Here is an 86,037-nt window from a genome sequence, read left to right on the forward strand (position 1 = left end):
GGTCCGGCCGCTGCCGCCGTGCTTCGTCGATCGCCGCCCGCCCGTCCTGGACGACCGCCACGGTGTGGCCGTCGCGGCGCAGATAGCGCCGGATCAGCTCGGCCTGCATGGGGTCGTCTTCCGCGACCAGTACCTGTGCGCACATCGTCGGCATTGTCTCCGGTCGAGAGGCTGCAGCGGCCCGGTACGGACAACTCCCCCGGGGAACCGAACAGGATCTTCACATTTGCCGGACGGGATCTTGACAACTCGGCGTCAGGGTATGCCTCGCCCCTCCCGAAACAGGAAGAAAGGACACGATCGATGAAGCTTGGGCGAACCCTGGCCGCGACCGCGGTACTCGGCGCGTTGGCGTTGCCGATGACGACCGCCGTCGGCTGGGCGGACACCGCCGAGTCCTCGACCGCTGAACCGCCGCGATCCGCTCCCGCGGCCAGTGAGCCGCAGGAGCGGCCGACGGAGCAGGCGCCGCAGGAACGGCCGTCGGAGCAGGCGCCGCAGGAGCGGCCGTCGGAACGTCCGACGGAGCGGAAGGATCTTGATGACGGGCGACAGCGACAGGCGGAGGACTCGCCGCGTACGACCGTCCCGATGGAACGGCAGGTGACCGAACGTCCGGTGGGTGCACCCGAGACCGGGGGCGACCCGGCCGGGTGGGACGCCACACCGGTGTACGTCGGCGGCGCGGTGGTCGCGGTCGTCGGCGCCGGTACCGCTGTGCTGCTGCGTCGTCGCGGCGCCGGTGAACGGTAGGCATCCGACGGTGCACGTGTGGCGTGGCACGCGGGGAGGCCGGTTCACGGTCTCCCCGCTGTTGGCGCTGGTCCTCGCGGTCGCCGGGTGTGCGGCACCGGATCACCCGGCCGGTGGGGGCACCGGATCCCCGGCTCCCACGTCGACGTCGGTGCAGGGAGACCGGGGTGCGCCGGAGAACCCCGCGGAGCCGGTTCCGGAATGGGTGGACGTGCCGACGATCGGCGCGCACTCGTCGCTGATTCCGCTGGGGCTCAACGAGGACGGGACGGTGGCGGTGCCGTCGGTGCAGCGGCCGATGCAGGCCGGCTGGTATCGCCACGGTCCCGTACCGGGCGAGGTGGGCCCGGCCGTCGTGCTCGGCCACGTCAACGGTGACGGCAGGGACGGCATCTTTGCGCGGCTGCACGAACTGGGGCGCGGGGACGACATCCGCGTCGGCCGTGACGACGGCACGGTCGTGCGGTTCAGGGTGACCCGGGTGTCGCAGGTGCCGAAGGAGCGGTTCCCGTCCGATCGGGTGTACGGCGACACGGCAGATCCCGAGCTGCGGCTGATCACCTGTGGCGGGGAGTACGACGAGGACGCCGAGAGCTATCGCGACAACGTGATCGTCTACGCCGAGCGTCCGCCGGCCCGCGGCCACTGAGCGGCCGGGCCGGCGGACGCGGACGCCCGTTTCGTCGGCGAGGACGTCGGCCCCGCGGAGCGTTACGCCGTGCGGACGGTCACTGCGGGTTCAGTCCTGCGGCGCGGGCGGTCAGCTCGGCGGAGCGGAGCCGGTTCTCGAGCGTCGGGGCCGGGTGGGTGACGATCAGCTCGTCCGCATCGGCGTGCTTGCCGAACCAGTCGAGGTAGTCGGCGACCTCGTCGGCCGTGCCCACCGCGGAGTAGCGGACCATGTTCATGATCGGCTTGCCCTGCGGCGAGTCGAGCACGGCGTCGGCCTCGGCGTCGGTGAACGTGCGGCCCCTGCCCGCGAGCAGCTTCAGTCGCGCGCGCTTGACGATCTGGAAGTCGGCGTTGGCCTGCTCGGCGGTGTCGGCGGCGAGGACGTTGGCGCCCGCGATCACGTGCGGCTCGGCGAGCTGCTCGGACGGCTGGAACTCGCGCCGGTAGGCGGCCACGGCGTCCTCGAGCGAGTCCGGCGCGAAGTGGGACGCGAACGAGTACGGCACGCCGAGCGCGGCGGCCAGCTTGGCGCCGAACAGCGACGAACCGAGGATGTAGAGCGGGACGTGAGTGCCCTTGCCCGGGGTCGCCTTGACGCCGGACACGATGGACTGCTCGCCCAGGAATCCCTGCAGTTCCTGCACGTCGCGCGGGAAGCTTTCCGCCGAGCTCGGGTCGCGGCGCAGCGCGCGCACGGTGTTCTGGTCCGTGCCCGGTGCGCGGCCGAGTCCGAGGTCGATGCGGCCGGGGTGCAGAGTCTCCAGCGTGCCGAACTGTTCGGCGATGGTCAGCGGGGCGTGGTTCGGCAGCATGATGCCGCCTGCGCCGAGGCGGATCGTCTCCGTCTGCGAGGCCACGTGTGCGATGAGCACGCTGGTGGCCGAGGACGCGATCGTCGACATGTTGTGATGCTCGGCGTACCAGACCCGCCGGTAGCCGAGCTTCTCGGCGTGCTGGGCGAGCGCGACGCTGTTGTGGAGTCCGTCGCCCACGGATTCTCCGCTGCCGACCGTGGCGAGATCGAGGATGGACAGCGGAAGAGTCATGGTCGCGCGCCTTTCGTCGGGAGTCCACACGGACACGGAGTGTCTCGTCAGGGACAACCACGGCGCCGGATTCGATATTTCGCCGGGGGTCGTGGCTCACAGTCGTGCCGGGCGATCAGCCGTGCCGGCAGCCGGTGCCCTCGGCGGACGGGTACTGGCCGGATACGCGCCGCTGCGGTCGGTGTTCAGCCGCCTGCGAGGCCGGCGATGCCCGCCGCGAAGACGCCCTGGCTGAACGTGGTGTCGAGGTCGGGCTCGTCGGCGGCGTCGGCGTCGTACTCGGTCCACCACTCGACGAACGTGTCGCCGGTGGCCGTCACCGGGGCGAGGCGGATGGTGCTGATGTAACGGCGGATGGGGAACGGCCCGTCGAGGATGTTGTACGTGTAGCTGCGGCCGAGGTCGTCGAGCGCCAGCAGTTGTTCCCGCACGACGCCGCCGTCGGCGAGGGTCAGCTTGCGCACGGCGCCGACGTCGGTGGCGTTGTGGCCGGGTTCGATCTCGCTGCTGGCGATCCCGGGGTGAAAGGCCGGCAGGCCGTTGAAGTCGCGGACGCGCCGCCACACCTCGTCGACGTCGCCGGGCACGATTCCGCTGGCGTAGGGCCGTGGCATCTACTGCTCCTCCGTGGTCTACGTGTTGTCGGTTTGCAGTGCCTTGAACTCGCGGGTGCGCGCGGTGAGCGCCTCTTCGACGGGCAGCCGTTCCATGCTGCTGGCGCCGTAGAAGCCGTGGCAGCGTTCGGTGCGCGAGAGGACGTAGGCCGCGTCCTCGGGGGTGGCGATGGGGCCGCCGTGGCACAGCACGAGGACGTCGTCGCGGATCTCGCGGGCCGCGGCCGACCATTCGTCGATCGCCGTGACGCAGTCGTCGAGGGTTTTCGCGGTGACCGCGCCGATCGATCCGCTGGTGGTCAGGCCCATGTGGCAGACGAGGATGTCGGCGCCCGCCTCGGTCATGGCACGGGCGTCGTCGGCGGAGAACACGTACGGCGTCGTCAGCAGGTCGGCGCGGCGGGCGGCGGCGACCAGGTCCACCTCGTGGGCGTAGCCCATGCCGGTCTCTTCGAGGTTGGCGCGGAACGTGCCGTCGATGAGGCCGACGGTGGGGAAGTTCTGCACGCCGGAGAAGCCGAGGTCGGCGAGCTTGCGCAGGAACCGGTCGGTGTCGAGGAACGGGTCGGTGGCGTTGACCCCGGCGAGCACCGGGGTCCGTTTCACCACGGGCAGCACCTCGTCGGCCATGTCGATGACGATGTCGTTGGCGTTGCCGTAGGCCAGGAGTCCGGCGAGCGAGCCGCGGCCCGCCATGCGGTAGCGGCCGGAGTTGTAGATGACGATGAGGTCGATCCCGCCCGCCTCTTCGCATTTGGCGGACAGACCCGTTCCCGCACCGCCGCCGACGATCGGTTCGCCGCGCGCGGCCATCGCCGTGAACTGTGTGAGCAGTTCCTGCCTGTCGATCCGGGGCACGCTAACTCCTTGCCATGTCGGTGAATGCGGCCACGAGCTCCTCGGCGAACTCCGGGTCGTTGAGGTGCCGCGGCGAGCGGATCAGTTGCCGGCTGCCGGTCTGGTGGACCTCGCGTTCGAGGGTGTCGAAGAGCACGGCGTCCACCTCCGGGTCGTGGAACGCCTGGCCGGGCGCGTCCAATGCGGACACGCCGCCTTCGGGCAGCAGGAAGCGGACGGGGCCGTGGCAGGCGTTGAGCTTGCGCGCGAGGAACTCACCGATCGCGCGGACCTCGTCGGCAGTGGTGCGCATGAGCGTGATCTGCGGATTGTGCGGGTAGAACAGCCTGCCGGAGTAGCGGTCGGGCACGGTGTCGGGTGCGCCGAAGTTGACCATGTCGAGGGCGCCGCACGAGCCGACGTAGGGGATTCCGGTGCGGGCGATCGCGTCGAGGCGGTGCTCGCCCGCCGCGAGAACGCCGCCCGCGACGAGGTCGCAGATCTCGGTGGTGGAGATGTCGAGGATGCCCGCGAGGTGGCCGTCGTCGGCGAGTTTCTCCATGGCGGCGCCGCCGGTGCCGGTGGCGTGGAAGACGAGGCAGTCGTAGCGCTCGCCGAGCCGGTGGGTGACGGCGTCGACGCACGGGGTGGTGACGCCGAACATGGTGAGGCCGACGGCGGGGCGGGTGTCGCTCGCGGGGACGGGGTGGGCGCAGGCGCCGGCGAGTGCGTGGGCGGCGTTGCCGAGGACCTGGCGGGAGATGCGGTTGAGCCCGGCGACGTCGGTGACCGAGTGCAGCATGGCGATGTCGCTGGCACCGACGTAGGGGCCGACGTCGCCCGCGGCCATGGTCGAGACCATGAACTTGGGGACGCCGACGGGCAGTGCCTGCAGGGCGGGTGTGATCAGCGCGGTGCCGCCGGAGCCGCCGAGTCCGACGACGCCGTCGAGGTCGTGCTGGGCGGGCAGGAAGCGGGCGAACGCCTCGGTCATGGCGGCGACGGCGCTGCCGCGGTCGCCCGTGAACACCGCGTCCGCGCCGTCGGGGTGCCAGACGGCGACCTCGCGTGCGGAGACGTCGGCGCCGGAAGCGCCGGCGTCGCTGTGGCCGAGGTCGCTGTGGCCGATGTCGCTGTGCCGGCCGCTGGTGGTCAGGTCGACGGTGCGCACGGGCACGCCGGCCGCGCGGATCAGCTCGGCGACGTAGCGCAGCTCATCGCCCTTGGTGTCGAACGTGCCGACAACGTACGCACTGCCCACGGGCGCCTCCTTTGGCGTGGCGGAACCGGTGATCACCGCCCATCTGACCATGACCGGCGGTGCGATGCCAGGGGTCGGACTGCGAGGTCAGGCCGAGGGGGCAGGCTGCGGGGTCAGGCTGAGGCGTCAGGCAGAGGGGGCAGCTGTGGGGTCAGGCTGCGAGGTCAGGCTGTGGTGCGGTGTCCGTCCTGGCACAGCGCGAGGGTGCCGGTGTCGGCGGCGTGGACGGCGGAGTCGAGGCGTGCGGCCAGTGAGGACGGCACCTTCGCGGCGGCCTGTTCCGGCGTGTGGAGAGAGGCGGAGACGATCTCCGGGTCGGTGAGCGTGAGGGTGTCGACCTCGGACGCGGTGATCGGCCCGCCGTCCCAGACGAACATGAGGCCGTCGGGCATGCGATCGGTCGCGGACAGGTTGTCGATCACCAGGAGCGGGCCGGGCCGCCGGTCGAGGCCGATCTCCTCGCGCACCTCGCGCGCGGCGGCGTCCCACGGCGGTTCGCCGGCCTCCACCACGCCACCGGGGATGTCCCAGAACCGTTTGTAACTCGGTTCGACGAGCAGCACCCGCCCGGCGTCGTCGCGCAGCAGCACGCCTGCGGCCATGCGCCGCCGGGGCAGCGAACGCACGTACTCGTCGAACGGCAGCAGCTCCACACCCCGGAGGCTACGCGCGTGCGTGGCCGACAAACTGGTGGTGGCGTGACGTCACAGCTCGGAGTGTCGTCTGCCCAGTGCGGTGCGGTGCGGTGGGAACGGGCCGACGCAGTGGACGGTCCATGGTGAGCGGCTGGTCGGCGGATGCGGACAACAGGTTGTATGTCTCGCTCAGTGCGGAGTACGTCGGCGACCCGACAGACATCCACGAGGCCGAGGAGATCGTGCGGCTCCGTCGCCTGCAGATCCTGGTCGAGGGCGTCAGGACAGCGCTGGCCGCGATCGCGCCTGATAACTCGACGGTGAGTCGGAGGGGAAGCGATGGCGTCGTATGAAGAAACCTTGGCGGCTCTTCGCATTGCGTCACGACGACTCCTCGTCCTTAAACAGTTCCTGGGTGCAACCGGCCCGGTGGCCGGGTTCGCCTAGAACGGTGGGCTGTCGTTGTTCTGCCGTTCCGGGTCGGTGGTGTTTGTGGGGCTGTCGCGTCCCGGTGCGCGGCGTGCCTGGGCGTCGCGCACCGGGACGTCGTCGTGCACTGGGGTAGTGCATGTCGGGGTGAGGACGGGTTGGCGGTGTGCGGTGTAGGTCGCCCCGTGCGGGGTCGTTACCCGTGTGGTGCCGTGGATGGGGTTGTAGCGGGCATTCCAGCCAGGTTGGTCCTTCAGGCGGTGGTGCCGCCGGCACCGCGGGCCGCCGTTGGCGACCGACGTGGAACCACCACCTCCGGCTGCGGCCCAGGCCTTTTCGTGGTCGTGATCGCAGTGCCGGGCGGGCCGGTGGCACCACGGCATGACGCATTCCCGGTCCCGCACCCGCACCAACTCGCGGATCACCGCACTCGGCCTCCGCCGGGTGCGTCCCAGATCGACTGGCTCGCCGGTTCCCGGATCACACAGCACCGCCCGCCAGATGCTGTGCTGGCTGGTCATGATCTCCCGGGCAATCGGAGCCGGTATCGGCCCGTAGCCGTCCAGTTCACACCGCTCGTCGGAGATCGACAGCGCCGCATCGACCGGAACATGCACGTAGACCATGGCCGCCGCCTCCGGCACCGCCACCCCGGGATCGCGCCCCAACAGCAGATCGGCGGTCACGTCCGCACGTAGTTGATCGAGGGTGCGCCCGTCACCGCCACGGCGCAGCGACCGCGCCATCCCGTCCACGCGTGAGTAGCACGCCGCTGCGACCTCCGCGGGCAGGATTGCTTCGAGTGAGGACACGGCGTGCTCGCCCGGGGTGAGTGCGATCCGTCGTTCCGCCCGCGCCCGTCGCGCACGCTCGGTGTGCCCGCCCGGGTCGACCTTCTCCACGAGCCTGCGCACGCGTTGCGCCAGGTTCCCCGGCTGCCACGCCGTCTCCGGCGCATTCGTCAGTCGTTCCGCCAGCAGAGCATCGACACCCCGGGCGGCGTCGTCGTCGAGTGGATCGACCACGGCCAATACCCGCCTCACCCCACATGCCTCGAGCTCACCGGCGCGCATCGCTCCGAGTAGCTGCGGCATCCGCCCCGTCAACGACGTCGCATCGTCGATGCGGCGTTCGACCTCACGCGTCGACACCCGCAACACCGGCGTCAACTCCTCCGTCAACCCCCGATCATCACCCACCACAGCCGAGATCTCCGCCAGTAGTGCCAACTCCTCGGCATCCAGCTGCGCCCGCCGGGCACGGAGTTCTCGTACCCGCTCGATCATGTCCCTCACGTCATCCACGACTCCACACTATCGAACTTGTGGTCGAGACAACAATTGCACAATGGAGTGAACCAACTCCAGCGACACCAACCGGAAGCTCAACTGAGGAAACAACTCGGGACCGGCCCAATGCATGGTCGGCCGGTACCTCGCCGGACGGTCCCGACCTGCATATCGGCCCGGCAACGCGCTGCGGACGTGTGCCGACTGGGAGCATGACGTGACCACGCTGAACGCCGACCAGATTCGTGAGCTGTCCTGGCGGAAGTCGCGGTACTCCTCTGGTGGCGAGGGAAACTGTGTCGAGGTGGCGAAGTTGTCCGGCGGTGGGGTTGCCGTGCGGCATTCGCAGGCGCCCGAAGGCCCCGCGATCACGTACACCGCCGCCGAGTGGGCCGCGTTCGCGCAGGGCGTGGCGAGACGAGGACGAGTTCCACGACCTGCTCGCCTGAACGGCACTCGCTCATCGCGGGCGCACCGCTGCGTCGGCTGCGCGGCCGCGTCCGTGCCTAGTTGGCCGCCGTCACGCGTTCGATGATGCCGCCGCGGGTGCGACGGCGGTACAGGACGGTGAACCCGGCCGCGCGCAGGAGCGGCACGACCTGCCGGGTCTGCCGGTCAGCGGGCCGCCGCGTACCGACGACAGCGGGGAACCGTTCGAGGAGATGTTGCAACGCCCGCAGCGGCCGGTGCGGGCTGGCGACATGTCCGAGCAGCACGACGTGGCCGCCCCGGCGCAGCACGCTGTGGTCTCCCCGGCGCAGCACGCTGTGGTCTCCCCGGCGCAGCACGCGATGCATCTCCGCGACAGCGGTCCGATCGGTTGCGGCCGGTGCCGATCGCGACTTCCAGCACCTCGCCACGGGCTTGTGAGCGGGCTCAGGCGCGGCCGTCGTCGAGCGTCGCCCGTTCGTAGGCGCTCGTCTCCCGGCCATGCCGCGCGGTGTGGGCGCCGTAGTCCTGCCGCATGCGAGCGATGGATTCCCGAACCGCTCGATTTGCCTAGTGACCTGGACAAACGCACCGGACTGGCCCCACCCCCAAGGTCGTGTTACCTTGAGTAACAGTAAATCTTGGTAACAGGCATTCTCGTCGTCAGGGAGCTCCCTATGACCAGCGTCGAACACCGCAGTGACGCGGACGCGCAGCAGGACCACGACTCGGTCGCGCAGCGGCTGCTGGACTCCTCGGAAATGTTGTCGTACGACCCCGCGACCGAAGTCGACTGGGAAACCCCGCTCGACACCTCGTATTGGGGCACATCGCCCGAGTGGAGCACGCTCTACGGCACGCCCTACTGGGACGAGATGACCGAGGACCAGCGCCGCGAGCTCACGCGCCAGGAAGCGGCGTCGGTGGCCAGCACGGGCATCTGGTTCGAGATGATCCTGCAGCAGATGGTGCTGCGCGACTTCTACGCCAAGGACCCGACCTCGCCCGAGTTCCAGTGGGCCCTGACGGAGATCGCCGATGAGTGCCGCCACTCGATCATGTTCGCCCGCGGCGCGGAGAAGCTGAACGCCCCCGCCTACCGGCCGAAGTGGCACGCGGTGCACGGCGGCCGGATCTACGCGGCCACCGCGCGCGGCGAGGCCGCCTACGCGGCGATTCTCGTGGCCGAAGAGGTCCTCGACGTGATGCAGCGCGACTGGATGCGCGACGAGCGCGTCGTGCCCTTCGTGCGCACCATCAACAACATCCACGTGGTCGAGGAATCGCGGCACATGAAGTTCGCCCGCGAGGAGACCAAGGAGCGGATGAAGAGCGCGGGCAAGCTGCGCCGCCAGATCAACGCGATCAACATCGCCGTCGTCGCGTACTTCATCGTCGACGCCATGTGGAACCCGAAGGTCTACGAGAACGCGGGCCTCGACCCGAAGCGCGCCGTCCGGGAAGCCAAGAACAACGAGAACCACAAGGCGATGCTGCGCTCCAGCTGCTCCGGCCTGATGGAGTTCCTCAACTCCGCGGGCCTGCTGACCAAGGCATCGAAGAGCATCTACAAGCGCGCCAACCTGATCTGAGACCCGGCTCGACAACATGGCCTACGCGATCACGCAGACCTGCTGCAACGACGCCTCGTGCGTCACAGTGTGCCCGGTCAACTGCATCCATCCCACGCCGGACGAACCGGATTTCGGCACCACCGACATGCTCTACATCGACCCGCGCAGCTGCATCGACTGCGGCGCGTGCGCCGATGCGTGTCCGGTGGACGCCATCTTCCCGGTGGACACGCTGAGCGAGTCCCTCAAGCCGTATGCCGACGTGAACGCCCGGTTCTACGACGGCAAGCCGGTGTCGGGGGACGTGCTCGGCTCCTCGCCGGTCTTCCACAACTGGGGCGCGCCCACGTTCGACCGGACGATCTCGGCCGACTTCCCGGCGCTGGACGTCGCCGTCGTCGGCAGTGGGCCCGCGGGGATGTACGCGGTCGAGGACCTGCTCCTGCACACGAGCGCACGGGTCACGCTGATCGACCGGCTTGACGTCGCGGGCGGGCTGATCCGGTTCGGCGTCGCGCCGGACCATCCGTCGACCAAGGGGATCGACGAGACGTTCGCGCGCTACCGCGAACACCCGCGGCTGACGCTGCGGCTCGGCGTCGAGGTCGGCAAGGACGTCACGGTCGACGAACTGGCCGCCAAGCACGACGCCGTGATCTACGCCGTCGGCGCGTCGTCGGCGCGGTCGCTGGGCATCGAAGGGGAGCAGCTGCCCGGCAGCGTCGCCGCGACCGACGTCGTGTCCTGGTACAACGGCCACCCCGACACGGGTCGTTCGGATGCGGGGCTCGACCTGTCGTCGGAACGCGTGGTGCTCATCGGCAACGGCAACGTGGCACTCGACGTCGCGCGCATCCTGTCCAGCGATCCCGACGGGCTCGAGACCACGTCGATCTCGCGGGAGGCGCTGGCGCGGCTGCGGTCGAGTTCGGTGCGCGAGGTGGTGTTGCTGGCCAGAAGGGGGCCGGAACACGCCGCCTACACCGAGCCGGAACTGCTGGCGCTGACCCGGCACCCCGACTTCGACGTGGTCGTCGATGCGCACGACGAGCGCGTGGCCAAGGCGATCAACGCCGCAGCGCCGGGGCAGAACGCCGCAGCGCCGGGGGAGAACGCGGCAGCGCCGGGGGAGAACGCGGCAGCGCCGGGGGAGAACGCGGCAGCGCCGGGGGAGAACGCGGCAGCGCCGGGGGAGAAGGCGCGGCTGTTGCAGGATGTCGCGCAGGAACACGTCGACTGGTCGGCGCCGCCCGTGGGGGGTCGGCGCCGGATCGTGCTGCGGTTCCACTCCTCGCCGCTGGAGGTGCTCGGCGGGGACCGGGTGTCCGGACTGCGAACGAGCGGGGCGGAGGCCGACGTCGATATGCCCGCGGGCATGGTCGTGCGGGCCGTCGGATACCGCGGCGTCGGGGTGCCGGGGCTGCCGTTCGACGAGGCGACGGGCACCGTCCCGAACACGGCGGGCCGGGTCGACGGCCGCGACGGCACCTACGTCGTGGGGTGGATCAAGCGCGGCCCGTCCGGCGGGATCGGTGCGAACAAGACGTGTGCGCAGGAGACCGTCGCCGCGCTGCTGGACGACGTCCGCAGTAACCAGGTGCAGGCAAGGAAGCCGCGGAAACGGATGGGCCTGCTCCGCCGGTCCTGACGGGCCGCAACATCCTTCTCTGCGAACGGCATCGCTGTGCGTGTCACGGCGGTGCCGTTCGTCGTCCGTCGCGGCACGTGCCCGCGAGCGGAGACCTGACCGAACGGATGGGGCGGCTTCCTCTCCCACGGGGGCGTTCTACCTCCGCCGGTGAGCGGTTTCGGCCTCGGACCCTTGGGCCGGGAGTGATCGCGACCATAGCTTCGGCGTGGTACGTGTCACGACGGAAAGGGTCAGCCAATGCAGGTCGACGAACTTCTCAAGCCGTTTCCCCTCAAGGAATTCCATCCGATTCCGCGAGCGCTGCTGGGCCCCGGCTCGCACGAGATGATCGGCCCCGAAGCCCTGAAGATCGGGATGCGCAGGCCGCTGGTGATGACCTCCGGACTGCGCGGCACCGACATCGTGAACAAGCTCGTCGAGTCGCTGAAGTACCACGGGCTCGAACCGTCCGTGTACGACAAGGTGGAGTCCAACCCCAAGGACTACAACGTGATGGACTCCGTCGCGATCTATCAGCAGGACGGTTGCGACGGCTTCATCTCGATCGGCGGCGGTTCCTCCCACGACGCGTGCAAGGGCGCGCGGATCTCGGTGGCGCACGACGGACGCAACGTGAACGAGTTCGAAGGCTTCAGCAAGTCGGAGAATCCGAAGAACCCGCCGCACATCGCCGTGTCGACCACAGCGGGCACGGGTTCGGAGACGTCCTGGGCGTACGTCATCACCGACACCACGACGGATCCGGCCAACCCGCACAAGTACGTCGCGTTCGACGACCATTCGGTCGTCACGCTCGCGGTCGACGACCCGGTGCTGTACTACGAGTGCCCTTCCCACTTCACCGCGCAGTGCGGCTTCGACGTGCTGGCGCACGCCTCCGAGCCGTACGTGTCCAGGTTGGACTTCACGCCGTCGCTCGGCAGTGCGCTGTTCTCGGCCGAGCTGGTCGGTGAGCACCTGCGCACGGCGACGTGGCACGCAGACAACCTGCCCGCCCGCGAGGGCATGATGTACGCCCAGTACACCGCGGGACAGGCCTTCAACTCCGGTGGTCTCGGCGTCGTCCACTCGATCTCGCACGCGGTGAGCGCGTTCTACGACACCCACCACGGCCTCAACAACGCGATCGCACTGCCGCGTGTGTGGGCGTGGAACCTGCCCGTGGCGTACAAGCGCTACGCCCGGCTGGCCGGGGCGCTGGGCGTGGACACCACGGGAATGAACGACGTGAAGGCGGCCGACGCGGCCGTGGCGGCGGCGATCCGGCTGCTGCGCGACGTGGGCATCACGGAGCGGTTCACCGACATCACCCAGGACACCCACCCGAAGAACCGCCTCGGCACCGGTCCCACCGAGTTCTACAAGAAGGCCTCGACGATCAAGGGCGACGCGGCCGACGTGGACCGGGTGTCCAACCACATCCTCGGCGACGCCTGCACACCGGGCAATCCGAAGGAGACGACGTTCGAGACCGTGCGGCCGGTGGTCGAGCACTGCTTCAACGGCGACCTCGACGACCTCATCTCCTGAGTCGCTTGTCGTTCAGCCACGGGTGTTCCGCGGCGGCCCGCCGCACCGCGGAACACCCGTGCCCAGGCCGAAAGGTGTTTTCCCGCGTGAGCTCACGAAACGGTCACCGCCCCCATTCCTTCTCCTCCGTCGGCGAGGTCACCTCGCTGCTCTCCGACGTCGGCTATCTCGCCGACCGTCCACTCGCGACCACCGTCTACCTGCAGGACCAGCTGGGCAAACCGCTGCTGCTGGAAGGTCCCGCCGGGGTCGGCAAAACCGAGCTCGCCAAGGCGCTCGCCGCCGCGACGGGCAGACGGCTGTTGCGCCTGCAGTGCTACGAGGGCCAGGACGAGACGAAAGCCCTCTACGAGTGGGACTACGGCAAGCAGATGCTGTACACGCAGATCCTGCGGGAGAAGATCGGGCAGGTGGTCGCCGACGCCGACGATCTGCCGTCGGCCGTCGAGGCGATCGGCCGGCACGACAACGTGTTCTTCTCCGAGCGGTTTCTCGCGGAGCGGCCGCTGCTGCGCGCCGTGCGCTCCCCCGAACCAGTGGTGCTGCTGATCGACGAGGTCGACCGCGCCGACGAGGCACTCGAAGCGGTGCTGCTCGAGCTGCTGGCCGAGTACCAGGTGTCGGTTCCCGAACTCGGGACCTTCACCGCGGAGCATGTGCCGTACGTGGTGCTGACCTCCAACAACACCCGCGACCTGTCGGCGGCGCTGAAACGGCGCTGTCTGCACCTGTCGCTGGACTACCCGTCGGCCGAGCGGGAACTGGACATCATCCGGTCGAAGAGCACCGGCCTGCCCGAGGCGGTCGCGACCCATTTGGTCGACGTGGTGCGGGAGCTGCGGCAGCAGGGGATGCGCAAGCCGCCCGGCATTTCCGAGGCGCTCGACTGGGCACGGACGCTCGCGGTGCTCGGGGCGTCCGAACCGGACACCGAACTGCTGACGGACACGATCTCGGTGGTGGCCAAGTACGACCGTGACGTCGAGCGGGCCATGCGGGTACTGCGTGATTCGAGCGAACGCCGTGATTCGAGCGAACTGCAGGAGCAGGGTGATCCGGGTCGGATCGGCAACGATCGGGGGGCGCCGGGCGAGGGGGAGCGGCGCGCGCCCGTCCCCGGTGTCGATCCCGACGACGAGCCGGCGGGCGCCGCGTTGCGTGCCGCACGGGACACGCCCGGCAGGCACGGGGCCGGCTACTACGGCGAGAGCACCGACGGCCCCGCACCGCGGCGGCCGGTGAGCAGCAGTCAGGGTGAACGTTCGTTCGCGGCCAATCACGGCCGTGGCAAGCGATAGGCCGCGGCCGTGCTGACCGGACTGCACCGGTTCGTCGCGCTGCTGCGCAGTGCGGGCCTGCGGATCTCGTCGGTCGAGGTCGTCGACGCCGCCCGCTGCGTGGCCGGCCCGGCGATGCTCGGCGACCGCGAGCTCTTCCGGGAGGGACTGCGCTGCGCGCTGGTCAAGGACCACCGTGACACCGCGACGTTCGACGAACTCTTCGACGTCTTCTTCGCCGTCGTCCGCTTCGGCGAGGAACCCGGCGACGGCCGCAGCGACACCGGGGTGCCCGCGTTGCTCGACGACTTCACGATCGCCGAGGAGGCGGGCCAGCGCCCGCCACGGGCCGACATGGAAAGCCCCGATGCCGACCTCGGCGATCTGTTCGACGAGGACGACCTCATCGAGCGCTACAGCCCGCACCCCGAGCTCAACCCGATCGTGCTCGACAACGAGACCGACGACGAACTGGTGTTCTCCCAGCAGGACGTGTCCACCATGGACGGTTCGAACGAGGTGCTGCTGGAGATCGACCGCAGCCACGGCGTCGCGCCCGGCGAGCTCGGCAAAGCCCAAGGCACACCGGTGGAGGCCACGCTCAGCCTCGCCGAACAGGACGCGCTGCTGAACTGGTTGGAGGGCAGCGGAGCCGGGGAGGACGACGCGGGTGACGAGACCGATGCGGCGATGCTGCGGTCCGACCTGGGTGAGCAGGCCCTCGCCCGGCTGCCGGAGGCGCTGCGGCGTCACCTCGAACACCTGATGCGGCTGGAGCAGTCGGTCGCGGAGGACCGCGCCGGGCGTGACCGCGGCGATGACCGGGGCCACGAGGAGCTGGAGGACGCGCTGCGCACGATCGTGGCTTCGCTGCGCGGTGCCGTGACGCACCGCAAACGGCCCGCGTCGCGCGGCCGGGTCGATCCGGCCCGCACGATGCGCCGGAACCTGCGCTACGACGGCGTGCCGTTCCGGCCGGTCACCGTCGACCAGCGGGAGGACAAACCGCGGCTCGTCGTGCTCGCCGATGTGAGCCTGTCCGTGCGCGCCACGGCCGGCTTCACACTGCACCTGCTGTACGGGCTGCACGACCTGTTCTCCTCGGTGCGCTCCTATGCGTTCGTCGCCGAGATCGCGGAGATCACCGGCCTGTTCGCCGAGCAGCGGATCGACCAGGCACTGGAGACGCTGTTCCGGGGCGACGTCATCGACGTCGATGCCAACTCCGACTACGGCTCGGTGTTCGGCGCGTTCCTCGACGAGCATCCCGCCGCGGTGAACCGCAGGACCACCGTGCTGGTGCTGGGGGACGGGCGGGGCAACGGCAACGATCCGAACCTCGGTGCGTTCGAGGAGATCGCACGCAAGGCGAGGGACGTGCTGTGGCTTACCCCCGAGCCACGCCATTCGTGGGGCCTGGGTGCGTGCGACCTGCCGGACTACGCCGAGCACTGCAGCCGGGTGCGCGTCGTGCGTGACGTCGCCGGGCTGGAGAACGCCGCGCGAGACCTGCCGGCGGCAGTTCGATGACCAGTCCGTTGCAGGACCGTGCCCACACCGCCCCGCTCAACCACACTGCCCCGCTCGACCACGCTGCTCCGGTCGACGATGCTGCCCCGATCGGCCGCGCTGTTCTGGCTGACGACACGGCCTCGCTCGACCCGCTGGCGCCGTGCTCGCCGGGCGAGTATCGCGACGAGCGGGTCCGGGTGGTGCACCGCGGCGGCGGGCTGCCGGGGAGCCCGCTCGGGCCGGTCGTCGCGCGCACCCCGCACTTCCGGCTGCACGGGGGTGAGGCGCGGCTGGTCGTGAGCCACCGGCTCGGCCGCGGCGACGTCGACGATGCGCTGACGGCCCTGCTCGTCGAGGAGCTGTTCCGCCCCGGCCTCGTGGCCGAGCAGGAGCTGTTCGAGCGGGTCGTTGTCGGACTCGTCCGCTCGACCGTTCCCGGCGGGCTCGCGGCGTGGCGGACCTTCTACCGCACCACACTCGCGCGCCTGCGCACACCGGCACGCGGTCCCGCAGGCGGGCTGGCTCCGGTGTACGAGTACGCGCGGAGGCTCGTGCCACCGGGCCGGGTGCTCGACCTCGGTTCGTGCTTCGGTTTCTTCCCGCTGCTACTCGCGGCCGAGCCGGGGTATGCGGTGACCGCGTCCGACGTCGTGGCGGGCAGCATGCGGCTGCTGTCGCGGATCGCCGGCGCCGAAGGAGTCCCGCTGTCGACGCTGGCCTGCGATGCGGCCTCGGTGCCGCTGCGCGGCGGCGCGGCCGACACCGTGACCGTGCTGCACCTGCTGGAGCATCTCGACCCCGACGCCGGGGCGGCCGTGCTGGCCGAGGCGATACGGCTCGCGGCCCGCCGGGTGGTCGTCGCCGTGCCGTTCGAGGACGAACCGGACGCCTGCTTCGGTCACGTGCGCCGATTCGACCGTGCCGAACTGGTCCGCCTGGGAACCCGTACGGGCCTGCCGTTCACCGTGGCCGAACACCACGGCGGCTGGCTCGTCGTCGAGACCGCACCCGGCGCGTGAGAACCGTCCTGGATCGCGGCGGCGCAGGAGGCTCATTCCTGGAAAACAGGGGTGGGCTCGGCGAATCGTTCGGAATCGTCGAGTCGATGTCCCATGTACTTGATCATTCGTAGCCGCAGGGATCTGTCGGTGATGCGCAGTCCAGGGAGCTGGGCTGTGAGCACCTGTTCCACCCGGGGAAGATCGGTCACTGCATGCAGCCAGAGGACCAGCAGGATGTTGTCCGGGCCGGCGACTGTGGCGCCGAACCGCAGCTCCGGAACACAGTCCCCTGCGGCGGTCCAGCTGTCGGCGATCGCGTCGACATCGGCGATGCCCCAGAGCACCGCGGAGTAGGGCCAGCCGACGTACTGCCGCGCGATGTCGCAGCGCAGGCCGACGGCTTCCGCTCTGAGTAGGCGGTTGACTTGCCGCGCCGCCGTGGACGGGCTGATGTCGAGGTCGCGCGCGAGTTCGGCGTAGGTGGCCCGGCCGTTGGCGCGGAGCCGGGCGATGACGGCACGATCCAGCTCGGTCAGCGGCCTTGCCACCTCAGCACCGGAGCCCGCTGGGCCCGCCAGCGCCGTCAGTTGGTTTCGCCGCTTCGGCGACAACGCGCGGACATGCCAGCGGTGGGCTTCGTAGGGAATGCTGGTCATGGCATACAGGCGATAGCTGAGAACGTCGGGGAAGGTGCTGAGGTAGCCCAGCGTGTAGTCGGCCAGGTCCGGGGCGCCGAGCACGGTGAGCGCGAGCTGGTGCGTGCCCGAGGTGATCTCCACTGTCAGTGTCCTCGGGTCGGCGGCGATGGCCTGTGCCGAATTGAGCACCTCGCCGTTGCGGCAGGTGAGCTCGATCCTGCTGACGTGTTGCTCGGCGAGCCTGCTCTGCCGGGGGAACGCGGTGATCCGCGCGATGCCGTCGGTCGTCAGGCGGTGCCAGCGCCGAGCGAGGGCGGTCGCGTCGCGTTCCAGTACACCGGACAGGTCTGCCCAGGACGCCCGAGGCGCGATCTGCAGGGCGTTGAGCAGTTCCAGGTCATCCTCGACCAATGAGACGGAATCCTGCATTTGCTTCTCCCAGTGAGCTGGATTCCAGCTGTCGAGCTGCGTTACCTCGGCGGAACCATACCGTCTGTGCCGCCTGGAACGCCGTGCGAACCAACGTCGGTCCAGGTAGACGGGGCCCACCGATCGTGGGCCCCACCACGGGCGATGCCGCAGGGGATCGCGGCGACCCCCGAGCGTCGCCATACCGCTTTCCGCTCGATGATGAGGCTGCAGATGGTAACCACTCAACGACGCGCCGCGGTCAAAACGCGCAGGTTCGTCAACTGGTTCGTGGACGGCGTGGAACGGGCCGGCAACAGACTGCCGGAACCGTTCGCCCTTTTCGTCCTGTTGTTCACCGCCATCGCGGTCATCTCGACTGCGATGGCCGCCTTCGGCGTGTCGACGCGGGTACCCGGCGCTGAGGAAGCCACCCCTGTCCAGGGCCTGTTCAGCGCCGACGGTCTCACCTGGTTGACCACGAACTGGGTGGACAACTTCGTCGGATTCCCGCCGCTCGGGGTGGTGCTCACCCTGTTGATGGCGGTGGGAATCGCGCAACGCACGGGAATGCTGACCGCGCTGATCCGCCGGGTGTTCGGCCGGTCGCCACGGTGGTTGCTGCCGTATGTCGTTGGCCTCGTCGCAGGGGTGGCGAGCTTCATGAGTGACGCGTCGGTGATCGTCGTGCCACCACTGGCGGCGATGGTGTTCAAGGCCGCTGGCAGGCATCCGGTCGCGGGGCTGCTCGGCGCCTATGCCACAGCGACGGCCGGCTTTTCCGTCAGTCCGTTCGTCACCAGCACCGATGCGCTGCTCTCCGGTATCACCAGCGCCGCTGCGGAGTCGTTACCCGACGCCGGTACCGCGGTCACGCCGGTGTCGAACTACTTCCTGATCGCGCCCATGTCGATCGTGCTCGCCCTCGTGTCGGGTCTGCTCATCGACAAGGTGCTGGAGCCCGCGTTGAACCGTCGGCGAGTGCCCCGGGAGACGACCGCCGAGGACGAAAGCGGGAGCGGTGCCTCGGAGGATCGGCCGGACCTGCGGATGGACGCCCACCTCGAGCCGAGGGAGCGTCGCGGACTGCGGTGGGCCGGTTGCGCACTGCTGATCACCATGGCCGCTGTGCTGGCCTTGACGCTGCCGCCGGGTGCGCCCATGCGGGGCGAGAACGGCGGCTTCCTGCCGTCGTCACCGCTGTTGGACTCGGTGGTGTTCCTCGTCTTTCTCGCGCTGGTCACTCCGGGCCTGATCTACGGACTGGTCACCAGGACCATCACCGGTTCCGCCGACATCGCCGGCATGGTGGGCGGCTCGATCAAAGACATGTCGGGTTTCGTGGTCATCGTCTTCGTGCTCGCCCAGTTTCTCGCGCTGTTCAAGTGGAGTGGGCTGTCGACGTGGCTGGCTGTGTCGGGAGCGAACCTGCTCGACAAGGCCAACTTCACCGGGTTCGCGGCCATCGTGGCGTTCATCCTGCTCGCTGGGTTGATCAACCTGTTCATCGGATCAGGATCGGCGCAGTGGACCCTGTTCGCTGCGGTCTTCGTGCCCATGTTCGCGCTGCTGGGGTACGAGCCGGGGTTCGTCCAGGCCGCGTTCCGCATCGGCGATTCGACGACGAACGCGATCTCACCGCTGAGCCCTTACATCGTGGTCATCCTCGGGTTCCTGCGGGCGTACGAGCCCAAGGCGGGACTCGGCACGATCATCGCGCGCGCCTTCCCGTTCACGGCGGTCTTCCTCGTGATCTGGATGGCCTTCCTCACCGTCTATTACCTCGCCGGTATTCCGGTGGGGCCCGGCACAGGAAGCCACCTCTGACGGCACCATTCGCTCTCCGACCGACAACTATCCGGAAAGGACAAGTACCGCCGTGACCATCCACCAGGACGTGACTGCCGGTGACCTCGATATCGCGGACGCACGCTGGCTGTCCGAGCTCGACGGCTACCTGACCGAGCTGCAGCCCACCATCATCGAGGTCAGTAGGCAGATTCATGCCAAGCCAGAGATTCGGTTCGAGGAACATTTCGCGGCGCGTCTGCTGACCGACACCCTTCAGCGGCACGGATTCGCCGTCGAACACGAAGTGGCCGGGCTGAAGACCGCGTTCGCGGCGCGGTTGAACCGTCCCGGACACGGCGAAGGGACTCGGACGTCGTCGGTTCCGACCATCGCGATCTTCTGCGAATACGACGCGCTCGAAGGCATCGGCCACGGCTGCGGCCACAACATCATCGCCGCGGCCGGCCTCGGTGCAGCCCTGGCGACGGCCCGTTGGCTACGGGCGCACCCTGAGTTCCCCGGCGACCTCGTCGTCATCGGCAGCCCCGGCGAGGAGGGTGGCGGCGGCAAGTCCTACTTGGTGGACGCGGGTTGTCTCGATGGCGTCGACACCGCCATGATGATCCACCCCACCAGTGAGAATCGGGCTCGGATGGCATCGTTGGCGCGGGTCTCTCTGGACGTGACCTTCACCGGACGCGCAGCCCATGCCTCGGCGTCCCCCCACGACGGCATCAACGCGCTCGACGCGGTGAACCTCACTCACACCGCGATCGGCCTGCTGCGCCAACAGGTACAGCCCGACACTCGGATACACGGCATCGTCACCGATGGCGGCGAAGCACCCAACATCATCCCGGAACGGGCGGCGATGCGGCTGTTCGTACGTTCTCCGGACACGGGCTACCTCCACGACCGCCTGCTGCCGGCTGTGGAGAATTGCGCACGAGGAGCTGCGCTGGCCACCGGGTGCCAGGTCGAGATCACCCAATATGCCCCGCCGTACGCGAGCATGCGCACCAACGAGGTCCTCGGTCGGCTCTGCGCCGGCCATCTGGCCCACCTCGGCCGGACTCCCATGGACGAGCTGCCCTCGGACGGGACCGGATCGACCGACATGGGCAATGTCAGTGAGGTCGTGCCATCCGTTCATCCGTGCCTGCAACTCGTGCCGGGGATCACGCTGCACACTCGCGAGGCCGCCGAGGCAGCCTGCGGCAGCGAAGGCGACCGGGCCGCGGTCGACGGCGCTCGACTACTCGCGCTCACCGGGACCCAGCTGTACTCCGCTCCGCAACTGCTCACAGCGGTCAAGGCCGCGTTCGATCCCAATCGGTAGCTGATCCGCCGCGGGTCCCCGTTGGCCGATCGGGTGGGCGCATCAGTGCGCGACGAAGGCCATGGGCTGTACAGGGCCGGGCGGCCGGCTCGTCGTCGAGACCGCGCCCGCCGCATGAGGGTTCCAAGGACGCGGCTGCCGGTTGTCGGGTGCGCGTGACGGGGCGGCGGGTTGCCTGCGGGCACCTGCTGTGTTCGGCGGGGGCCGGGCAGGCGTGTGAGACATTGAAGCGTGTCTTCCGGCAAGCCCAGTGTGCTCTTCGTGACCGATCTGTCGTACGAAGCGCGCGGGCGCCGGTACTGCGATGAGGACATCTACCTGTCCTCTCAATTGCGCGAGGCCTTCGACGTGGCCCTGTGCCATCCCACCGGCGCCCTGGCGCTGATGGACCGGTTCGATGTCGTGCTCGTCCGCAACAGCGGTCCGGTCATCTACTACCCGGACCAGTACGAGGCGTTCCGCGAACATGCCCTGGCTACCGGTGCCCGGGTCTTCAACGAGCTGACGGGCAAAGCCGATATGGTCGGCAAACAGTACCTCGTCGACCTGTATCAGGCCGGTTACCCGGTGATTCCCACCGTGGCGGGCATCGAGGGCTTGGACCGGCTCCCGGACTGCCAGGCCTACGTGGTCAAGCCTGAATTCGGCGCCGACTCGGTGGGACTGAGGATCCTGGACCAGACGCAGCTCCGCGGTATCGGCGAGGGCGACGTGCTGATCCAGCCGCACGTCGAGATCGACTACGAAGTCTCGTTCTACTTCATCGACCACACCTTCGAATACGCGTTGTACACGCCCGACCCCGCGCAACGTTGGCAACTGAGGGCGTATGAGCCGACTCAGGCCGACCTGGGTTTCGCCCGGCGCTTCATCGACTGGAACGGGGTGGGCCACGGCATCCAGCGCGTCGACGCGTGCCGCACTGCCGAGGGCACGTTGCTGCTGGTCGAGCTGGAGGACCTCAACCCCTACCTGTCGCTGGACAGCATCAGCGAACAGCGCCGCCAGCGGTTCGTGAGGCAGCTGACCGGCGCGCTGTCGGAACTCGCCTCCGCCGACCTGCCAGGCCGATGATCAGGACCTGACTGTCGCGACCCTCACCACGGGAATGGGAGACACGTCCTAGATGAGGCTCATCTTGCTGGCCTCGTAGACCGCTTCGGCGCGGGTGGAGGCGCCGAGCTTGCGCATGATGTTGCGGACGTGGAACTTGACCGTGGTCTCGGAGATGAACAGGGTCGTGCCGATGATGCGGTTGCTCAGCCCGGAGGCGAGCAGTTCGAGCACCCGGTGTTCCCGTTCGGTGAGCGCGGGCTCGTCCGGGTTCGTGCGGAGCGAACGGGCCATCACCGACGCCGACCGCGAGTCGAATGCGCTCTCGTCGCGCGCGACGGTGCGGATCGACGAGACGAGCTCGCTCGTGTCGACGTCCTTGATGACGTAGCCCTTCGCGCCGCGGTGCACGGCTTCCAGCACGTAGGAGTCGTCGAGGAACGTGGTCAGCACGAGCACACCGACCTCGGGGTAGCGCCGGGTGATCTCGGAGCACAGGTCGAGGCCCTCGGTGTCGGAACCGGTGCCGAGCTTGAGGTCGAGCAGCACGATGGCGGGGCGCAGCTGTTCGAGCGCCGTGCGTGCGTCGGCGGCGGTCGCGGCCTCGCCGACCACCCGCATGTCCTCCTCACGGTCCAAAATGGATCGAAGACCCTGGCGGACGATGGCGTGGTCGTCGACGAGCACGATGCTCAGCTGATCGCGCCTGCCGCTGCCGGATTGCCGTTCCGTCTCGTGGTTCGGACGTCGCGCCGGTCCGGGATCCGGGTGCATCGCCCGGGACGGTGGTGTGGTCATGGCGCCGCCTTTCCGTGCCTCCGCAGGGGGAGGGGAATGTCGAGGACCAGCATGACCCCGCCGAGTTCGGAGCGCCGGATCGACATCGTGCCGCCCAGCTCGCGGGTCCGGTCCTGCATGTTCGCCAGGCCGCGGTGCACGCCCGCCAGGTCGGTCGCGGCCGTGAGCTTGAGTGTCCTGCGCAGCTGGGCCGGATCGCCCTCGCCGTTGTCCGAGATCGACAGCACGATCCGCTCCGGCAGGTACTGCAGCCGCACCAGCGCCTCGTCGGCGGTCGTGTGCATGACGGTGTTGAACAGTGCCTCGCCCGCGAGCCGCAGCAGCGAGTGCTCGACCTCGCCGGGCAGCGGCACCGGCGTCCCTGCGATGCGGACCTGCACCTTCAGGTCGCTGGGAAGGTGCACCGACGACAGCCGTTCCAGCAGCACGGGCAGGGATCCGGGCGGTTCCTCCGCGCCGTTGTGCAGCGCGTAGATCGCGGCGCGCAGCCGCTCCACCGCGTGCCCCGTGAGGTCCTTGGCGGCGCTGAGCTGGTCGACCAGCCCCCCGTGCTCACCGCTCGCCGCCAGGTCGGCCCGGCACACCTCCACGGTCATGCCCGCCGACAGCACGTCCTGGGTGACGCTGTCGTGCAGTTCGCGGGCGATGCGATGCCGTTCGTCGTCCAGCGCCTGCCGCTGCATCGACTCGATCAGGCGCTGCTGGGTCTCGGCGAGTTCCTTGGCCTGCTGCTCGGCTGCCTCGGAGAGCTGTTCGGTCCTGCCGCGCAGCGTGGTCGCCGCGTGCAGCAGGAACGAGTTGTGCAGCGCGACCGCTGCCTGGTTGGCGAGCACCCGCAGGATCGCCAGGTCGGTGTCGGCGACCTCGACGGCCGCGGCGGGCAGCCCGGCGATGCCGCCGATCGGTTCGCCGTCCAGGGTCATCGACACGCGCACGATGCCGTCGCCGGGATCGTCCTCGGCCTCCCACGGACGGCCTCGCAGCACGTGCAGGTGGGGCAGGGCTTCGGCGGGCAGGGCCCGTTCGTCGTCGATCAGTTCGCCGCCGTACAGCACGAGGAACCGCGGCCGGGCGGCCTGCAGCGCCCCGTCGGCGACCGCGACCAGCAGCCACTCGGCGTGCAGGTGTTCGGCCGCCGCGACCGCGACGGCCTCGACGAGTTCGCGCGGGCCCTCGGCCGTGCGGACCAGCGCGCGCGAGATGCGGTCGAGCGCGCGCACGGCGTTCTCCAGCCGTTCGGCCGAGCGCACGTACTCGGGGTAGAAGGACCGTTTGCCCGAGCGCACGCCGGTGAGCGCGCCGAGGTCGGCCTCGTCACGGCCGAAGCCGGTGTGCACAGAACCGGTGTGCGTAGAACCGTTGTGCGCAGACGAGGTCATGGGCTCCTCACAACGGTCATGGAGGTCGCGGTCACGAGTGTCACGGCATCCCGGGTCAGAGGGCGTGCCGGAACAGGGCGAAGACGTCGGCGATGTCGACCTCCCGCGGATTGGTGGCCAGGCAGGCGTCGTCGAGGGTGGTGCGGGCGAGTGTCGGCAGGTCGGCCTCGCTGACGCCCAGGTCGGACAGGCCCTTCGGCACGCCGACGTCGTCGGCCAGCGTGCGGATGAAGGAGGCGAGTTCGTCGGCCACCTCGTCGGCGGGTCTGTGTTCGACGTCGATGCCGACGGCCGCCGCGAGCGGCACGTAGCGGTGCGGATCCTCGGCGGCGTTGAACCGGATCGCGTGGGGCAACAGGACGCCGTTGAGCACGCCGTGCGGGGTGTCGAGCAGCCCGCCGACCTGGTGGCTCATCGCGTGTGTGATGCCGAGGATCGCGTTGGTGAAGGCCATGCCGGCTTCGAGTGCGCCCTGCGCCATACCGATCCGCGGGGCGGCGCGTCGCGGATCGAGGGTCGTGCCGCGCAGGTTGCCGGTGATCAGGTGCGCGGCGTGCAGTGCGTGGTGGTCGGTGAGCCGGTTGTGTGCCCGCGAGACGTAGGCCTCGATGGCGTGGGTGAGCGCGTCGAGCCCGGTCGCCGCGTTGAGCTCCTCCGGCATGGTCGTGAGCAGCCGCGGGTCGATGACGGAGATCTCGGGCACCAGCGTCCGGCTGATGATCGTGATCTTGATGTGCCGGTCGGTGTCGGTGATGACGGCGAACTGGGACACGTCGGCACCCGACCCCGACGTCGACGGCGCCATGACCAGCGGCGGGATCGGCTGCACCACCTTGTCGACGCCGGCGTAGCCGAGGATCGTCCCGCCGTTGGAGGACAGGATCGCCACGCCCTTGGCCGCGTCGATGCAGGAGCCGCCGCCGACGGCGAGGATGACGTCGGCACCGCTGTCGAGGTAGTGCTCGTAGGCGGCGGCGATTTCGCTGTCCTTGGGATTGGGTGTCACGTCCGACCACATCACGGGCCGCAGTCCCGCGCCGCGGAGGTGGTCGACGGCCTCGGCGGCCCAGCCGGCCGCCACGATGCCGGGGTCGGTGACCAGGAACGGCCTGCGTGCGCCGACGCGCAGCGCACAGTGGCCGAGTTCGGCCAGCGCGTGCGGGCCGAACACGATTTCCGGTACGTGGAATTTGGCGAGACCCGTGGAGGGGTCGGGGTATGCGGGCGCGCTGCCTGGGCCTGCGAGTTCGATGCCCCGGTCGTGCGGTTCGATGGGCGGCGGGGCCGGTAGTCGCGGGAGCCGGGCGCGGGGCCCGAAGGCGTCGGACAGTTCCGGCGCGGCCCGGGTCGGATGAAGCACGCGGAACGCCTCCTCATCTGCCAGCCGCGGTGCTGGACTGTCACCAGGCTAGTGCCGGTCAGACGGCGGGCACACCCTCCGTTTGCGGTAGCGGGTACCTGCCCGATCGGACAGGGAGCCGCGGCGGTCGGACAGGGGGCAGCGGCGGTCGGGCAGGGAGCCGCGGCGGTCGGGCAGGGTCGGCCGGTCGTTCACCTGAGCGGCCGGTCAGGGGAGTGCGGAGCCCCGCGTGCGAGAGGTGCGTGGGTGGCTGCCTACCCTGCCAGGTGACGCCGTACGTGTCCGCTGCCAGCGGAAGAGGGGAGACCCGCGCCCATGCCTCGTGTCCAGGCGAATGCGTTTGTGGAATGGTTCGAAGCGAATTCCACGGCGTTCGTGTCCGGTCTGATCAACATCGTGATCATCGTGGTGGTCGCGCTGGTGCTGCGTGCGATCGTCGGCCGGGTCGTCGACCAGCTGGCCAGGCGGATGGTCAACTCGCGCGAGCGGATCGACAAGGCCAAGACCAGGGCCGCCAGCCGGGTCGTCAAGCAGAGCGAGGAGAGCCGCGGCGAACGGCAGCGCCAGCGGGCGGGCACGATCGCGTCGGTGCTCAAGAGCGTGGCGTCGTTCGTGATCTTCGGAATCGCGTTCGTGACGATCCTCGGCCAGTTCGGGATCAACATCGGCCCGATCATCGCCAGCGCCGGTGTGCTCGGACTGGCGATCGGTTTCGGTGCGCAGAGCCTTGTGCAGGACTTCCTGTCCGGCATGTTCATGATGGTCGAGGACCAGTACGGCGTCGGCGACGTGATCGACGTCGGTGACGCGGTCGGCACCGTCGAGGCGGTGACGCTGCGGATCACGAAGATCCGTGACCTCAACGGCGGGCTGTGGCACGTGCGCAACGGCGAGATCATGCGTGTCTGCAACATGAACCAGGACTGGGCCAACGCGGTCGTGGAGCTGCCGCTGGACTACACGGTGAACCTGGACCAGGCGAAGGCCGTCATCCAGCGCAGCATCGACGAGTTCGCGGACAACCCGGAATTCGCGCCGAAGATCATCGAGCGGCCGAACATCAGCGGTGTGGTCGGCATCGGCAACGGTGCGGTCACCGTGCGGGTCATGGTCACGACGCAGCCCGGCGACCAGTGGGCCATGGGCCGCGAACTGCGGGGCCACCTGAAGGGCAGCCTGGACGCCGCCGGGGTGCGCGTCGCCTACCCGCTCCTCCCCGCCGCAGGCCCGGGAGCCGCCCAATCCGGCTGACCCGCCGCCCCGCCGCCCCGCCGCCCCGGCGGGTGGGCACACCGCCGTGTTGCACCCTCCGGAGCCCGTGTTGCACCTTCCGGGGCTCGTGTTGCGTTTCCCGGGGACCGTGTTGCGGATTCCGGGGCAGGTGTTGTGTCCGCACGAAACGTGGTCGTACGCGACCTGACCCGCGTGTCCTGCACTCAGGCCCGCGTGTTCTGCATTCGTGCACCCGGCAGAGCGCCTGTGGGCCTCGTGGGCTGAGAGTCCCGTGGAACGAAATGCGTAGATTGAGCCGCTCGTCGGTTTTGCACCGGCGAGCGGTTCTTTGTTGTCCGACCGCGCTGTCCAGCGCGGTCGGGGAGGCCTAACTACGCTGCGGTTTGCGCGTTGTGCTCGCGGACGAGCTTGTCCAGCGTGGTGAGGTCGTCCAACTGGAACAGGCAGGACGCTTCGACGTCGGTGCCCAGTACGTCGGTGGCCACGGTGTCGCGGAGGATGTGGCCCCACGGCCCGCGCCGGACGACGGCGGTACGGATGCCGAGCTCGATGGCGGGACGCTCTCGTCGAAGGTTTCGGGTTGGCCGGCTTCGGCGCGGCGGCGCCGCTCGGTGTCGAGGTCGAATCCGGGCCGGAACACCTGGAACGCCTCGCGGTAGTCCAGGCCGCGTGCGATCACGGCGCCGAACACGGTCGAGAACGTATGCCGTGGCACGCCGAGCCAGTCGGCCCAGGGCCGCATTCGGTGGTCTCGTCCACCAGTACCTCTCCGACATCGAAGAACACCGCGCGGATGGTCACGGCGCCACTCTAGGTATCCGGTACGTGACGTACGGCGCACCCTGGCCACTGTTCCAATCGGTCCGACCGCCGCTGTACGAAATCGGTAACGCTCGAGTATCGGCTCGGTACACCCCGTAACAGCGGCCCGCCTCCCCGACGAAGGCCACGGCGACAAGGGAGGCAGGTTCCGATGAATGACACCCGTGGTTCCACTCGGACGTTGTTGACGGACGAGATCACTGAGCTGCTCGAGGCCGATGATGCGTCTGAGACGGATGCCCAGTACGTCGTGCTGGCAGCGCTCGAAGGCGCCGACGAGCTCGCCGACATGCTCGACAACTCGGCACCGGTGCCGACGACGGAGACGGAGGCACCGGCGGAAACCGACACCGAAGACAGCCCCGAGCCGTCGGGTGCGTTCATCGAATCGGTGACGGTGAGCGGGTTCCGCGGAATCGGACCGCAGGCGACGTTGCCGCTGTATCCGGCGCCGGGGTTGACGATCGTGGCGGGCCGCAACGGTTCCGGCAAGTCGAGTTTCTCCGAGGCGATCGAGGTGGCGCTGACGGGGAACACGTACCGCTGGAACAAGCAGAACGGCAGGAAGGCCGCGGTGTGGCAGCAGCATTGGCGCAACCTGCACCAGGCGGAGCCGTGCGAGGTGCGTATCGGACTGGCTGTGGAAGGGCAGGGCGCGGCCACCGTCGGCGTCACCTGGGCCGCTGGAACCGGCGACCTCGCCGACCGCAAGTCCTGGTTCCAGCGGGCAGGTCAACGCCAGGAGGAGGGGCTCGACTCGCTCGGGTGGGACCGCGATATCGAGCGGTACCAGCCGATCCTGTCCTACGACGAGCTCGGCGGTCTGCTGGAGTCCGAGCCGAGCAAACTGCACGACAAGATCAACGAGGTCCTCGGGCTCGAACAGGCCACCGACACCGAGCAGCTGCTGACCGACGTCGTGAAGCGTCTGGGGGAGGCGGAGGAAGCCCGCAAGGCCTGCACGCGGGAACTGAAGAAGCAGCTCGACGGCGTCGACGACGAGCGTGCCCACGCGGCGTTGGCGCAGTTGCGCAAACACCGGCCGGACGTCGACGAGGTGGAACGCATTGCGACGGGCGCCGCGCCTCAGCGTGGCATCGACGGCCTGCGCACCCTGGCCGAGGTGACGATCCCCGCCGACGACGTCGTCGCTGAGGCTGTCGGGGAACTGCGCGGCGCCGCCGGGGCGTGGGCAGAACTCGCCGACCAGGCCGCGACGCTCGCGGATCGCCGCACCACGCTCCTGCGCAACGCGCTCGACGTCCACGCGCACGAAGGCGACATCGAGTGCCCGGTGTGCGGAGAGGGGACGCTGGACGACGCCTGGCGGCAGCAGGTCGAGGACGCGCTCGAAGCCGAGCGTGCCGAGTCCCAGCAGCGGCGCGCCACGGGCGACAGGCTCGAACGGGCGCGTCGGCGGCTGGCCGACGTCGTCGACGGTGTCCTGATTCCGGCCACTCCGGAGCAGTTCTCGCTGAGCACGCGGGCGGCGGCCGATGAGGCGGTGCGCCGCTGGAAGGACCTGCCGGACAACGACGTCGAGCGCGCCTCCCATGTGGAGCGTGTCCACCCGGAGCTGGCCGAGGCCGTGGCGAGTCTCAGGGACGAGACCCGGCAGTTGCTTGCCGAGCACGAGGACGCGTGGGCCTCGCACGCGCTCGACCTGGGCGAGTGGGTAAAGCTCGCCCGGGATGCAGCGGCGCAGCAGCCGCGGCTGGAACGCGCCAAGGCCGGGCGGGACGCCATGAGGCGGGTGCGGGAACAGTTGCGGAACAACCGGCTCGCCGCCCTCGAGGAGCGTGCCCGCGAGATCTGGGCCGCACTGAAGCAGGAGAGCAATGTCGAGCTCGGCGGTATCCGGTTCAAGGGACGGGCGACGCGACGTCAGCTCGAGCTGTACGCGGACGTCGACGGTGCCGACGCGGAGGCGCTGGGTGTGATGAGCCAGGGTGAGCTGCACGGTCTCGCGCTGGCGCTGTTCCTGCCGCGGGCGACCGCGCCGGCGAGTCCGTTCCGCTTCGTGGTGCTGGACGATCCGATTCAGGCGATGGATCCGGCGAAGGTGGACAGTTTCGTCAAGGTGCTGGCCGGTTTCGCGCGGGACCGTCAGGTGGTGGTGTTCTCGCACGACGACCGGCTGCCACAGGCCGTTCGGCAGCTCGGGGTCGACGCGCGGATCGTGGAGGTCAATCGTGACAGCGAGTCGGCGGTGACGGTCGCGAACTGCGAGGACCCCGCGCGCCGGTTGCTCGACGACGCGTTCGCGATCTGCAAGGACCAGCAGGTTCCCGACGAAGTGCGCCGCCGCGTGCTGCCGGGGCTGTGCAGGCAGGCGGTGGAGGCGGCCTGCCACGAGCTGTACCTGAACCGCAGGCTGACCCGCGGCGACGCGAGAACCGACGTCGAGGACGGCTGGCGGTCCGTGGAGCGGACGAAGAACCGGATCGCGCTGGTCGTCGAGGGCGATCCGGAGGCCGACATCAGTGGCTGGAAGCGGCGGGGGCCGGGGCGTAGCGAGGCGTTCGGCCTCGTGACCGGCGGGGCCCACGGGCAGCTGGACAGGGACCCGCTCGATGCGGTCAGGTCGGTGGAGAACCTCGTCAAGGATCTGCGGAGCACACGCTGATGAGCGCGGGTGAGGACGCGGCCGCGGGGCGGCTGCTGGCGGAGGCAGTGGCGATCCTGGACGGTGCGCGCGGAATCCCGGCGTCCCAGGTGACGCGCGCGGCGGCGTTCGTGGCGCGGCAGGCCGTGGAGGACAGGATGCGGCAATTGTGTTCCGATGCGGGCGTGGAGATTCCGCGTGCGAACGGTCGTTCGCGGCTGATCGTCCTGCGGGAGCTCGTGGACGCCGATGTCGCCGAGGCTGCTCACACGGCGTGGTCGGGGCTCAGCCGGTACTGCCACCGCCACGCGTTCGAGCTGAGCCCGACGACGGACGAGGTGCGGCACCTGATCCGCCGCGCACGGCTGCTCGTCGAGCCGTCCCGTGGCCCGGACGACCGTCCGGGATAGCGTTGCGGCGAGCAAGGCTGGGCAATGCCTCCCGTGTTGCGCGGACGCTGCCGCCGGACGGGCCTCGGATCTTAATCGTGTCGTGGTTGACCACGGTCGCGGCTGCGGCGAGCATCGGCACGGCTTCGTGTCTCGTGCGCCCTGCACCGCTGCGGTCACCGGCCCGGCCATCATCGAAAGTTTCGTTCTAGGAGAATGGATGGGTTTCCAGACACCGCTCCACGAGCTGTCTGACTATCTCAAGTGGACACGCAGTGGCAAGGTCCAGCTGCCCGATTTCCAGCGCGGGTACAAATGGGATGACGAGCGTATCCGGCAGCTGCTGGTTACGATCCTGCGTGGTCATCCGCTCGGTGTCGTGATGCTGCTGAAGACGGGCAACGAGCAGGTCCGGTTCAAACCGAAACCCCTCGAAGGTGCCGATCCGCCCGCCGACGCGGTTCCCGAGCACCTGCTGCTGGACGGCCAGCAGCGGCTCACGTCGCTCACCCAGGCGCTGAGCGGCAGCGGTGTCGTGTCGACGATGGACAGTCGCGGCAAGCTGCTCGAACGGTGTTACTTCGTCGACATGCGGCTGGCGCTCGAGGGTGAGGACCGCATCGACGACGCGGTGGTGTCGGTTCCCGGTGACGGGGTCGTGCGGACGAACTTCGGCAAGGACGTCGTGCGGGATCTGTCCACACCGGAGAAGCAACGGGAGGCGGGGTATTTCCCGCTGCGGCTGCTCTTCGGTGGTGCGGAGACGGTGAACTGGCTGTTCGCGTGCCAGGACACCGATCTCGCGAGCCAGTTCCACGCTGAGGTACTGCAGTCCGCCACGACGTACAACATCCCGGCGATCGAACTCGACAACGCCACGAGCAAGGCGGCGGTGGCGACCGTGTTCGAGAAGGTGAACACCGGCGGCCTGTCGCTGAACGTGTTCGAGCTCCTCACTGCGACGTTCGCCGGGGACAAGGACTATTTCGACGCCAACGGCACGGATTTCCGGCTGAACGACGACTGGCAGGACGCGCTGCGCAAGTTCGCGGCGTATCCGGTGCTGGGCGGGCTGGAGAGCACGGACTTTCTGCAGGCCGTGACGTTGCTGGCAACGTTCGAGCGGAACCAGGAGGACACGAGTGCCCGGCCGGCCGCGGTGTCGGCGAAGCGGGAGGACGTCCTCAAGCTGACGCTCGCGGACTACCTCGAGTGGGTGGGTCCGCTGCGGGAGGCGTTCATCTGGGCGGCGGATTTCCTTGCGGACCGGCACATTTTCGACGTCAGGTTCCTCCCGTATCCCAAGCAGCTGGTGCCGCTCGCCGTGATCCGGGTCGTGATGGGGGCGGATGCGGATCTCATCGGTCCGCGGGAGCGCATCATCCGCTGGTTCTGGTGCGGCATCCTCGGTGAGCTGTACGGGAGCGCGATCGAAACCCGCTTCGTGCGGGATGTCGAACAGGTGCCCGCGTGGGCGCGTGGTGACGAGGACGTCGTGACGCCTTACACCGTGCAGGACGCCACGTTCGTCGAGTCGCGGCTGCATTCGCTGCGGACCCGGAACGCGGCGGCATACAAGGGCATCTATGCGCTGTTGTTGGCGCGCGGGGCTCGCGACTGGATGGAGGACAAGGCGTTCGACAAGGTTCAGTACGTGAACCTGGCCGTCGACATCCACCATATCTTCCCGCAGAAGTGGTGCGCCGATCAGCAGGTCGACGAGGAGCTGCGGGAGAGCATCGTCAACAAGACGGCCCTGTCGGCGCGGACGAACCGCACGATCGGAGGGGTGGCGCCGTCGGCCTACCTGGCGAAGATCGAGCAGAAAGCGCAGATCAGCGCGACGGCACTCGACGACCTGCTGGATACTCACCTCGTTCCGGCCCGACACCTGCGCGCCGACGACTTCGCGACGTACTTCGCAACGCGGCGTGAATCGTTGTGCCGGCTCGTGGAGGACGCGATGGGCAAGACCGTGCCGCGTGACATCGACGACGGTGCGGCGGAGGAGGACTCCGCCCGGTTCGCGGCGGCGGAGGTGGCCGAGACGGCCGAGGAAGGGGACTGATCGCCACTGGCGGAACCACTGGCGGGACTCCGATGTCAACACGCCGGCACGTGTGAGCAAGCCGGCCGATTCTCAAGGCATCGTTTCGCCGGCGAAGGAGAGGCGTTCGAGAACCTGCCATCGATACTGGTGGTCGGTGCGGTGGAGTTCCACCAGCCGCAGCTCGCTGATGGCGATCTCGGCAGGCGGCAGCGACTGAGCCTCGCGAGTAGCTGTGATGAAGGGGGCGGGTGCCTGCACCCGGCTGCTGTAGGCAACGCCTACGTGCGGTCGGTACAGGGTTAGCGGTTCGGCCTCCTCGTAGCCCGACGCCGCGGACACCGCTCGATGCAGGGACAGCAGTGGGGACCACGGGGCGACGCTGAGCCGAAGAGCGCCAGGTGAGCCCGCCAGAGGTAGCAGGTGGAGTTGGAAGGGAGTGGTCCCCTGGCAGTGCTCGTTGACGGTAGCGACGGCGGTGTCGAGCTTGTCACTGGGAACGTCGTCGACGTACCCGAGACGCCGTATGGTCAAGTGCAGGCTCTCCGGCGGGATCAGATCCAGGCTGTCTCCGGGGAGGACCGCTTGGCAGCGTTGGCTCAACTCAATGGCGCGGGGATCCTGGTCCAGCGTGATCATCCAGTGGTACGAACGCCGATGGGGCCGGTCCCAGTGGCACAGCATCCGCTCGATCTGCTCAAACGCAGCTTGGTCGTGCTGGGCGACGCTGGCGGGGTCGTCAGGGTCAGCGGGCGGCGTGGCGGGGAAGGTGGAGCTGTATGGGGTGCCCATGCGGTACACACTTACCGGCCTGTGACGTGCAGCCGTCAACGGGTTCCGTCCGAGGTCTCCTGGACTTGTGCAGCAGGTGTGCAGCGGAGACTCCGCCCGGTTCGCGGCGACGGAGGTGGTCGAGACGGCCGAGGAAGGGGACTGAACCGCTCGTTGGCTGCGGTGCTCGGTTAGTCCCGCGTTCTGACCCCGGAAGTGCAGGTCCGTGTGGACTCGTCACCGAACGGTTAGGGGCCGACTCCACGGAGATCTGGGCGGTTCACGTCGGCCCGAGTTCAGGTATGGAGTTGTGGCGTCGCTGTCTCGAGCGCCGGGTACGGTGCGGGCTGTGGGCAGCGGGCTGACGCAGTGGACGATCCACGGTGAGCGGCTGGTGGATGACACGCGCAAACTGAGGTTGTCGATCGCGTCGGTGGAGTTGCCGGATGGGGTGACGTTCGAGCAGTACGTGCTGCGGTTACCTGCGGCGGCGATGATGGTCGTGCTCGATGATGCGCGTGAGCAGGTGCTGATGATGTGGCGGCACCGGTGGATTCTTGACCGTTGGGTGTGGGAGTTGCCGGGTGGCTATGTCGACCCGCACGAGGACCCGGCGGTGACGGCGGCACGTGAGGTCGAGGAGGAGACCGGCTGGCGGCCTCGGGATGTGCGCAAGCTGTTGTCGACGCAGCCGATGGTGGGCTCGGCGGATGCGGACAACCGGCTGTATGTCTCGCTCGGTGCGGAGTATGTCGGTGATCCGACGGATGTCAACGAGGCCGAGGAGATTGCGTGGCTCCCGCTGTCGTCGGTGCGCGAGAAGATGGAACGCGGCGAGATCGTGGGCGCGTCGTCGCAGGTCGGCCTGATGCATGTGCTGGCGTTCCCGCCGAGCTGAGCCGTCGCCGGCCAGGCGCTAGGTAGCGCCGACGTCGCGCCAGGGCACCGCTTCGGGTAGACGGCCGGTGTGGGTGAACTCCCGGATCGCCTCGGTGAATGTGTCGAGCGCAAGGCCGCTCCCTGCGGGGAATCCGCTTTCCGACTCGATCGCCGGAGACGCCGGGTCGCCGTGGCTGGCGACGTAGCCGTCCGGCCCGGCGTAGAGCAGGTACCCGTAGCCGTGCTGGATGTGCGCACTGAGCACGACGTCGATGCCCTGGATGCTGGCGGTGTCGGAGTCGTCCCGGGAAAGCAGCTCGAGTAGACGTGTCACATCGTCGTCGGTGGCGAGTGGCAGGCTTTCGCCGCCAGCGACACCGTCGCGGAACGTCGGTACTGCCGCGACCAGCTTCATGATGAGGACTCCTCTCCCGTGTAAACCCGGACTGTGCCGTCCGGTTGGACAACCCGCAAGCGTGCGCCTGCCGGAAGCAGGCGTGCGAGGTATTTGTCGCACGTGTACGGCTGCGCTCGGTCGAATGGTCGGGTGCCGCACACCTCGCGGTCGATCACCACCGTTTCGTCCCGTCCACCTTGTTCGCGCATGGCAACTGCGATCTTCACTTCGACGTGCCGAGCCAGTTGTACAACGGCGGGCGAGAGGTCTGATCGGCTCCGCAAGTACTGCGCGGTCTTGTTGTGGTGGTCGTCGCTGGTTCCGCTGGTGATGCGTACGGACCACCCGTCGGAACGGACCCACTCACCGACCGCTGCTGTTCCAGGTGCGGCTCGGCTGCCCACCCGTTGTCGTGCCTGGTGGAGCCGTTCAGTCTGCGGGGTGGAGCTCCCGGCAGCGGCGGCCGCGGCTGCGGCACCGGTGTGATGGTCAGCGGCTTGCTCGAGCAACGCGCGCACGTGCACCAAGGTGGTTGCGCTTGCCTCCGCGGCGGCGAGTGCCTCGCGGAGGAGGCCCACCGTGTCGTCGGTGCCGAGCAGCTCGGCGAGTGCGATGCCGACTGACTCCGAATGCGAGGTCAGGTCGGCTACGCGGTCGGCCGGCACTGACGCGGCGAGCACACGCAGTCGCTCGGCATCATCGCGCATGGTCATAGCATGTGGTGTTCGGCCTTCTGTTGGATCACGAGCTTGGCCTGCTCCAACGCGGAGGCGACGTTGTGCAGCTGCTCGGATGCCTGTGCGATGGCACCGTGGATCTCGGCGGCACTGCTCGTGTCGCCGAGGACTGCGTGGACCTGGTGCCGCAGGGTCTCCAATTCGCCGAGTACCGCTTGTGCTTGCCCGTCGGGCACCTGCTCGGAGAGTGCCGCGAGTTGTTGTGCCTGTTCATGAATGCTCATGTCGACCTCCTACTCGGTGTGCGCGTCGATGACCACGCGGGCGGGTGCCGGGTGTCCGTCCAATTCGGATTCTCGGGCGAGGAAGGCTGCGGCCAGCTCGCCCAGTGATCTGCCTATGGCGCGCAGAGCGTCGGCGGGGAGTTGGCCATCGTGCTGGTGTGCCATGAGATCCGAGACGGCACGGCCGAAGTCGGCGTTCAGCTGCGCGGCTCGTGCCAGCAGTCGGCGGTCCTGTTCGATCACGGGTCGAGCCCCAGGTATTCGAGCTGGCAGAAGGTGCAGTCGAAGCGCGGCTCGGGCGGGTGGCGTGGTGTGCGCAGCGGCATCTCATGGAGGGCGCCGCACAGGGTCTCCACGACGGTCCCTGCCGGCGGCGGGGTCGCGAACCGCGTCAGATGCCGGACGGCGTCGTTCGCCACCTGGAAGCCCGGCACGTCGTCGAACTTCAGATGGACGTAGTCGAGCTGGATCTGGTCACTCGCAGTGGTCATCACTCGTAGCCGCGTCTTTCTTGATACGTGTCTGCCTTGTTCTGGACGCTGGGCGCCGCTCCATGTCGTCGGCACCGCCGGTGGGTGTGTGCCGGTGCGTCGGTGCCGAAGGCCGAGTGAAGCGGTGGCGGATTGCATGAGCCAGAGCAGGATTGCTGCACGAATGCTGCAGAGATGCTGCGAGCAGGGCGGTGACCTGCGAAGATCGTTGGACGAGTTACGGGCGCTGATGGGGGCGAGTGAATGTCAAGCAGGCGGGAGGGCCTTGCGCGTCGCCGCTCCGCGGTGGGGTTGACGCAGGAACGGCTGGCTGAGCTGCTGGGCGTCGAGCGGTCGACGATCTACCGCTGGGAGTCCGGCGCGGTCAATCCGCAGCCGGAGTTGCAGCCACGGTTGGCGCGTGCACTGGAGGTGACGGCAGCCGAGCTCTCGGAACTTCTCGGCGGTGCCTCTGCGCCGCGTGCCGTCTCGCCGAGATCGTCGTCGCAGCCTGCAGTCCGAGTGCGTCCGGGCAATGCCAATCTCGGTGCACGTCCTCAGGACTTCCTCGCAGCGACGGTGGTGGAGACGCCGGTGCCGAGACGTCTGGGGAACGCCGACGTGGAGCATGTGCGCGCGGCGACGCGGGCGGTTGCGTCGGCGGAGAATCTCTTCGGTGGTGGAGTGTCCTGCGAGGCGTCGATGGCGCAGTTGCGCTGGGCAGGGAGACTGCTCGATGTCCCGGCGTCGCGGCCTGTGCGGCAGGACATGGCGGAGGCGGTTGGGAACATGGCTGGCGTGGCCGCGTTCGCGGCTTTCGACATCGCCGAACACACCGTCGCTGATCGGTGTTTCGCGTTCGCGCTCTGGTGCGCAGATGAGGCGGGATCGTGGGATCTACGCGCCAACACGCTGGCGGAGATGGCGCGCAAGGCGACGTACCGGGGCCGGTTCGACGAGGCGTTGGAGTTGATCGAGTACGCACAGGTCCGCTCCGACCGGGTCACGGCGACGGCACGAGTGATGCTGGCTACGCTGCGCGCCCGTCTGTTGGCGCTGACCGGCAGGCATGCGCACGCGTGCGCCGAGATCGACCGTGCCGACGCCGAGTTCGTCGACCGCAATGCCGAGCTGGATCCGCCGTGGTTGTGTTACTACGACGCCGCAGAGCATCAGGGCAGTACTGGCAAAGCATTGATCCCGATCGCTCGCTCCGGCGACGACCCGGAAGCGGCGGCAGGCCGGCTTGCGAAGGCGGTCGAGCTACAGGCGGCGGCGTATCCGCGGTCGCGCGCGTTCTCGCAGGCCCGGCTGGCCTCGCTGCTGATTGAGACCGGCCATCCGCGACAGGCTGTGGAGGTTGGGCACGAGGCTGTACTGGCTGCAGCGGCCGTGCGATCTACGCGGCTGACAACAGAACTGCATGGCCTGGCGCAGGCGGCGAGTGCGTATGCGCAGGTCGGCGATGTTGTCGACCTGCGACGTGAGATCGCGCGCCTCGGGTGACACCATCGGCGACGTGGCCCGACCGTTGACCAGTGCAGAGGAAGTCCTGACCGTGGCGGCAGACGAGGCAGGTCTGGATGTCACGGCAGCCTCGTTGATCCGTGACGGCTCGAACGTCATGTATCGGTTGCAGGGGAGGATCGTGGCGAGGGTCGGGCCGACGGGCACCGGTGACATCGCGGCTCGGCAGATCGATGTGTCCCGGTGGCTCGCGTCGTCCGGCGTCACTGTGGTGAGGGCGCTCGACGAGGTCCCGCAACCGACGGTGGTGGACGGACGTCCGGTCACGTGGTGGTACGAGTTGCCGGAGCATCGCCCGGCAACCACGGCCGAGCTGGGCGCCGTCCTGCGCGAAGTGCATGCGCTGCGTGCTCCCGACCAGCTGGAGTTGCCTCGATTCGACCCGTTGTCGGGCGTCGCGGAGCGCATCGCCGCCGCGGATCATGTGCCCGGCGACGATCGGGCCTGCCTGGGCAAGCGGGTCGAAGACCTGCGCGGACGGCTTGCGAAGGTCGCGACGGATGGTCGTGACGGGGTCGTGCACGGCGACGCGTGGCAGGGCAACGTCGCCGTACCCGTGGCAGGCGGCCCGCCGATCCTGCTGGATCTCGAACACGTCTCCCGTGGCTACCAGGACTGGGATCTCATTCCCGTAGCGGTGGATCACACGGACTTCGCGCGCGTGAGCCGCGCGGACTACGAGGAATTCGTGACCGCCTACGGCGGCCACGACGTGACGACCACGGCGGCCTTCCGAGTCCTCGCCGACAGCCAGGAGTTGCGCTGGGTCGCCTTCGTACTCGGCAAAGCGGTTGCCAGCGCCCAGGCTGCACGTGAGACGCGCCACCGCATCGCCTGCCTACGCGGCCAGGTCGACCGGCCGTGGTTCTGGACAGCGTTCTAGGCGTGACCCCAGCTCACGCCGTATGGCACCTGGTCGGTGGCGTGTGGCTGGCGCTCGCTGTCCCAGCGGCCGCTCTCACCTGAGCGTCACCCCGATGTCGGAACCGTGGAACGTCAGGGGGCACCGATATCGTGATCCCATCGACCCGGCAGAACCTAACGCGCTGTGAGCGCAGGAGACCAACACAACATGGCACCGACCACCAAGGAAGCGCAGCGCGCAGAGCTGCACAAGGCGATCTGGAAGATCGCGACCGATCTGCGCGGCACCGTCGACGGCTGGGACTTCAAGTCCTATGTCCTCGGGATGCTCTTCTACCGGTTCATCTCGGAGAACCTGACCTCGTACCTCAACAACAGCGAGCGAGAGGCCGGTAACGAGACCTTCGACTACGTCACTCTCCGCGACGACGAGGCCGAGTACGGTCGTGCCGAGACGGTAGCCGAGAAGGGTTTCTACATCCTGCCGTCGGAGCTGTTCGTCAACGTGCGCACGCGCGCCCAGTATGACGAGAACCTGAACGAGACGCTCGAGCGAGTCTTCAAGAACATCGAGGGATCGGCGCTCGGAACCGAGAGCGAAGACGACCTGAAGGGTCTGTTCGACGACTTCAATGTCAACAGCCCGAAGCTTGGCAGCACGGTCGCGCAGCGCAACCGGAAGCTCGCCGACCTGCTGGACAAGATCGGTGACATGCCGCTGGGCAGCTTCCAGGACAACTCGATCGACATGTTCGGCGACGCCTACGAGTACCTCATGCAGATGTACGCGGCGAACGCGGGCAAATCGGGCGGTGAGTACTACACGCCCCAAGAGGTCTCGGAGTTGCTGGCAAAGATCACAGTGGTGGGCAAGAAGACGGTCAACAAGGTTTACGACCCGGCTGTCGGCTCCGGATCGCTGCTGCTGAAGTTCGCGAAGGTCCTCGGCAAGGATCGCGTGCGTAAGGGGTTCTATGGCCAGGAGATCAACCTGACCACCTACAACCTCGCGCGGATCAACATGTTCCTGCACGACATCAACTACGCTGACTTCGATCTGGCGCACGGCGACACCTTGATCGACCCGGTTCACTGGGATGACGAGCCGTTCGAGGCGATCGTCTCCAACCCGCCTTACTCGACCAGGTGGGAAGGCGACGCCAACCCGTTGCTGATCAATGATGAGCGGTATGCCCCGGCCGGGGTGTTGGCGCCGAAGTCGAAGGCCGACCTCGCCTTCACGATGCACATGCTCAGCTGGCTGGCTGTGAACGGCACCGCTGCGATCGTCCAGTTCCCAGGCGTGTTGTACCGAGGCGGGGCGGAGAAGAAGATCCGTCAGTACTTGGTCGACAACAACTACGTCGACGCCGTGATCCAGCTGCCGCCGGACCTATTCTTCGGCACCACGATCGCGACCTGCATCCTGGTTCTGAAGAAGTCGAAGAAGACCAACGACGTGCTGCTCATCGATGCGTCGGCGGAGTTCAAGCGTGCCGGCAACAAGAACAAACTCTTGGAAACGCACCAGTCGAAGATCCTCGACGCGTTCACTGCGCGCGAGGATGTCGACCACATCACGAAGCTCGTCGCAGTCGAGGAAATCGCCGCGAACGACTACAACATCGCCGTGTCGTCCTATGTGGAGGCGGCGGACACCCGCGAAGAGATCGACATCACCGAGCTGAACGCTGAGATCGCCCGCATCGTCGAGCGGCAGGCAGAACTCCGTACGGCGATCGACGAGATCGTGGCGGATCTGGAGGACACAAAGTAGTGACTAACATGCCCAACTGGGAAGGCTTCATGATCCCGACGCTCAAGGTGATGAGCGACGACGTCGTTCGCCACCGGCGTGAGTTCCAGCCGCTGGTGGCCGACGAGGTGCAGCTCAACGATGAGCAGAGGAAGGAGTTGCTCCCGTCCGGCAGGCAGGTCAAGTACAAGAACCGCATCGGGTGGGCAGTCTCGTTCATGACAAATGTCGGTGCGTTCACTCGTCCACAGCGTGGTCACTACCAGATCACTGACGCGGGCAGGGAGCTTGTCAAGCTCTTTCCTAACGGCGTCAAGGAGCGTGACATCGCGGCGCTCGGTGACGACCCGAACTCGCCGATCCGCGTCTATGTCGCGACCAGCAAGAACAAGCAGACCAGCAGCGCGGCCGTCGCCGCGATCGACGAGTCTTCGATGACGCCGATCGAGCAGGTGCAGAGCGGCATCGAACGCATCCACGACGAGATCACGGTCGAGCTCCTCACCCGGCTGCAGGGGAAGGATCCCGGCTTCTTCGAGCAGGCGGTCGTAGATTTGCTGCTCGCGATGGGCTACGGCGGCACGGCGGGCACCGGTAACGTCACGCAGCTCAGCAATGACGGTGGTTTCGACGGCGTGATTGACCAGGACATCCTGGGTCTCAACCGCGTATACATCCAGGCCAAGCGTTACAAGGACGAGAACATCGTCGGTCGTCCGGATCTGCAGGCGTTCGTCGGCGCACTCAGTGGCAAGGCCGACAGTGGCGTGTTCATCACGACCAGCCGCTTTTCGGATAACGCCCGTACTTACGCCGAGAACGTGCCGACCCGCATCATCCTGATCGACGGCAAGCGTCTCACCAGCCTGATGATCCGCTACGGCGTCGGCGTGCAGGTCAAGGAAACCTACAAGGTCGTCGAGATCGACGAGGACTTCTTCGCATGAACCGCATTGATAAATTGATAGAGGAACTGTGCCCAGACGGGGTGGAGCACAAGACTCTCGGCCAGGTTGGCGAGTTCATACGCGGGAGCGGATTGCAGAAGGCCGACCTTCGTGAGGAGGGCGTACCAGCTGTCCACTATGGGCAGATCCACACACACTACGGAGTGTGGACAACCAAGACGAGGTCGTTTACAGACGAGGACATTGCGGCCAAGCTTCGTCACGCTCGGCCTGGCGATCTCTTGATCGCGACGACAAGTGAGGACGACGACGCAGTCGCGAAGGCAACTGCGTGGCTTGGTGACACCGAAGTTGTGCTTAGTGGTGACGCGTACATCTGCAGGCACGAACTCGAGCCGAAGTACATGGCCTACTTCTTCCAGTCGACTTCGTTTCAGGACCAGAAGCGCCGCTTTATCTCCGGCGCGAAGGTGCGCCGCGTTTCTGGTGCTTCGTTGGAGAAGATACGGATCCCCGTGCCACCTCTCGAGGTGCAGCGCGAGATCGTGGGAGTATTGGATAAGTTCACTCAGCTGGAAGCGGAGCTGGAAGAGGAGCTGGAAGCAGAGCTGGAAGCGCGGCGCGCTCAGTTTGCGCACTATCGGGACGCGCTCGTAACTCAATCGAGTGATGCACGAGCTCGTCTCAGTGATCTGGGCACGTTCGTCCGTGGGCGCCGGTTCACCAAAGATGACGTGGTTGAGGAGGGGATTCCAAGCCTCCACTACGGGGAGATATACACGGGGTATGGAACGTCCGCGCGTCAGGCCGTGCGGCACGTTCGTGCCGAACTTCGCGGTCAGCTCCGGTTCGCACAACCTGGCAGTGTCATTTTCGCGGGCGTGGGTGAGACTGTTGAGGACGTAGGTAAGGCGGTGGCCTGGCTCGGAGACGATCCGATCGCGACCCACGACGATACATTCGCGTTCTCGTCGGATCTCGACCCAAAGTACGTCGCATATGCAGTCCAGACAGCCGACTTCCATCGGCAGAAGGAACGCCACGTTTCGCGCGCGAAGGTTAAGCGCGTCGGGGCATCTGGCCTCGGTGCGATCGAGATTCCCGTGCCGCCGATGGAGGAGCAACGCCGTATCGTCGACGTGCTCGATAAGTTCGACGCCCTCGTCAACGACATCAGCATTGGCCTTCCAGCCGAGCTCGCCGCTCGTCGCAAGCAGTATGAGCACTACCGTGACCGTCTCTTGACGTTCAAGGAGCTGACCGCATGAGTGAAGCACCGGCATGCAAGTTCGATCCGATCGCGATCTCTTCGGAGAGCACGGTCGTTGCAGAGTACGTCCAGGATTCGTCGCAGTCGGAGGCCTATCAGTCGGAGGCCGCGCTTGAACGCGAGATGATCCGCCTGCTTGAGGCGCAGGCGTACGAGTACCTGCCGATCACCTCCGAGTCGCAACTTGTCGCCAACTTGCGTACACAGCTTGAGAAGCTCAACAAGATGACCTTCTCGGACGCCGAGTGGGAGACGTTCTTCGCGACCAAGATCGCCGGCAAGAACGATGGCATTGTCGAGAAGACCGTCCGGATCCAAGAGGATCACGTCCAGATCCTCGAGCGTGACGACGGGTCGACAAAGAACGTTACGCTGATCGACAAGGCGAACATTCACAACAACCAGCTGCAGGTCATCAACCAGTACGAGATCGCCAAGGGTGACGGTGACACCGGCGATGGCGGCGCGAACTACGCCAACCGCTACGACGTGACCGTGCTCGTCAACGGGCTGCCGATGGTGCACATCGAGCTGAAGCGGCGCGGCGTGGACATCCGCGAGGCGTTCAATCAAATCAACCGCTACCAGCGGGACAGTTTCTGGGCAGCCTCAGGCCTTTTCGAGTATGTGCAGCTGTTCGTGATCAGCAACGGCACGCTGACGAAGTACTACTCCAACAGCACCCGCGATAAGCACCTGAAGGAAACGCGGAAGGCGAAGAGGCCGGGCAAGGGCAAGAAGTCGAGCAACTCGTTCGAGTTCACCAGCTGGTGGGCGGATGCGAACAACAAGGCGATCGCCGAACTGCCCGCCTTTATCAAGACATTCTTCGCGAAGCACGCCCTCCTCAACATCCTTACCAAGTACTGCGTGCTCACCGCAGACCGAGAGCTGCTGGTCATGCGCCCCTACCAGATCGTGGCGACCGAGCGGATTCTCCAGAAGATTGATATCTCCACGAACTACAAGACCCTCGGTACGGTGCAAGCCGGTGGGTACGTGTGGCACACGACGGGTTCCGGGAAGACACTGACCTCGTTCAAGTCGGCGCAGCTGGCGAGCAAGATGCCGAGCGTCGACAAGGTGCTCTTCGTGGTCGACCGCAAGGACCTCGACTATCAGACGATGCGCGAGTACGACCGGTTCGAGAAGGGCGCCGCAAACTCGAACGCATCGACCGCGATCCTGAGGAAGCAGCTTGAAGACCCGAACGCTCGGATCATCATCACCACGATCCAGAAGCTGTCCACATTCGTCAAAGCGAACAAGGGTCACGAAATCTTCTCGGGCCACGCCGTCATCATCTTCGACGAGTGCCACCGCTCCCAGTTCGGCGACATGCACACTGCCATCACACGTTCCTTCAAGCGTTACAACCTGTTCGGCTTCACCGGCACGCCCATCTTCGCGGTCAACGCGAGCAGCGGCGGCAACCCCCAGCTGAAGACGACCGATCAGGCGTTCGGCGACAAGCTCCACACTTACACGATCGTCGACGCCATCGCTGACAAGAACGTCCTTCCGTTCCGCGTCGACTATGTCAACACGATCAAGGTCGGGAACCCCGACGACAAACAGGTCTCGTCGATTGACCGGGAAAAGGCCCTCCTGGATCCCAGGCGTATCAGCGAGATCGTGGCTTACACGCTCGAGCACTTCGATCAGAAGACGAAGCGAGGGTCGACCTACGAGCACTCCGTGGTCACGAACGTCACCGAATCGGCGCGCAGTCGCAACAAGACTGAGGAAATTCGGAAAGACAAGCGAATGCGCGGTTTCAACGCGCTTTTCGCCACGGCCTCCATCGAAGCGGCGCGCGTCTACTATAATCAGTTCACGCGGCAGATGGGCCAGCTGCCACCGAACAAGCGCCTGAAGATCGGGATCATCTACTCCTACGGGGCCAACGATGTTGCCGAGGATGGCATCATCGACGACGAGGCGTTCGACACGGACGGGCTGAGCGTGGATGCCCGTCAGTTTCTAGAAGAAGCGATTCAGGACTACAACGATTTGTTCGGTACGAGTTACGACACGTCAGCTGACAGGTTCCAGAACTACTACAAGGACCTCTCGCAGCGGTTGAAGAACCGAGAGATCGATCTTGTGATCGTGGTGAATATGTTCCTCACCGGGTTCGATGCCACCACGCTGAACACGTTGTTCGTCGACAAGAACCTGCGCGCGCACGGGCTGCTGCAAGCCTATTCGCGGACGAACCGCATCCTCAGCTCGGTCAAAACCTACGGAAACATCGTGGCCTTCCGCGACCTGGAAGAGGAGACGAACGCCGCCCTCGAGCTGTTCGGAAACCGGGATGCCGGCGGTGTCGTGCTGCTCAAACCGTACGACGAGTACTATGACGAATACGCGGACAAGGTCGACGAACTGCTGCGTGACTTCCCAGTTGGCGAGCAGATCGTGGGGGAGCAGGAACAGAAAGACTTCGTCGGCCTGTTCGGCTCAATCCTGCGTCTGCGCAATATCCTGACATCATTCGACGATTTCGCAGGCAACGACCTGCTCGCCGAACGCCAGGAGCAGGACTACCGCAGTGTGTATCTTGACCTCTACGCCGAATTCCGTAAGGCGCGCGATGGGGACAAGGAGGCGGTCAATGACGACGTTGTCTTCGAGATAGAACTGGTCAAACAGGTTGAGATCAACGTCGACTACATCCTGTTGCTCGTCGAAAAGCTGCGCTCCGAACACGGCGACGGCGACGACAAGGAGATCCGTGCCGAGATCACTCAGGCGATCGACGCCAGCCCGACGTTGCGTAGCAAACGAGACCTGGTTGAGGACTTCGTCGCCCAGGTATCATTGGACACTGCAGTAGGTGAGCAATGGGACGCGTACGTCGCCGCAAAGAGGGAGGCGGAACTCGAGGCGATTATTGTGGAACAGAACCTGAAGCCGGAGCCGACGCGGGCTTTTGTCGAAAGCGCGTTCCGTGACGGGGAGCTTCGCACATCGGGAACCGAGATCACGAAGATTCTCCCATCTGTATCTCGGTTCGCCGCCAAGGGCGGTCATGCCTACACGAAGGAGCGCGTGATCGAAGTCTTGACGCAGTACTTTGAACGATTCCTTGCGCTTAGCGCTCACTCTGGAGAGTAGGCCCCGGGGTATAGGTGCCGCTAGTAGGGCTTTGTTAGGTGTGTAATCGTTGGTGGTGAGGGGGTTGCCAGCTGGTCGGGAGGCGTTGGTGGCAGGTGTGGCAGGCGCCGGTCCAGACGGCCAAGAGGGTCTGGAGTTCACGGATTACGGCGTAGAGGGTCAGGCCGGCGCAGGGGCTTTTGGGTCGTAGCGCAGTTGGGTGCAGATGGCTTGGGCGAGGCTGGCGAGGGTGACGTGGCGGTGCCAGCCGGCCATGCTGCGGCCTTCGAAGTGGTCGAGGCCGAGGCCGTCTTTGAGTTCGCGGTAGTCGTGTTCGATACGCCAGCGCATTTTGGCGAGTTGCACCAGCTCACGCACGGGTGTGTCGGTGGGCAGGTTGGACAGCCAGTAGTCGGTGGGTTCGGGCTCGTGCGGGGGCCATTCGGCGATCATCCAGTAAGCGGGCAGGTTCCCGTGGGTGTCGCGGGCGTTGTTGCGGTTGGCCGGGCGTACCCGCAGGGTCAGGAATCGTGAGTGCATCGCGCCGGTGCGGTTGCCGGGTGTCTTCTTCGTGCCATGGCGCCAGGTCACCTGCCGCAGCGCCGTGCGTCCGGCCGACAGTGCCAGGGCGCGGAGATCGGTGGGCTGGTGCGGATAGCCGGGTTTGGGTGGGCGCCCGGTGCCCGACCAGGGCGGCGTGGTGATCTCAGCCTCGCCGGGCTGAACACTGGTACTGGCTTTGACTGCCACGACGTAACTCAGACCGCGCTCGGCCAACGCACGGCGGAACTCGGTGATGCCGCCGTAGCCTGCGTCGGCCACCACGGGCCGCGCCGACAGGCCCCAGTCATCGATCGCTTCATCGAGCATGTCCAGTGCCAGCCGCCATTTGGTCCGGTACCGCACCTCGTCGTCGATCTTGGCACGAGCCCGGCGACGCCGGATGAACACGGCCGTCTCAGCATCGTCAGTAGTGTGATCGTCCCAACTGGCGGGCAGGAACAGGCGCCAGTCCAGCGCGGCCGAGGCCCAGTCGGTGGCCGCGTGCAGACTGACCCCGATCTGGCAGTTACCGGTCTTGCCCAGTGCCCCGCAGTACATCCGCGCCACCCCCGGGCGAGTCCTGCCCGTCCTTGGGAAAACCGGTGTCATCCAGTACCCACGCCCGCGGAGCCAGGAACTGTTGTGCCCAGCCCGCCATGCGCTGGCGCACGTCAGCGTAGTCCCAGGTCGACGAGGTCATGAACTGCTGCAACTGCTGATGATCCACCTCAAGTCGCTGCGCCATCGGCTGCATCGACTTGCGTTTGCCATCCAACAGCAGTCCACGCAGGTACAGCTCACCCTTGACCCGCTGATCCCGCCGCGACAGTCCCGCCATCATCTGAGCCGCGAACGCCTCCACACGCGGGGCCACCGCGGCCATCTCCTCCGGAGTCACTCCAAGATCATCACACAGAGACCAACAACCTAACAAAGCCCTACTAGCCGGGAACCGAAGTCAGACCGGGAGTGGACGAGAAGTCGCCGAGTCAATGGCGGCTGAGCTCTAGGTGTGATGTTCAGAAAGGGTTGGTCAGCCGGGTGATTGGTGGGCGGCCTCCGATCGTGGAGTGGGCGCGATGATGATTGTAGAAGTGGAGCCAGCCGGGCAACGCGGCGTTTTGGTGGTCGGTTGACTCGTAGAGGCGGGCGTAGTCCCACCCGTCGGCCAGGGTGCAGTGGAAGCGTTCGATCTTGCCATTGGTCTGTGGCCGGTAGGGCCGGGGCCGCTTGTGGACGATGCCGAGTTCGCTGCAGGCGTTGCGCCAGGCGTAGGACCGATAGGCAGAGCCGTGGTCGGAGAGTACCCGCTTGGGTGGTGATGCCGTGGTCGGCGAACCAGGACACCGCTCGTTGCAGGCTCGGATGGCGGTGGCGGCCTCCTCGTTGGCGCAGATCTCGGTATAGGCGACACGGGAGTGGTCGTCGATTGACGGTCTGGACGAAGGCGGTGCCGATCAGCGGCCGGTACGCGTGCCCACGCATGCCTGTGCGCTTGGCCGTGGACTCCTTGTTTCGATCGCCTTGCTGTTTGCCGACATAGTGCCACCCGCAGCCATCGGTGGGGCAACCGGTTGACGCGGCAGCGCACCAGCACCGCGTGGACGGTCGAAGCCGGAATCTCGAGCCGGCCAGTATCTGGACCGGGCCCAGCCGGAGTCTCCAGCGGAAACGCACGATCTGGCGGGCGAGCTTGTGGCTGGTCTTGTGCGGGCACGTCTTTGGTCGTGAGCTGCGGTCGACCATCCAGGCCGGACCTTCTACCTGGTAGCGGTCGGCGCTTTTTTGTCCGTGCGCGGGGTGACCATGAACATCTTGGCCGCGGCAGCGTAGGTCCAGCCGTGATCGACGAGGAACTAAGCCAGCCGCAGATGGGCGCGTGGGGTAAGGGCAGCGTTAGCGTGGGACACGAAGGCCTCCGGTCAGGGAAGCGGTGAACTAGACAGTTCCACTTCGCAACCGGAGGCCTTCACCTGTCAGCCCAACTCACCGACACGCCAGCACAACGCCCTTGGACATCACGAGGGATCAGTCCGAGTCCGCAGAGCCGTCAGCGGACTCGGACTCCTCCTCTATTTCGCGTAATGCCTTCCAAGCGAGATCGGCCAGCGTGTCACCGGATCTCGTTGCCCAACGTGCTGTGCCCTGGACGGCCACGGGATGTTCGTCCCAGCCAGCAAGCTCCCACATCCGCGAAATCAGCCCGGAAGGCGAATAGGCCTCACCGTCGGCTGCCCACAGAATCGGCTTCGAGCGCTGCGGGATCCATGTGGCCCTTGTGCGCCGAGGATCGGCAGCAAGCCAAGCGTTGAGCGCTGTGGTCTCAGTGGCTGAGGCCCCGGTGAGGGTTAGGGGATCGCCCTCTTCCAGGAGACTCTTGTCAATAAGTACGGATACAGCATTTGGCCGACGCCGTTTTCGGCGGGCCGGCGTTTTCTGATATTTACTTGGTATCATGGCGGGCTGCTCGCTGGAAAGAACATGCGCCGCCAGCTCGCGGCTTTTTTGGGAATCCGAACATGAGGATCGGATCTGTGCCCGTTCTCCATGGAGCGTGTCGATGGCCTCGACCAAGGCTGGAATTAGATCGTCGAGCAGTCGACCTATCTGTTGGGTTGCCTGGTTTGCCCAGTCGTGTACGTCGGGCTCATCGATCGTCTCGGTATTAAGTCGTTGGAAGACGAGATGTGTCAGAAGGTAGGCGCCGTGCTCAATAAGTGCGGCTGCGCGCCCCGTGTAGTGACGACGTTTTTTATGCAGGTTTTCGCGAACGGATCGGAAAACTCGCACGGCGTTCCATAGGAGATATGGTCCAGGTTGTGGACGGAACAGAACGTCGTAGATCCCTTGTGAGTCGCGTTCCCAGAGTACCTCTAGTGCAACGGCGATTCGTGCGGCGTATTGAGCATCGGAGTGCGCGCAGGCCAAGGCGCACGCGGCTTCAACAATCGAAAATCCGGTGCTGGGATGAGGGTCCAGTTCGCTCCGGCGAACGCTGTACTCAAGTCCCAGTTCAGCCCGCATGTCATCGATGATTGCTGCCTGAATGGGATCCAGCGCGACGAAATCGCGTGCTTCAACCCGATTCTGTCGATTTGTTGCCTTGGTGGTTCTTTTTGCGAAATCGTCTCTGGTTCCGGTGACTATAACCCGAATGCCGACCTGTGCGGAAGCCGCATTATCATCCGTGGAAACTGCTTCTGCCACAGCGCGGACTGTTTGTGCCCCATTTACAACGCTTGCATTGCGAAGTTCAAGTGTTATTGGCTTCCGGTGTGGCGTCCCGCGTGAATGGTGCGCCTTGTCTACAGAATCGCACAGAACTGTGATTCCATTGTTGAAGTACCAGAAGTGGTCTGGCTCGTCGGTCAATGTGTCGATCAGGTCATTGTTGATCGCAGTTCTGCCGAGTGGGTTTCGAATATTGAGGTTGAACAGATCGGCGCCGTGTTTTACCCATTGGGCTATTTGTTCCGCTTCGACTATGCCCTGGTAGGACTCGTAGGGCTCACTGACCGAGAACCAGGGGAACAGCTCAGCGGTGAGGTCGACAGGCTGCGGCGCCAAATCTTGCCTGACCGAAGCCCAGATATCCGACGATAGGAGGATGCGGTGGTCGAGAACTTCGCCGTGATGGTTGAACCTTCGCTCATGTTGTTCAAGTGCGACTTGGAAGCCCTGAGTGACCTCGTTGCCGCGCATGAGTGCTACCACCTGGGTGATGGGGACGGGGCCACTTGACATGACTTCCTTGGCGATTGCCGCAAGGTGCTGCCCTCGCGGGTTGAATGCCGCGAAATCCTCATCGTCGATCAGATCAAGGCCGGCGAATAGTTCCCGTACCGTGGACCTGTCGCTGCTTGCCCGGCCGTTCTGGCTCCATTTTGCCTGCACAAGGTAGACGTGTGGATCATGGCCGTCGACAATGGCAATTGCATCGATTCCCTGATCGTTGACGCCATCGATCACAGTGTCAGCCGCCTCCTGAGGGCTGAAGCCGGTGACGACACGGACAGCTTGAGCGGCGAGTGCTCGGGACAGTAGCCGAGGGTCCCGTTCTGCGGGAGGCTGACCGTCCAGATCGTCAATATTCAGAAGTTCTGAGGAGACGTAGATCGTGCGCAGCGCTCGTTCGACCTGACGGACCTGGAGCTGTGTCTCGTTCCCGCCGCCGGTGCTCCTGGTGTTCAGCTTGCATCCCCCGTTGTCCTCGTCGGCGCGGTTGCCGATCGATCATGCCATGGCGAGTCAGATAATTGGAGGTCTGCGGGATGAAACGTGATCTCAGGCCGAGGTGGGGCGTTGAAATTTCACCTGTTCGGCCGCATTGGCTCACCGCTTCGGCCAGTGCCATACCGGACGGTCAAGGACACCCGGCGCGTCGGCCAGCACCGTCGCACCGAACTCCTTCTCCAACTCCACCAGGCTCGCGTCGTCGGCGGCCGCCTGCACTGCCTGCACGAGCGGCCGTGCGTGCGTCACCACGACGACCTGCGTGCGCTCCGCCGCCGTCGCGATCAACGCCGCCAACGCCGGTAGCAGACTCGGATGCAGACTGGTCTCCGGTTCGTTCAACACCAGCAGCTTAGGCGGGCGCGGACTCAGCAACGCCGCTACCCACAACAGGTACCGCAACGTCCCGTCCGACAGCTCGGCCACCGACAACGGCCGCAACAACCCGTACTGGTGCAGCTGCAACTCGAACCGGCCGTCCTCACCGACCCGCACCGACAGCCGAGCCCCCGGGAACGCGTTCTCGACCGCCGTGTGCAGCGCGTCCCTGTCGCCGATCTCCTCGATCGTCTGCAACGCCGCAGCCAGGTCACCACCGTCGTGGTCGAGCACCGGAGTGCGGGTCCCGATGCGCACCTGCCGGGCCGGGGCATCAGCGTCGGTGCGGAAGTGGTCGTAGAACCGCCACGACCGGATCCGCTCCCGCACCACCAGCACCTCCGGCGATACCCGCGGATCGGCGAACGACGTCAGCATGCTGTCGGTCACCGGGATCCGATGCGGCTCGCGGCCCCACGCCCCGTCCTGCTCCCGCGTCCGCACCACCGGGCCGTCCCGATCGGCCAGCAACGCGCCCTTGCGCAGCACCGGCCCGCTCCACACACACTCCCGTTTGAACTCCGGATCCCGGTTGAACGCCGAGTCCTCGCCCGGCGTCGGCATCCCCAGGTCGAGCGCATAGCCGAACTCGTCGCCGGCGAAGCCGAGCCGCAGGCCCACCGACTTCGTCCGCACAGTGCCCTGCGGCGGCGCACTGCCCTCCCGCACCGCGCGGCCGATCGTCTCCGGCCCCGCCCACAACGTCGACGGCAACCCGCCCTCACGCGCCAGTGCCGCCACCGCACCACTGCGTGCCGCGTCCGCCAACAGCCGCATCGCCCGATACAGATTCGACTTGCCGCTCCCGTTGGCGCCCGTCACCACGGTCAGCTGCGACAACGGCAGCACCAGATCCCGCAGCGAACGGTAGTTCTGCACGGCCAGCGTCGTCAGCATGCGGCCGACCGTAACCGGCCGCATGCTGACAGAAGCGCGCGCACGAGGCGTCCGCCGGTCGGCAGCCCGCACGGCGTGGGACCCGCAGCTGACGTCCGAATCGGCGCGGCGTGCCCGTGCATAACGGATGCGCATCTCCGCTAACCCCGCGCCGATCGTCAGCGACTGGGCGGACGGCCCCGCACGGCGACAAGGATTGGACCGTCCATGACCGACACCGCGTTCGACGCCCCATGGCTGCTCGCCGGTACCGTTTTCGCCGCGTGGACGGCCACCGCGCGTGGGCGGGACCACCGGCCGTGCTCGCAGCCGCCCGCCACCGACGCCGGAGACCGGTAGCCCGTGGACGGCACCGGCAGCACACCCCCGAACACCCCGCGCACCGCGGGCCGAGGGGACGACCCGGACGAGTATGCCGCGGCGCCGGCCATGGACACGCCGCTCGCCACCCGCGTTCGCCGCGCCGCACCGCCCGTCCTCGTGTACCTCGCCGTACGGCTCGTCGGCGTCCTGGTGCTCGCCGTGATGGCGGCTACGCACGACACCAGCCTGCTGGACCGGCTCACCTCCTGGGACGGGCAGTGGTACCTCGGCATCGCCGAGCACGGCTACGCCGGTCACGGCGAATCCAGCCTCGACGCCGACGGCGAACCGTACTCGACCGCACCGTACGCGTTCTTCCCGCTGTATCCCGCGGCGATGTCGATCGTCGCCACGTTCGGGATTCCCCTCGATGTGGCGGGCCTCGTCGTGTCCACCGTCGCCGGGCTTGCCGCCGTGCCCGCCGTGATGCGACTCGCCCGGCACGTCGACCCGCGCCGCCGAGCCGGACTGCTGCTCGTCGCACTGTGGGCGGGCGCCCCCATGGCCGGGGTGCTGTCCATGGTGTACACCGAGGCGGCGTTCCTCGCCCTCGCCGCGTGGTCGCTGGTCGGCGTGCTCGAACGGCGCTGGCTGCTCGCCGGGGCCTGCGCGCTGTCGGCCGGGCTGACGCGCTCCTCGGCGGCGGTGCTGATCGCGGTCGTCGTCGTGGCCGCGCTGCACGCGGCGTGGGCCCGGCGCGGCGGGTGGCCGGCCGCCGCGGGTGCCGTTCTCGCACCACTGGGGTTGCTCGGCTGGTGGCTGACCGTGTACCTGGCCACCGGGCGGACGTGGCAGGCGATCCAGCTCGACGGCTGGGGCGTGTCCTGGGACTGGGGCGCCGACACGGTCGACTGGATCACCGGCGCGTTCGGCATCGAGTCCCATCCGTACGACCTGGTCGGCGCGATCGTGATCGTCGGTGCCGCCGCACTCGTCGTGGTCCTGGCCGCGCAGCGCGTGCCGTGGCCGTTGACCGCGTACGCAGCAGGCATCGTCACCCTCGCGGTCGGCTCCGGCGGGCTGGCGATCACCACACCGCGGTTGCTGCTCGTCGCCGCCCCCGTGCTGATGCTGCCGATCGCCGTGGGGCTCGCCAACCGGCGCCGCGGCACCGGCCTCGCCGTGACAGGCATGGCCGTGGCCGCCGGCTGCTGGTTCTCCGCCTACGCGCTCACCGTGTGGCCGTACGCGATCTGAGGTGCACCCATGGCACGCCTGCGCCGCATCCTGCGCACACTTGCTGACGTCGCCGTCGCCACCGCCGTCACCCTCGCGCCGGTCCTGTTCCCCGGAGCCCTCGACGACCGGCCGCCCCGGCGTCGGTCACGACACCGCCCCTCACGACACCGCTGCTGAGGTCTGCGCCAACAACGGGATGCGCCCACCGGCCAGGACGGCCTCACGCTGCCGCTGCGACAGGGTGTGCCGCACCTCGTAGCGCTGGTTCTTCGTGGCGTTCGACACCGACAGCCCGGCGTCCGGCTCGCCCAGCAGTCGGCGCAGGTCCTCGACCACGAGTGTGTCGTCGGCGTCGATGCGGGCGTAGTCCTCGGGGTCGGCGAATTGGACCGGCAGGATGCCGAAGTTCGCCAGGTTCTGCCAGTGGATCCGTGCGAACGACAACGCAATGACCATGCGCAGGCCGAGATAGCGGGGTGTGATCGCCGCATGTTCGCGCGAGGAACCCTGACCGTAGTTGCGGCCACCGACGATGATGTGCCCCGAACCCCCGGCCGTCTCCTGCGCCCGCGCCGGGTAGTCCGGGTCGATTCGCGTGAACGTGAACTCGGCCAGCGCCGGGACATTCGACCGGTACGGCAGCGCGGCGGCCCCCGCGGGGGAGATCTCGTCGGTCGACACGTCGTCACCCACCTTCAGCAGCACCGGCGCCTCGATGCGGTCCGGCAACGGCGGGAAATCCGGCAACGACGAGATGTTCGGGCCCTTCGTCGGCTCCGCCCGGCGCGACACCTCGGGCGGCGGCGGCTCCTCCAGCGTCTCCGGGTTGACCGTCGCCCGTTCCGGAAGCTCCAGCGTGGGCTCGTCGACGCCCAGATCGCGCGGGTCCGTGATCACTCCCTCGAGCGCGCTGGCCGCGGCCGTCTCCGGCGAGCACAACCACACCGAATCCTCCCGCGTGCCCGAACGACCGGGGAAGTTGCGCGGGAACGTGCGCAGCGAGTTGTGCCCCACGGCGGGAGCCTGCCCCATCCCGATGCACCCCATACACCCCGCCTGGTGGATCCGCGCGCCCGCCGACACCAGATCGAACGTGGCACCCATCTTCGTCAGATCCGCGAAGATCTCCCGCGACGTCGGGTTGATGTCGAAACTGACGCCGCCCGCCGTCTGCTTGCCACGCACCATTGCGGCGGCGATCGCGAAGTCGCGCAGCCCGGGGTTGGCCGACGAGCCGATGATCGCCTGCCCCAACGGTGTACCGGCCACCTCACGCACCGCGACGACGTTGTCCGGCGCCGACGGCTTCGCGATCAGCGGCACCAGTGTCGACAGGTCGATCTCGTCGGTGACGTCGTACCCGGCACCGTCGTCCGCGGTGATCTCCACGAAATCGTGCTCCCTGCCCTCGGTGCGCAGGAACCGCCGCACCGCCTCGTCGGAGGGGAACACCGTCGTCGTGGCGCCCAGCTCGGCACCCATGTTCGCGATCACGTGCCGGTCCATCGCCGACAACGTCGCCAGCCCCGGCCCGTGGTACTCGATGATCCGGTTCACGGCCCCGGACACGGTGTGCCTGCGCAGCATCTCCAGGATGACGTCCTTGGCCGACACCCACGGCGGGAGCTCACCGGTGAGCCGCACACCCCAGATCTCCGGCATCCGCACGTACAGCGGCTCGCCCGTGATCGCCGTGGCCACGTCCAACCCGCCGACGCCGATCGCCAGCATTCCCAGCGACCCGGCCGCCGGCGTGTGCGAATCGGAACCGACCATGCTGGTCCCGGGCACACCGAACCGCTGCATGTGCGTCGGATGCGACACACCGTTCCCCGGTTTGGAGTACCAGATGCCGTACCGGCGGCACGCCGACCGGAGGAACGCGTGGTCCTCGGCGTTGCGCTCGTCGGCCTGCAGCAGGTTGTGGTCGACGTACTGGACACTGACGTCGGCACGGGTCCGGTCCAGATCCAGCGCCTCCAGCTCCTGCATGACCAGCGTGCCCGTGGCGTCCTGGGTCAACGTCTGATCGATCCGGATCGCGACCTCCTTGCCCGGCGTCATCGCGCCGTCCACGAGGTGGTCGGCGATCAGCTTCTGTGCGACGTTTCGAGGCATGCGTCGGCGCCCTTCACCCGGGGGAGTCTGCAGGGTGGAGGTTGCCGGTGCGGGGCCGGTCGAAACGTCACCCGCACCGGTGTCACCCGAGTGCCAGCGGCACGTCGGGCATCGGCGACATATCCGGCACCGGCACTACGCGCGTGCCGACGCGTCGGCCCCCGCGGTGAGGGCCAGTGCGGCCGCTTCGCCGCGGGTGCCGACGTCGAGTTTGTGCAGCACCCGCGTGACGTGGAACTTGACGGTGCTCTCCGTGACGCCCAGGTCCGCGGCGATGGCCTTGTTGCGCTTGCCCTGCGCGAGTAGGTCGAGCACTTCGCGTTCCCGGCGGTTGAGGTCGGTCAGCCGGGTCTCCACCCCGGTGTCGGCAGGTGGATCGAGCGGCAGTTCGACCGTGACGTGGCTGCCCCAACCGGGAGTGGCGTCGACGTCGACCGTGGCGCCGAGCGCCCGCGCGCGACCCTGCAGCTGCCGGTGGAGCGCGGCCGCGTCGAGGTTGCCCGTGCTCTGATCACGGACGTCGACCAGCAGCGTCGCGCCGCCGTGCGTCCACGCGATCCGCAGGCGGGCCAACTCGGGATCGGCGGTCAGGGCCAGCACCGCCGTGCGGGTCATCGCGCGCGCGGCGTGCGCGATGTCGCCGGGCAGGGCCCTGTCCGCGCCGGCCGGTGCCGCGAACTCGATCGGCGCCTCGTGGTGCCGCAACATCTTCCGGATCTCGTTGTGCAGTACGGTGAACGCGGCCGGGGCGGCCTCATTGGACAGTGCCTGGTCGGATTGCTGCGCGGTGCGCAACGCCACGAGGGCCGACGACGTCGCGTCCGTCGCGGCAACCCGTGCGCGGGTGTCGTCCAACTCGGTCGAGCGCAACGTCGTCAGCAGCCCGACCAGCGTGGACTCGTGCGCGGTGGCCAGTTCGGTGATGGTGCGTTCGCGTTCGAGTGCGGCCGCGCGCGACTCGGCGAGATAGTCGGGGCTGGCCTGGGCCACCTGCTGGCGGATCGACGTCGCGACGATGCCGAACAGCGCCGCCAGCAGACCGGGCTCGGGCAGCCCGCGGCCGGGGGAGCGGGGAATCAGTACGAGCAGCATGTCCGACGGATCGCGCACCGCCCACACCGCCCGCCGCTCACCCGCGACCGCGAACGTCGAGCAGACCGGACTGCCGGGTTCGAGTTCCTGTTTGACCTGTTCGAGTTCACCGATGGTGACCCTGTTGAGCATGTCGACGTCGCCGGCGACCTTGCGGGGCCGGCCCGCGCACTCGCGGGTGAAGACGATCAGCGCGGTGTGCGGCCACCGGGTCGCGATGAGGTGCGACAGGCGGCGGGCGATGTCGTGCAGCGGCCCGTCGAGGACCTTCCGCAACCCGGTCAGGGCCGCGACGGGATCCGATTCGTCCGGCATCCGGCCAGCCTAACTCGTCGGAGGTCGAGGTATTGCTGTCCGTCCGGACAGGTCATGCGAACGGTGCAGCGCACTAGTGTCGGCAAGACATGCGGTGATGCGCATGTCTTGTTCGTCAATCCGAAGGAACAGCCCCGATGCCTCAACAAGTCCGCGGCGTGATCGCCCGCGCCGAGGGAGCTCCGGTCGAGCTCACCGACATCGTCGTCCCCGACCCAGGGCCGGGGGAGGTCGTCGTCGCGATCGCCGCATGCGGCGTGTGCCATACGGACCTGACCTACCGGGACGGCGGGATCAACGACGAGTTTCCGTTCCTGCTGGGCCACGAGGCCGCGGGCACGGTCGAGAGTGTCGGCGAAGGCGTGAACTCGGTGCAGCCGGGCGACTTCGTCGTACTCAACTGGCGTGCCGTGTGCGGGCAGTGCCGGGCGTGCAAGCGCGGCCGCCCGCAGTACTGCTTCGACACGTTCAACGCCACGCAGAAGATGACCCTCGCCGACGGCACGGAGCTCTCGCCTGCGCTGGGGATCGGTGCGTTCGCCGACAAGACCTTGGTGCACGCGGGGCAGTGCACCAAGGTCGACCCGAACACCGATCCCGCGGTGGCCGGCCTGCTCGGCTGCGGCGTCATGGCGGGCATCGGCGCTGCGGTCAACACCGGCGGGGTCGGACGCGGCGATTCGGTCGCCGTGATCGGCTGCGGCGGCGTCGGTGACGCTGCGATCGCCGGTGCGCGCCTGGCCGGCGCGTCGCCGATCATCGCGGTCGACCGCGACCCCAAGAAGCTCGACTGGGCCCGCGACCTCGGCGCCACGCACACCGTCAACGCCGTCGAGGCCGATTCCGTCGACGCCATCCGCGGCCTGACCGGCGGGTTCGGCGCCGACGTCGTCATCGACGCCGTCGGCATGCCCGAGACGTGGACCCAGGCGTTCTACGCGCGGGACCTCGCGGGCACGGCCGTGCTGGTCGGCGTGCCCACGCCGGACATGCGGCTGGATCTGCCGCTGATCGACGTCTTCGCCCGCGGCGGAGCCCTCAAGTCGTCCTGGTACGGCGACTGCCTGCCCGAACGCGACTTCCCGATGCTGATCGACCTGCACCGGCAGGGCAGACTCCCGCTCGAGAAGTTCGTCACCGAGCGGATCACGCTCGAGGACGTCGAGAAGGCCTTCCACACCATGCACGCCGGCGACGTGCTGCGTTCGGTGGTGATCGTGTGAGCGCGCGTATCGACCAGGTCGTCACCAGTGGTTTCTTCGAACTCGACGGCGGCAGCTGGGCGGTCGACAACAACGTCTGGCTCGTCGGCGACGACAACGACGTGGTGATCGTCGACGCCGCACACGACGCCGACAAGATCACCGAGGCCGTCGCGGGCCGCAACGTCGTCGCCGTCGTCTGCACGCACGGCCACAACGACCACGTCACCCACGCCCCGCAGCTCGGCGAGAAGTTCGACGCTCCGGTGCTGCTGCACCCCGCGGACCGGCAGCTGTGGGAGATGACCCACCCCGGCGCGCCGTTCGGCGAGCTGGAGGAGGGCAGCCGGATCTCCGTCGCGGGCACCGATATCGAGGCGATCCACACGCCCGGGCACTCGCCGGGGTCGATGTGCCTGCATCTGCCCGAGGAGAAGGCGCTGTTCTCCGGCGACACGCTGTTCTCCGGCGGGCCGGGCGCCACCGGCAAATCGTTCTCGGACTTCCCGACGATCATCGGATCCATCCGGGACCGGCTCTTCGGCCTGCCGGGCGACACCCGGGTCCACACCGGACACGGCGACGGCACCACGATCGGCACCGAGGCTCCCCACCTCGAGGAGTGGATTGCCCGCGGCTACTGAGCCGGCGTGGCCACCGATCCGGCGTGGCCACCGAGTCGACATCGTTCCACGGGCCCTCGGCCGGAGCATTCACGCTCCGGCCGAGGGTCTTGTCCGTGCGCGGTTACCACTCCGCCGTCGCAGGCGGTTCCAGCATGGGAACCAGGAATCGCCGGGCGACCGCCCGGACCTGCTCGTCGTCGTCCAGGTCGACGAGCCCGCTCGGCGTGACCAGGAACGACGCCGACACGCGCACCATCATCTCGGCCGCCAGATCCACGTCCACCGCGCCCGGCACCGTCCCCGCGCGCTGCTCGGCGCGCAGGCGATCGGCGACGAAACGCGACACCGTGGCCATGGTCTTGCCGTCGGTGCCGATGAGTGAGGGCACGACGATGTCCGGCTCGACGTCCAGGAGGCCGCCGATGAGGGGGTGGTGCCGAATCGAGCGCAACGCGCTCGCGAAGCCCAGCTCCACCCGTTCCGCGGCGTTGCGCGCGGGCCTGATGTCGAGCCGGAATCGGTCGAAATAGCGGCGGAACTCTCGTCGGAGCACCTGCTCGACCAGCGCGTCCTTCGTCGCGAACCGGCGGTACACGGTGATCCTCGAGATGCCGGCCCGCCGCGCGACGTCGTCCATCGTCGAGCGCCGGATACCCGTGCGGCAGAACTGCTCGTAGGCCGCGTCGAGCACCCGTGTGGTGGCCGCGTCGTCGGCTGCATCGGGTTCGGCCTGTTCGCTGAACACGCGCTCGAGCAACGATTCGGGCCAGCCGGTACCGGATGAGAGCACGCCGGGGAGTGCTCGTTCCACGGATCTCCTCTCGCCGTGCGACAGGTCTGGTGTTCTGTGCGGCCTTATGCTCTCATGATACGCGGAGACGCAATTTGTATCACCGTATCAACACGCCGGATCAAGCACACGCCGTATCCATCGGACACGGAATTCATCGGTCGCGGCAGCTGTCGGTCATCGGCAACTCAATGAGGAGTGCGGACCATGGAAGGACTCAGCAGACGTAAGGCGTTGCTCGCGGGTGGAACGCTGGGCGCGGTGGGTGCACTGGGTATGGCGGCGCCTGCCTCGGCACGAGCGCTGTGGACGTGGTCACCGAGAGGGTCGGTGGCGGGAGCCGGTGTGGGGGCCGATCCCCGGACGGTCTGGGATCCCGACGTCGACCGGGTGATCTCGGCGTTGCTCGACCAGGGAGGCGTCTCGCAGGTCAACGAGTTGCTCCGCACCTGGATCACGAACGATCAGCCGCTGCCGAGCGGGTTTCCCGACGACGTGCGGGAGCTGATGGAGCACGCCCGGCAACTGCCGTCGTGGGCCGATCACGACAAGCTGGCACAGGCGCACGACTTCAACCGGCGACGTGGGCTGTATCTGGGCGTGTTGTACGGCATGGCCAGCGGAATGATGAGCACCGTCATCCCCAAGGAGGCGCGTGCCGTCTACTACTCCTACGGCGGCGCGAACATGAAGGACCGCATCTCCAAGACCGCCAAGCTCGGCTACGACATCGGCACGCGCGATGCCTACGCGCCGGGCGGCGAGATGACCGTCACCTGCGTCAAGACCCGCATGGTGCACGCGGCGGTCCGGCACCTGCTGCCGCAGTCTCCACAGTGGAACCGGTCCGCTCCCGAGGGCATCCCCATCAGCCAGGCCGACCTCATGGTCACCTGGCACAGTCTCGCCACCACGGTCATGCAGACGATGCGCGAGTGGCAGATCCCGATCTCCGACGGCGACGCCGAGGCGTACCTGCATTCCTGGCAGGTCACGGCCCACATGCTCGGCGTGCGCGACGAGTACATCCCGGTGTCGTGGGACGAGGCCGACAGGCAGGCCGAGCAAGTACTCGATCCCGTGCTCGCGCCCACTCCGGAGGGCCGGGACCTGGCGCGAATCCTGCTGGAACTGGGGTCCGAACTGGACGGCGGTGTGCTCAGCGAACCGCTGCTCCGCGCCTTCACCCGCTACACCCTCGGCGACCGGATCGCGGACTGGCTGGACATCGACAGGGAACCGGTCCACAGCCCGATGATCGAGACGTTCTGGCCCCCGTTCATCGCCGCTCGGGAATTCGGACTCGGCTTCCCCGGCTCGGACGAGACGTACTGGCTCTTCGACGAACTCCTCCGGCAGTTCGTCCTGCTCTATCTGTCCGAGGCCGATTATCCGATCAGCATCGAGATCCCTCAGGGCAACCGGCCGTCCTGACCCGCACGAAGCCCTCACGCGAAGGAGTCAGCAGTCATGACGGAATTCAGCAGGCGACGGGCGCTGATCTCGGGCGGCGGGCTGGCCGCGCTCGGTGCTCTGGTTGCGACCTCACCCGCACAGGCGCGGTCGCTGGTGGGGTGGAACTGGTCGCCGAGCCGCTCGGTGGTGGGCACCGGAGACGGTGGCGACCCGCATCGGGTGTGGGACAGCGAAGCGGATCCGCTGCTCGAGGCGTTGTTCGACCGCGGCGTCATCGGCAAGGTCAACGAACTGCTGTGGAACTGGGAGCGCAACGATCAGTCCTTGCCGAACGGATTGCCGTCCGACCTGCGGGAGTTCATGGAACACGCTCGCCGGCTTCCCGAATGGGCCGACCACGACAAGTTGGACAGGGCCGCCGAGTTCAACAAGAGCCGAGGCTCCTGTCTCAACGTGTGCAACGGGCTCGGTGGCGGCCTCCTCGCGACCGCGATTCCCAAGGAAGCTCGCGCGGTGTACTACTCGGCCGGCGGCGCCGACATGGAGGACCGCGTGGCCAAGACGAGCCTGTTCGGCTTCGCGGTCGGTTCGTTGGACGCCTACCGGCCCGAGGGCACGTGCGTGGTCGAATGCGTGAAGACCCGCCTCGTGCACGCGGCGGTCCGGCACCTGCTGCCGCAGTCCCCGCATTGGGCGGGCCGTGCCGCGGAGGAGATCCCGATCAGTCAGGAGGACATGCTCGTCACCTGGCACACCCTGCCGACATTCGCGATGCGCACGATGCGCGAATGGGAGGTGCCGATCTCCGACGGCGATGCGGAGGCCTACCTGCACCTGTGGCAGGTGACGGCGTACCTGCTCGGCATCGCCGACGAGTACATCCCCGCCACCTGGGATGCCGCCTACGCGCAGTCGGATCAGATCCTGGCCCGCAACATGGGTCCGACGCCCGAGGGCGTCAAGCTCACCGACATCCTGCTCGGTCAGTTGGCCGAGCAGACGAGTCCCGCGAGTCTCAGCCGGCCACAGTGCAACGCGATGGCGCGGTATCTGATCGGTGACCGGGTCGCCGACTGGGACGGTATCCAGCGCGAACCGCTGTGGGACCGGGTGATTCCCGAGGCCTGGACGATGCTGGTGAAGTTCCGTGAAGGTCTGGTGCCGCTGCCGGCGGTGCCCGAAATCGCGTGGACCATCGACGAGGCGATGCGGCAGTACCTCCTCCTCCACCTCACGAAAGGTGAGGAGACGAAGATCGAGATCCCGACCCACAACCGGCCGGAGTGAGCCGGCCCGGGCTCGCGGCGCCCCAGCGTCTCAGGAACGCGGCTGGTCGGTTCCCGCGCTCTTCGCCTTGACGCGGGCCTCTTCCTTCTTGACCTCGGCGTGGGTGGCGCGCTCGCGCTGGAGCCACTCCGGGTTCTCGTCCTTCAGCGCGTTGATCTGCTCGGTGGTGAGCGGGTCCAGCAGTCCTGCGCGGGCGAGACCGCTGATCGAGATGCCGAGCTTCGCCGCGACGACCTGGCGAGGATGCGGACCGTTGCGGCGCAGGTTCCGCAGCCATTCCGGCGGGTCGGACTGCAGCGCGTTCAATTCGTCGCGGGAGACCACGCCCTCCTGGAACTCGGCAGGAGTGGATTCGAGGTGGACCTCCAGCTTCTTCGCCGCGGTCGCGGGCTTCATCGTCTGGGTGGTCTTGCGCGACGTCATGACTCCAGGGTATCCGCTGGTGCGTGCCCGTCGACCACACCCGGTAATCTGGCCCGGTGACTGCCCCAGCCGAGCCCCCGGAGTTCCGGCTCGCCTACGTGCCGGGAGTGACGCCGGACAAGTGGGTGCGCACCTGGCGCGAACGGGTCCCCGACGTGCCGCTGCACCTCGTCGGAGTGCCCGCGGCCGAGGCGGCCGACCGGGTGCGGGACGGTAGCGTCGACGCGGCCCTGTTACGTCTTCCGACCGACCGCAGCGGCCTGCACGCCATCCCGCTCTACACCGAGACGACCGTGGTCGTGGTCGAGAAGGAGCACGTGCTCACCGTCGTCGACGAGGTGTCGGTGGACGACCTCGCCGACGAGGTCGTGCTGCATCCTCACGACGACACCCTCGCCTGGCAGGCCCTGCCCGGGCAGCCCGCGATCGCCCGGCCCGACACCACAGCAGGTGCCGTCGAGCTCGTCGCAGCGGGCGTGGGGGTGCTCGTCGCGCCGCAGTCCCTGGCTCGGTTGCACCACCGCAAGAGCCTGACGTACCGGCCGGTGACCGGCACCGAGCAGTGTCCGGTGCCGCAGTCGCAGGTCGCGCTGAGCTGGCCCGAGGAAGAGACGACCGACCTGATGGAGGAGTTCATCGGGATCGTCCGTGGCCGGACCGTCAACAGCACCCGTGGCCGCGGCCCGACCCCGAAACAGTCGGCACGCGCCACCGAGCAGTCGACGTCGACCGGCGGGAAACAGCGGAACCGTACCGGAAAACCCGGAAAGCCGGGAAACTCCGGAAAGTCCGGAAAGCCGGGGAAGCGCGGCAGCGGCGGCAGGGGTGGAAGACCCCGCCGCCGCTGAACGCGTGCGGAGAGCCCGTCGCGCTCGGCGCATCATTCCCATCCGCGGTAGCGGCGCCAGTCACCGAGGTTCGAGATGTCGACCAGGTTGTCGTCGCCCTGATACGGCTTGCGCAGCACCGTCGCCAGGCACGAAGCGCCGTCGGCGAGTTCGATCAGGCCGAGTTCCAGCTCCGGCGGCTCCGCCGGGACCAGGTGCTCGCGCAACACCTCGAGCGAGATGTCGTAGACCTCGCCGACCACGGAGCGCCCTCCGGTCTCGGCCTCGGCCATCGCGGGAAACCGGTCGCCGACCGAGAAGAACCGGTACTTCGGCGCCGAAGCAGCCCAGCCCACGAGGGGCGCACCCTGTAGCTGGTGGTTGAGCGGACCTCCGCGCATCCCACCGCCGTTAAGGAACAGCAAAGCCATCTATCGCTCCTTTCCGAGTCCGAAGTGCAGGGGCTTCGGCCGGGGTCACGCGAACAGGATCTCGATCGCATCGATGCCGAAGTAGATCGCGAACACGATCGCCAGAATGCCGACCAGCCAGCCGATTTCCCTGACCTTGCCCCGCGCCAGCTTGATCACCGCGAAGGCGATGATGCCCGCGCCGACGCCGTTCGTGATCACGTACGTGTAGGGGATCAGCGCGATGGTCACGAACATCGGGATGGTGTAGTCCGGGTCGTCCCACGGCAGCTTCGTGCACTGGGCCATCATCATCCCGCCGACGATGACGAGCGCGGGCGCGGCCGCCTGCGCAGGCACCACGGACACGAAGGGGGTGAACAGCAGCGCCACCAGGAACAGGCCGCCGGTCAGTACGCTGGACAGCCCGGTGCGCGATCCTTCGCCCACACCCGCAGCGGATTCGATGAACACGGTGTTCGGTGACGAGCCGGTGACACCGCCGGCGGCAGCGGCGATCCCGTCCGACGTCAGAATGCGGCCCATGCCGATCACCTTGCCGTCGGAGACCAGCCCCGCCTGGTTGCTCACGCTGGTGATCGTTCCCATGGCGTCGAAGAACCCGGAAAGCACCAGTGTGAACAGGAACATCGTGGCCGCGATGCCACCTGCAGCGGCGAATCCGCCGAAGAGGTCGATATCGCCGAAGAGGCCGAAGTCGGGTGCGGCGACCACATTGTCCGGCAGGTTCGGCTGGATCAACCCCCAGTCCTGCTGGGTGAGGCCGAACGCGTAGTTCACCACGACCCCGAGCACGGTGCCGGTCGCGATGCTGATCAGGATGGCTCCCGACACCTTGCGCGCCACCAGGACGACCATCAGCAGCAGCGTCACGCAGAACACCGCGATGGGCCAGCCCTGCAGCGTGCCGCCGTTACCCATGCCGACGGGCACCGTCGTGTTCGCCGAATCAGGGTTACGGGTCACGAAACCGGCCTGCACCAGTCCGATCAGTGCGATGTAGAGTCCGATCCCGACGGTCAAGGACGTTTTCAGCGCGTCCGGGATGGCATCGATGATCTTCTGCCGCAGCCCACTGGCCGCCATGATGATGATGCAGATGCCTTCCAGCACCACCAGGCCGAATGCCTGCTCCCAGGTCATCGTCGGCGCGATCGTGAACGCCACGATCGCGTTCACCCCGAGGCCGGAAGCCAGCGCCAGGGGTGCGTTACCCACGACACCCATCAGGATCGTCGCGAACGCCGCCGTGAATGCGGTGGCTGTGGTCAGTTCCGCAGTGGACAGTTCTCGTCCGGTGATGTCGGCGGACGAGCCGAGAATCAGCGGGTTCAGGATGACGATGTAGGCCATCGCGACGAATGTGGTGAGTCCGCCCCGCAGCTCGCGGGATATCGTGGACCCGCGGTCGGATATCTTGAAGAACCGGTCGAGCCGGGATCGGGTTCCGGACGGATCACCGGCTCGCCCGGATCCCGCATCCTCCGTACGCAGTTGAGTCATGAGTTCTCCCATGCCGGTGGGCGCCCTCCGACAGGCGCGGTCGGCCTGTCAGGACTGCTGGGCGTTTCGAAGTACGGATCGGTGTTTCGGACAGTCACCGTCCGTCGTCCGGCCGTGGTTCTCCGTGCGCACCGGCGATCGCCGGTGCGCACGGAGTCGGCCTACCGGGCAGTGGCGCGGCCCGGTCGCCGCGCCACTACCCGAATCGGATCAGTACTCGACCCGGTCCGGCTTGGTAAGCCAGGTGTCGAACGGCTCGGTACGGTTGGGCATCTCGATCCGATCCATCGTGATCGGCCAGATTCCTTCCGGGTTCCTTTGGAACAGCTGGTAGAACTCCCTGTCGTCGAAGCCGCCTGCGGCGGCGTCATCGCGGTCCGCCGAGAACACGATCCGGTCGAACCGTGCCCAGAGGGCAGAGGACAGGCACATCGGGCAGGGTTCGCACGAGGTCACCAGGACACAGCCGGCGAGGCTGAAGGTGCCGAGTTCACGGCAGGCGTTCCGCATCGCCGTCACCTCGGCGTGCGCAGTGGGATCCAATGTGGAGGTCACCTGGTTGCTGCCGGTCGCAACGATCTCGCGGTCCTGCACGACGACGGCTCCGAAGGGGCCGCCACCGCTTCGCACGCTGTCGGTGGCGAGCCGGATCGCTTCGGCCATCCATGATCGTTCGAGATCCAGGTCCGGTGTGGACAGGGTCATGCTCGATGAGTCCTTTCGTCTGTCGCAAGTGGGCGCGACTCGGGGCGTCGTGCCAGTTCAGTGCCGGTGCCCGTTGAGTGCCGGTGCCGGTTCAGTGCGCCGTTCCGGTGATGTGTTCCGGGCCGGCCGGGGCGTGAGTCAGGTCGAGGCCGGTGGCCGCCCTGATGGCGGCGAGTACAGCGGGCCCCGCGGAGATGGTCGGCGGTTCACCGACACCGCGTACGCCGTACGGGGCGTGCGGATCCCCGCGTTCGATGATGTCGACCTTCATCGGCGGGGTGTCGAGAATGGTCGGGATGAGGTAGTCGGTGAACGACGGATTGCGGATGAGGCCGTCGGAAACCTGGATCTCTTCCATCACGGCCAACCCCATGCCCTGGACCGCACCACCCTGGATCTGGCCCACGATCGCATCCGGGTTGACCGACTTGCCGACATCCTGCACGCAGTCCAACGCCACGACCTTGACCAGGCCGAGTTGCGTGTCCACGTCGACCACGGCGCGGTGCACGGAGAAGGCGTGTTGCACGTGTACCAGTTCGCTCTGCCCGGTCTCGGGGTCGAGCGGGTAGGTCGGCCGGTGGTGATACTCCCTCGTGCACTCGATGACCTCGTCGCCGAGGATGTCGACCACGTCGGCCAGTACGCCGTGCGAGTCGGAGACGAGCTTTCCGTCGACGATCGTGAGATCCGGTACGGCGTGACCGAGCCTGGCGGTAGCTCGCTCGAACAGCGTCTCCCGGACGGCTTCGCACGCGGTCTTGACCGCGCCACCGGTGATATAGGTCTGCCGGGACGCCGAGCTCGACCCGGAATCGCCGACACTGGTGTCGTTCGGGTGGATGTTCACCCGCTCGACCCCGAGTTCGGTCCGCGCGATCTGCTGCTGCACGGTGACCAGACCCTGCCCGACCTCTGCGGCAGCGGTGTGCACCATCGCGACCGCTTCGCCGCCGACCGCCTGCAGGCTCACCCGCGCGGTCGAGTAGTCGTCGGCCCCCTCCGCATAGGACACGTTCTTGATGATCGCGGCATAACCGACCCCGCGTGCGACGTCCTCGCCGTGCGTGGTGTTGGCCGCACCACCGGGCAGGTCACGAATATCCGGTTCGGCTGCCGGGTCCCGTTCCGGTGGCATCGGCAAATTCCGGGCTCGCTCGATCAGCTCGCCGACCGGCGCCGGGTAGTCCAGCTTCTGCCCGGTGTGCAGAACGGATCCCTGGTCGACCGCGTTGCGTTGCCGCAACTCCACCGGGTCCATGTCGAGGGCACTGGCCAGCTTGTCCATCTGCGCCTCGTAGGCGAACGCAGGCTGGACAGCGCCGAGCCCGCGCATGGCCCCGCACGGTGGATTGTTCGTGTATACGCCCCATCCCGCGATGTCCACATTGGGGACCTCGTACGGGCCGGTTCCCAGGGTCGTGGCGTTACCGACGACGACCGGGGTCTTGGACGCGTAGGCGCCGCCGTCGAAGTACATCCGGGCCTTGAGGTAGACCAGCTTGCCCTCGCGGGTGGCTCCGTGCTCGAAGTACATCTCGGCCGGATGCCGGTGCACATGACCGTAGAACGACTCCTCCCGGTCGTACATCATCTTCACCGGTTTGCCGGTGTGCATCGCCAGCATGCACACGTGGGCCTGGATGGACAGGTCCTCCCGCCCGCCGAAGGCGCCACCGACTCCGGACATGGTCAGCCGCACCTTGTCCGGAGGGAGGCCGAGGGCCCGTGCGGTCTGTTTCCGGTCCGAGTGCAGGTCCTGGGTGGAGAGATACAGCTCGACCCCGCCGTCCTCGGCCGGGATCGCCAAGCCCGATTCCGGCCCGAGGAACGCCTGATCCTGCATGCCGAGCGTGTAGGTGCCGGACACGACGACATCCGCGCTCACGTCCTGCCGGCCGCGGACGACCGGCTGGTAACGGACCAGGTTGTTCTCCCGTCCCGATTCCGGGTGCAGTTTCGGCAGCGTCCCGTCGTGGGCGGCGCGTTTCGGATCGGTGACCGGATCCAGCACCTCGTAGTCGACCGCTATCAGCTCCACCGCCCGGCGCGCGGTCTCCGGGTGGTCGGCGGCCACCAGTGCGACGGCCTCGCCCCGGAACCGCACGACGTCCTCGGCGAGCACCGGCTGGTCGACGATTTTGAGGCCGTAGCGGTTGTCGCCGGGCACGTCCTCGTGGGTGAGCACCGCGTACACACCGGGATAGGCGAGCGCCTGCCCGACGTCGATACCGGCGATGCGCGCGTACGGGTGCGGGCTGCGCAGGGTCGCGCCCCACAGCATGTCCTCGGCCCAGAGGTCCGACGAGTAGGCGTAGTCGCCGCGTACCTTCAGGTTTCCGTCCGGGCGGGACGGGGACTCGCCGACCCCGCCCGTGATCGACTCGCTGAGGTCCTGAGGGGCCCTGCTCGGGGCATTGACGTGAGCGCTCATGACACCGCCTTCCGCTGTGCGGCGAGCCGGACCGCATCCATGATCTTCTCGTAGCCGGTGCAGCGGCAGAGGTTGCCAGCCAGTGATTCGCGAATCTCCGCGTCGGTCGGCTCCGGGTTACGTTCGATGAGGTCGTGTGCCTGGACGAGCAGGCCGGGGGTGCAGAAGCCACATTGCACGGCACCGGAATCCACAAAGGACTGCTGGACGGCGTCGAGCCGGTCGCCGTCGGCCAGTCCCTCGACCGTACGGACCGCACGCCCCTGCGCCTGTCCGGCGGCGACCATGCACGAGCACACCGGGACGTCGTCCAGATACACGGTGCACGAACCGCACTCGCCCTGCTCGCACGCGTTCTTCGAACCGGGAAGGCCGAGCCGCTCACGCAGTACGTGAAGCAAACTTTCCCCTTCCCACGCCTCGTCGGCCTGGTGTGGCCTGCCGTTCACGGTCAGGTTCAGGCGCATGTTTGCCTCCCGGTCGAGTACTCGTCCCATGTCCAGCCGACCGTTCGCCGCGCGAGGACGCCGAGTGCGTGCCTGCGATAGGACGCCGTGCCCCGTACGTCGTCGATCGGTGCGGCCGCGGCCGCGACCAGCTCCCCGAACCTCGTGACCACCGTCTCCGGCAACGGTCGCGGGTCGGTCCACATCCCGCGCGAGGTGAGCTCTCCGGCCAGGAACTCCTCGGCCTCGACGGCCCTGCGCGGGGTCGGTGCCGCGGAGCCGAGCCCGGTGCCGACCTCGGCGCGATCCGGGTGCAGCGCCACGGAGAACGCACAGACCGAGATCACCATCGCGTTGCGGGTGCCGACCTTGGCGAACTGTTGCGGGCCGGTGGCACGCGCGAGATGCACCGCGGTGATCAGCTCGTCCGGTTCGGCCGCGGAGCGCTTGACGCCGGTGAAGAACTCGGCGACCGGCAGCCGCCTGGTGCCGCGGACCGAGGCCAGCTCGACTTCTGCGGCACAGGCCAGCAGGGCCGGGTGCGCGTCGCCGGACGGGGAGGCGGTGGCGAGGTTGCCGCCGACCGTGCCGCGGTTGCGGATCTGGGGCGACGCGACCGTGCGCGAGGCCATCGCCAGGCCCGGCAGGTGTTCGCCGAGTTCGCTGATGATGCGTGCGTACGGCACCCCGGCTCCGATGCGGATCACGCCGCCCGATTCGGACCAGTCGGCCAGTTCGGGGACCGAGGTCAGGTCGAGCAGTCCGCTCGGGCGGATATGGTCGAAGTTGATCGCCACCATGAGGTCGGTGCCGCCTGCGATGGGTGCGATGTCGGGCCGCTGTGCCTTCGTGGCCAGCGCATCGTCCAGTGATGCGGCGCGGAGAAAGTCCACGTCCTGCGCCTCCTAGTGTTCGGATTGCTGTGACCCAGTACACAGCCGACACGAGGCGCCGCGATAGCGGTCGATCCGACGAAAACATCGGTGGCCAACGGCTCGGGTATCGTAGATTCCTACAAGCGCAGGCCCCGTGACCTGCCCAGGAGGTGCACGATGCTGCTTCGCACTCTGCTCGACGACCCTGATCTGCGGCTGGAGTTGCTGACGGGAGCCGCCGGGCTGGACCGTGTCGTTCGCTGGGTGTACACGACCGATCTGCGCGACCCCCGGCGCTACCTTTCCGGTGGGGAGGTCGTGCTGACCGGGCTGATGTGGCACGAGTCGGCGTCCGACTCGGAAACCTTCGTCGCCGGGCTCGTCGATGCCGGGGTGGCCGGTCTGATCTCCGGAACGGCTCGGCTCGGGGCCGCTCCGCCCGACCTGATCGAGGCCTGCGGGCGACACGACCTTCCCCTGATCGAGGTCCCGCTGGACGTCAGCTTCGCCGAGATCTCCGACCGGGTGGTGCTCGGTGTGACCGCCGAACGCACGGGCATGTTCGAACGATCGCGGCGCCTCGTCGCGGACGTCGCCGAGGGAGCGGATCTCGGGGACGTACTGCGCTCGGCGGCTGCCGAGCTGGGTATCGGATGCTGGGTACTGTCCACGACCGGCCGGAGCATCGCGGCCGCGAGCCCGGCAGGACAGGACGCCGACGACCTGCCCGAGCCCGCTCGGCGCGCCGCAGTGCGCCGCTTCGTCCGGACCGAACGACTGCCCGCGAGCTTCACCTCCGGCGATCGGGTCACCACCTACTCGGTCACGGCGGCCGGTCCGGACACTGGCAGCAGAGCCGCGCAGTGGTTCGTCGTGCTCGGTGCCGACCATCGTGGATTCTCCGCCGGTCAGGAGGCGGTGGTGGGCGAGCTCGGGACCGCCGTCGCGTTGCTCCGCGCCCGGCTGGACGAAGGGCGCCGGGTCGCCCGCCAGGGAACCGACATGTTCCTGCGGACAGTGCTCGACACCTCGGCGCCGCCTGCCGAGATCGCTTCTCGTCTCGGGACTCTCGGGCACGACCCCGCGGTGCCGGTGCGGGTGCTTGCCTGTCAGGCAGGCGAGGACGCGGGGCTGACCGCCGCACTGCTGGCCGAGATCGGCGACGAGCTGGCGCCCACGGCGCTGATCGGCTCTGCGGACGCGGACACGGTAGCGGTGCTGGCCACCGGCTCGGCTGCGCAGGAGAAAATTCGCGACGTGCTGCGGGCGAAGCTCGCCGCCCTCGAACCGGCACTCGGTCAGCGGCGCCTGACGCTCGGGGTGAGTGGCGCGGCGCCGGTCGATCGGCTTCGTTCGACGATCGAGGAAGCCCGCCACGCCCGTCTGCTCGCCGAGCACCGGCTCGCGCGCGAGTCCGGCTCCGGCAGCGGTGTCCGGGTGGTCGCCGGCGACGAGGTGTCCTCGCACGCACTGCTGCTCGCAGCGCTGCCCGACGAGTTGAGCAGCTCCTTCCACGAGCGGCTGCTGCGGGACCTACGTGCCTACGATGCGCGGCACCAGTCGGACCTCGTGCATACCCTGTGGCTGTTCCTGGAGGCCTCGGGTTCCTGGGCGAAAGCGGCTGCCGAACTGCACGTCCACGTCAACACGCTGCGGTATCGCATTCGCCGGATCGAGGAGATCACCGGTAAGGACCTGGCGCGCTTCGCGGACCGCGTCGACCTGTACCTCGCCCTCCAACTCGGGTAGGGCGCCTCCGGGTCATGCGGTGGCAAGTCCGCCTGCGCCCGTGACGGCAGCGGCGACGACACGAGGCCGGAGAGACCCCGGCCCCGGCGCGCGGACCAGGGGCCGTGCGGCGTTCGCCGACGAGCGCATTCGTCAGGCACACTGCCGAACATGCCCAGGGTCGCCACGGGGGAATCCGTCCTCACCCGCGTGGTGCGGATCATCGAAGTCTTCACCGCGGACCGCCGGTCGCTGACGGTCACCGAGATCGCCCGCGCGACGGAGCTGCCGGTGCCGACGACGTCTCGGCTCGTCGCCGAGCTCGTCGGGCACGGTTTCCTCGTGCGCGATTCCAGCGGCCGCGTCCGGATCGGCATGCGGCTGTGGGAACTCGCCCACCGGGCTTCGCCCGCGCTGTCGTTGCGGGAAGCGGCGATGCCGTTCCTCGAGGACGTGCATCACGCGGTCGGTCACCACGTCCAGCTGAGCGTGCTCGACCGCGACGAGGTGCTGTGCGTCGAGCGCCTGTCGGCTCCGGGCGCGATCATCAACTTCACCGAGATCGCGGGCCGGTTGCCACCGCACGCGTCCTCGTCCGGGGTGCTGCTGGCTGCGCATTCGTCCCCCGAGTTCCGGCAGCGGATCCTCGACCGCCCGCTGCACCGCTACACCGAGCACACGATCGGCGACGCCGACACCTTGCGCCAGGCTCTCGCCGCGGCACGCCGATCCGGGTACGTCATCTCCGAAGGCCACATCCACGTCGACGCCACCAGCGTCGCCGTACCGATCCGGGGGAGCGAGGACGCCGTCGTCGCCGCCCTCTCAGTCATCGTGCCGCGGTCGACGGATGCGTTCGCGCTGGTCCCGGTGCTGCGCACGGCCGCACGGGCGCTGTCACGTGCCCTCGGTACTTCCAATCATTGAGAGGGCCCTTCTGCGGCGGCCACACCGGCTCACATCCTTGCTCGCGTCCGTCTCGGATTCGTCCCATCGGGAGGTGGCCGGTGAGCAATGTCGCTCCGATCCAACACAACGGTCCTGTGGCCGAACAGGCGAGTGCGGGTACCGCACGGGTAGCGCGGATCCGCCGCGAAGCCGACGGTGTCGTGGGGATCGTCCTCACCGATTCGGCGGGCGGACGCCTGCCGGACTGGGCACCGGGTGCGCACATCGACCTCGTGCTGCCCGGCGGGACCACCCGCCAGTACTCGTTGTGCGGCGACCGGTGGGACGCACACTCCTACCGGGTGGCCGTGTTGCGCGAACCGTCCAGCCGCGGTGGATCGGCCTACGTCCACGACTCGCTCCGCGAGGGCGACCTGGTCGGAATCGGCGGTCCGCGCAACAACTTCGCGCTCGTTCCCGCACCGCGGTACCTGTTCGTTGCGGGCGGAATCGGCATCACCCCGCTGCTTCCGATGATCGCGCAGGCCGATCTGATCGGTGCCGATTGGAACCTGCTCTACGGCGGCCGGACCCGGAACTCGATGGCATTCCTCGACGAACTGGGCCGCCACGGCGAACGGGTCCGGGTCGAGCCGCAGGACGAAACCGGGCTGCTGGACCTGCCCGGCTTCCTGGGACGGCCGCGCGAGGACACCAGGATCTACGCCTGCGGTCCCGCTCCGCTCCTCGACGCGCTGGACGCCGCGGCCATCGACTGGCCCGCACGGTCGGTGCGAACCGAACGGTTCGTGGCTCGTGAGCGTGCCGGGGGCGGTGGTGACACCTCGTTCGAGCTGACGTTCGCGCGCTCCGGCCGCACGATCGTCGTCGGCCGCCACGAGACAACGCTGGAGGCGATCACGGCGGCGGGTGCCGACGTGCTGTCGTCCTGCCGGCAGGGTACGTGCGGCACCTGCGAGACGACCGTGCTCGAGGGCCGTCCGGACCATCGCGACTCCGTGCTCGACGACGACGATCGGCAGGCGGGAGACTGCATGCTCCCGTGCGTGTCCCGCGCGGCCACCGGCGACGGGCTCGTTCTCGACCTCTGACAGCGCCGCTCCGCACCGGCGACACCGCAGACACCGCACCGTTCCGGCAACACCGCGCGATTCCGACGGCGCGGCTCCGGCATCACCGCGCTGCGTCGACAACACCGCACTGCTCCGGCAACACCGCACCAGTACATCCACAATGGAGTGACACCCATGAGTACGCCCACGCTCGGCCACGCGCCGACGATCGAGACCGACCCGTTCTGCGACGAGGTTCTCGCCGATCCGATCCCGCTGCAACGGGAGTTGCGGGCCGCAGGCCCGGTAGTGGCGCTGAGTACTTACGACATTCTCGCGTTCGCCCGCTACGAGCAGGTGCATGCCGCCCTCGTCGACTGGCAGGGTTTCCAGTCCGGCGCCGGGGTCGGACTGGCGAACTTCCGCACGGAGCAGCCGTGGCGGCCGCCCAGCCTGCTCCTCGAAACCGATCCGCCACACCACGACGCTCCACGGCGGGTGCTGCAGAAGATCCTGTCGCCGCGGGCGCTTCGCAGGCTGCGGGACAAGTGGTTCGCCGACGCCGAGACTCTCGTCGACGAGGTGCTCGGTGACAGGACCGGCGTCCTCGAGCTCGACGGTGTTCGGGAGCTCACCGAATCCTTTCCGTTGCGAGTGTTCCCCGACGCCGTCGGGATACCGAAGCAGGGGCGCGAGAACCTGCTTCCCTACGGCGACCACCTGTTCAACGCCTTCGGGCCGCGCAACCACCTCGTCGAAGCCGGCGAGCCGCGCGCGGGCGAGCTCTCGGAGTGGACCAGCGCGCAGTGCCGGCGCGAGGTGCTCGAACCCGGTGGTTTCGGCGCCGACATCTGGGCCGCCGCCGACCGCGGTGACATCCTGTTCGAACAGGCGCCGCTGATCGTGCGTTCCCTGCTGTCGGCGGGGGTCGACACCACCGTGCACGGGCTCTCGGCGGTACTGCACGCTTTCGCCACCCATCCCGACCAGTGGGCCCGGCTCCGGGCCGGTCCCGCCGCAGCGGCCCGGATCGCCTTCGACGAAGCCGTCCGATGGGAATCTCCGGTCCAGGTCTTCTTCCGCACCGCCACCCGGGACATCGAGATCGGCGGCCGGACCGTCCCCGAGGGGCACAAGATCCTCATGTTCCTCGGCGCGGCCAACCGCGACGAAGAGCGCTGGGGCGCCGACGCCGACCGGTTCGACCTGAGCCGCGATCCCTCCGGCCACGTCGGGTTCGGCATGGGTGTTCACCAATGCGTCGGCCAGCACGTGGCCCGGCTCGAGGCCGAAGCGTTGCTGACCGCGCTCGCACGGCGCGTCGAGCACCTCGAACCCGCCGCGCCTCCGCGCAGGCACCTCAACAACACGCTGCGGTCGTGGGAATCGCTACCGCTGCGCATGCACCTCGCCTGACGTTCACCGCAGCCGACGTTCACCGCACCGAAAGGACAACGATGTCCCACGATCTCCGGGCCGAGCTCGACGAAGGCCCCATGCACGGTTCGCAATGGGTCGCCATCGCCGTCTGCGTTCTCCTCAACATGCTCGACGGCTTCGACGTACTCGTCATGGCCTTCACCGGCGATTCCGTGTCCGCCGAGTTCGGGCTCAACGGTGCCCAGCTCGGCCTGCTGCTCTCCGCGGGCCTGGTCGGTATGGCCGCCGGGTCGTTGTTGCTGGCGCCCTTCGCCGACCGATTCGGCAGGCGACCGGTGATCCTGATGTCTTTGGGAATCGCCAGCGCCGGCATGTTGCTCGCCTCGATGAGCGGCTCGGCGCTCGCGCTCGGCCTGCTGCGGGTGCTGACCGGACTCGGTATCGGCGGGATCCTCGCCTGCAGTAACACCATCGCCGCCGAATACGCCTCGCGCCGCTGGCGTGGTCTCGCGGTGAGCCTCAACTCCACCGGCTATGCGCTCGGCGCCACACTGGGCGGGGTGATCGCCGTCGTGTTGATCGGCGCGTTCGGCTGGCGGTCCGTCTTTCTCTTCGGCGGCGTCTCGACCCTGGCGGCCATCCCGATCGTGCTCATCGGCATGCCCGAATCGCTCGACTTTCTGCTCACTCGTCGCCCGAACCGGGCATTGGAGAAGGCCAACCGCGTCGCTCGCCGCTTCCGGCGCGCGCCGCTGGCCGAGCTGCCTCCGATCTCCGGCGAGGAGAGGAGGACCGGGGTGTCCGCGGGATTCCGGACGCTGCTCGGGCCAGGGCTGCGGCGCGGCACGTTGATCCTGTGGACGTCGTTCTTCCTTGTCATGGCGGGGTTCTACTTCGTTACCAGCTGGACACCGACTCTGCTCGTGGAGGCGGGAATGTCGGCGACCGAGGGCCTGACCGGAGGTACCCTGCTCAACCTCGGCGGTATCTTCGGGGCCGCCGCGCTGGGTGCGCTGGCCGCTCGTTGGCCGTTGCGCAACGTGCTGATCGTCTACCTCGTCACCACGGCCGCCATGCTCGCGCTGTTCCTGCTCGCACTCGGCTCCCTCGCCGCCGCGTTCGCGGGCGGCGCGTTGATCGGACTGTTCGTCAACGGCTGCGTCGCCGGTCTCTACGCCCTGACGCCCAGCGTCTACGGCAGTGACGTGCGTGCCACCGGAGTCGGAACGGCGATCAGCATCGGCAGGATCGGGGCCATCCTGTCGCCCACGATCGCGGGCACCCTCCTCGACGCGGGGTGGACACCGCAGCACCTCTACCTCGTCTTCGGAATCGTTTTCGTGCTCACGGCGGTGGCGCTGAGCCTGCTCCGCGGTGAGCGGCACGGCAGCACCACCGACACGTCGGCACCGGCCGCGACGTCGAACGCCGTCGGGTGAGGACGGAGCTCGGCGGAACCGCCTAGCAGGGTTGCCGAAGGGGCGACTCACCGGCGGCGAGCGCGACGACCAGCTCGGGAAGCCGGTAATGACCGGGAGCCGCGGGGTCGACGACGAGCAGGTGCGCGGCGACGAGCTCGTCGATGAGGTCGAGCGTGGTCGCCACCGGCTCGTCGAGCAGGCCGGCGGCGGTCGCGCAGGTGAACGACCGGGTGCCGAGAGTCGCCAGGGTGTCCAGTGCCCGCCTGCCACGGGCGGGCAGCCGGTCGTGGGCAGGGGCGAGGAAACTCCGGATGTCGAGGTCGCCGATCCGCAGTTCGGCGATCCTGCGCGCCGGGTCGGCGAGCCGGTCGGCGAGCTGCGCGAGGGTCCAGTGCTGCCGCGCGGCGAGGATGGCACCGCAGATGCGGATCGCCACGGGTAGGCGGCCACACAGCTCGGCGATCCGCAGCGCAGCGTCGTACTCGGCCGCGACCCGACTCGCGCCGGCGATCTTCTCGAGCAGCTCGACGGACTCGCCCGGAGAGAACGCGTCCAGCGGGATCCGTGTCGTTCCCTCCAAAGTGGGCAGAGCGCAGCGGCTGGTGACGAGCATGCCGCAGCCCGGTGCCCCGGGGTCGAGCGACCGCACCTGCTGTTCGTCCGCGGCATCATCGAGCACGACGAGGGTGCGGGTGCCCGCCAGCATGCTCTGGTACACGTCGATCCTGCGCTGGAGCGTGTCCGGATGCTCGCCGGAGGGCAGGCCCAACTTGCCCAGAGCCGAACCGAGCGCCTCCATCGGGACGGGCGGACCGGTGGACTTGCCGCCGAGCTGTACCAGCAGCTGATGATCGGGGAACCGACTCCGCAGCATGCGACCGGCTCGCAGCGCGAGCGTGGTCTTCCCCGCGCCGCTCGGGCCATTGATCATGCACGCCGTGGTCGGGCCGTCCTGGTCGGCCGACTCTGCGAGTACGCCGAAGGCCATCGCGAGCTCACCGTCCCGGCCGACGAAATCGCTCGGTTCGTGTTGCAGTGCCCGCGTCGACGTGCGGAGTCGCGGGGCAGGGGGCGCGGCGGGAGTGGCCGCGGGAACGGCCGGTTCGGACGTGAGGATCGACTGGTGCAACTGCTGCATGTCACGGGACGGGTCGATGCCCAGCGAGTCGATGAGATTGTTGCGAAAGCTCCGATAGACGGCGAGGGCGTCCCCGGTGCGGCCGCACCGGTGCAGTCCCGTCATCAGTTGCATCGCCGGCCGCTGCCCGTGCCGGTGGCGGTGGCGGTGCCGGTGGCCGTTGCGGTGCCGGTGGCGTCGTCGGCTGTGCGTGGGCTGGGCACCGTCGATCGGCGCAGTGCCCACCGGCGCCGGGCGAGTTCCATCGCCGCCGGTACGATCAGTGCGATCGCGAATCCCAGGATGATGCCCTGCAGCGGATCGTTGGCGAAGCTGGCGCCGCCGAGGTAGCCGACCGCGACGCAGTACAGCGCCCAGATTGCGGAGCCGAGCGCGTCCAGGGCCACGAACCGCCGCAACGGGTAGCCGACGTACCCGGGCGCGAGCGCACCGGTGAGCCTGCCGCCGGGAAGGTGCCGGCCTGCGATGATCAGCGTGGCGGCGTGCCGGTGGGCCGCCCGGTGTGCCCACTTCTGCCGGGGACGGCCCCGTCCGCTCCGTTGGAGCCGGGCCCGGATGCGGGGACCGGCCCGGTTGCCGACCCAGTAGCCGAGACAGTCGCCCGCCAGCGCCGCGACCGTGGTCAACACCAGCAGCAGGGTCAACAGGGCGGGAGCTCCGACGACGAGCACGGCGACGGCCACGACCGCCGACCGGCTCGGCAGGAACGGCACCAGCGGGTTCGCCGCGATGATGACGAACAGGACCAGCCAGAGCCACGGCGAGTCGATGCCGGAACGCAGCCACTCGACCATCGAGTCGAGCAGTTCAAACATGGTCCGACCGGATCGGTGCGGACGCACGCGTGGCACGGTGTTCGTCCACAACGGAGGGTGCTGCGGGCGGTGCGCCGGAGACGGGGCTTCTCGACATGTCCGGCGCCGAGGTTGGTGCCGGGACGTGTGAGTGCATGGGCGGCTCCGAGCTACGGGACGAACAGGCGAACCCGATGTTGGCACGGCGACGCCCGCGCGGCGACGGTTTTGGTGCGATCTCCGGGTAATAACAGGGGATCCCCTACCCCCGATCGTCGGCCGTGATCGGAAACCATGACCGGGAACCATGACCGGGAACCATGACCGGGAACCATGACCGGGAACCATGACCGGGAACCATGACCGGGAACCTGGTCCGAACCACTACGGAGGCCACGGCACGGCCGTGTTCGCACGGATTCGCCCGGCCGGGACGCGCCGCGGACGTCGACGGCGTCGCCCTGTCGATGTCACCCAATCGAGTTAATGGGTGCCCGCCGTCATCCTGCGAGGGCCGAGGACTCCTTCGCCAATGCCTCGATCGTCCCGAAGTCACGGGCCGCCACCGCGTCCTTCGGGGTGAGCCAGCTGCCACCGACGCAGCCCACCGTGGCCAGCGCGAGGTAGTCCGGCGCGTTGGCCACACTGATGCCGCCGGTGGGGCAGAACTTCAGGTGAGGCAGGGGACCCGCGAAGGCCTTCAACGCCGCCGCGCCGCCGCTGGCCTCGGCGGGGAAGAACTTCAGCGTGTCGAGGCCGCGCTCGGCCAGCCGCATGGCCTCCGACACCGTCGCGGCGCCGGGCAGGAACGGCAGCCCGGTCGCGGTGACCGCGTCGAGCAGCGAGTCGGTGGTGCCGGGGGTCACGAGGAACGCGGCGCCCGCGTCGACGGCCTCGTTGGCCTGCTGGGGCGTGGTCACCGTGCCCGCGCCGACGACGATGTCGGGCACCTGTGCGGCGACCCTCTCGATGGCCTCCAGCGCGGTGGGGGTGCGCAGTGTCAACTCGATGGTGCCGATCCCGCCTGCCAGTAAGGCCCTGGCCACGTCCGGTGCGGCCTCGGCGTCGTCGAGCACCACGACCGGCATGACCGGTGACAGGTCGAGCAGTTCCGAACTGGTCGTCATGATGTTCCTCCCACGCGGGCCACGGTCTCCGGCGCGGTCGTGCCGGAGTGATCGGGTGTCACCGGGCCGAACACGCTCGCTCCGGTGTCGGCGGTTCCGACGCTGCGGCGCAGCGCTGCGAACAGCTCACGCCCGGTGCCGGTCCACTGTCCCTCGTCCGGGGGCAGGTCGGTGGGCTCCCTGAGGTCGAGCTCGGCCGGGTCGATCCGGACATCCAGCGTTCCGGTTTCGGTGTCCAGTCGGACCGGGTCGCCGTCGGCGACGCGCGCGAGCGGTCCGCCCGCGGCGGCCTCGGGGGTGAGGTGGATGGCCGCGGGCACCTTGCCCGACGCACCGGACATCCGGCCGTCGGTGAGCAGCGCGACGCGGTACCCGCGGTCCATGAGGACGCCGAGTGCGGGCGTGAGGCCGTGCAGTTCGGGCATGCCGTTGGCGTGCGGGCCCTGGTTGCGCAGGACCACCACGACGTCGCGGTCCAGTTCGCCCGCGCGGAAGGCGGTGTCGAACTCGGCCTGCGTGCCGAACACGCGTGCGGGCGCCTCGACGACACGGTTCTCGGGGGCGACCGCGGACACCTTGATGACGGCCCTGCCGAGGTTGCCCCGGACCATGCGCAGCCCGCCGTTGTCGGCCAACGGGCGCTCCACCGGCCGCAACACCGATTCGTCGAGGCTGTGGCTCGTCGCCTCACGCCACGTGAGGCGGTCGCCGTCGAGGATCGGTTCGCGGCGGTAGTGGTCGAGTCCGTGGCCCGCGACGGTGCGCACGTCTCGGTGCAGCAGGCCCGCGTCGAGCAGCGTGCCGACGAGGAACTGCACGCCGCCCGCCGCGTGGAAGTGGTTGATGTCGGCGCTGCCGTTGGGGTAGACGCTGGCCAGCAGTGGCACCACCGCGGACAGCTCGGCGAAGTCGTCCCACGTCAGCTGGATACCCGCAGCCGCGGCGATGGCGACGAGGTGCAGCGTGTGGTTGGTCGATCCGCCCGTGGCCAGCAGTGCGATCAGTCCGTTCACGACGGAGCGTTCGTCGACGACCTCGCCGAGCGGGGTGTACTCCTCGCCGTGGGAGATCTCGACGATGCGGCGGCCCGCCTCCTCGGTGAGCGCCTTGCGCAGTGGGGTGCCGGGGTGCACGAAGCTGGTTCCCGGCAGGTGCAGGCCCATGACCTCGACGACGAGCTGGTTGGAGTTGGCCGTGCCGTAGAAGGTGCAGGTTCCCGGCGAGTGGTACGACGCGGACTCGGCCTCCAGGAGGTCCTCTCTGGTCGCCTTGCCCTCCGCGTACAGCTGGCGGATGCGCGCCTTCTCCTTGTTGGGCAGGCCGGACGCCATGGGGCCCGCGGGCACGAGCATCGCGGGCAGGTGACCGAACGACAGCGCGCCGATGAGCAGCCCGGGCACGATCTTGTCGCACACTCCGAGCAGCAGCGTGCCGTCGAACATGTCGTGGGACAGCGCGACGCCGGTGGCCATCGCGATCACGTCCCGGCTGAACAGTGACAGCTCCATGCCCGCACGGCCCTGCGTGATGCCGTCGCACATCGCGGGCACGCCGCCGGCGAACTGCGCGACGCCACCGGCCTCCCGGGTCGCGTCCTTGATCCACTCGGGGAACTCGTGCAGCGGCTGGTGGGCCGACAGTAGGTCGTTGTAGGCGGACACGATCGCGATGCCCGGTTTGCGCAGCCCGCTCATCGCCAGCCGGTCGTCGCCTGCGCAGGCGGCGAAGCCGTGGGCGAGGTTGCCGCAGCCCATGGCGGCCCTGGCCGGCGATCCGGACGCGGCCGACGTGGTGGCCGAGATCCGGGCGAGGTAGGCGGCCCTGCTCTCGCGGCTGCGTTCCGCGATGCGGTCGGTGACCTCGGCGACGACGGGGTGGACGTCCTGTGGCACTTGATTCACGAGCGACTCCGGTCGGTTGTGCGCTGTCCTCCGTGGCAGCTGACACGATACAGAACCGTTGGCCCGGATCAAAATCGATTCAGTGCAGGAGGTAAGGAGTGCTGGTGACAGGCTTGACGAGCCTCTGATGAGTGACCCCCGTCACGCGGCAAGGCGCCTGATGTGCTACTTGTCACAGTGAACAGCGACAAGGCAGAGTTGGCGGTGCGTCACCACACGGCAGCGCCGCCGACCGAACCGACTCCGGAGGGTGCGCAGATGTCCACCACAGAGATGAGTGAGCTCCGCAGCACGATCAGCCGGCTCAAACAGTGCGTCGGTGCCCTGCGATCGCGCTACGGCGAGGTTCCGGCCGTCCACCGGCTGGCCAACGACGTCGAACGTCTCGACATCGATGCCGTGGAGCTGGGCGACACCTCCGGTGTGCCAGCACAGGGCCGAGGTGCCCCACCGATCGACCGCAGCGAGATCGTGCCCGTGCCCGACACCCCGTACGACCCGGCGATGTGGCACGACGCCGACGACGAGGGCGTGGGCGGCTACCACGGCCACCGGCGTTGAGAGGCCGGTGGCCTTCGACGTGGCAAGCCCCGCAGGCACTCCTTCCTCCGACACCCCGACCCCTGCCCGCGCGAGCATCGCTGCGCGCACGTTGCGGACCGACCGCTGGTGGCTTCCGCCGCTGCTGACGAGCGTGGGACTGGCGACGTTCGTCATCTACGCGACGGTCCGCTCGTTCCTGCGCACCGACTACTGGGACGCCGAGAACCACTACCTGACGCCGTTCTACTCGCCGTGTCTCAGCGAGTCCTGCGTAGCGGGGTCGAGCCACTTCGGCACGCCGATCGGTGAGCTGCCGGGGTTCGTACCCCTGGCGTTCCTGTCCCTGCCGTTCCTGCTCGGCTTCCGCCTGACCTGCTACTACTACCGCAAGGCCTACTACCGCTCCATCTGGATGGCTCCGCCCGCCTGCGGCGTCGGCGAGCCGCACGAGCGCTACACCGGTGAGACGCGCCTGCCGCTGATCCTGCAGAACGTGCACCGGTACTTCTTCTACGCCGCGTTCGTGATCACGATCATCAACACCTACGACGCGATCCTCGCCTTCGGCGGCGAGAACGGCTTCGGTATCGGGCTCGGCAACCTGGTCCTGCTGCTCAATGTGGTGCTGTTGTGGTGCTACACGCTGTCCTGCCACTCGTGCAGGCATGTCACCGGAGGCAGGCTCAAGCACTTCTCCCGCAACCCGGTGCGCTACTGGACCTGGACGCAGGTCAGCAGGCTCAACACCCGGCACATGCAGTTCGCGTGGCTGACGCTGGGCACGCTCGTGCTCACCGACCTCTACGTGTGGCTGGTGTCCAGTGGAGTGATCGCCGATCTGCGCTTCATCAACTGAACACGTCTCGAAGGTGGCAACTACATGACCGAGGTCGAACGGCACAACTACGACGTGGTGGTGATCGGTGCCGGCGGCGCCGGTCTGCGTGCCGTGATCGAGGCGCGACAGCGTGGTCTGAGCGTCGCGGTGGTGTGCAAGTCGCTGTTCGGCAAGGCGCACACCGTGATGGCCGAGGGTGGCTGCGCGGCGTCGATGGGCAATGCGAACTCGCACGACAACTGGCAGGTGCATTTCCGCGACACCATGCGCGGCGGGAAGTTCCTCAACAACTGGCGGATGGCCGAGCTCCACGCCAAGGAGGCCCCGGATCGGGTGTGGGAACTGGAGTCCTACGGCGCACTGTTCGACCGGACGGACGACGGCAGGATCAGCCAGCGCAACTTCGGCGGGCACACGTATCCGCGGCTCGCGCACGTCGGGGACCGCACCGGTCTCGAACTGATCCGCACCATGCAGCAGAAGATCGTGTCGCTGCAGCAGGAGGACTACCAGCACTACGGCGACTACGAGGCCAAGCTCAGGGTCTTCGCCGAATGCACCGTCACCGAACTGCTCAAAGAGGACGGACGTATCGCGGGAGCGTTCGGGTACTGGCGCGAGAGCGGCCGGTTCGTGCTGTTCGAGACGCCGGCGGTGGTGCTCGCGACGGGCGGCATCGGCAAGTCGTTCAAGGTGACCTCCAACTCGTGGGAGTACACCGGTGACGGCCACGCACTCGCGCTGCGCGCCGGGGCAGGCCTGATCAACATGGAGTTCGTCCAGTTCCACCCCACCGGCATGGTGTGGCCGCCGAGCGTGAAGGGCATCCTCGTCACCGAAGGTGTGCGGGGCGACGGGGGTGTCCTGAAGAACGCCGAGGGGGAGCGGTTCATGTTCCGCTACATCCCGGACGTCTTCAAAGGACAGTACGCCGACAGCGAGGAGGAGGCCGACCGCTGGTACTCCGACCAGGAGGGAAACCGGCGCACCCCGGACCTGCTGCCGCGTGACGAGGTGGCGAGGGCGATCAACACCGAGGTCAAGGAAGGGCGGGCGTCTCCGCACGGCGGGATGTTCCTCGACATCGCCAGCCGGCTGCCGACCGAGGAGATCCGCAAGCGCCTGCCGTCGATGTATCACCAGTTCAGGGAGCTGGCCGACGTCGACATCACCGCCGAATCGATGGAGGTCGGCCCCACGTGCCACTACGTGATGGGCGGCATCGAGGTCGACCCGGACACGGCGGCCGCGACGGTGCCCGGGATCTTCGCGGCGGGCGAGTGTTCCGGCGGCATGCACGGGTCCAACCGGCTCGGGGGCAACTCGCTGTCGGACCTGCTCGTGTTCGGCCGCCGCGCCGGTCTGGGCGCCGCGGAGTACGTCGAGTCGCTCGGCGCGCGGCCGTCGGTGTCCGACGCCGACATCACCGCCGCTGCGAAGCAAGCGCTGGCTCCGTTCGACGGTCCGGACGACGGGGCGATCGAAGAGAATCCCTACACGCTGCACACCGAGCTGCAGCAGACGATGAACCAGCTCGTCGGCATCATCCGCACGTCCGACGAGATCACCAAGGCTCTCGACAAGCTCGCCGAGATCCGCAGCCGTATCCGCGGCGTGACGGTCGAGGGACACCGGCAGTACAACCCGGGCTGGCATCTCGCCGTCGACCTGCGCAACATGCTGCTGGTCAGCGAGTGTGTCGCGCGCGCGGCGTTGCGGCGTACCGAGAGCAGGGGCGGGCACACCCGCGACGACTATCCGCAGCTGGACGCCCAGTGGCGCAACCGGTTGCTGGTGTGCGCGGCGACCGATGAGCAGCCGGTGCCCGGGGTCGGCGTCGAGGCGAAGGAGCAGCTGCCGATTCGCGGCGATCTGCTGGAGCTGTTCGAACTGTCCGAATTGGAGAAGTACTACACCGAGGACGAACTCGCCGCCCACCCGGAAAGGACCGCGTGAGATGGCATATTCCGCGAAGCTGCGCGTGTGGCGCGGAGACGCGACGTCCGGCGAGCTGCAGGACTTCGAGGTCGAGGCCGAGGAGGGCGAGGTCGTCCTCGACCTGATCCATCGCCTGCAGGCCACGCAGACGCCCGATCTGGCGGTGCGCTGGAACTGCAAGGCCGGCAAGTGCGGTTCGTGTTCGGCCGAGGTCAACGGCAGGCCGAGACTTCTGTGCATGACCCGGATGTCGATCTTCGGCGAGGACGAGGTCATCACCGTCACGCCGATGCGCGCGTTCCCCGTGATCCGCGACCTCGTGCCGGACGTGTCGTACAACTACGAGAAGGCGCGCGAGATCCCGTCGTTCACCCCGCCCGAAGGGCTCGAGCCCGGCGAGTACCGGATGCAGCAGGTCGACGTCGAGCGTTCGCAGGAGTTCCGCAAGTGCATCGAGTGCTTCCTGTGCCAGGACACCTGTCACGTGATCCGTGACCACGAGGAGAACAAGGAGTCCTTCGCCGGTCCGCGGTTCCTGATGCGGGTGGCCGAACTGGAGATGCATCCGCTCGACGTCGCCGACCGGGTCGGCGACGCGCAGGACGTGCACGGGCTGGGCTACTGCAACATCACGAAGTGCTGCACCGAGGTGTGCCCCGAGGGCATCCGTATCACCGACAACGCGCTGATCCCGATGAAGGAGCGCGTCGCGGACCGACGCTACGACCCGATCGTCTGGCTGGGCAACAAGATCTTCAAACGCAACGGGGCGTGACCGGGGACGGGAGCGTTCCCGGCCGGCCCGTCAGCACGATCGGCCCGGCGCGGGAGCACCGGATCGCTCGCTTACCGGATCCTTTGCTCACGGAGTGGCTCCTCGTCGGCGCCTGCCGGTTCACCGTTGCGGGCCACGACCCGGCCGCCGTGCACGACCAGCTCCGGCGGGGGTGTGTCCACGACGATCTGCGGCAGGCATTCGCCGTGGACGAGAACGAAGTCGGCGGGCGATCCGGAGGTGAAATCGACGCGGGGCAGGTGAAGGACGTCGGCGCCGTCGTGGGCTCCCACGTGGAAGCAGCGGGCCAGTTCGTCGTCGGTGCGCGCGCCGGTGACCTGGCCCAGCTGCTGCGTCCGGTGCAGCATGTCTCCGTTGCCGAAGGGCTCCACGCGTCGCGTACTCCGTCGGTGCCCAGGCCGACGCGCACGCCGTGTTCGCGCAGCCGGGCGGTCGGCAGCACCCGGGCAGGGGACGGGGCCACCGTCGTCAGGGAGATGTCGAGCTCGCCCAGCTCGGCGGCGATCGCGTCGAGTTCGCGGGTCTCGAGGTCGGCAGGCAGAAGACGTGGCTGACGGTGACCTTGCCCTGCAGGGACAGGGCCCGGGTGCGGTCGATGACGGCGCGCAGCGCCTCCATGCTGGCCTCGCCGCGGTCGTGGAGGTGGATGTCGATGCCCAGCGCGTGCAGGTCGGCGAGGTCGAAGAGCAGGTCGAGCTGTTCGTCGAGGGCGTTGTCGAAGCCGATCGGGTCGATGCCGCCGATCATGTCGATCGTGCCGGTGCGTGCGGCCTCGTCCAGCAGTTCCGCAGTGCCGGGGGTGCGGATGACGCCGTGTTGGGGAAACGCCACGATCTCGACGTCGAGAGCGTGCCGCAGTTGCTGCCGGACCGCGGCGACTCCTTCGACGCAGGCGAGATCGTAGGCCGGGGCCACGTCGGCGTGGGCGCGCATGGCGCGGGTGCCGCGGGTCACGGCATGGGACATGAGGCCGCGGGCGCGTTCCGCGACGCTGCGGCCCTGGCTGCGGAAGAGTTCGGCGTCCTGTTCGGAGTAGCCTGCGATGTCCGTGGCGGGCCTGCGCGAGACCCACGGGCCACCCCACGTGGTCTTGTCGGGGTGGATGTGCGCGTTGA

Annotated in this window: 77 protein-coding genes and 1 pseudogene (1 of these 78 cut by a window edge); 40 read left to right on the forward strand and 38 right to left on the reverse strand. The window is 68.0% G+C overall.

Features of this window, described 5'->3' with window-relative positions:
• Positions 1-145: the 5' portion of a response regulator gene (locus LY41_RS10350; protein WP_253863652.1), read on the reverse strand. 560 nt of this gene lie to the left of the window's left edge; 145 of the gene's 705 nt are visible here — the first part of the coding sequence; the start codon lies at positions 143-145; the stop codon falls past the left edge of the window.
• Positions 146-303: 158 nt separating this feature from the next.
• Between LY41_RS10350 and LY41_RS10355 the strand changes: the two genes are divergently transcribed.
• Entirely contained in the window at positions 304-753 is a 450-nt protein-coding gene (locus tag LY41_RS10355; protein WP_253863653.1) for a hypothetical protein, read from the forward strand.
• 10 nt (positions 754-763) lie between these two features.
• Positions 764-1,402 carry a class F sortase gene (locus LY41_RS10360; RefSeq protein ID WP_253863654.1) on the forward strand — a complete coding sequence of 213 codons (639 nt, stop codon included), beginning with the start codon at positions 764-766 and terminating at the stop codon, positions 1,400-1,402.
• A 79-nt stretch (positions 1,403-1,481) separates the two neighbouring features.
• Here the strand turns inward: LY41_RS10360 and LY41_RS10365 are convergent, their stop codons facing one another.
• The 5 genes from LY41_RS10365 to LY41_RS10385 form a co-directional block, all read right to left on the reverse strand.
• Positions 1,482-2,471: an LLM class flavin-dependent oxidoreductase gene (locus tag LY41_RS10365; RefSeq protein WP_253863655.1), complete on the reverse strand. Its 990-nt coding sequence runs from the start codon at positions 2,469-2,471 to the stop codon at positions 1,482-1,484.
• Positions 2,472-2,656: 185 nt separating this feature from the next.
• On the reverse strand, positions 2,657-3,085 hold the full coding sequence (locus LY41_RS10370) for an SRPBCC family protein (RefSeq protein WP_253863656.1): 429 nt from the start codon (positions 3,083-3,085) through the stop codon (positions 2,657-2,659).
• A gap of 18 nt (positions 3,086-3,103) precedes the next feature.
• Positions 3,104-3,943, reverse strand: a complete 840-nt coding sequence (locus LY41_RS10375) for a phosphoenolpyruvate hydrolase family protein (RefSeq protein ID WP_253863657.1) — start codon at positions 3,941-3,943, stop codon at positions 3,104-3,106.
• A 1-nt stretch (position 3,944) separates the two neighbouring features.
• The gene (locus LY41_RS10380; RefSeq protein WP_253863658.1) at positions 3,945-5,183 is read right to left on the reverse strand and encodes a Tm-1-like ATP-binding domain-containing protein; all 1,239 of its coding nucleotides are present in this window, start codon (positions 5,181-5,183) and stop codon (positions 3,945-3,947) included.
• A 164-nt stretch (positions 5,184-5,347) separates the two neighbouring features.
• Entirely contained in the window at positions 5,348-5,836 is a 489-nt protein-coding gene (locus LY41_RS10385; protein ID WP_253863659.1) for an NUDIX domain-containing protein, read from the reverse strand.
• A gap of 122 nt (positions 5,837-5,958) precedes the next feature.
• Between LY41_RS10385 and LY41_RS10390 the strand changes: the two genes are divergently transcribed.
• Positions 5,959-6,171 (forward strand): hypothetical protein, encoded by a 213-nt coding sequence (locus LY41_RS10390; RefSeq protein WP_253863660.1) that lies wholly within the window; start codon positions 5,959-5,961, stop codon positions 6,169-6,171.
• Between the two features lie 90 nt (positions 6,172-6,261).
• Here the strand turns inward: LY41_RS10390 and LY41_RS10395 are convergent, their stop codons facing one another.
• Positions 6,262-7,551, reverse strand: coding sequence for a DUF222 domain-containing protein (locus LY41_RS10395; RefSeq protein ID WP_253863661.1), 1,290 nt, complete (start codon positions 7,549-7,551; stop codon positions 6,262-6,264).
• 115 nt (positions 7,552-7,666) lie between these two features.
• Between LY41_RS10395 and LY41_RS24055 the strand changes: the two genes are divergently transcribed.
• Positions 7,667-8,071, forward strand: coding sequence for a DUF397 domain-containing protein (locus LY41_RS24055; protein ID WP_372493183.1), 405 nt, complete (start codon positions 7,667-7,669; stop codon positions 8,069-8,071).
• On the opposite strand, the gene LY41_RS10405 is transcribed toward LY41_RS24055, so the two are convergent.
• Positions 8,043-8,324 carry a hypothetical protein gene (locus tag LY41_RS10405; RefSeq protein WP_253863662.1) on the reverse strand — a complete coding sequence of 94 codons (282 nt, stop codon included), beginning with the start codon at positions 8,322-8,324 and terminating at the stop codon, positions 8,043-8,045. The two genes, LY41_RS24055 and LY41_RS10405, sit on opposite strands and share 29 nt — an antisense overlap.
• Before the next feature lie 318 nt (positions 8,325-8,642).
• Between LY41_RS10405 and LY41_RS10410 the strand changes: the two genes are divergently transcribed.
• The 6 genes from LY41_RS10410 (at position 8,643) to mftM (ending at position 16,528) form a co-directional block, all read left to right on the forward strand.
• Entirely contained in the window at positions 8,643-9,557 is a 915-nt protein-coding gene (locus LY41_RS10410; RefSeq protein ID WP_253863663.1) for an AurF N-oxygenase family protein, read from the forward strand.
• A gap of 16 nt (positions 9,558-9,573) precedes the next feature.
• On the forward strand, positions 9,574-11,187 hold the full coding sequence (locus LY41_RS10415) for an FAD-dependent oxidoreductase (RefSeq protein WP_253863664.1): 1,614 nt from the start codon (positions 9,574-9,576) through the stop codon (positions 11,185-11,187).
• 240 nt (positions 11,188-11,427) lie between these two features.
• Entirely contained in the window at positions 11,428-12,720 is a 1,293-nt protein-coding gene (gene mdo, locus LY41_RS10420; RefSeq protein WP_253863665.1) for an NDMA-dependent methanol dehydrogenase, read from the forward strand.
• An 86-nt stretch (positions 12,721-12,806) separates the two neighbouring features.
• Complete coding sequence (locus LY41_RS10425) at positions 12,807-14,018, forward strand: AAA family ATPase (RefSeq protein WP_253863666.1); 1,212 nt, start codon at positions 12,807-12,809, stop codon at positions 14,016-14,018.
• A 9-nt stretch (positions 14,019-14,027) separates the two neighbouring features.
• Entirely contained in the window at positions 14,028-15,527 is a 1,500-nt protein-coding gene (locus tag LY41_RS10430) for a VWA domain-containing protein (protein ID WP_253863667.1), read from the forward strand.
• On the forward strand, positions 15,524-16,528 hold the full coding sequence (gene mftM / locus LY41_RS10435) for a mycofactocin oligosaccharide methyltransferase MftM (RefSeq protein WP_253863668.1): 1,005 nt from the start codon (positions 15,524-15,526) through the stop codon (positions 16,526-16,528). Before LY41_RS10430 ends, mftM begins: the two co-directional genes overlap by 4 nt.
• A gap of 32 nt (positions 16,529-16,560) precedes the next feature.
• Here the strand turns inward: mftM and LY41_RS10440 are convergent, their stop codons facing one another.
• Entirely contained in the window at positions 16,561-17,577 is a 1,017-nt protein-coding gene (locus LY41_RS10440) for an Lrp/AsnC family transcriptional regulator (RefSeq protein ID WP_253863669.1), read from the reverse strand.
• A gap of 213 nt (positions 17,578-17,790) precedes the next feature.
• On the opposite strand from LY41_RS10440, the gene LY41_RS10445 reads away from it, so the two are divergent.
• From LY41_RS10445 to LY41_RS10455, 3 genes are all read left to right on the forward strand, one after another.
• Positions 17,791-19,383: an AbgT family transporter gene (locus LY41_RS10445; protein WP_253863670.1), complete on the forward strand. Its 1,593-nt coding sequence runs from the start codon at positions 17,791-17,793 to the stop codon at positions 19,381-19,383.
• 52 nt (positions 19,384-19,435) lie between these two features.
• Positions 19,436-20,686, forward strand: a complete 1,251-nt coding sequence (locus tag LY41_RS10450) for a M20 family metallopeptidase (protein WP_253863671.1) — start codon at positions 19,436-19,438, stop codon at positions 20,684-20,686.
• A gap of 261 nt (positions 20,687-20,947) precedes the next feature.
• Positions 20,948-21,760 carry an ATP-grasp domain-containing protein gene (locus LY41_RS10455; RefSeq protein WP_253863672.1) on the forward strand — a complete coding sequence of 271 codons (813 nt, stop codon included), beginning with the start codon at positions 20,948-20,950 and terminating at the stop codon, positions 21,758-21,760.
• A gap of 48 nt (positions 21,761-21,808) precedes the next feature.
• Here LY41_RS10455 and LY41_RS10460 read toward each other — a convergent pair whose 3' ends face one another.
• Genes LY41_RS10460 through LY41_RS10470 form a run of 3 tightly spaced genes read right to left on the reverse strand, consistent with a single transcriptional unit; the run spans position 21,809 to position 25,276 of the window.
• Positions 21,809-22,537 carry a MadR family response regulator transcription factor gene (locus LY41_RS10460; RefSeq protein ID WP_253863673.1) on the reverse strand — a complete coding sequence of 243 codons (729 nt, stop codon included), beginning with the start codon at positions 22,535-22,537 and terminating at the stop codon, positions 21,809-21,811.
• A complete protein-coding gene (locus tag LY41_RS10465) occupies positions 22,534-23,916 on the reverse strand; it encodes a MadS family sensor histidine kinase (RefSeq protein ID WP_253863674.1) in 1,383 nt (460 codons plus the stop codon). The genes LY41_RS10460 and LY41_RS10465 overlap by 4 nt, the downstream gene beginning before the upstream one ends.
• A 55-nt stretch (positions 23,917-23,971) precedes the next feature.
• Positions 23,972-25,276 (reverse strand): iron-containing alcohol dehydrogenase, encoded by a 1,305-nt coding sequence (locus LY41_RS10470; protein WP_425563711.1) that lies wholly within the window; start codon positions 25,274-25,276, stop codon positions 23,972-23,974.
• Between the two features lie 315 nt (positions 25,277-25,591).
• Here LY41_RS10470 and LY41_RS10475 point away from each other — a divergent pair, with 315 nt between their 5' ends.
• The 4 genes from LY41_RS10475 (at position 25,592) to LY41_RS10490 (ending at position 32,393) form a co-directional block, all read left to right on the forward strand.
• A complete protein-coding gene (locus LY41_RS10475; RefSeq protein WP_253863675.1) occupies positions 25,592-26,527 on the forward strand; it encodes a mechanosensitive ion channel family protein in 936 nt (311 codons plus the stop codon).
• Positions 26,528-27,482: 955 nt separating this feature from the next.
• Positions 27,483-29,957, forward strand: a complete 2,475-nt coding sequence (locus LY41_RS10480; RefSeq protein ID WP_253863676.1) for an ATP-binding protein — start codon at positions 27,483-27,485, stop codon at positions 29,955-29,957.
• Positions 29,957-30,346, forward strand: a complete 390-nt coding sequence (locus tag LY41_RS10485; protein ID WP_253863677.1) for a hypothetical protein — start codon at positions 29,957-29,959, stop codon at positions 30,344-30,346. The genes LY41_RS10480 and LY41_RS10485 overlap by 1 nt, the downstream gene beginning before the upstream one ends.
• A 199-nt stretch (positions 30,347-30,545) precedes the next feature.
• A complete protein-coding gene (locus LY41_RS10490) occupies positions 30,546-32,393 on the forward strand; it encodes a GmrSD restriction endonuclease domain-containing protein (protein WP_253863678.1) in 1,848 nt (615 codons plus the stop codon).
• A gap of 72 nt (positions 32,394-32,465) precedes the next feature.
• On the opposite strand, the gene LY41_RS10495 is transcribed toward LY41_RS10490, so the two are convergent.
• Complete coding sequence (locus tag LY41_RS10495) at positions 32,466-33,164, reverse strand: 2'-5' RNA ligase family protein (protein ID WP_253863679.1); 699 nt, start codon at positions 33,162-33,164, stop codon at positions 32,466-32,468.
• Between the two features lie 328 nt (positions 33,165-33,492).
• Here LY41_RS10495 and LY41_RS10500 point away from each other — a divergent pair, with 328 nt between their 5' ends.
• Positions 33,493-34,041, forward strand: a complete 549-nt coding sequence (locus LY41_RS10500; protein ID WP_253863680.1) for an NUDIX domain-containing protein — start codon at positions 33,493-33,495, stop codon at positions 34,039-34,041.
• Between the two features lie 18 nt (positions 34,042-34,059).
• Here LY41_RS10500 and LY41_RS10505 read toward each other — a convergent pair whose 3' ends face one another.
• From LY41_RS10505 to LY41_RS10525, 5 genes are read right to left on the reverse strand one after another with little or no spacing between them, the layout of a single operon-like run.
• On the reverse strand, positions 34,060-34,437 hold the full coding sequence (locus tag LY41_RS10505) for an Imm1 family immunity protein (RefSeq protein WP_253863682.1): 378 nt from the start codon (positions 34,435-34,437) through the stop codon (positions 34,060-34,062).
• Positions 34,434-35,126 carry a DddA-like double-stranded DNA deaminase toxin gene (locus LY41_RS10510; protein WP_253863683.1) on the reverse strand — a complete coding sequence of 231 codons (693 nt, stop codon included), beginning with the start codon at positions 35,124-35,126 and terminating at the stop codon, positions 34,434-34,436. Before LY41_RS10510 ends, LY41_RS10505 begins: the two co-directional genes overlap by 4 nt.
• 2 nt (positions 35,127-35,128) lie before the next feature.
• The gene (locus LY41_RS10515) at positions 35,129-35,380 is read right to left on the reverse strand and encodes a hypothetical protein (RefSeq protein ID WP_253863684.1); all 252 of its coding nucleotides are present in this window, start codon (positions 35,378-35,380) and stop codon (positions 35,129-35,131) included.
• A gap of 9 nt (positions 35,381-35,389) precedes the next feature.
• Entirely contained in the window at positions 35,390-35,623 is a 234-nt protein-coding gene (locus tag LY41_RS10520; RefSeq protein WP_253863685.1) for a hypothetical protein, read from the reverse strand.
• Positions 35,620-35,871 carry a hypothetical protein gene (locus LY41_RS10525; protein WP_253863686.1) on the reverse strand — a complete coding sequence of 84 codons (252 nt, stop codon included), beginning with the start codon at positions 35,869-35,871 and terminating at the stop codon, positions 35,620-35,622. The genes LY41_RS10520 and LY41_RS10525 overlap by 4 nt, the downstream gene beginning before the upstream one ends.
• A 243-nt stretch (positions 35,872-36,114) precedes the next feature.
• Between LY41_RS10525 and LY41_RS10530 the strand changes: the two genes are divergently transcribed.
• The 6 genes from LY41_RS10530 to LY41_RS10555 all read left to right on the forward strand — a co-directional run bounded on the left by LY41_RS10530 (position 36,115) and on the right by LY41_RS10555 (position 45,295).
• Complete coding sequence (locus LY41_RS10530) at positions 36,115-37,356, forward strand: helix-turn-helix domain-containing protein (RefSeq protein ID WP_253863687.1); 1,242 nt, start codon at positions 36,115-36,117, stop codon at positions 37,354-37,356.
• 13 nt (positions 37,357-37,369) lie between these two features.
• Entirely contained in the window at positions 37,370-38,260 is an 891-nt protein-coding gene (locus LY41_RS10535) for a phosphotransferase (RefSeq protein WP_253863688.1), read from the forward strand.
• Between the two features lie 189 nt (positions 38,261-38,449).
• Positions 38,450-40,018, forward strand: a complete 1,569-nt coding sequence (locus tag LY41_RS10540; RefSeq protein WP_253863689.1) for a type I restriction-modification system subunit M — start codon at positions 38,450-38,452, stop codon at positions 40,016-40,018.
• Between the two features lie 8 nt (positions 40,019-40,026).
• Positions 40,027-40,944 (forward strand): restriction endonuclease, encoded by a 918-nt coding sequence (locus LY41_RS10545; RefSeq protein ID WP_253863690.1) that lies wholly within the window; start codon positions 40,027-40,029, stop codon positions 40,942-40,944.
• Complete coding sequence (locus LY41_RS10550; protein WP_253863691.1) at positions 40,941-42,173, forward strand: restriction endonuclease subunit S; 1,233 nt, start codon at positions 40,941-40,943, stop codon at positions 42,171-42,173. The genes LY41_RS10545 and LY41_RS10550 overlap by 4 nt, the downstream gene beginning before the upstream one ends.
• Positions 42,170-45,295 carry a type I restriction endonuclease subunit R gene (locus tag LY41_RS10555; protein WP_253863692.1) on the forward strand — a complete coding sequence of 1,042 codons (3,126 nt, stop codon included), beginning with the start codon at positions 42,170-42,172 and terminating at the stop codon, positions 45,293-45,295. The genes LY41_RS10550 and LY41_RS10555 overlap by 4 nt, the downstream gene beginning before the upstream one ends.
• 159 nt (positions 45,296-45,454) lie before the next feature.
• Here LY41_RS10555 and LY41_RS10560 read toward each other — a convergent pair.
• The 4 genes and pseudogenes from LY41_RS10560 to LY41_RS10575 form a co-directional block, all read right to left on the reverse strand.
• Positions 45,455-46,715: pseudogene (locus LY41_RS10560) on the reverse strand (IS701 family transposase).
• Positions 46,716-46,836: 121 nt separating this feature from the next.
• Complete coding sequence (locus LY41_RS10565; protein WP_308292239.1) at positions 46,837-47,247, reverse strand: integrase core domain-containing protein; 411 nt, start codon at positions 47,245-47,247, stop codon at positions 46,837-46,839.
• A 598-nt stretch (positions 47,248-47,845) separates the two neighbouring features.
• Entirely contained in the window at positions 47,846-49,786 is a 1,941-nt protein-coding gene (locus tag LY41_RS10570; RefSeq protein ID WP_253863693.1) for an AIPR family protein, read from the reverse strand.
• A gap of 363 nt (positions 49,787-50,149) precedes the next feature.
• A complete protein-coding gene (locus tag LY41_RS10575; protein ID WP_253863694.1) occupies positions 50,150-51,325 on the reverse strand; it encodes an AAA family ATPase in 1,176 nt (391 codons plus the stop codon).
• A 207-nt stretch (positions 51,326-51,532) separates the two neighbouring features.
• Here LY41_RS10575 and LY41_RS23615 point away from each other — a divergent pair, with 207 nt between their 5' ends.
• Together LY41_RS23615 and LY41_RS10580 are read left to right on the forward strand one after the other, a co-directional pair.
• Complete coding sequence (locus LY41_RS23615) at positions 51,533-51,664, forward strand: hypothetical protein (RefSeq protein WP_301296814.1); 132 nt, start codon at positions 51,533-51,535, stop codon at positions 51,662-51,664.
• Positions 51,665-51,667: 3 nt separating this feature from the next.
• Positions 51,668-52,885: a putative hexosyltransferase gene (locus tag LY41_RS10580; RefSeq protein ID WP_253863695.1), complete on the forward strand. Its 1,218-nt coding sequence runs from the start codon at positions 51,668-51,670 to the stop codon at positions 52,883-52,885.
• A gap of 141 nt (positions 52,886-53,026) precedes the next feature.
• Here LY41_RS10580 and LY41_RS10585 read toward each other — a convergent pair whose 3' ends face one another.
• Positions 53,027-54,985, reverse strand: a complete 1,959-nt coding sequence (locus LY41_RS10585) for an aconitate hydratase (RefSeq protein WP_253863696.1) — start codon at positions 54,983-54,985, stop codon at positions 53,027-53,029.
• A gap of 135 nt (positions 54,986-55,120) precedes the next feature.
• On the reverse strand, positions 55,121-56,392 hold the full coding sequence (locus LY41_RS10590; RefSeq protein WP_253863697.1) for a LuxR C-terminal-related transcriptional regulator: 1,272 nt from the start codon (positions 56,390-56,392) through the stop codon (positions 55,121-55,123).
• Between the two features lie 137 nt (positions 56,393-56,529).
• On the opposite strand from LY41_RS10590, the gene LY41_RS10595 reads away from it, so the two are divergent.
• Positions 56,530-57,615: an S-(hydroxymethyl)mycothiol dehydrogenase gene (locus tag LY41_RS10595; RefSeq protein WP_253863698.1), complete on the forward strand. Its 1,086-nt coding sequence runs from the start codon at positions 56,530-56,532 to the stop codon at positions 57,613-57,615.
• Positions 57,612-58,238, forward strand: a complete 627-nt coding sequence (locus LY41_RS10600) for an MBL fold metallo-hydrolase (RefSeq protein WP_253863699.1) — start codon at positions 57,612-57,614, stop codon at positions 58,236-58,238. Before LY41_RS10595 ends, LY41_RS10600 begins: the two co-directional genes overlap by 4 nt.
• A 103-nt stretch (positions 58,239-58,341) precedes the next feature.
• On the opposite strand, the gene LY41_RS10605 is transcribed toward LY41_RS10600, so the two are convergent.
• Complete coding sequence (locus LY41_RS10605; protein WP_253863700.1) at positions 58,342-59,031, reverse strand: TetR/AcrR family transcriptional regulator; 690 nt, start codon at positions 59,029-59,031, stop codon at positions 58,342-58,344.
• Between the two features lie 186 nt (positions 59,032-59,217).
• Here LY41_RS10605 and LY41_RS10610 point away from each other — a divergent pair, with 186 nt between their 5' ends.
• The gene (locus tag LY41_RS10610; protein WP_253863701.1) at positions 59,218-60,444 is read left to right on the forward strand and encodes an oxygenase MpaB family protein; all 1,227 of its coding nucleotides are present in this window, start codon (positions 59,218-59,220) and stop codon (positions 60,442-60,444) included.
• 36 nt (positions 60,445-60,480) lie between these two features.
• Positions 60,481-61,713: an oxygenase MpaB family protein gene (locus LY41_RS10615; protein ID WP_253863702.1), complete on the forward strand. Its 1,233-nt coding sequence runs from the start codon at positions 60,481-60,483 to the stop codon at positions 61,711-61,713.
• A gap of 30 nt (positions 61,714-61,743) precedes the next feature.
• On the opposite strand, the gene LY41_RS10620 is transcribed toward LY41_RS10615, so the two are convergent.
• Positions 61,744-62,136 (reverse strand): DUF5997 family protein, encoded by a 393-nt coding sequence (locus LY41_RS10620; RefSeq protein WP_253863703.1) that lies wholly within the window; start codon positions 62,134-62,136, stop codon positions 61,744-61,746.
• Positions 62,137-62,192: 56 nt separating this feature from the next.
• Between LY41_RS10620 and LY41_RS10625 the strand changes: the two genes are divergently transcribed.
• Positions 62,193-62,984 carry a LysR family substrate-binding domain-containing protein gene (locus LY41_RS10625; protein WP_253863704.1) on the forward strand — a complete coding sequence of 264 codons (792 nt, stop codon included), beginning with the start codon at positions 62,193-62,195 and terminating at the stop codon, positions 62,982-62,984.
• Positions 62,985-63,016: 32 nt separating this feature from the next.
• Here LY41_RS10625 and LY41_RS10630 read toward each other — a convergent pair whose 3' ends face one another.
• The 6 genes from LY41_RS10630 to LY41_RS10655 form a co-directional block, all read right to left on the reverse strand.
• The gene (locus LY41_RS10630; RefSeq protein ID WP_253863705.1) at positions 63,017-63,394 is read right to left on the reverse strand and encodes an allophanate hydrolase-related protein; all 378 of its coding nucleotides are present in this window, start codon (positions 63,392-63,394) and stop codon (positions 63,017-63,019) included.
• A gap of 45 nt (positions 63,395-63,439) precedes the next feature.
• Entirely contained in the window at positions 63,440-64,897 is a 1,458-nt protein-coding gene (locus LY41_RS10635; RefSeq protein WP_253863706.1) for an NCS2 family permease, read from the reverse strand.
• 210 nt (positions 64,898-65,107) lie between these two features.
• Positions 65,108-65,602: a nucleoside deaminase gene (locus LY41_RS10640; RefSeq protein WP_253863707.1), complete on the reverse strand. Its 495-nt coding sequence runs from the start codon at positions 65,600-65,602 to the stop codon at positions 65,108-65,110.
• 91 nt (positions 65,603-65,693) lie between these two features.
• Entirely contained in the window at positions 65,694-68,036 is a 2,343-nt protein-coding gene (locus LY41_RS10645; RefSeq protein ID WP_253863708.1) for a xanthine dehydrogenase family protein molybdopterin-binding subunit, read from the reverse strand.
• Positions 68,033-68,503 (reverse strand): (2Fe-2S)-binding protein, encoded by a 471-nt coding sequence (locus tag LY41_RS10650; protein ID WP_253863709.1) that lies wholly within the window; start codon positions 68,501-68,503, stop codon positions 68,033-68,035. Before LY41_RS10650 ends, LY41_RS10645 begins: the two co-directional genes overlap by 4 nt.
• Positions 68,494-69,375 carry an FAD binding domain-containing protein gene (locus tag LY41_RS10655; RefSeq protein WP_253863710.1) on the reverse strand — a complete coding sequence of 294 codons (882 nt, stop codon included), beginning with the start codon at positions 69,373-69,375 and terminating at the stop codon, positions 68,494-68,496. Before LY41_RS10655 ends, LY41_RS10650 begins: the two co-directional genes overlap by 10 nt.
• Before the next feature lie 159 nt (positions 69,376-69,534).
• Between LY41_RS10655 and LY41_RS10660 the strand changes: the two genes are divergently transcribed.
• From LY41_RS10660 to LY41_RS10680, 5 genes are all read left to right on the forward strand, one after another.
• Positions 69,535-71,106 (forward strand): PucR family transcriptional regulator, encoded by a 1,572-nt coding sequence (locus LY41_RS10660; RefSeq protein ID WP_253863711.1) that lies wholly within the window; start codon positions 69,535-69,537, stop codon positions 71,104-71,106.
• Positions 71,107-71,256: 150 nt separating this feature from the next.
• Complete coding sequence (locus LY41_RS10665; RefSeq protein WP_253863712.1) at positions 71,257-72,012, forward strand: IclR family transcriptional regulator; 756 nt, start codon at positions 71,257-71,259, stop codon at positions 72,010-72,012.
• Between the two features lie 80 nt (positions 72,013-72,092).
• Positions 72,093-73,085, forward strand: coding sequence for a PDR/VanB family oxidoreductase (locus LY41_RS10670; RefSeq protein ID WP_443678872.1), 993 nt, complete (start codon positions 72,093-72,095; stop codon positions 73,083-73,085).
• Between the two features lie 156 nt (positions 73,086-73,241).
• Positions 73,242-74,462 carry a cytochrome P450 gene (locus LY41_RS10675; RefSeq protein WP_253863713.1) on the forward strand — a complete coding sequence of 407 codons (1,221 nt, stop codon included), beginning with the start codon at positions 73,242-73,244 and terminating at the stop codon, positions 74,460-74,462.
• 41 nt (positions 74,463-74,503) lie between these two features.
• Entirely contained in the window at positions 74,504-75,865 is a 1,362-nt protein-coding gene (locus tag LY41_RS10680; protein ID WP_253863714.1) for an MFS transporter, read from the forward strand.
• Between the two features lie 22 nt (positions 75,866-75,887).
• Here the strand turns inward: LY41_RS10680 and LY41_RS10685 are convergent, their stop codons facing one another.
• The 4 genes from LY41_RS10685 to edd all read right to left on the reverse strand — a co-directional run bounded on the left by LY41_RS10685 (position 75,888) and on the right by edd (position 80,798).
• Entirely contained in the window at positions 75,888-77,090 is a 1,203-nt protein-coding gene (locus LY41_RS10685) for a BTAD domain-containing putative transcriptional regulator (protein WP_253863715.1), read from the reverse strand.
• Positions 77,090-77,800, reverse strand: coding sequence for a DedA family protein (locus LY41_RS10690; protein ID WP_253863716.1), 711 nt, complete (start codon positions 77,798-77,800; stop codon positions 77,090-77,092). Before LY41_RS10690 ends, LY41_RS10685 begins: the two co-directional genes overlap by 1 nt.
• 479 nt (positions 77,801-78,279) lie before the next feature.
• A complete protein-coding gene (eda, locus tag LY41_RS10695; protein ID WP_253863717.1) occupies positions 78,280-78,906 on the reverse strand; it encodes a bifunctional 4-hydroxy-2-oxoglutarate aldolase/2-dehydro-3-deoxy-phosphogluconate aldolase in 627 nt (208 codons plus the stop codon).
• Positions 78,903-80,798 (reverse strand): phosphogluconate dehydratase, encoded by a 1,896-nt coding sequence (gene edd, locus LY41_RS10700; RefSeq protein ID WP_372493227.1) that lies wholly within the window; start codon positions 80,796-80,798, stop codon positions 78,903-78,905. Before edd ends, eda begins: the two co-directional genes overlap by 4 nt.
• 267 nt (positions 80,799-81,065) lie before the next feature.
• On the opposite strand from edd, the gene LY41_RS10705 reads away from it, so the two are divergent.
• From LY41_RS10705 to LY41_RS10720, 4 genes are all read left to right on the forward strand, one after another.
• On the forward strand, positions 81,066-81,368 hold the full coding sequence (locus LY41_RS10705) for an Rv0250c family protein (RefSeq protein ID WP_253863719.1): 303 nt from the start codon (positions 81,066-81,068) through the stop codon (positions 81,366-81,368).
• A 76-nt stretch (positions 81,369-81,444) separates the two neighbouring features.
• Positions 81,445-82,206, forward strand: coding sequence for a succinate dehydrogenase subunit SdhC (gene sdhC / locus LY41_RS10710; RefSeq protein WP_253864083.1), 762 nt, complete (start codon positions 81,445-81,447; stop codon positions 82,204-82,206).
• Positions 82,207-82,230: 24 nt separating this feature from the next.
• A complete protein-coding gene (locus LY41_RS10715) occupies positions 82,231-84,144 on the forward strand; it encodes a fumarate reductase/succinate dehydrogenase flavoprotein subunit (RefSeq protein ID WP_253863720.1) in 1,914 nt (637 codons plus the stop codon).
• Position 84,145: 1 nt separating this feature from the next.
• Positions 84,146-84,901 carry a succinate dehydrogenase/fumarate reductase iron-sulfur subunit gene (locus LY41_RS10720; RefSeq protein ID WP_253863721.1) on the forward strand — a complete coding sequence of 252 codons (756 nt, stop codon included), beginning with the start codon at positions 84,146-84,148 and terminating at the stop codon, positions 84,899-84,901.
• Positions 84,902-84,972: 71 nt separating this feature from the next.
• Here the strand turns inward: LY41_RS10720 and LY41_RS10725 are convergent, their stop codons facing one another.
• Entirely contained in the window at positions 84,973-85,269 is a 297-nt protein-coding gene (locus LY41_RS10725; RefSeq protein ID WP_253863722.1) for an amidohydrolase family protein, read from the reverse strand.
• Positions 85,270-85,390: 121 nt separating this feature from the next.
• Positions 85,391-86,037 (reverse strand): amidohydrolase family protein (locus LY41_RS10730; RefSeq protein ID WP_504966399.1); only part of this gene is annotated, 647 nt, incomplete at its 5' end.

It is taken from the genome of Prauserella halophila, assembly GCF_024171895.1.
In the GTDB taxonomy this organism is placed as follows: Bacteria; Actinomycetota; Actinomycetes; order Mycobacteriales; family Pseudonocardiaceae; genus Prauserella; species Prauserella halophila.

Bases quoted from the DNA above. Each gene is read 5' to 3' on its own strand.
- LY41_RS10355 (WP_253863653.1), top strand. From the start codon at position 304: ATGAAGCTTGGGCGAACCCTGGCCGCGACCGCGGTACTCGGCGCGTTG.
- LY41_RS10365 (WP_253863655.1), bottom strand. From the start codon at position 2,471: ATGACTCTTCCGCTGTCCATCCTCGATCTCGCCACGGTCGGCAGCGGA.
- LY41_RS10370 (WP_253863656.1), bottom strand. From the start codon at position 3,085: ATGCCACGGCCCTACGCCAGCGGAATCGTGCCCGGCGACGTCGACGAG.
- LY41_RS10390 (WP_253863660.1), top strand. From the start codon at position 5,959: ATGGTGAGCGGCTGGTCGGCGGATGCGGACAACAGGTTGTATGTCTCG.
- LY41_RS24055 (WP_372493183.1), top strand. From the start codon at position 7,667: ATGGTCGGCCGGTACCTCGCCGGACGGTCCCGACCTGCATATCGGCCC.
- LY41_RS10410 (WP_253863663.1), top strand. From the start codon at position 8,643: ATGACCAGCGTCGAACACCGCAGTGACGCGGACGCGCAGCAGGACCAC.
- LY41_RS10415 (WP_253863664.1), top strand. From the start codon at position 9,574: ATGGCCTACGCGATCACGCAGACCTGCTGCAACGACGCCTCGTGCGTC.
- mdo (WP_253863665.1), top strand. From the start codon at position 11,428: ATGCAGGTCGACGAACTTCTCAAGCCGTTTCCCCTCAAGGAATTCCAT.
- mftM (WP_253863668.1), top strand. From the start codon at position 15,524: ATGACCAGTCCGTTGCAGGACCGTGCCCACACCGCCCCGCTCAACCAC.
- LY41_RS10440 (WP_253863669.1), bottom strand. From the start codon at position 17,577: ATGCAGGATTCCGTCTCATTGGTCGAGGATGACCTGGAACTGCTCAAC.
- LY41_RS10445 (WP_253863670.1), top strand. From the start codon at position 17,791: ATGGTAACCACTCAACGACGCGCCGCGGTCAAAACGCGCAGGTTCGTC.
- LY41_RS10460 (WP_253863673.1), bottom strand. From the start codon at position 22,537: ATGACCACACCACCGTCCCGGGCGATGCACCCGGATCCCGGACCGGCG.
- LY41_RS10465 (WP_253863674.1), bottom strand. From the start codon at position 23,916: ATGACCTCGTCTGCGCACAACGGTTCTACGCACACCGGTTCTGTGCAC.
- LY41_RS10475 (WP_253863675.1), top strand. From the start codon at position 25,592: ATGCCTCGTGTCCAGGCGAATGCGTTTGTGGAATGGTTCGAAGCGAAT.
- LY41_RS10480 (WP_253863676.1), top strand. From the start codon at position 27,483: ATGAATGACACCCGTGGTTCCACTCGGACGTTGTTGACGGACGAGATC.
- LY41_RS10485 (WP_253863677.1), top strand. From the start codon at position 29,957: ATGAGCGCGGGTGAGGACGCGGCCGCGGGGCGGCTGCTGGCGGAGGCA.
- LY41_RS10490 (WP_253863678.1), top strand. From the start codon at position 30,546: ATGGGTTTCCAGACACCGCTCCACGAGCTGTCTGACTATCTCAAGTGG.
- LY41_RS10495 (WP_253863679.1), bottom strand. From the start codon at position 33,164: ATGGGCACCCCATACAGCTCCACCTTCCCCGCCACGCCGCCCGCTGAC.
- LY41_RS10505 (WP_253863682.1), bottom strand. From the start codon at position 34,437: ATGAAGCTGGTCGCGGCAGTACCGACGTTCCGCGACGGTGTCGCTGGC.
- LY41_RS10510 (WP_253863683.1), bottom strand. From the start codon at position 35,126: ATGCGCGATGATGCCGAGCGACTGCGTGTGCTCGCCGCGTCAGTGCCG.
- LY41_RS10515 (WP_253863684.1), bottom strand. From the start codon at position 35,380: ATGAGCATTCATGAACAGGCACAACAACTCGCGGCACTCTCCGAGCAG.
- LY41_RS10525 (WP_253863686.1), bottom strand. From the start codon at position 35,871: ATGACCACTGCGAGTGACCAGATCCAGCTCGACTACGTCCATCTGAAG.
- LY41_RS10530 (WP_253863687.1), top strand. From the start codon at position 36,115: ATGTCAAGCAGGCGGGAGGGCCTTGCGCGTCGCCGCTCCGCGGTGGGG.
- LY41_RS10540 (WP_253863689.1), top strand. From the start codon at position 38,450: ATGGCACCGACCACCAAGGAAGCGCAGCGCGCAGAGCTGCACAAGGCG.
- LY41_RS10545 (WP_253863690.1), top strand. From the start codon at position 40,027: ATGCCCAACTGGGAAGGCTTCATGATCCCGACGCTCAAGGTGATGAGC.
- LY41_RS10550 (WP_253863691.1), top strand. From the start codon at position 40,941: ATGAACCGCATTGATAAATTGATAGAGGAACTGTGCCCAGACGGGGTG.
- LY41_RS10555 (WP_253863692.1), top strand. From the start codon at position 42,170: ATGAGTGAAGCACCGGCATGCAAGTTCGATCCGATCGCGATCTCTTCG.
- LY41_RS10575 (WP_253863694.1), bottom strand. From the start codon at position 51,325: ATGCTGACGACGCTGGCCGTGCAGAACTACCGTTCGCTGCGGGATCTG.
- LY41_RS23615 (WP_301296814.1), top strand. From the start codon at position 51,533: ATGACCGACACCGCGTTCGACGCCCCATGGCTGCTCGCCGGTACCGTT.
- LY41_RS10585 (WP_253863696.1), bottom strand. From the start codon at position 54,985: ATGCCTCGAAACGTCGCACAGAAGCTGATCGCCGACCACCTCGTGGAC.
- LY41_RS10590 (WP_253863697.1), bottom strand. From the start codon at position 56,392: ATGCCGGACGAATCGGATCCCGTCGCGGCCCTGACCGGGTTGCGGAAG.
- LY41_RS10595 (WP_253863698.1), top strand. From the start codon at position 56,530: ATGCCTCAACAAGTCCGCGGCGTGATCGCCCGCGCCGAGGGAGCTCCG.
- LY41_RS10610 (WP_253863701.1), top strand. From the start codon at position 59,218: ATGGAAGGACTCAGCAGACGTAAGGCGTTGCTCGCGGGTGGAACGCTG.
- LY41_RS10615 (WP_253863702.1), top strand. From the start codon at position 60,481: ATGACGGAATTCAGCAGGCGACGGGCGCTGATCTCGGGCGGCGGGCTG.
- LY41_RS10620 (WP_253863703.1), bottom strand. From the start codon at position 62,136: ATGACGTCGCGCAAGACCACCCAGACGATGAAGCCCGCGACCGCGGCG.
- LY41_RS10630 (WP_253863705.1), bottom strand. From the start codon at position 63,394: ATGGCTTTGCTGTTCCTTAACGGCGGTGGGATGCGCGGAGGTCCGCTC.
- LY41_RS10635 (WP_253863706.1), bottom strand. From the start codon at position 64,897: ATGACTCAACTGCGTACGGAGGATGCGGGATCCGGGCGAGCCGGTGAT.
- LY41_RS10640 (WP_253863707.1), bottom strand. From the start codon at position 65,602: ATGACCCTGTCCACACCGGACCTGGATCTCGAACGATCATGGATGGCC.
- LY41_RS10645 (WP_253863708.1), bottom strand. From the start codon at position 68,036: ATGAGCGCTCACGTCAATGCCCCGAGCAGGGCCCCTCAGGACCTCAGC.
- LY41_RS10650 (WP_253863709.1), bottom strand. From the start codon at position 68,503: ATGCGCCTGAACCTGACCGTGAACGGCAGGCCACACCAGGCCGACGAG.
- LY41_RS10660 (WP_253863711.1), top strand. From the start codon at position 69,535: ATGCTGCTTCGCACTCTGCTCGACGACCCTGATCTGCGGCTGGAGTTG.
- LY41_RS10665 (WP_253863712.1), top strand. From the start codon at position 71,257: ATGCCCAGGGTCGCCACGGGGGAATCCGTCCTCACCCGCGTGGTGCGG.
- LY41_RS10675 (WP_253863713.1), top strand. From the start codon at position 73,242: ATGAGTACGCCCACGCTCGGCCACGCGCCGACGATCGAGACCGACCCG.
- LY41_RS10680 (WP_253863714.1), top strand. From the start codon at position 74,504: ATGTCCCACGATCTCCGGGCCGAGCTCGACGAAGGCCCCATGCACGGT.
- LY41_RS10685 (WP_253863715.1), bottom strand. From the start codon at position 77,090: ATGACGGGACTGCACCGGTGCGGCCGCACCGGGGACGCCCTCGCCGTC.
- LY41_RS10690 (WP_253863716.1), bottom strand. From the start codon at position 77,800: ATGTTTGAACTGCTCGACTCGATGGTCGAGTGGCTGCGTTCCGGCATC.
- eda (WP_253863717.1), bottom strand. From the start codon at position 78,906: ATGACGACCAGTTCGGAACTGCTCGACCTGTCACCGGTCATGCCGGTC.
- LY41_RS10705 (WP_253863719.1), top strand. From the start codon at position 81,066: ATGTCCACCACAGAGATGAGTGAGCTCCGCAGCACGATCAGCCGGCTC.
- LY41_RS10715 (WP_253863720.1), top strand. From the start codon at position 82,231: ATGACCGAGGTCGAACGGCACAACTACGACGTGGTGGTGATCGGTGCC.
- LY41_RS10720 (WP_253863721.1), top strand. From the start codon at position 84,146: ATGGCATATTCCGCGAAGCTGCGCGTGTGGCGCGGAGACGCGACGTCC.
- LY41_RS10725 (WP_253863722.1), bottom strand. From the start codon at position 85,269: ATGCTGCACCGGACGCAGCAGCTGGGCCAGGTCACCGGCGCGCGCACC.